Annotated in this window: 86 protein-coding genes; 49 read left to right on the forward strand and 37 right to left on the reverse strand. The window is 37.8% G+C overall.

The genetic code is table 11. The features are described 5' to 3' along the window. Positions 1-23: 23 nt before the first annotated feature. On the reverse strand, positions 24-797 hold the full coding sequence (gene hisF / locus KO505_RS00635) for an imidazole glycerol phosphate synthase subunit HisF (protein ID WP_216053502.1): 774 nt from the start codon (positions 795-797) through the stop codon (positions 24-26). A gap of 211 nt (positions 798-1,008) precedes the next feature. Here hisF and KO505_RS00640 point away from each other — a divergent pair, with 211 nt between their 5' ends. The 5 genes from KO505_RS00640 to KO505_RS00660 all read left to right on the forward strand — a co-directional run bounded on the left by KO505_RS00640 (position 1,009) and on the right by KO505_RS00660 (position 7,266). Further along, entirely contained in the window at positions 1,009-2,757 is a 1,749-nt protein-coding gene (locus KO505_RS00640; protein ID WP_216053503.1) for an alpha-amylase family glycosyl hydrolase, read from the forward strand. A 189-nt stretch (positions 2,758-2,946) separates the two neighbouring features. Further along, positions 2,947-4,641 (forward strand): NAD-dependent malic enzyme, encoded by a 1,695-nt coding sequence (locus KO505_RS00645; protein ID WP_216053504.1) that lies wholly within the window; start codon positions 2,947-2,949, stop codon positions 4,639-4,641. Positions 4,642-4,715: 74 nt separating this feature from the next. Next, a complete protein-coding gene (gene gloA, locus KO505_RS00650) occupies positions 4,716-5,156 on the forward strand; it encodes a lactoylglutathione lyase (RefSeq protein WP_216053505.1) in 441 nt (146 codons plus the stop codon). A gap of 77 nt (positions 5,157-5,233) precedes the next feature. Continuing rightward, positions 5,234-6,721, forward strand: a complete 1,488-nt coding sequence (locus KO505_RS00655; protein WP_216053506.1) for a methyl-accepting chemotaxis protein — start codon at positions 5,234-5,236, stop codon at positions 6,719-6,721. Continuing rightward, positions 6,718-7,266, forward strand: coding sequence for a DUF6436 domain-containing protein (locus KO505_RS00660; protein WP_216053507.1), 549 nt, complete (start codon positions 6,718-6,720; stop codon positions 7,264-7,266). The genes KO505_RS00655 and KO505_RS00660 overlap by 4 nt, the downstream gene beginning before the upstream one ends. Positions 7,267-7,351: 85 nt before the next feature. On the opposite strand, the gene KO505_RS00665 is transcribed toward KO505_RS00660, so the two are convergent. After that, positions 7,352-7,519 carry a hypothetical protein gene (locus KO505_RS00665; RefSeq protein ID WP_216053508.1) on the reverse strand — a complete coding sequence of 56 codons (168 nt, stop codon included), beginning with the start codon at positions 7,517-7,519 and terminating at the stop codon, positions 7,352-7,354. A 332-nt stretch (positions 7,520-7,851) separates the two neighbouring features. Beyond that, entirely contained in the window at positions 7,852-8,166 is a 315-nt protein-coding gene (locus tag KO505_RS00670; RefSeq protein WP_216053509.1) for a putative signal transducing protein, read from the reverse strand. A gap of 129 nt (positions 8,167-8,295) precedes the next feature. Here KO505_RS00670 and KO505_RS00675 point away from each other — a divergent pair, with 129 nt between their 5' ends. Beyond that, the gene (locus KO505_RS00675) at positions 8,296-9,165 is read left to right on the forward strand and encodes a 6-carboxytetrahydropterin synthase (RefSeq protein ID WP_216053510.1); all 870 of its coding nucleotides are present in this window, start codon (positions 8,296-8,298) and stop codon (positions 9,163-9,165) included. Beyond that, a complete protein-coding gene (locus tag KO505_RS00680; RefSeq protein ID WP_216053511.1) occupies positions 9,155-9,967 on the forward strand; it encodes a M23 family metallopeptidase in 813 nt (270 codons plus the stop codon). The genes KO505_RS00675 and KO505_RS00680 overlap by 11 nt, the downstream gene beginning before the upstream one ends. Before the next feature lie 80 nt (positions 9,968-10,047). Here KO505_RS00680 and KO505_RS00685 read toward each other — a convergent pair whose 3' ends face one another. Continuing rightward, positions 10,048-11,823: a M61 family metallopeptidase gene (locus tag KO505_RS00685; protein ID WP_216053512.1), complete on the reverse strand. Its 1,776-nt coding sequence runs from the start codon at positions 11,821-11,823 to the stop codon at positions 10,048-10,050. Between the two features lie 101 nt (positions 11,824-11,924). Between KO505_RS00685 and KO505_RS00690 the strand changes: the two genes are divergently transcribed. The 4 genes from KO505_RS00690 (at position 11,925) to KO505_RS00705 (ending at position 14,985) form a co-directional block, all read left to right on the forward strand. Beyond that, a complete protein-coding gene (locus KO505_RS00690) occupies positions 11,925-12,335 on the forward strand; it encodes an acyl-CoA thioesterase (protein WP_216053513.1) in 411 nt (136 codons plus the stop codon). Between the two features lie 91 nt (positions 12,336-12,426). Next, a complete protein-coding gene (locus tag KO505_RS00695; RefSeq protein WP_216053514.1) occupies positions 12,427-12,897 on the forward strand; it encodes a DUF962 domain-containing protein in 471 nt (156 codons plus the stop codon). A 166-nt stretch (positions 12,898-13,063) separates the two neighbouring features. Continuing rightward, complete coding sequence (locus KO505_RS00700) at positions 13,064-14,134, forward strand: sensor histidine kinase (protein ID WP_216053515.1); 1,071 nt, start codon at positions 13,064-13,066, stop codon at positions 14,132-14,134. A 5-nt stretch (positions 14,135-14,139) separates the two neighbouring features. Beyond that, complete coding sequence (locus KO505_RS00705) at positions 14,140-14,985, forward strand: LytTR family DNA-binding domain-containing protein (protein ID WP_216053516.1); 846 nt, start codon at positions 14,140-14,142, stop codon at positions 14,983-14,985. 19 nt (positions 14,986-15,004) lie between these two features. Here the strand turns inward: KO505_RS00705 and KO505_RS00710 are convergent, their stop codons facing one another. From KO505_RS00710 to KO505_RS00745, 8 genes are all read right to left on the reverse strand, one after another. Next, a complete protein-coding gene (locus tag KO505_RS00710) occupies positions 15,005-15,418 on the reverse strand; it encodes a group II truncated hemoglobin (protein WP_216053517.1) in 414 nt (137 codons plus the stop codon). A gap of 130 nt (positions 15,419-15,548) precedes the next feature. Beyond that, positions 15,549-16,334, reverse strand: coding sequence for an SDR family oxidoreductase (locus KO505_RS00715; protein ID WP_216053518.1), 786 nt, complete (start codon positions 16,332-16,334; stop codon positions 15,549-15,551). A gap of 25 nt (positions 16,335-16,359) precedes the next feature. Then, entirely contained in the window at positions 16,360-17,550 is a 1,191-nt protein-coding gene (locus KO505_RS00720; protein ID WP_216053519.1) for an MFS transporter, read from the reverse strand. Then, a complete protein-coding gene (locus KO505_RS00725) occupies positions 17,550-19,424 on the reverse strand; it encodes a hypothetical protein (RefSeq protein WP_216053520.1) in 1,875 nt (624 codons plus the stop codon). The genes KO505_RS00720 and KO505_RS00725 overlap by 1 nt, the downstream gene beginning before the upstream one ends. A 3-nt stretch (positions 19,425-19,427) precedes the next feature. Then, positions 19,428-20,381 (reverse strand): NAD-dependent epimerase/dehydratase family protein, encoded by a 954-nt coding sequence (locus tag KO505_RS00730; protein ID WP_216053521.1) that lies wholly within the window; start codon positions 20,379-20,381, stop codon positions 19,428-19,430. Positions 20,382-20,395: 14 nt separating this feature from the next. Then, complete coding sequence (locus KO505_RS00735; RefSeq protein ID WP_216053522.1) at positions 20,396-21,319, reverse strand: bile acid:sodium symporter family protein; 924 nt, start codon at positions 21,317-21,319, stop codon at positions 20,396-20,398. A 90-nt stretch (positions 21,320-21,409) separates the two neighbouring features. Beyond that, on the reverse strand, positions 21,410-22,402 hold the full coding sequence (locus tag KO505_RS00740) for an AraC family transcriptional regulator (RefSeq protein ID WP_216053523.1): 993 nt from the start codon (positions 22,400-22,402) through the stop codon (positions 21,410-21,412). A gap of 99 nt (positions 22,403-22,501) precedes the next feature. After that, positions 22,502-23,485 carry a 6-phosphofructokinase gene (locus tag KO505_RS00745; protein WP_252731576.1) on the reverse strand — a complete coding sequence of 328 codons (984 nt, stop codon included), beginning with the start codon at positions 23,483-23,485 and terminating at the stop codon, positions 22,502-22,504. A gap of 172 nt (positions 23,486-23,657) precedes the next feature. Here KO505_RS00745 and KO505_RS00750 point away from each other — a divergent pair, with 172 nt between their 5' ends. The 17 genes from KO505_RS00750 to KO505_RS00830 all read left to right on the forward strand — a co-directional run bounded on the left by KO505_RS00750 (position 23,658) and on the right by KO505_RS00830 (position 50,466). Further along, entirely contained in the window at positions 23,658-24,497 is an 840-nt protein-coding gene (locus KO505_RS00750) for a DUF6279 family lipoprotein (protein ID WP_216053525.1), read from the forward strand. Positions 24,498-24,728: 231 nt separating this feature from the next. Continuing rightward, positions 24,729-25,211 (forward strand): GAF domain-containing protein, encoded by a 483-nt coding sequence (locus KO505_RS00755; protein WP_216053526.1) that lies wholly within the window; start codon positions 24,729-24,731, stop codon positions 25,209-25,211. Between the two features lie 6 nt (positions 25,212-25,217). Continuing rightward, positions 25,218-25,502 (forward strand): hypothetical protein, encoded by a 285-nt coding sequence (locus tag KO505_RS00760; RefSeq protein ID WP_216053527.1) that lies wholly within the window; start codon positions 25,218-25,220, stop codon positions 25,500-25,502. Then, entirely contained in the window at positions 25,502-26,131 is a 630-nt protein-coding gene (gene proQ, locus KO505_RS00765; RefSeq protein ID WP_216053528.1) for an RNA chaperone ProQ, read from the forward strand. Before KO505_RS00760 ends, proQ begins: the two co-directional genes overlap by 1 nt. 8 nt (positions 26,132-26,139) lie before the next feature. Next, on the forward strand, positions 26,140-28,179 hold the full coding sequence (prc, locus tag KO505_RS00770) for a carboxy terminal-processing peptidase (protein ID WP_216053529.1): 2,040 nt from the start codon (positions 26,140-26,142) through the stop codon (positions 28,177-28,179). Between the two features lie 243 nt (positions 28,180-28,422). Beyond that, positions 28,423-29,847: a Na+/H+ antiporter NhaC gene (gene nhaC / locus KO505_RS00775; RefSeq protein WP_216053530.1), complete on the forward strand. Its 1,425-nt coding sequence runs from the start codon at positions 28,423-28,425 to the stop codon at positions 29,845-29,847. A gap of 115 nt (positions 29,848-29,962) precedes the next feature. Continuing rightward, positions 29,963-32,524: an aminopeptidase N gene (pepN, locus tag KO505_RS00780; protein ID WP_216053531.1), complete on the forward strand. Its 2,562-nt coding sequence runs from the start codon at positions 29,963-29,965 to the stop codon at positions 32,522-32,524. A 2-nt stretch (positions 32,525-32,526) separates the two neighbouring features. Beyond that, positions 32,527-32,754 (forward strand): DUF2835 family protein, encoded by a 228-nt coding sequence (locus KO505_RS00785; RefSeq protein ID WP_216053532.1) that lies wholly within the window; start codon positions 32,527-32,529, stop codon positions 32,752-32,754. Between the two features lie 160 nt (positions 32,755-32,914). Beyond that, positions 32,915-34,966 carry a DUF1302 domain-containing protein gene (locus KO505_RS00790; protein ID WP_216053533.1) on the forward strand — a complete coding sequence of 684 codons (2,052 nt, stop codon included), beginning with the start codon at positions 32,915-32,917 and terminating at the stop codon, positions 34,964-34,966. A gap of 15 nt (positions 34,967-34,981) precedes the next feature. Then, entirely contained in the window at positions 34,982-36,343 is a 1,362-nt protein-coding gene (locus tag KO505_RS00795) for a DUF1329 domain-containing protein (protein WP_216053534.1), read from the forward strand. 129 nt (positions 36,344-36,472) lie between these two features. Beyond that, positions 36,473-37,489, forward strand: coding sequence for a YCF48-related protein (locus KO505_RS00800; RefSeq protein ID WP_216053535.1), 1,017 nt, complete (start codon positions 36,473-36,475; stop codon positions 37,487-37,489). 4 nt (positions 37,490-37,493) lie between these two features. Next, the gene (locus KO505_RS00805) at positions 37,494-39,815 is read left to right on the forward strand and encodes an RND family transporter (protein WP_216053536.1); all 2,322 of its coding nucleotides are present in this window, start codon (positions 37,494-37,496) and stop codon (positions 39,813-39,815) included. A gap of 284 nt (positions 39,816-40,099) precedes the next feature. Beyond that, positions 40,100-44,926 (forward strand): NAD-glutamate dehydrogenase, encoded by a 4,827-nt coding sequence (locus KO505_RS00810; protein ID WP_216053537.1) that lies wholly within the window; start codon positions 40,100-40,102, stop codon positions 44,924-44,926. 149 nt (positions 44,927-45,075) lie between these two features. Continuing rightward, positions 45,076-46,083 carry a quinone-dependent dihydroorotate dehydrogenase gene (pyrD, locus tag KO505_RS00815; RefSeq protein ID WP_216053538.1) on the forward strand — a complete coding sequence of 336 codons (1,008 nt, stop codon included), beginning with the start codon at positions 45,076-45,078 and terminating at the stop codon, positions 46,081-46,083. Positions 46,084-46,213: 130 nt separating this feature from the next. Further along, complete coding sequence (locus KO505_RS00820) at positions 46,214-46,738, forward strand: cell division protein ZapC domain-containing protein (RefSeq protein WP_216053539.1); 525 nt, start codon at positions 46,214-46,216, stop codon at positions 46,736-46,738. Further along, the gene (locus KO505_RS00825; RefSeq protein WP_216053540.1) at positions 46,735-47,961 is read left to right on the forward strand and encodes a phosphopentomutase; all 1,227 of its coding nucleotides are present in this window, start codon (positions 46,735-46,737) and stop codon (positions 47,959-47,961) included. Before KO505_RS00820 ends, KO505_RS00825 begins: the two co-directional genes overlap by 4 nt. A gap of 165 nt (positions 47,962-48,126) precedes the next feature. Beyond that, complete coding sequence (locus KO505_RS00830; protein ID WP_216053541.1) at positions 48,127-50,466, forward strand: lipopolysaccharide assembly protein LapB; 2,340 nt, start codon at positions 48,127-48,129, stop codon at positions 50,464-50,466. A gap of 488 nt (positions 50,467-50,954) precedes the next feature. Here the strand turns inward: KO505_RS00830 and KO505_RS00835 are convergent, their stop codons facing one another. The 5 genes from KO505_RS00835 to KO505_RS00855 all read right to left on the reverse strand — a co-directional run bounded on the left by KO505_RS00835 (position 50,955) and on the right by KO505_RS00855 (position 58,051). Beyond that, a complete protein-coding gene (locus tag KO505_RS00835; protein ID WP_216053542.1) occupies positions 50,955-51,455 on the reverse strand; it encodes a GNAT family N-acetyltransferase in 501 nt (166 codons plus the stop codon). 13 nt (positions 51,456-51,468) lie between these two features. Further along, the gene (locus KO505_RS00840; protein ID WP_216053543.1) at positions 51,469-51,888 is read right to left on the reverse strand and encodes a hypothetical protein; all 420 of its coding nucleotides are present in this window, start codon (positions 51,886-51,888) and stop codon (positions 51,469-51,471) included. Between the two features lie 41 nt (positions 51,889-51,929). Further along, positions 51,930-53,240: a CsiV family protein gene (locus tag KO505_RS00845; protein WP_216053544.1), complete on the reverse strand. Its 1,311-nt coding sequence runs from the start codon at positions 53,238-53,240 to the stop codon at positions 51,930-51,932. A gap of 38 nt (positions 53,241-53,278) precedes the next feature. Continuing rightward, entirely contained in the window at positions 53,279-56,782 is a 3,504-nt protein-coding gene (mfd, locus tag KO505_RS00850) for a transcription-repair coupling factor (RefSeq protein ID WP_216053588.1), read from the reverse strand. 648 nt (positions 56,783-57,430) lie between these two features. Continuing rightward, entirely contained in the window at positions 57,431-58,051 is a 621-nt protein-coding gene (locus tag KO505_RS00855; protein ID WP_216053545.1) for a PilZ domain-containing protein, read from the reverse strand. 230 nt (positions 58,052-58,281) lie between these two features. Between KO505_RS00855 and KO505_RS00860 the strand changes: the two genes are divergently transcribed. From KO505_RS00860 to KO505_RS00870, 3 genes are read left to right on the forward strand one after another with little or no spacing between them, the layout of a single operon-like run. Next, positions 58,282-59,574, forward strand: a complete 1,293-nt coding sequence (locus KO505_RS00860) for a lipoprotein-releasing ABC transporter permease subunit (protein WP_216053546.1) — start codon at positions 58,282-58,284, stop codon at positions 59,572-59,574. A gap of 4 nt (positions 59,575-59,578) precedes the next feature. Then, a complete protein-coding gene (gene lolD / locus KO505_RS00865) occupies positions 59,579-60,292 on the forward strand; it encodes a lipoprotein-releasing ABC transporter ATP-binding protein LolD (protein ID WP_371819935.1) in 714 nt (237 codons plus the stop codon). 5 nt (positions 60,293-60,297) lie between these two features. Further along, positions 60,298-61,587 (forward strand): lipoprotein-releasing ABC transporter permease subunit, encoded by a 1,290-nt coding sequence (locus KO505_RS00870; RefSeq protein ID WP_216053547.1) that lies wholly within the window; start codon positions 60,298-60,300, stop codon positions 61,585-61,587. Between the two features lie 24 nt (positions 61,588-61,611). Here KO505_RS00870 and KO505_RS00875 read toward each other — a convergent pair whose 3' ends face one another. The 3 genes from KO505_RS00875 to KO505_RS00885 all read right to left on the reverse strand — a co-directional run bounded on the left by KO505_RS00875 (position 61,612) and on the right by KO505_RS00885 (position 64,127). Continuing rightward, on the reverse strand, positions 61,612-62,274 hold the full coding sequence (locus KO505_RS00875) for a hemolysin III family protein (protein ID WP_216053548.1): 663 nt from the start codon (positions 62,272-62,274) through the stop codon (positions 61,612-61,614). A 225-nt stretch (positions 62,275-62,499) separates the two neighbouring features. Next, a complete protein-coding gene (pyrC, locus tag KO505_RS00880; protein WP_216053549.1) occupies positions 62,500-63,534 on the reverse strand; it encodes a dihydroorotase in 1,035 nt (344 codons plus the stop codon). 59 nt (positions 63,535-63,593) lie between these two features. Beyond that, on the reverse strand, positions 63,594-64,127 hold the full coding sequence (locus KO505_RS00885) for a DUF2062 domain-containing protein (RefSeq protein WP_216053550.1): 534 nt from the start codon (positions 64,125-64,127) through the stop codon (positions 63,594-63,596). A 201-nt stretch (positions 64,128-64,328) separates the two neighbouring features. On the opposite strand from KO505_RS00885, the gene KO505_RS00890 reads away from it, so the two are divergent. From KO505_RS00890 to KO505_RS00925, 8 genes are all read left to right on the forward strand, one after another. After that, positions 64,329-66,950, forward strand: coding sequence for a DNA internalization-related competence protein ComEC/Rec2 (locus KO505_RS00890; protein ID WP_216053551.1), 2,622 nt, complete (start codon positions 64,329-64,331; stop codon positions 66,948-66,950). A 24-nt stretch (positions 66,951-66,974) separates the two neighbouring features. Then, positions 66,975-68,747, forward strand: coding sequence for a lipid A export permease/ATP-binding protein MsbA (gene msbA / locus KO505_RS00895; RefSeq protein WP_216053552.1), 1,773 nt, complete (start codon positions 66,975-66,977; stop codon positions 68,745-68,747). Between the two features lie 30 nt (positions 68,748-68,777). Further along, positions 68,778-69,791, forward strand: coding sequence for a tetraacyldisaccharide 4'-kinase (gene lpxK / locus KO505_RS00900; RefSeq protein ID WP_216053553.1), 1,014 nt, complete (start codon positions 68,778-68,780; stop codon positions 69,789-69,791). An 89-nt stretch (positions 69,792-69,880) separates the two neighbouring features. Continuing rightward, positions 69,881-70,075, forward strand: a complete 195-nt coding sequence (locus tag KO505_RS00905) for a Trm112 family protein (RefSeq protein WP_216053554.1) — start codon at positions 69,881-69,883, stop codon at positions 70,073-70,075. Between the two features lie 31 nt (positions 70,076-70,106). Next, positions 70,107-70,907, forward strand: coding sequence for a 3-deoxy-manno-octulosonate cytidylyltransferase (gene kdsB / locus KO505_RS00910; RefSeq protein WP_216053555.1), 801 nt, complete (start codon positions 70,107-70,109; stop codon positions 70,905-70,907). Between the two features lie 2 nt (positions 70,908-70,909). After that, complete coding sequence (locus KO505_RS00915; protein ID WP_252731577.1) at positions 70,910-71,641, forward strand: TIGR01621 family pseudouridine synthase; 732 nt, start codon at positions 70,910-70,912, stop codon at positions 71,639-71,641. Between the two features lie 50 nt (positions 71,642-71,691). Continuing rightward, a complete protein-coding gene (gene tcdA, locus KO505_RS00920; protein WP_216053556.1) occupies positions 71,692-72,501 on the forward strand; it encodes a tRNA cyclic N6-threonylcarbamoyladenosine(37) synthase TcdA in 810 nt (269 codons plus the stop codon). A 90-nt stretch (positions 72,502-72,591) separates the two neighbouring features. Further along, on the forward strand, positions 72,592-73,512 hold the full coding sequence (locus KO505_RS00925; RefSeq protein WP_216053557.1) for a glyoxylate/hydroxypyruvate reductase A: 921 nt from the start codon (positions 72,592-72,594) through the stop codon (positions 73,510-73,512). A gap of 121 nt (positions 73,513-73,633) precedes the next feature. Here the strand turns inward: KO505_RS00925 and KO505_RS00930 are convergent, their stop codons facing one another. From KO505_RS00930 to KO505_RS00955, 6 genes are all read right to left on the reverse strand, one after another. Continuing rightward, positions 73,634-76,552, reverse strand: a complete 2,919-nt coding sequence (locus KO505_RS00930; RefSeq protein WP_216053558.1) for a TonB-dependent receptor — start codon at positions 76,550-76,552, stop codon at positions 73,634-73,636. Between the two features lie 308 nt (positions 76,553-76,860). Next, positions 76,861-79,836 (reverse strand): TonB-dependent receptor, encoded by a 2,976-nt coding sequence (locus tag KO505_RS00935; RefSeq protein ID WP_216053559.1) that lies wholly within the window; start codon positions 79,834-79,836, stop codon positions 76,861-76,863. A 339-nt stretch (positions 79,837-80,175) separates the two neighbouring features. Beyond that, positions 80,176-80,781, reverse strand: a complete 606-nt coding sequence (locus KO505_RS00940; RefSeq protein ID WP_216053560.1) for a tRNA-uridine aminocarboxypropyltransferase — start codon at positions 80,779-80,781, stop codon at positions 80,176-80,178. A gap of 74 nt (positions 80,782-80,855) precedes the next feature. Beyond that, positions 80,856-82,154 (reverse strand): Xaa-Pro dipeptidase, encoded by a 1,299-nt coding sequence (gene pepQ, locus KO505_RS00945; protein WP_216053561.1) that lies wholly within the window; start codon positions 82,152-82,154, stop codon positions 80,856-80,858. Between the two features lie 62 nt (positions 82,155-82,216). Further along, on the reverse strand, positions 82,217-83,110 hold the full coding sequence (locus KO505_RS00950; RefSeq protein WP_216053562.1) for a DMT family transporter: 894 nt from the start codon (positions 83,108-83,110) through the stop codon (positions 82,217-82,219). Next, a complete protein-coding gene (locus KO505_RS00955; RefSeq protein WP_216053563.1) occupies positions 83,107-83,493 on the reverse strand; it encodes a histidine triad nucleotide-binding protein in 387 nt (128 codons plus the stop codon). Before KO505_RS00955 ends, KO505_RS00950 begins: the two co-directional genes overlap by 4 nt. A gap of 131 nt (positions 83,494-83,624) precedes the next feature. Between KO505_RS00955 and KO505_RS00960 the strand changes: the two genes are divergently transcribed. Together KO505_RS00960 and hda are read left to right on the forward strand one after the other, a co-directional pair. Further along, entirely contained in the window at positions 83,625-84,902 is a 1,278-nt protein-coding gene (locus KO505_RS00960; RefSeq protein WP_216053564.1) for a DUF2066 domain-containing protein, read from the forward strand. A 1-nt stretch (position 84,903) separates the two neighbouring features. Beyond that, on the forward strand, positions 84,904-85,596 hold the full coding sequence (gene hda, locus KO505_RS00965) for a DnaA regulatory inactivator Hda (protein WP_216053565.1): 693 nt from the start codon (positions 84,904-84,906) through the stop codon (positions 85,594-85,596). 13 nt (positions 85,597-85,609) lie between these two features. Here hda and KO505_RS00970 read toward each other — a convergent pair whose 3' ends face one another. Next, positions 85,610-86,224, reverse strand: a complete 615-nt coding sequence (locus tag KO505_RS00970; RefSeq protein WP_216053566.1) for a flavin reductase family protein — start codon at positions 86,222-86,224, stop codon at positions 85,610-85,612. A gap of 223 nt (positions 86,225-86,447) precedes the next feature. Here KO505_RS00970 and pheS point away from each other — a divergent pair, with 223 nt between their 5' ends. The 3 genes from pheS to KO505_RS00985 are packed head-to-tail and all read left to right on the forward strand — an operon-like array spanning position 86,448 to position 90,170. Next, a complete protein-coding gene (gene pheS, locus KO505_RS00975; RefSeq protein ID WP_216053567.1) occupies positions 86,448-87,428 on the forward strand; it encodes a phenylalanine--tRNA ligase subunit alpha in 981 nt (326 codons plus the stop codon). A gap of 12 nt (positions 87,429-87,440) precedes the next feature. Continuing rightward, complete coding sequence (gene pheT / locus KO505_RS00980; protein ID WP_216053568.1) at positions 87,441-89,852, forward strand: phenylalanine--tRNA ligase subunit beta; 2,412 nt, start codon at positions 87,441-87,443, stop codon at positions 89,850-89,852. 6 nt (positions 89,853-89,858) lie between these two features. Then, entirely contained in the window at positions 89,859-90,170 is a 312-nt protein-coding gene (locus KO505_RS00985; protein WP_216053569.1) for an integration host factor subunit alpha, read from the forward strand. Between the two features lie 96 nt (positions 90,171-90,266). Here KO505_RS00985 and KO505_RS00990 read toward each other — a convergent pair whose 3' ends face one another. Next, a complete protein-coding gene (locus KO505_RS00990; RefSeq protein WP_216053570.1) occupies positions 90,267-90,647 on the reverse strand; it encodes a hypothetical protein in 381 nt (126 codons plus the stop codon). 186 nt (positions 90,648-90,833) lie between these two features. Between KO505_RS00990 and KO505_RS00995 the strand changes: the two genes are divergently transcribed. Genes KO505_RS00995 through KO505_RS01005 form a run of 3 tightly spaced genes read left to right on the forward strand, consistent with a single transcriptional unit; the run spans position 90,834 to position 92,999 of the window. Then, positions 90,834-91,589: a Nif3-like dinuclear metal center hexameric protein gene (locus tag KO505_RS00995; protein ID WP_216053571.1), complete on the forward strand. Its 756-nt coding sequence runs from the start codon at positions 90,834-90,836 to the stop codon at positions 91,587-91,589. A gap of 18 nt (positions 91,590-91,607) precedes the next feature. Next, on the forward strand, positions 91,608-92,393 hold the full coding sequence (locus KO505_RS01000) for a methyltransferase domain-containing protein (RefSeq protein WP_216053572.1): 786 nt from the start codon (positions 91,608-91,610) through the stop codon (positions 92,391-92,393). A gap of 24 nt (positions 92,394-92,417) precedes the next feature. Then, positions 92,418-92,999: a glutathione S-transferase family protein gene (locus KO505_RS01005; RefSeq protein WP_216053573.1), complete on the forward strand. Its 582-nt coding sequence runs from the start codon at positions 92,418-92,420 to the stop codon at positions 92,997-92,999. On the opposite strand, the gene KO505_RS01010 is transcribed toward KO505_RS01005, so the two are convergent. The 9 genes from KO505_RS01010 to pabB all read right to left on the reverse strand — a co-directional run bounded on the left by KO505_RS01010 (position 93,000) and on the right by pabB (position 101,429). After that, on the reverse strand, positions 93,000-93,302 hold the full coding sequence (locus tag KO505_RS01010) for an isoamylase early set domain-containing protein (protein WP_216053574.1): 303 nt from the start codon (positions 93,300-93,302) through the stop codon (positions 93,000-93,002). 226 nt (positions 93,303-93,528) lie between these two features. Then, a complete protein-coding gene (asnB, locus tag KO505_RS01015; protein WP_216053575.1) occupies positions 93,529-95,205 on the reverse strand; it encodes an asparagine synthase B in 1,677 nt (558 codons plus the stop codon). Positions 95,206-95,461: 256 nt separating this feature from the next. Further along, positions 95,462-95,785, reverse strand: coding sequence for a hypothetical protein (locus KO505_RS01020; RefSeq protein ID WP_216053576.1), 324 nt, complete (start codon positions 95,783-95,785; stop codon positions 95,462-95,464). Further along, positions 95,785-96,336: an RNA polymerase sigma factor gene (locus tag KO505_RS01025; protein WP_216053577.1), complete on the reverse strand. Its 552-nt coding sequence runs from the start codon at positions 96,334-96,336 to the stop codon at positions 95,785-95,787. Before KO505_RS01025 ends, KO505_RS01020 begins: the two co-directional genes overlap by 1 nt. 14 nt (positions 96,337-96,350) lie before the next feature. Beyond that, positions 96,351-96,713, reverse strand: a complete 363-nt coding sequence (locus tag KO505_RS01030) for a DUF6249 domain-containing protein (RefSeq protein WP_216053578.1) — start codon at positions 96,711-96,713, stop codon at positions 96,351-96,353. Positions 96,714-96,854: 141 nt separating this feature from the next. After that, positions 96,855-97,796, reverse strand: coding sequence for an aldose epimerase family protein (locus KO505_RS01035; RefSeq protein WP_216053579.1), 942 nt, complete (start codon positions 97,794-97,796; stop codon positions 96,855-96,857). A 138-nt stretch (positions 97,797-97,934) separates the two neighbouring features. After that, complete coding sequence (locus KO505_RS01040) at positions 97,935-99,323, reverse strand: L-serine ammonia-lyase (protein ID WP_216053580.1); 1,389 nt, start codon at positions 99,321-99,323, stop codon at positions 97,935-97,937. 83 nt (positions 99,324-99,406) lie between these two features. Next, positions 99,407-99,982, reverse strand: a complete 576-nt coding sequence (locus tag KO505_RS01045) for a CoA pyrophosphatase (protein ID WP_216053581.1) — start codon at positions 99,980-99,982, stop codon at positions 99,407-99,409. A 64-nt stretch (positions 99,983-100,046) separates the two neighbouring features. Next, a complete protein-coding gene (pabB, locus tag KO505_RS01050) occupies positions 100,047-101,429 on the reverse strand; it encodes an aminodeoxychorismate synthase component I (RefSeq protein WP_216053582.1) in 1,383 nt (460 codons plus the stop codon). A gap of 222 nt (positions 101,430-101,651) precedes the next feature. Between pabB and KO505_RS01055 the strand changes: the two genes are divergently transcribed. Beyond that, positions 101,652-103,175 (forward strand): fumarate hydratase, encoded by a 1,524-nt coding sequence (locus tag KO505_RS01055; protein WP_216053583.1) that lies wholly within the window; start codon positions 101,652-101,654, stop codon positions 103,173-103,175. Positions 103,176-103,446: 271 nt separating this feature from the next. Next, the gene (locus KO505_RS01060; protein ID WP_216053584.1) at positions 103,447-103,674 is read left to right on the forward strand and encodes a Type I secretion system protein TolC; all 228 of its coding nucleotides are present in this window, start codon (positions 103,447-103,449) and stop codon (positions 103,672-103,674) included. The last annotated feature ends 1 nt before the right edge of the window (position 103,675 follow it).

Consider the following 103,675-nt stretch of genomic DNA (forward strand, 5'->3'; position numbering starts at 1 on the left):
TTACAGCTTACAGCTTACAGCCTTCACGCTCTCATCGGAATATTATTATTCAGTAGAGTTTGTTTTAACTCCTGAATATTAATAATTTGTTTATGAAAAACACTGGCCGCTAATGCGCCGTCTACTTTTGCTAATTTAAATACATCTTCAAAATGAGATATCTCACCAGCACCACCTGAGGCAATTAACGGTAAGTTACAAGCGGCTCTTATTTCTGTGAGTTGTTTGATGTCATAACCACTTCTTACCCCATCTTGATTCATGCAGTTTAATACGATTTCACCGGCACCAAGTTGCTGAACCTTTTTCACCCAATCAATCGTTTTCCAACTGGTTTTTTGCGTGCGTGTTTCATCACCGGTAAATTGATAAACTTCGTAATCACCAGTGTCTTTATTAAAAAATGAATCTATACCAATAACAATACATTGTTGGCCATAAGTATCATGTAACTCAGTGATTAATTCTGGATTGGAAAGAGCAGGGGAGTTGATAGATATTTTATCCGCACCCATAGCTAAAATTTCACCCGCTTGTTCTACCGTTTTAATACCACCGGCTACACAAAATGGAATATCAATCACTTGTGCAATCTTAGTTACCCAAGACTTGTCGACAACGCGGTCGTCGCTTGAGGCGGTAATATCATAAAAAACTAACTCGTCAGCACCTTCCTGAGCGTAACGCTCAGCTAGCGGGACTATGTCACCAATAATTTCATGATTTCTAAATTGCACGCCCTTTACAACTTTACCGTCTCTGACGTCTAAACAAGGGATAATGCGTTTGGCTAACATGAAATTCTCAGTATGAATAAGTAGAATAAAGGCGCAATTTAATTTTCTCAGGCTGTGCTGTCAACTGTTTACGTTAATAACTTATGTATTAATGGAATAGTGGAGCATAAATGTACTACATACGTAATCATTGGATTAGGACTTTACAACCCAGTTAATTCCATTATTTTTGCTACATAATTATTATAAAAGTCAGTTCAGGGGCGCGTTAATGTCTATTCAATTTCGATTTAAAAAGTCGATGTTATTAATCCTTACCAGTTTAAGTTTGTCTATCAGTGGATGCAGTTCGGATTCAGTTGAACAAAATTCTGAAGTACAAAACATTGCGGAACCGGTTTCATATTTACAACGTGATGTGACGGACGATGTCTTTTATTTCGTGATGCCTGATAGATTTTATAATGCAGATACCAGCAATGATGAAGGTTCTAAAACGGTTTCTATCTCAGCAGGGGGATTTGATCCGACAAGTACTGGACACTATCACGGTGGCGATATTAAAGGTCTAACGGCTAAGTTAGATTACTTACAAGATATGGGTATTACGGCTATTTGGTTAACACCTATTTTGCGTAACATTGCGGTTCAAGGCGACTCTTCTGGTTATCATGGATATTGGCCATTGGATTTCACGCAGATAGATCCACATTTAGGTACTAATGATGATTTAGTGGAATTGATTGATTCTGCTCATGCAAAAAACATGAAAGTGTTTTTCGACATTATCACTAATCACACAGCGGATGTTATCAAATTTAAAGAATGCCATGACAAGTTAGAAGTTAAATTCAGCACGTCAAATCAGTTATGTGAATACAAGACATTAGCGCAAGTGAAGTCAGGCGATAAATACACGCCTTATATTCCAGAACACGCAAAAGCGGTTAAATTTCCAGCTTGGTTGAATGATACTAAGTTTTATCACAATCAAGGTGATAGTACATGGCAAGGTGAAAATTCAGTATACGGTGACTTCATGGGATTAGATGATGTTGATACCGACAACCCTGAGGTTGTTCAAGGCATGATTGATATATTTAATAATTTGATCACTGAATTTAAACCTGATGGTTTTAGAATTGATACAGTTAAACACGTTAACATTGAATTCTGGCAGCAATTTACTCCTGCTATTACCGAACATGCTAAATCCCAAGGTATCCCTAAGTTTTTTGTTTTTGGTGAAGTTTATGATGGTAATCCAGAAGTATTAAGTTACTTCACGACAGTAGGCAAAATGCCGTCGGTACTGGATTTTGCTTTCCAATATAGAACTAAGGATGTGTTTGCTTTTGAAAAAGGCACTAACAACTTAACGGATTTATTTTCTAAAGATGAATTGTATCTAGATGAAGACAGCTCGGCTAACCTGTTGATGAATTTTGTTAGTAATCACGATGTTGGTCGTTTGGGTTATACCTTAGATCAAGCGTTACCTAATGCAACTGACGAAGAAAAGGTGAAACGCGCGGCATTATCAAATGCGTTAATGTATTTTGCTCGCGGTATTCCAGTGGTTTATTACGGTGATGAACAAGGCTTTACCGGAGATGGCGGTGACCGTGGCGCGAGAGAAGATATGATGCCGTCTAAAACCCCATCGTATAACGACAATGTATTACACGGCACCACAAAAACCACAGCGGATGATAATTTTGATAAGACTCACGTTTTGTATCAAAAGTTTGCTGAGTTTGCCAAGGTGTATCAGCGTCATAACGCTTTACGAAATGGTGAGCAGGCAATCTTATCTTCATCTGATGATGCGGGGATTTTTGCATTTAGCCGCAGCACTAAAGACGAGAAGTTGATAGTGGTATTTAATTCAGCTTTGGAAGCCCGCTCTTACGAAAACGACACACTTCTGTCTTCACAAGTAGTTTATGGAGATGGTGAGTTGGATAAGAACTCGGTTAAGTTACCAGGTTTAAGTGTTTCTATTTTAAAAGTGAATTAACTGAGTCAAAGTTAAAATCGTTTTATCAAATACAAAGGTGCTTTTAGAGCACCTTTTGTTTATTTGTTATGCACATCAGGTATTACCAGTTGATTTAATTACATAAAATCAAACGGAAACTTTCCTATTTAGCACTTTGTTACGTAAAATAAACAGATTAATCACTTCATGTTTATGAACGGAAATACAATGTCTGAATTAGTACCTAAAAGCCCACTTTATATCCACCACTCTGGGCCAGCGTTAATCGAAACCCCATTGTTAAATAAAGGTACCGCATTTACCAAAGTTGAACGAACCAACTTTAACTTAATGGGCTTGTTACCTCCGCGTTATGAAACCATTGAAGAGCAATTAGAGCGTGCTTATATGCAGTACTCTAGCTTCCAAGACCCAATTAATAAGCACATTTACCTACGTAATATCCAAGATAATAATGAAACCTTGTTTTTTAAATTGTTAAATCGTCATATTGAAGAAATGATGCCAATTATCTACACACCTACGGTAGGTGAGGCTTGTGAGCGTTTTTCTGATATTTACCGTAGTAATCGAGGTTTGTTTGTTTCATTTACAGAACGTGATCAAATGGACGATATTTTACGTAATGCAACAAAACGTAATGTAAAAGTGATCGTTGTTACCGATGGCGAACGTATATTAGGGTTAGGTGACCAAGGCATTGGTGGAATGGGCATTCCAATTGGTAAGTTATCTTTGTATACAGCCTGCGGTGGCATAAGCCCAGCGTATACTTTACCGATTACGTTGGACGTAGGAACCAATAATGAAAAACTGTTAAACGACCCTATGTATATGGGAGAGCGACATAGACGTATTAGCCAAGCGGCCTATGATGATTTTGTCGACCAGTTTATTCAAGCCGCTCAAAGGCGTTGGCCTGGCGTTATGATCCAATTTGAAGATTTTGCGCAACCAAATGCAATGCCGATATTAAAACGTTACAGAGATAATGTTTGTTGTTTTAACGATGATATACAAGGTACTGCAGCCGTTACTGTTGGTACTTTATTAGCGGCGTGTCGTAAAAAAGGGCAGAAGCTGTCGGAGCAGAAAGTCGTGTTTGTTGGTTCTGGCTCAGCAGGTTGTGGTATTGCTGAGCAGATCATCTTGCAAATGATCGCTGAAGGCTTAAGTGATGAACAAGCAAGAAGCCAAGTATTTATGATGGACCGTTTTGGTTTATTAACCGAAGGCATGTCGGGTTTACGAGAGTTCCAACAAGCTCTAGTGCAAAACCAATCGAATATTGGCGACTGGAATATAGAAGGTGAATACGCCAGTTTGTTAGAAGTAATGGTTAATGCAAAACCGGGGATTTTAATTGGGGTGTCTGGTGTACCTGGACTATTCACTGAAGAAGTGATTAAAACCATGCATAAAGGCAACAAAACACCAATTGTGTTTCCTTTAAGTAACCCGATTAAACAGATTGAAGCGCGTCCTGAACAAATAATAGAGTGGACCGACGGTGATGTGATTTGTGCATCAGGTAGCCCGTTTGATCCAATAGAATATAAAGGTAAGTTTTACCATGTTGCGCAGTGTAACAATGCGTATATTTTCCCTGGTATTGGTTTGGGCGTATTGGCAGTTAAATCTAAAATTATCAGCGATGAGATGTTAATGGCAACCAGTGTGACCTTGGCAGAATCTTCACCGGTAGTGAATACTGGCGATGGTAACTTGCTGCCTAACTTGAAAGATTTACCTGAGCTGAGTAAGACAATTGCTTTTAATGTAGCCAAAATAGCTATGGAACAAGGGCATGCGTTAACTATTTCTGACGAAGAGCTAAAAGCACGAATTGAAAAGGGCTTTTGGTTACCAGAATATCGACCGTACAAACGGGTAAGTGTTTAGTTTTATATTTAAAGCCGATAAGTTTATCGGAATATGATTAAGTAAGTTATCACTAAAGGTAGGTTATTAAAGTTATGGAATATGTTCATACTATGGTTAGGGTTAGTGATTTAGAACAGTCACTTAAGTTTTATTGCGAGCATTTAGGATTAAGCGAAGTTCAACGAACCGACTCTGAAAAAGGGCGCTTTACCTTAGTTTTTTTAGCCGCGCCAGATCAATTGGAAGAAGCTAAGTTAACCAAAAAACCAACAATTGAGTTAACTTATAATTGGGATAAAGAAGAATATACGGGTGGCCGTAACTTTGGCCATTTAGCCTTTAGAGTCAATGATATCTATGCCGTATGCCAAAAACTTATGGATGCAGGTGTTGTAATTAATCGACCTCCACGTTGCGGTCATATGGCGTTTGTTAAGTCACCGGATGGCATCTCGATTGAATTAATACAGAAAAATGGCGATTTACCGCCACAAGAACCTTGGCTATCTATGCCTAATACGGGAAGTTGGTAAACCGCCAACTTTCACCTTTAACATATCCACAAGGAGAGTGATTCAATTATATAAGGCATTTACAATGTGGAGTCTATATGAACTATCCTTGGGTTAACAAAGCTAATAAATTATTTTATTGGATATTAATTTGCCAATTTTTAGTTGGATTGCTCCTGACTTACTTCTCTGAGTCAGGTTATACCCCTTTAATATTAAGTGCAGCGATCATCTCACTGCCGATCATTCTAATCACAACTAGACCATACGCTGTAATAACTCGACATACAGTGGCTGCAGCCGTTCAACTGGTTACTGCCGTGCATATTCATCAGATGCAAGGGCTAGCAGAGATACATTTTGAGATCTTCTCATTATTGGCAGCTCTGATTTTTTATCGAGACTGGAAGGTCATTTTAACCAGTGTAGTAGTGGTCGCGGTACACCACATTTTATTCTTTATTTTACAATCCCAAAGTATGCCGTTTTATATTTTCCAAGAGGGATTTGTCTTTTTTTATATTCTGTTAATCCATGCGTTCTTTGCAATAGTTGAAGGCGCCATACTGATGTACATTGCAAATGATAGCTATAAAGAAGCAATGACAGGTTTAACAATTACCAATACAGTTCACAACATATTAAAACAAGATAATGTGTTTGACCTTTCTACCGAAACCGGTACTAAAAATAGCTCAGCGGAGTTAGATGATTTTAATCGATTATTGAGTTCGTTTAGATTGTTAATTGAACATGCCAAAACTATCTCACAAGCAACCAGTGAAGCATCGTTTAATGTCTCTACAACCGCAAAGGAAATGTCTGCGTCGACTGACCATGTAGCAGAACAAGTGGATTTAATTGCTACCGCTATCGAACAAATGACGGTAACTAATAATGACGTAGCACAAAGAACAGTTGATGTGAGTAAAAATGCAGAATTAGCTAAAAATAATACGAATGACGTTAAAGTGATTATTAATCAATCCAGTAACAATATCACTATGCTGAAAAATGATGTTGTATCTACTGCTACCACAATTGAAAACTTATCCGTTAAGTGTGATCAAATAGCAGAGGTAATGACATCAATTACTTCAATTTCAGATCAAACTAACTTATTAGCATTAAATGCAGCGATAGAGTCTGCAAGAGCTGGTGAGCATGGGCGAGGTTTTGCTGTAGTAGCAGATGAAGTGCGTCAACTTGCGACCAAAACAAGAGAAAATGCGGAAGGTATTCAAGCAGTAGTTCAGTCATTGATTGAAGATGCTAATTTGTCAGTAACACAAATGGCTTCTTGTATCGACAAAGTTGAATTGGCCGTAAGTTCATCTGACGAAATTTCAAATGTCATGGATTCTGTTTTGGATAAGATTGATACAGTTGCTGATAATATTAATTCAGTTGCGGCTTCTGCTGAAGAACAAGCAATCGTTTCAAATGATATTTCACAGTCAACTCAAGGGTTACATTCAACGGCGACCGAGCAAAATGCGGCGATGGAAAAAGTACAATTTGATATCACTCAATTAACCCATCGTATTGATGAGTTAAATGGTGAACTTGAAAAATTCATCGTATGAATCTAAAACGTAATGCTTTGTATCTGATTGTTTCATTGTGGTTTGTTGGCATATTGGCTAGTTTGGTTTATATGTCAATATCCTCGGTTACTGCGTTTGATCCAGACAATCAGTTACTTAGGCAAACCTCTTCACAGGAATATGATTTGGTTTTTGCCCATCAATTGGAAAAACAACTTACTAATATTGATAATACGGTACTGCACTTTGTTGAAGAAGGTTGCCGTTGTAATACCACTGCCGAGGAGCACATTAACTCAGTATATGAACTAGCAAGGCAAAACCACTTTAAAAACAGAACCATTGATATCAACGCAATTACTTTTATACAGCAAAATGACTATTTACCAATCATTCCATCAACTCCGGCCATTGCTGTGTTTGGTGATGCCGGCAAGTTAATCTACTTTGGTCCATATTCAGCAGGTTACTCTTGCTCTGTTGGCAATGGAATTGTCGAATCTTTTATTTCGAGTCAATCCAACAAGATGCCAGGTGCTGCAATAGTTGCTGATACGTTGGGATGTTATTGTAATAGAACTTAATAATAGGGAAGTGTGTGTAAAGGTAAATAAGAAGGGAATTAATAGATCCTGAAATCAATGATTTCAGGATCTGTCGGTCACTTGATTAAGCTTGGTAAACCCAAGCTAAAAACGATTTAGAGTCACGTGTGTTCATGAATTTAAATAGTTGTGAACCAGTTTTGTCTGTAATAACAATATTTTGTTTATTTACAGAAATAGATTGTACGGGTGCTGTAACTGAATACTCCGTACCATTATATGTATAAGACATAATAATACTCTCTTAAAAATGCGTATTTCGTATACGCTTGTTTCAGAAAAGCTCTACTATTGTTTAATCGATAATTTTTTACATTTATAACTGACTATTCTGAATCAAATTAATCTTTTTTATTAAAATAAAGGTAATTTGCAATTCAGATACTTAACAACAATTAAGCTTAATATTTTTGAGTGATGACTGACTGTGAAAGGGAAAGGCATAACTAAATTACCAACTGGTAATCTGTTAGATAAACAAGATAAGAATATATAACAGGCGGGACTATATAGAGTAAATCCTAATAAGTAAATGATTTTATTATTTTAATTGCTAATTAATGATTAAACACGTCGTAATTCACCACAAGACCAGCAAAATTCAAAGCTGTTCGCATTAATTTCTCCGCATTCTATACATGACCAATCAATATTATTTTGCTTTACTTCAGACTCAATCTGCTTACAAATGTGATTGGCCTGATCATAACAAGCGTCGTCTAATAGCCATAACTCTGGCCACACATCGGTAAAAGGTAATTCACCAACCGCCCCACTTATATATTCATTTTTACGTATAAATTTAATGTCAGCGACATTTAACCCAAATTCATAAGGGGCTAATTCAATGAGTGACGAACGACTAATTAGTTTTATCATATTTTAAATGTCTACTTTTTATTCATTTTTAAATCAATTTGCTAAAAGTAACAAGCAGATTAAAACAATTAATGCGAGATGGCCTCTAAGCTCGTATAATGCAGCTAATTATTTTGTTGAGAGTGTAAAATGCAATTATTTGTTAATGACCTAACCGTGATCGATTTTTCTTATTTGTGTCCCAAACGAGGCATGGTAGGTGAAAGTTGGATTGTAGATTTGACATTACATGGTGAGCTAGATGAGCAAAACATGGTGTTGGATTTTGGTAAGGTGAAAAAACAAGTAAAACGCATTATCGATGATACGGTTGATCATAAACTTGTGGTTCCGTCTGAATACGCAGGCAGTGAAATCAATCATATAGAAAACAGTAACTATATCAGAGTTAATTTTTCTGATGCACATGGCCACTCTATCGCTATTTCTAGCCCTGACGACGCTTTTTGTTTTATTGATGCTGACATAGTATCGATGGACGACGTTATTTTGCATTTAGCTTCAGTAATAAAACCACAACTACCTGACAACGTGAAAAAAGTAGAATTAAGCTTACGAGCGGAAGATATTAATGGCTTTTATTATCACTACACACACGGTCTTAAGAAACACGATGGTAACTGTCAACGTATCGCTCATGGACATCGTTCTAGAATTCAAATTTTTGAAAACGGCATGAAAAGTCCAAAACTAGAAAAAGCATTTTCACTAGAGTGGGCTGATATCTATGTTGCCACTGTAGAAGATGAAGTGACCAATCAGCAATTAGAGTTTATTCAATGTAGTGAGTCACAAGTTGCCTTTAAATATGAATCTTCTCAAGGCAAGTTTGAAATAGCATTGGAAAAAAGTGCGGTATATGTGATGCCAATGGATACTACTGTTGAGTTAATTGCTCAATACGTGGCGGACAAAATGAAAAAACAATACCCTGACAACAGTTATAAAGTCATTGCTTATGAAGGCGTGGCAAAAGGAGCAATTGCTTATGCTGAATAAAATTATCCTGATACTGGTTATATTTTTGTCGATAAACGCTAATGCGCAAAGTAAATATGTAAACCTGTCTGGTGATTTTATTCAAGGTGGAATGGTTATTGGCCAATCTACTATAGCAGTGGAAAGTGCTACTATCGATGGTGTGAAAATTCCAATTCATCAAAACTTATCTTTATTTGCTTTTGGTTTTGACCGAGATGCTAAAGCCAAGTCTGTACTTACGATTAATTATAAAGATGGCTCGCAAGAACAAATTCCCCTTAATATTGAACAACGTGAATATAAAGTTGATAGGGTAAATGGAGTTGCAAGTAAATACGTATCCCCACCAGAAAGTGTATTGCAACGAATTCGTAATGATTCCACAATTGTAAAACAAGCTAGAGCTGGATTGTCCTTTAGAACTGACTTTACTGACGCTGCAATTAAACCGGCACAAGGCCGATTAAGTGGTGTATATGGCAGCCAGCGAGTATTTAATGGGGTACCAAAACGTCCACACTTTGGTATGGATATCGCCGCTAAAACCGGTACTGATGTAATAGCACCTTGGTCTGGAAAGGTAATGTTAGCAGAGCCTGAATTGTATTATTCTGGTGGCACTCTAATCATAGATCATGGCATGGGCATAACCACAACGTATATACATTTAAGTGCGATACATGTGGAAGTGGGAGATGTGGTTAATCAAGGTCAGTTAATTGCAGCTATTGGCGCGACAGGACGTGTGACTGGGCCTCATTTAGACTGGCGTTTAAATTGGTTTAACCGCAAACTAGATCCTCAATTACTTCTACCTTAATACACCCTGTTTTCTACTCAAACATTTAAGCTTGTTCAGTTTTAGTTACTGAACAAGCAAGCTTGTCATAATTAGTCTTGTTATTTTAACCACGCCTTGGCTTTATCCGCATCTTGTACAACTAAACTGGCAATGAACTTAGGTGAAACTTCAACCTTGAGCATGTTTTGATATAACTTGTCTTTCCTAAAGTAATGAATCGTTGTTGTTTCACCTTTAATGGTACTTAACACTTTTTCAACATTGGTGTTATTTAGACGAAAATTGCCAATTGCAATTAAGTGATCGTTAACGGCAATACCAGCTTGTTCTGCTGGACTATTCTCTAACACTTGCTTAACTACTAAGTTATTGTTATTAAGTGCCGTTACACAACCCAACCAATTGTTTTCTGAGTCATTAATAATGCCTTGAAGGTGAGTGCCGTTTTGTTGTGAGTGATAGGTTAACGCTACACCGACTTTGGCAAAAGCGTCAGTTAAATCGATTTTATTGGTGTTGTATAAAACATCATGTAACAAGTCATGGTTATCTTGGCCAATAAAGGTTTTGAATAATGCTTCAAGTTGTTCTTGGGTCGTACCTATCTGGTTTTTGCCATAGGTATGCCATGCTTGATTCATTAAATCTCTTAGTGATTGTTTCCCTTGGCTGTCGTGTTTAATAATTAAGTCCATTAAACAGGCAATCGCAGTGCCTTTTAAGTAATAACTGACAATTTGATCTGCTGCGCCTTCGTCTTGCTGATAAAACTTAGTCCAAGTATGTAAACTGCTTTCGACAACCGATTGGCGTAATTGGCCTTGGCCTTTTTCTATTCGGGTTAGTACCTTAGCTAAAATCTCTAAGTACTTCTCCTGCGTTATTGTATTGGTTTCAACCAAACTCAGATCATCAAAATACGAGGTCATGCCCTCGTAAAACCAAAGTTGCTTGGTATAAACTTCTTGTTCTAACTGATACGGAATAAACTCTTTCGGCTTTAAGCGTTTTACATTCCAAGTGTGTAAATATTCATGGCTACATAAACTTAAAAATGTGGTGTAGTTATCATCAATGTCTTGGTCTTTATTTAAAATGTCAAAACGACTACACACTAAGGCCGTTGAATTAAGATGTTCCAAACCACCAAACCCATTATCGGTCACCATAGTTAAAAATAAGTATTTATCGACCCCTTGTGGTAAACCGTCAAACATGTCGATGTGGTATTGGCATAGAGGTTTTAAATCTTGCGCGGCACGTTGAACATCACCAAAATGTTGGCCTACGGTAACGAGATAATGCGGGGTATCTGCAACTGAGAATTCAGCAACATCTAGCTCGCCAAAAAGAATTGGGTAGTCGGTTAATTCTAAATAATTATTCGCTGAGTAATCACCCCAAGCAAAACACTCATTATGTTCAACTCCAGATAGACCAGAGGCTGGTTGCCAGTTGGTTATTAATGGATGACTTGGTTTGATGAGCTCAACTAAACACTTTTGTTCTTTAAGTTCATCAATACAAAATAGGGCGCTGGCGGGATTAATAAATCCAAATTCTTGATCTAAGTAAGCCTTACGTACGCTCATATCAAAGGCGTAATATAAGTAACTAACGGTAATTTCTTGTTGGTTATGATTGATGGCAAATCGGTTTTTTGAAATAGTTGTCAGGCACAATTCGCCATTCTTATCATGGGCCTTTAATTCTAAGACGTGTTTGGCAAAGTCACGGATCATATAACTACCTGGTATCCAATTAGGTAGTGAGATATGCATCAATTTGTCGGTGCTTGGGGTAAAGGTTATTTGAATTTTGAATTGATGTTTTAGTGGATTTTCAATTGATACTTTATATTTGATCGGTGCCATTCTGCTCAACTTTAATTAGAATTGGATTAAATTTAGATTACACGATAGTTGTATGTGCGTTTATAATGCTTTTCAACTGCAGCATTTAATAAAGAGCACTCATGGAACATTCAGAAAAAGTCTTAGCCCGCATTAACTACGCAACTACTTATACCACAAAAACCGTCTTTCCTGGCAGAACAAATCATCACAATACTTTGTTTGGTGGCGAAGCATTGGCATGGATGGACGAAGTTGCTTTTGTTTGTGCAACTCGTTTTTGTCGTAAGCCTTTGGTAACAATATCGTCTGATCGTGTTGATTTTAAAGAGCCAATTCCAGCGGGTTCGATTGTTGAACTTGTGGCAAGTATCGGTTCTTTGGGTCGTACTAGTTTAGTTGTCGATGTGAATATTTTTGTCGAAGGGATGTATGAAGACGACAAACATAAAGCGATAACGGGATCATTTAAGTTTGTTGCGCTAGACGAAAATAGAAAACCAACTCCGGTTTTAGATGGCGTTGAATTGTAGTTCGTGATATTTAGTAACAGTTAACGACCTATGAAGGTATAAAAATAATCTAGGTTTTCCTAATATCAATAAAAATAAACTGGAATTTGTTATGAAATCTATTACTCAGTGGTTAGAAGAATATGGCGTAAGCCATCAAAACCAAACGAATAAACTCATTCATTATTTGTGTGTCCCTGCAATCTATATGACGGTACTTGGTTTGTTATGGTCAATTCCATTTCCAGTAGCTGATATGCCAATGTGGTTGAATTGGTCTACGGTTTTGGCTATACCTGCATTGTTATTCTATTTTTCGTTGTCCTTTGTTGTAGGCCTTGGTATGGCGGTGTTTACCGCGTTAATGGTCGTTTTCTTGCAGTGGTGGCAACTTAATATGGCGGAATATATGTCGGTATTAATCATGTCAGTAGTTGTATTTGTTGTCGCTTGGATATTGCAGTTTGTCGGGCATAATATCGAAGGGAAAAAACCATCGTTTTTAAAAGACGTACAGTTTTTATTGATCGGTCCAGCATGGATTTTATGTTTTGTTTATAAAAAGTTGAATATTAAGTTTTGATCTTCCATTTGTTTTGATAACGACAATGTCGATATTTAGTAAATAGAATTGATTGTAAAGCGACAAACGGTGCATCTGCCAAGTCAGGCGGTGATGTGCCGTTTTTTATTACATTTATAATGAAATTAATGATTTGCTTTATCCTCGTAGTTAAATAGGTAGTAGTTTGAATTTCCAAAAATTAATAGAAGACAGAAAACGCTTTTTTTGGCTATTGCATTTCTCAGGATGGCTTGGATTTGCGTTAGTGCATTACATCGGGTCATTCATGAATGACATGCGAGATATCTATGTATTTATTATCATCTCTAATGCCTGGTTTGGTGCTTTATTAACATTACCATTACGATATGTTTATCAGCGAATCTGGGACATGGCCCCTTGGAAGCTGATCTTGGCTATCCTTTCCGCCTCCTACGTGGTTGGGTCAATTTGGGTGGTAATGCAAAACTTTACCTATTGGGAGTTCTATAAATTTGGTTACAGACCTGACGCTTGGTATTGGTATTTCCGAAATTCACTAGGTGGGTTCTATATCGTTCTGTGTTGGAGTGGATTGTACTTTGGTATTAAGTATTATCAGATGTTACAAAAAGAAAAACAAAAAGCGCTAAAAGCGTCGAGTATGGCGAACGAAGCACAATTGAAGATGTTACGTTATCAACTAAACCCACATTTTTTGTTTAACACTTTAAATGCAATCTCGACTTTAATATTATGTGAAGAAAATAAAACCGCTAATGGCATGGTCGCTAAGTTAAGTGACTTTCTACGTTATTCGTTACATACAGACCCGATAAAAAAAGTACAGCTTAAACAAGAAATACAAGCATTAACTTTATATTTAGAAATTGAAAAAATTCGCTTTGAAGAAAATTTAACGGTCATTTGGTCGGTCAGTAAAGAGGCGAACAATGCATTAGTACCCAGTTTGTTATTACAACCTTTGATAGAAAATGCCATTAAATATGGTATTGCGGCCAAAACAGACGGTGGCACTATTAATATTGTGGCTAAAACATTTGGTAATGACTTATTGTTAGAAGTAAGTGATGATGGACCTGGATTAACTGCAACCAATACATCTTCAACTAATAAAGGTGAAGGGGTAGGGATTGCCAATATTAAAGACAGATTACAAACGTTATATGACGATTATTCATTTTCATTGTCAGCCAATGAACCAAATGGTTTAAAAGTTAACATTAGGATCCCTTTAGAGTTTGACTCGGAATAACCCGTATGATTGAAATCAATACCGATAATAAAATCAAAACCATCATAGTTGATGATGAACCTTTAGCCAGAAAGGGACTATTGATCCGATTAGCCGAATTTGCAGATGTTGACGTTATTGCGCAATGTCACAATGGTGTATCGGCCCTTGAGGTGATAAAACAAGAAAAACCAAGATTAGTCTTTTTGGATATACAGATGCCAGGAATGACAGGCTTTGATGTGATGAAAAGCTTACATGATGATATGGCAACGGAAGATTGGCCAATTGTGGTTTTTGTTACCGCATATGATCAATACGCGTTAAAAGCATTTGAAGTGCATGCATTAGATTATTTATTAAAACCAGTTAACGACGAACGTTTACAAGACTGCATAACAAAAGTACGTAGTCAGATTAATTCAGATAGCCAAAATGAAAATCAAACAAAACTGGTTAACATGGTGGCACAATTAATTGGTTCAGATAGTGAAACCATATTAAAAAACCTAGCCGATGGTGAGTTTGTGCCTGCTAAAGAATACAGCAGTTATATCGCGGTTAAAGATGTTGGCGAAACAACCAGAATACCAGTAAAAGAAGTCGTGTGGGTGGATGCAGCAGGGGATTACATGTGTGTGCATTGTTCAGATGGTGAAACCCATATCCTCCGTAAAACAATGAAGCAACTAGAGCAAGAGCTTGACCCTAGTCGTTTTATTCGAGTTCATCGTTCAGTTATTGTAAATTCTACCGAAGTTTCAAAAGTATTGACGTTAACCAGCGGTGAATACGTCATCCAACTAACCAATAAACACGAAATAAGAGTAAGCCGCAGTTATCGAGATAAAGTGAGAGCTGCTCTGTTGTAACAACAATTCTAACTTACGCTTAGCTGCTTGCTGCTATTCGTATACGTTCTGCCGGTATACGTAGTTGTGTAATTAAATACCCTTTAAAATCTTCTTTATAAGGCTGTAACTCTACAGCCTTTTGCATACATAAAATCCAAGCATCACTTTCAGCATGACCAATGGATAAGTGCTTGTGAGCTTGAGGAATGTTTATCGGGCCAAAATGTTCCGAATACAATTTAGGGCCACCTAACCATGCGGATAAAAAGTACGCTAACTTTTGTCTTGATGAAGTAAGATCCGATTTATGCATATCTCTGATCACTTTAGCTTCTGGTAACGAGTCCATAAAATCATAAAAGTCATCGACTAATTTAGTTATCCCTTCTAACTCTCCAGCCGCTTTAAAAGAATTATCACCCAGTCCGTAAGATTGCATGGTTAAGGTCATATATGACTTCCTAATAGATGGTTTAAGACAAGCTTATTGAATTAATAAGTTTTATCGGTCGTGGTTATTTTATTGGAAAATATGCAATTAACAAAGCGCTATTAATAACTTGTGGAACGGGAGTTTAAGGTTAAAACTCTTGTTTTGCCCCTTTAGTCATCACTTTCATATAGGTGTTCGGCAACAAGTGAAATAGCCAATGAGCAATAGTTGCTACTCGACCTAACAGTAAAGTTGGCTGTTTGTTTTTAATCGCTTTTAAGATTTGTTTAACCGCAACTTCAGGAGGGATAACTTGGCCGTTGGTGTTGTTTTTGGCTGCTCCTGGTGATGACACACCGTTATTTACTTGTACTTTAAGTTCGGGACGAGTGTTAACAAATGAAGGGCACACGACAGTAACGTCAACATTTTGATCGCTAATTTCCGCTGACAATGAACGGAAAAAACCTTCCATAGCATGTTTACTTGCACTGTAAGCTGCTCGGCCATATAAAGGTGCAAAGCCAGCAACACTAGATATAGCAACTATATGACCTTGACTGTTTATTAAATGAGGCAAACACGCCTTGGTGATATAAACGCTACCCATAAAATTAACATTCATTATGGTGCTGACTAACTCCAGAGATGTATCTTCAAATTTACTCATGTGAGTAATGCCAGCGTTATTGATTAAAATATCTAACTTACCAAAGGTTTTAATCCCTAACTGCACAGCTTGTTCAACAGCGTCTTTACTGGTGATATCTGTGGTGATGTATAACACGTCATTGGTGGATTTTAAATGCTCAGTGGTTAAATCAAGTACAATGACTTTTGCACCAGCCCTTTGTAATTCAGACGATAAAGCACTGCCTAATCCACCGGTTCCTCCAGTGATCAAAACCACTTTATTTTTAAAATTTGAATACATAATTTACCTACTGCTAATACTTTAATTAATGACTTTCTAATTGCGAAATAGCGCGGATAGTTTTAAATCGCCAACTCGCCAATAACAGCGAAATTATGATTAAACCGCCAAACAATAATAGGGCAGTTTGGTAACTAAATAATCCGGCAAAAATACCAGCTCCTAATCCACTCATGGCTGGTATAAACTGGCCAATGATAGTGTAAACACTCATTATTCGACCGCGATATTGTGTTGGTGAAAAATACTGTAAACCTGCCACTATCAAACTAATTGCAATCCCACCGCAAACACTGGCAATGATAAGTAATGTAACCGAGGTGGAAAGTTGCTCTATGACTCCAAGGGAAGCGATACCCGCACCCGCCAATGCAATGCTACTTATGCATAGCCAGCCAAAGTGAACTTTTTTCTTAATCGCCATCGTTAGCAAGCCGCCAATGATTAATGAAAATGCCACTAAGCTCAAATAGTTACCTTGTCCAGTTTGTGATAACTGCAGTGTTTGTTCCGCAACCGTAGGTAACAATACTTGCATAGGTCCCATCAACAAATAGGCGATAGCAGCTAACGACAATAACTGTTTAAGTTCAGGTGAGCCTTTTATAAATTTTAAACTCTCGACAATCTCAGCTAAGGCTTTATCTGCTGGTTTAGACTTAAACTTGATTTTTAATGGTAAAAGTAACAGCGAAGAGACGAACAATAGGCTAACCGTAGTGAACATGACTCCTTGCCAGCCAAAATCAACATTGACTAATTTAAGTAACATAGGTGCTAGACCAAACCCTGTCATTACCATTAAATTTAGGCCAATTGAACCTAACATTAGCTTTTCTGGTTTGACATAAAATACTACAGCGGCAAAACGAGCCGGAGCAACAAATGACCAGCCTATACCAGAGAAAAATGCAGCGGTTAATAACAAAATAAGTTGAGTGTCAGCACTTTGGTCAAAGGCTAAATACAGCAAAAATAAACTCACAAAGTAACTATTTTGAGCCACTAAAATTACATTGCGTGGTGAATAGCGATCACAATAAACCCCTGCAAACCAACCCAAAATAACCGGTGGCGCAAAACATAAAGCATAACCAATCCCAGCAATAGAATGAGAGTCAAACCATTCTAGTGATAGAAAGATAATACTGTAGTTGACCATATGTCCTGCCAAAAATGCGAACAGGCAGGACAATAAAAACAGGGTGAGTTTCATTAGTTAGCGTCTACTTGTTTTTTAACATCAGAATCGTAGCTTTTATCAAGATCATAGCTTTTATCAAGATCATAGCTGGGACGTAAACGGATCAAGGTTGGTTGTGCATCTTCGATGTGCCAGCTTGGAAAACTAGAATTAGTGGTATACACATCACCGTTTGGTGCAATTTCAACATCACGGGTAAAAGTTACACGTTTTGGCATAGGGAAATGTTGCCATTCTTGTTTATCAATATTAAAGCTGTACAAGGCATCGGAAGTATTACCGTTTACCCAAACGATATCGCGCTTAGTATCAACGTTAAGTGAATAGGGTGTTTCGCTACCTAGCGGATAAACAGGTAGTGGGTAGTTAGTGTAAGTTTCCGTAATAGGATCAAATTTTACTATCATCGACTCAGGAAATGCGGCAATCCATAAATTGCCTTTAGAGTCGGTACGTAAACGACGAGGCCCTTTAAATGGCGTATCGTATACCGTGACTTGTTTGGTTTTAGCATCAATTTTACCAATAGAGTCGGCTAATAAACGGGCAAACCATATATCACCATTTGGAGTGATGTCGATACCATAAGGCATAGGTAACCCAGATGATTGTTCGTCTATGCTTACCCAGTTGGCAAGTGGTAATCCCCAGTCCATTAATTTTAAGATCACGCCCATTAATGAAACCGTCACCCCTTCTTGGAAGTTTCTAGCCGGTAAGTCAAACAATTCAAACTCTTTATTAGTGCGGTCGAACATGGCAATTTGATTGGATAGTGCCATGGTGAACCAAACTCTATCTTGTTGATCAACTCTTACGGTATGTGGGTAATAACCATTATCCATGTGATGGTTTGTGAACTCTTTAGTTCTAGGGTTAAATTCAACTAAACGTTGTTGATAAGAGGTTGTGATAAAGATGTTGCCATCTTTAGGTGACTCAGCAAAAGAATGGATGCCGGCAAAGGTTTCATGTTTTGGAAAAGTAGCTAAACGAGCACTCATCAAGCCGCCATGTTTATCATACGTTTCACGTTTTAGACGGTAAACAATGAACTCACCTGTTTTTGGGTTTAGTTCGTATAATCTGTCTTGTAAGTTATCACCTATGTAAATTAAGCCATTTGAGTGATACAGCAAGTCATGCATTTGTGAGAACGAATCACCAATAGGCCAAGAGGTGATCTCTGCGTCTTGTAATATTGGAGACCAGTTTGTGCCTTTTGGAATTAATTCAGGGTTTTCGTATAATTGTTTGTAACCATTGGCTAATAATCCGGGTAATACTTCTTGTGCATCATCATGAATTCGAGCGCCATAACCTATCATTCGATTCATCACTTCTTGCCAGTTTTCTTCTGGGCGAGGGCGACGGAAAAAATATGAACCTTGTTGATGACAAAAACCACATTGTAAAATGTAGTGCTGCTTTAAGTCTGGATCATTACCCATGTCTAAAGCCGCTAACCAAGTATTGGCTGGACGAGACTCTGCACGTTTTAATACATCCGTTATCGGTTTCATGACAAAGCTGGCATCTTGATCCCCCATCATTTCTGAGGTCACATCTTCCATATCTGGCGCTCTTAAACGAATACGCACATTTTTATCAGCATACTGGCTAAACTCAACCTGACCAAGTTCATTGGTGAATTTAGTATTTACTGCACTCACACGGTTTAACTTACCATGCGGCGGGTAACCATGATCTGACTTATCTAGATTGTAATCATCAACGGCGGTTTGTCTTACCATCACATTTGAAAGCGGCTTACCGTTTTTATCCGTTACTGTAATTGTTGCTGCTTGAGCAAAAGACACACTAAATAAGGTGTTTATCAATACAGTGATGACCGCAACAAAATATAAGATTGGATTGTTTTTCATTTATTATTGCTCCACGTCTGTTGATGAAAGTTGTAAATAAGCATAAAGGGCTTGTTCAGATGTATACCTTGGCTGATGATTAAATTGTTGTTTAATTTTTGAGTTGTCTAATACCGGACGATATTTAATAAATTTCACTTGTTCAGGTCCGTATTGAATAATACCTAATGGCTTTAAAATGCTAAGTGCTGCTTGGATCAACAATGGTGGCAATGGCAAATAAGGTTTGTTGAGTCTTTTAGCAATTTGTCTCATTGATAAAGCACCATCTCCAGCGACATTAAATTGTCCGGTTATATCTGTTGTAACCGCTTCAACTAAATAATCAACAACATCCAAAGACCAAATAAAGTTAAATGGGCCTGGGTAACCAATTAGTCCAGTGATAATGCGTTGTTCAAATAGGTTCACTACAGGACCTTCAAAGTTAGGTCCGATAATAGCCCCGGGTCTTAATATCACTTGCTTCATATCAGGGTAAGTATCAACCGCATTTGCCATTATTTGCTCTACTTGTGCTTTATGAGCAGAATAAAAATAGTCCATGTTGCCTTTTGTTGGGCGGTCTTCGGTGATGAGACTGTTAATGTTTTCTGGATGATAACCATAGGCTGCACCACTGGTAGTGATTACAAACTTTTCTACACCAATTTGAGCACATAAATTGGTTAAGTTTTCTGTGGCTTGTACATCAATTTTATAAGCAAGTTCACGAGTTAAGGTTTTTGATATTTGTAATACCGAGGCCAAATGGATAAAACCTTGCGGGCGCACCTGTTCTACCCAATGAAGAAACTGATCGCTAGTAATGTCGAGTTGTTGATAAATTAAACCAGCATGTTGAGGAAATGGGTTCGGTTTTATATCCGTCGCGAAGACTTGATGTGATTGTTGTAACAAGGTTTCGACTAATTGTTTGCCAATACAACCAGCTGCACCTGTGATCATTACTTTCATTGAATTTACCTATTCTACTTTGCGTTTGGTTGGGTTGGAATTGCGCTGGTGGCAGAGAAATAACGTCTGAATGTCAGCGCAATCAATAAACCAGAAACAATATGCCAAGTGCCCCAAAATGCGCTGATAAGTGCCATGCCCGCTTCCCCATTAAATTGCGTAAATACAATCGCAATAGCTAGTGAAGAGTTTTGCATGCCCACTTCGATAGTGGTGGCCTTGATATCTCTTTGCTGTAACCCGGCAAACTTGCCACTTAAAAAACCTAATACATAAGCCAAAGCATTGTGTAATAACACGATGGTGAATATCAGATAAAAGTGCGATAAAAAGGCTTCTTGATTTCGGGTGATAGCAATACTGATAAAAGCAATAAGTGCTAAAAGACTCGTGACGTTGAATACTCGATGGATCTTTTTCGCAATATTGGGCCATTTGCTACTTATTAATAAACCTATGGCTAACGGTAGGGCTAATACAAATAACAAATTAATGAATAATGCAGTGGAGTCCACATTGATGGTTTGTAACATTAGCGCTGTGTTTGGATTTAATTGAGACCAAAATATAAAGTTAATTGGTAAAAAAACGACGGCCAATGCACTAGAAGCTGCAGTCATTGATATTGATAATGCGGTATTGCCCCCTGATAAATGGGTTACAAAATTAGAAATGGCACCACCAGGACACGCTGAAACTAAAATCATGCCTAGCTCAATACCCGCAGGTAAATCGAGTATTAAAGTTAATGCCGTGGTAAGTGCCGGTAAAAACAAAAATTGGGCGGTTAATCCAGCAATAATGGCTTTAGGCATTTTAGCGACGGCTCTGAAATCATGCCATTTAATGTCTAACGCAACACCTAATATCATACTTGCTAAAACAAGGTTTAATAACCATTGGGAGTTAGCGTCGTAATATACTTGTCCTACTTCCATATGTTTGTCTCTTTTAAAATATTGATTACATCATAACCAACCAACTTTTTGAATCAATGACTCAGTCTGACATGGTTTTGGCGCACAAAGTCAATTTTTGTTAATGGCTTTTCGATAACGAGCCGGAGAGGTCTGTTGCCATCGTTTAAAAGCTCGATTAAAGGCGCTTAACTCAGAAAACCCTAATAACTCAGCTATATCATTTAAGGAGCGCTGACTGTGGGTTAAATAATTAATCGCTATGTCTTTTTTTACCTGGTCGACTAATTCTGAAAAACTGGTGTTAAGTTCATTTAATCTGCGTTGGAGGGTTCGTTCACTGACATTCAAATAGAGCGATAAATTCTGCAGACTTGGTTTTTTATAAGGCAGTTGCGTTGCAATAAAGTCCGTAGTTACTTCGATGGGATTTTGAATCGAATGCTCTGATAGTAATGAATCTGCGTATTTGGTGAGGGTTTTGTTTAACTCTACATTTGCCCCTGAACTGGCTGATTTCAATAGCTTAGAGCTTATCACTAAGCCAGTGAAGTCATGACTAAATGTAACAGGACAATCAAAGTACTGTTGATACTCAAGCGGGGTAGTTAAACATGAATGGCTAAAGTAAACATGAAACGGTGAGGTTGTGGAACGGGTCAAGCGTCTGGCAAATTCAATCCAACTGGTGATTAATTCTTCCGCTAGTTGTTCACTATTTTCAATCGCTGGTAACCACTTTAACGTGACAGTATTATTTTCAATAGTAAAGCTGGGAGTGCCTAAACTGCCTGCAATGGATTGATATCGTCGCTGATTTGCTAATGCGACTTCAAGGGTCGGTGAGGTAAAAATAATCTGGCCTAACACACCCCATCTATCGGTATGTATATGTTGACCATACCGAAACCCTAAATTGTTCACGTGAAGGCAGGACTTTGCGTGATCGTATAAGGCTTGGTAGTGTTTGATATCTACTAATTTTTGCTGATTAAGTTGCTGCTCTGTTAAGTTAATTAACTCAAAACATTGTGTTCGTTCAATGCCTAAAATATGTAAATAATTAATAAAGCTATACACGGCATTACTGGATATATTAACCATACAAACCTAATAAAGTAGATATTCATCCCCCATTAAAGTGTTAATGTCGTATAAGGTCAAATTGTTTTTTGGTATAAAAGCTCTAATTGTATCGGACGTTTAATTTAGTTTGTTGGTGTAAATATTAAGTAAGTAAGGATCGACTTGTTTGGTTCCTAAGCCAGTTTTTTCTAGCTCGGTTAAGGTTAACTGCCCATTTACTTGCCCAGACATGACATTGTTATATCCTGAAATAAGACTTTCTACCGCAAAAGCACCTAATTTTGTGGCTAAAGTTCGATCCGCACAGCTGGCCAAACCGCCACGTTGCATATGGCCTAAAACACTTGCTCGGCACTCTATTCCTATTTGTTTAGTTAACAATTCAGCCAGCGCTAAAGCGCCATCAGGGTAGGTGTTTTCGGCTGCGACTATAATATAACTGGCATGCCCGTTATCTATTAAGTAACTATTAATATGCTGTGCAATGTTTTGGACAATTAAGTGTGGGTCGATAGCCATTTCAGGGCAAATGATTTGCTCTGCCTCAGCGGCTATACCTACATTAAGTGCTAATTGCCCACTGTGTCGCCCCATCACTTCAATAATAAAAATCCGCTCAAATGCATCGGCGGTATCTCTAATTTTATCAATAGCATCCAATGCGGTATTGGACGCAGTATCAAAGCCAATCGTGTAGTCACTACCATCAATATCATTATCTATGGTGCCTGGCACTCCTATTATAGGGATATCGGTGATTTGACTGAGTAAATGAGCACCTTGAAAACTGCCATCACCGCCAATCACAATTAACCCGTCAATTGAATTGTTGATCAAGGTTTCAATGACTTGGTTTCGATACTTTTGTTCCAACATTCTAGGACAACGCGCACTTTTTAAAATGGTCCCACCCAGGTGGGAGATATGTTTAACGTTAGCTAGGGTGAGGTCATGATGGATATCGTCGATTAAACCATTGTATCCACGCTCAAAACCAATACATTGAATATTATGAAAACTGGCAGTTGTCACAATCGAGTGTATTGCCGCATTCATTCCGGGGGCATCTCCACCAGAGGTAATAATTCCAACTGTTTTCATAACAAACATATCCAAGTTGTTTTTATTAGTTTGTCACTATTATGATCTAAAAGTAGGCTAAAAGGGTATTGATCTATAACAATAAAATATTAGCTTTATGTTAGGGTTTGTTTATCGTTAACTGAAAGATGATCAAAACTTGGATAAGTGCTACAAGATGGAACGAACGTAAATGCAAACAAGCGTGGAAAAATCTCTAATAATCATCATATTTACGCTTTTTCTAACAGGCTGCAGTGCGAAGCTTGTATATAATTATGCTGACTGGTTAATCTTTTGGAAAATAGGTGACTATGTTGAGTTGAACTCAGAACAAAAAAAGGTATTAGAAAATAAAGTAGAAGAATTACAGAATTGGCATAGGACAGAAGAATTGCCATATTATTCTGCTTTACTAAAACAATTACGAAATATTGTTGAGAACAGAGACGAAAAAGAGTTGGCTGCCTTATTCTTACAAGGCCCTATGATATGGCAACGTTCGATTACCAAATTATCTCCTGAAATCATTGAATTTTTGACTTTGTTGTCAACATCACAAAAACAAGAACTCATAACTAACATTGGCTCCATCCAACAAGAAACCAATGAAAAGTGGTTAAAAGAGATAGAAGATGGTAATCAACAACGAATTGAAGATGCAGAACAAAGAATTGAGGACTACGTTGGTAAACTAACAAAAAAGCAGAAAGAGACGTTAGTCATATATGAACAGCAACGCCCAAATATCATCCCTTTGAGGATTGAAGGGAGGAAACGTTGGTTAACCTTGTTTTCTAAAGCAATCTTACAAGATCCTGAGATTGATAAAACATTGGTGGAGAAACTACTCACCGATCTGTCGAGTCATCGTAGTATAAAACAACAAGCTTTAACTGAGCAGATTACCCAATTAAATTTGTCCAAATTTAGATATCTACTAAAATCTATGACGGATAAACAACAATCAAAATTGTTAATAAAAATAGATGACATTACTAAAGATATAGATCAGCTATCGAAACAAATTTAAATACATTTACAACATTCGTCTACTATTTAAAGTTAAATATTTGGTGTCAATGTTGCTTAATAAAAATCAAATAGACAGGCCGTTCATGTGGTAATTATCAATATAGATGTTTTTTTATCCATTTAGACTAGTCTATTGCCATTAATTCGGTTGCTAACCTTTAATTTTGGGGCGGATCAGAGTAAGTTACGGCGTTACGTTTAGAAATGACCAATTAATTAAAGGTGTATCTTGGCCAAAATAGAGTTATATCGTGAAATAAATATGCAAGTGAACGCACTTTGTGAGGGGGAACCAAACCTTATCGCAAACTTAGCAAACATAAGTGCAATATTATTCGATAGATTAGCAAACATAAACTGGGCAGGCTTTTATTTAATGCAAGACCCAATACATGGTAGTGTTCAAGAACTTGTATTAGGTCCATTTCAAGGTAAAGCTGCATGCATACGGATACCTGTGGGTAGAGGCGTTTGCGGAACTGCAGTTGCAACTAAAACATCTCAATTAATTGAAGATGTTCATGCATTTGACGGACATATAGCTTGTGATGCCGCAAGTAACTCTGAAATTGTGGTACCTATCATTATAAATGACGAGGTTGTTGCGGTTTTAGATATAGATAGTCCGAGTATAGGTCGATTTGATCAAGATGATTTAAATGGAATTGAAACTATAGTTAGTTTTATTGAAACTATTTGGCCGAAGAAATAACAACAAATGAAAGATTTTATAAATATCCATGATTACATTATTAGTTCGGAACTAGTAGGTGATTGGGATGGTAAAGAAGAAGAGGTGACTGATCGGATCAATACAATGATCCATCAGGCCTATGATATGTTCCCGGAAGACATCACAACCGAAACCGCGGAACAATTATTTGATGAATTATGGGCGGCAGTAGCAGGGCAAGAATTTGTTATTGAAGCAGAATATGATGAACTGGAAAGCTGGTTAGATACCTTTGTTCGCCAGAAGCTAGATGAAATAGAGTACGATTGATGCAAAATCAAGAAAAAACAGATTTAAATAAAGTAATTGAATTTTTAACCGTTAAGTTTCCAAAGAGCTTTAGCTTAAAAGGCGACGCTAAACCACTTAAAGTCGGTATATTTAATGATATAGCTGAGCAAATTGGTGAAGAAGATCCAGTTTCAAAAACCCAAATTAGACATGCATTACGTCGTTATACTAATAGCTGGCGCTATCTTGAGGCTGTTGTTAAAGGCGGCCAACGAGTTGATTTGGAAGGGAATGATGTTGAAGCGTTAACAGAAGAACACGTTCAGCATGCACAGGAGCAATTAGCTCAAAGCAAAGCTAAATTCCAAGAAAAGAAAAAAGCAAATGCGGGTAAGGACAAGAAACCTTACAAAAAACCGGCTAAAAATGTTGCTAATCCACCGAAAAGAAAACCAAAATCGGAAAGCCAAGGAACTAAACCTACTGCTGAGCCTCAAAAAGAACTTGTAGCCAATGATGACTTTACCGAAGGTAAACAGGTTCAAGTTAAGTTAGGCGCTTCACCAGTTGCTGCGACAATTGTAGAAACATCAAAAAATGATGTGTCAGTTCAATTGGCTTCAGGTATGGTGATGAAAGTAAATAAGGAAAATATCTTCCAAGCATAGGAGTTCATATGCAGATAGTTAAGCGTGTTTTTACATTACCCTTATTAGTATCGTTATGTGCGTCATTTACCATAAACGCATCTATTGAAAATGAGACATTTGATACACCCAAATTAAGCCAAGAAGCTCAACATGAAACAGCTTCTAAAAGAATGACCTCTTGGTTTTTAAGGTATCATTATAAAAAAACACAGCTAGATGACGAACTGTCTGCCAAAGTGTATAAAAAGTTTATTGAAAACTTGGATTACAACAAAAGTATCTTCCTACAAAAAGACTTAGATAATTTTGCCCAATATCAATATAAATTTGATGACGCAATTAAAGCCGGTAAATTACAATTTGCTTTCGAGATCTATGAAGAGTCTATCAAAAGACGTATTGAACGTTATGATTATTCTATAAAAGTACTCGACAGCAAGTTGGATTTTGAAAAAGACGATGTGTTTTATTATGACCGCGAAGATGCCGCATGGCCTAAAACGGTTGCTGAGCAAGATGAATTTTGGCGTCAAAAAACCAAGTATGACGCATTAAACTTAAAACTAGCTGGCAAAGAAATTCCGCAAATAAAAGAAACGTTAACTAAGCGATATACCAACGCCAAACGACGTTTATCACAAACACAAAGTGAAGATGCATTCCAATTAGTCATGAATGCATTTGCTACTAGCATTGAAGCACATACTTCCTATTTATCACCACGTCGCTCTGACCGATTTAATATCGATATGAACCTTGAGTTAGAAGGCATTGGCGCTGTATTACAACCGGTTGATGAATACACAGTCATACGCAGTTTAGTCCCAGGTGGTCCGGCTGATAAAACTGAAAAATTAAAACCAGAAGACAAAATCATTGGTGTTGCTCAAGGCAAAGACGATTATGTTGATATAGTCGGCTGGCGTTTAGATGAAGTTGTTGAGTTAATAAAAGGTAAAAAAGGCACAGAAGTTAGACTGCAAATAGTCCGTGGTGAAAATACCGGTGTTAACTCTAAAGAAGTGGCGATAATCAGAGATAAAGTTTACTTAGAAGATAAGTCAGTTGACTCGCATGTATTTGAACCGGTTACGAGTTCTATAGATAGTAAAATTGGCGTGATAACCGTTCCAAGCTTCTACAATAATGTGTCTGGCGATGTTAAAACTGAAATTAAAAAGTTAAAAGATCAAAACGTAAGCGGTATTGTTGTCGATTTACGTGGTAATGGTGGAGGTTCATTAATTGAAGCTTCATTAGTGACCGGTTTATTTATCGATAAAGGTCCGGTTGTTCAAATACGTAATAGCGTTGGCAATATTGACGTAAGAGGGGATTACGATGGTGTTACTTATTACGGTGGTCCGTTAACCGTATTAGTAGACCGATATAGTGCCTCCGCTTCTGAGATCTTTGCTGCTGCATTACAAGATTATGGTAGAGCGTTAATTGTTGGTGAGCAAACATTTGGTAAAGGCACGGTTCAGCAGTTTAAACCGTTAGAGAAAATGTATGACCGTTTTGATAAAAAACTGGGTTCGGTGAAATATACCATAGCTAAGTTTTATCGTATCAATGGTGGTAGCACGCAGCATAAAGGTGTAGTGCCGGATATTCTATTTCCGTCGGCGATAGAGTCACCTGAATGGGGCGAAAGTCAAATGGATAATGCTTTACCTTGGGACAATATCCGTTCTGTGCAATACTCACCAACGCCTTCAATTAGATCACAAGTGAATGCACTAACAGAGCGTCATAACCTTAGAATTAAATCTGAGCCTGAATTCTTATATTTGAAAAACGATATCGAAGAATACAAAGAAGAAAAAGAACGTAACTTTATCTCACTTAATGAAAAAGTACGTTTGGCTGAAAAAGAAAAGAATAAGGCTAAAAACTTAGCTCGACTTAATGAACGTTTAACCCGTTTAGGTTTAGAAAAAGTAGAATCGCTAGATGAAGATACACCTAAAGAGTTAGATAAGTTAGATCCATTCTTAGAAGAAGCGGCTCAAATTATTGCAGACTTAATCTCAGTTGGGCAATTTGCAAAAGTTGTAAAATAAACAAAATAGTTAATTAAAGAGCAGCCCCAGAGGCTGCTTTTTTGGTATTAAAACAAAAAAGTGTAACAGGCGATGAGATGAAACAAGCCTTAATATTTACAAACAAGGCACTTTCAATCGACGTTAGTTTTACACACTGTTTGACCACATTAAAATCTGTGGTATTGGTATACATAAATTAGTAAATGATGAGCCCTTCATCATGTTATTAATATAATTATTATGTCTAGAAGGACTTAAGTTTTGAAATCAGTTAAATCACCAAGTTTTATTGATGCACTTATTCCGGTGCTATTTTTGGTTATCTTATTAGCGGTATCGGTTGCTATATACGGTAGTGATAGTTCGTTTGGTCCCAATCAAATAATTTTAATCCTAGCGGCTGGTGTTGCCAGTATCATCGGTTTAAAAAATGGCCTCACTTGGAAGGCAATTGAAGACGCCATGATCCATGGTATTTCGGTGTCCATGGGAGCAATTTTCATCTTGTTAGCGGTTGGTTCTTTGATTGGTACTTGGTTATTGTCAGGTACGGTTCCAACATTAATCTATTTTGGCTTACAAATATTAAGCCCCGATTGGTTTTATGTTGCAGCTTGTTTATTAAGTGCAATCGTGGCAATGAGTATTGGCAGCTCTTGGACTACAGCGGCCACTATTGGTGTTGCGCTAATGGGGATTGCAAATGGTATAGGCGCAGAGCCTGCAATTGCTGCTGGTGCGGTAATATCTGGTGCTTACTTTGGTGATAAAATAAGTCCTTTATCTGAAACTACAAATTTAGCCCCAGCAGTAGCTGGTAGTGATTTGTTTAGCCATATTCGTCACATGTTATGGACAACGGTTCCTTCGTTTGTGATTGCCTTAATTTTATTTACCATTCTAGGTTTTACCGAAGATCGTGTGGCTGCTAATGTATCGGTTGATAGTGTGCAAGATATCATCTTAGCTAATTACAACGTATCTATGTTTAATCTAATTCCATTAGTCCTACTTGTTATCATGGCACTTAAGAAGCTGCCAGCGTTTCCTTCTATTTTCATCGGTGCATTAATTGGTGCCGTATGGGGATTTATATTCCAACAAGAGCTATTGGCGAATATTGCTAATAGTACTTTGCTGATTGACCATATATCTATTATCTGGACGGCGATGTTTGATGGTTTCTCCATAACCACGGGTGATGATGTTATGGACAAGTTGTTAAGCGGTGGTGGTATGTCTAGCATGCTGAACACTACTTGGTTGATTATGACGGCATTGATGTTTGGTGCGGTAATGGAAAAAGTAGGTTTGTTGGCTGTATTTGTACAAGGAATTTTAAAAGCCGCTAAATCAACAGGCTCATTAATTACCTCAACCATATTTACTGCGTTTGGCACTAATTTAATTACGGCCGATCAATATATGTCGATTGTTATGCCTGGCCGCATGTACAAAGAAGAGTATGAACGCCGTGGGTTAGATAACGTTAATTTATCTAGAGCATTAGAAGATGGTGGAACAATTACCAGTGCATTAATTCCATGGAATACATGTGGCGCATACATGGCTGGTGTTTTATTGGTTAGTCCATTGGATTATTGGCAGTTTGCGTTCTTTAATTTAATAAACCCTGTTTTGGCAATCGCATTTGCGTATATGGGTTTTAAAGTTTTAAAAAAATAAATCTGAAATTATAAGATAAGCAGTGCCAACTGCTTATCTTATAAGTAAACTTGGTCCGTTTAATTGATTTTCTCATTAAACGTTTTTACCGTTCAAATTCCTGCAAGTGACCTCTATGACTACTGAAGCAAAATACTTAAAAGATTATCAACGTCCAGATTTCTTAATTCCAGAAACAGAATTGTTTTTTAATTTAGATGATGAAAAGACCTTAGTACGCAGTAAATTAAACGTGGAGCGAAATGGCTCTCATAATCGACCACTTGTATTAGATTGCCAGGTGAAACAAGTATTAAGTGTCGCCATAGATGGGGTTATGGTTGAATTTAAGGTTGGACAAGAGCAACTGTTTATCGATGTTCAACAACAAGTATTTGAATTAGAAATTGAAGTCATTGTTGATCCTATTAACAACACAGCATTAGAAGGTTTGTATAAATCGGCCGGGGTATTTTGTACACAATGTGAAGCTGAAAGCTTTAGGCGTATTACCCCTTATTTGGATAGACCTGACGTATTGTCAGTATTTACGGTTACTATTTTTGCTGATGCTGAGTTATATCCGCACATGTTATCAAACGGTAACCTCGTTGATTCAGGTGTCGTGTCTGAAGATGATGAAACTAACCAACAAATCAGTTGGGTGAAATGGCATGACCCACACCCGAAACCAAGTTATTTATTTGCCTTAGTCGCTGGCGACTTTGATTTATTAACGGATGAATTTGTTACTCAGTCAGGCCGCAAAGTAGACTTAGAGTTATTTGTAGATAAAGGCAATTTACACTTAGGCCATCATGCAATGGCATCTCTGATCAAGTCGATGGCATGGGATGAACAAAGATACGGACTGGAATACGATTTAGACAAATACATGGTTGTTGCTGTCGATTTCTTTAATATGGGCGCGATGGAAAATAAAGGACTGAATGTATTCAACAGTAAATATGTTTTGGCCGATTTAAATACAGCAACAGACCCTGATTATCATGGGATAGAAGCGGTTATAGGGCATGAATATTTCCACAATTGGACGGGTAATCGTGTTACTTGCCGCGATTGGTTCCAGTTAAGCCTTAAAGAAGGACTAACGGTTTTTCGTGACCAACAATTTAGTGCCGACATGGGCAGTGAAGTATTAGAACGTATAAGCCATGCGAACATCATTAGAACCATGCAGTTTGCTGAAGATGCAGGTCCAATGGCACATCCAATAAGACCTGAAAAGGTTATAGAGATGAATAACTTTTATACAGTGACAGTCTATGACAAAGGCGCTGAAGTAATTCGCATGATGCACAGTCTATTGGGAGAGTCTGGTTTTAGGGCTGGCATGGATTTGTATTTTAAACGTCATGATGGCACAGCCGTCACTTGTGATGATTTTGTTTCTGCGATGGCAGATGCAAACAACAAAGATTTAACTCAATTTCAAAATTGGTACTCACAGGCTGGAACCCCAAGTGTCGTTGTTACAGAACGTAAGACAGACAAAGGTATTGAATTAACATTATCGCAATCATTACCAACACGACCACCTGAAGAGCAACACAAGCCGTTAGTGATCCCAGTGAAATATGAATTGATAGCGAATGAAGGGGGGCAAAGCCTAGAGCGCGGTACGATTATTTTTAATCAGAGAAAGCAAACGTTTACATTTGATTGTACGGCCCCTGCAACATTAGTTTTATTTGAGAATTTTTCAGCACCAGTTAAAGTTCAAAGAGAGCTGACTCAAGCACAGCTTATTCATATAGTAAAATATGCAACTGATGAGTTCTGCCGTTGGGATTCGATGCAATCCTTATGGTTGCAACAAATCAATGGGAAAAGTGACGATTCACAAGGTTTAATTGATGTCATTGAATATCTAATCAACAATGACGATATCGCACCGTCAATTAAAGCTGAGTTGTTAACACTACCAAATTACACCAGTATTGCTGAAACGTTTGATGTCATCGACCCTGCACATATATTGACGGTTAAAACGGCAATTACACAGCAAGTTATCGCTTCTTTATTCCCAGCTTTTATCCGTTTGTTATCTGGGCTTAAGAATATTGAAGATGGGTATGTACAAAGTCATGTTGCCCAACGTCGTTTAAAACACGTGTTATTAACCTATTTATCGTATAGCGACCATGCTGAAGTGGAAGATATTATCCGCCAGGTATACTTAAACTCAACAAATATGACTGAAAAAGTATCAGCGCTAGAAGCTGCTAGAGTCTATTCATCAGACTTATTAGAGCAACTATTAGCAAAAATGGACGCAGAATTTAAAGGTAACGTATTAGTGTTTGATAAAATGACATCAGCTATTGCTCGATTACCTGTAAGTGACGTTTATCAGAAAATGCAATTATGGTCAGAACATGCGTTATTTTCAGATAAAAACCCAAATCGTGTTCGTTCCTTGTATGGGGCTTTTGTTATGCAAAACCCTGAGCAATTTCATGATGACAGCGGGAAAGGGTATAAATTCCTGACTCAATTATTGAAAAAGATGGATAAATTAAATCCTCAATTAGCATCAAGAATGATATCGCCATTATTAAGTTGGAAACGTTACGAGCCAACAAGAAGTGCATTGATGAAACAACAATTAGATGAATTAAATGGTTTAGATTTATCTAAAGATTTATTTGAAAAAGTGAGTTCTGCGTTAGGTTAGTTATGACACGTAAATTTAGATTTTATTTAACATTATCGCCGGCAGAGTGTCGTCAATACTACGAAGGGTTTTATAAATCGATACAAGTAGTTGCTCATACCGGTCAACGAATCCAGTTTCCTGCAGAGCATATTCGTTCTTTTGTAACCACAAGTGGAATCAACGGATTGTTCGAACTTGAACTTGAATCCAATAATAAATTTAAATCTTTGCAAAAACTCTCTAACTAACGGTATTTTACGGAATAAATACTCTAATAATAATTAAATATAGCGCTTGCGTGCTTGTTAAAATGGTGTAATTATTAGGACAATTACGCTCATCCGATGAGCTTAATATCCTCACTTATAAATATAAAAAATAATCTTGAGAGGACAAGGGGAGAAAAATATGTCTAGAGGGGCGAAAAAGTCTGCTTTAAAACCACTTGTTACAAGTATTGCTTCAGCAATCATTGCTATGCAATCTTTTGGCGGTCATGCAGCAAGTTTTGAACTTGGTAATTTTGATATACAATTTGATTCAATTTTCTCTGCTGGTGCGTCGTACCGTATTGAAGATAGAGATTTTAGTCTGATTGGTAAATCTAACAATCAGTTGTTCGACTGGTCAGGTTATAAAGCCACTGCACCGCAATACGCCAATACTGAAATTTGGCCTACCTACGGCTCTTATTCAACGAATGGTGATTTATCAAACTTAAATTACGATCCAGGCAAAGCATTTTCACAAGTTATCAAAGGTTTACATGATTTAAGTATCGATGGCGACGGTTACGGCGCATTTGTACGTTTTATGTATTATAAAGATTTTGCTGTTGAAGGAATTGGTTATAAAGATCCAGTTTCTGGCGTTAGTTTTGATCCTTGTGTTGATTCAGAAGCTAAAGAGTTAGCTTGTGAAGATTTCCGTTTCTTGGATATGTACGTTTATGCAAACTTTGAAATAGCTGATAAACCAATTTCAATCAAAGTTGGTGAACAAGTTTTATCTTGGGGTGAAAGCACACTTATCCCTCATGGTATCAATGTGGGTGCTGTTGACGTAGCTCGACTAAAAACTCCGGGTTCAGATTTAAAAGAAGCTTTTATTCCAACCGGAATGGTTTGGGCTAATATTGGCTTAACTGATAGCTTATCATTAGAAGCTTTCTATCAATATGAATGGCAAGAATCGCGTTTAGCGGTATCAGGCACTTATTTCTCTACTAATGATTTCATATCTGCCGGTGGGGCATTAAATGGCGTGCAATTAAACTTTGCGTCAAACCCTGACATGAACCGTGCGGAATTAATTAGCCAACTAAACGATATAAAACCTTTAATTGCTGCTAATCCAGCACTTGCTGGAAGTGCTTATTTAGCATACCCAACAAAATACGCACTAAGAACCGCGGACTTAGATCAAGAAGCGAAAGATTCAGGCCAGTTTGGTGTTAAATTAGGTTGGTTTGCTGAAGATCTAAATTACACAGAATTTGGTTTTTATTACATTAACTACCATAGTCGTCGCCCATTAATCTCTGGTGGTGCATCAGACTTTACTAGTGCCGCTATTATGGAAGATTTAACGACGATAGCGACTCAAGGTGTAAGTGTTGATAATATCAGTTCATTAAATGCCTTTACTAAAGCTGCTGTATATTTCCCTGAAGATATTCAATTATTTGGATTCAGCTTTAACACCACAGTTGGTACGACTGCGGTATCTGGTGAAATATCTTATCGTCAAGATGAACCTATTCAAATTGATGATGCTGAGTTGTTATTTGCTGCTATGCCGGAGCAATTAGCTAATGCAGGTTTACGTGGTGAATTAGCGGGTATCTCTCAAATGGGAGATCACGAAATCGAAGGTTGTGATATACCTTTAGGTGGCGTTCAACCAGGTGCGACGGCCAATGGTTATTGTTTAGTAGACTCAGTTCAAGCCCAATTCACACTAATACAGTCATTTGGTCCTACATTAGGTCTAGATAACTTAAATGGTGTGGCTGAATTTGGTTACATCACTATTAATGATTTCCCAGATCACGATATAATTCGTTTTAATGCTCCAGGGACTGCTCGTTCAGGCGCTACCACTGATGATATTTCAGCGGGTGTTCTAGCTGGTGTGCAAAATGGTGTTGATCCTGAACCAAACTTCCCAACGCAAGATGCTTGGGGTTACCGTTTAGTTTTAGCGGGTGAACTTAACCGTGTATTTGGTTCGTTTAATTTAAAACCAAAGGTTATTTTTTCTCACGATGTTGATGGTATAACACCAGATCCATTATTCCTTTTCCACGAAGATAAAAAGTCAATTAGCATGTCTATGGACATTGAATACCAAAATGTTTCATTTGGTATGGCCTATAATGCATTTTGGGATGGCGTTGGTACGATTAACCAAATGGCCGATCGTGACTTTGTTTCTTTCAATATTAAATATTCACTATAAGGGATGTTACTTACTATGAAAAAGATCACCTTATTGACCTCTGCACTAACTTTTGCATTAGCATCAGTTGGCGCGAGTGCAAAAATTAGTTCTCAAGAAGCTGCAAAACTTGGTGGCGAGTTAACGCCAATGGGCGCAGTAAAAGCGGCCAACGCTGACGGTTCAATCCCTGCTTGGAATGGCGGTATTACTACCCCTCCGGCTGGATATACTCCGGGTATGCATCATCCTGACCCATTCTCAGGAGATAAAATACTTTATACCGTTACTAATGCGAACAAAGAACAATATAAAGATTTATTAACACCAGGTGTAAGTAAAATGCTTGCAACCTACCCAGATACTTATAAGTTAGATGTCTACCAGACTCGCCGTACAGCGTCATATCCAAAATATGTTTATGATGCAACTAAAGCGAATGCGACTACTGCAGAACTTGTACAAGACGGTAATGGTATTAAAGGCGCGGCGATTGGAGTTCCATTCCCTGTACCAGCTAACGGTTTAGAAGTTATTTGGAACCATATCTTACGTTACCGTGGTGTTTCTGCCATACGTAACGGCGGACAAGCTGTACCTACAGCAGATGGTGATTACACTTATATTGGATTTGATGAATCGATAATGCTTGATTACTCTAAGCCTGATGCAACGGCAAAAGAGTTGGAAGAAAGCAATATCTTATTCCGCTTTAAACAAAAGATCACAGAGCCAGCTCGATTAGCAGGTACCGCTCTATTAGTTCATGAAACAATGGACCAAATAAAACAACCTCGTCAAGCTTGGACTTATAATGCTGGGCAACGTCGAGTTCGTCGTGCGCCAAATGTTGCATATGATGCACCAGGATCAGCAGCTGATGGTCTTCGTACAACAGATGATTTTGATATGTATAACGGCGCACCAGATCGCTATACATGGAAATTAAAAGGCAAAAAAGAAATATTAATTCCTTATAACAGCTACAAACTGCACAGTGACTCATTACAATATGATGACATTATCAAACCTGGGCATATTGCAACGGACGTTGTTCGTTGGGAAAAACACAGAGTTTGGGAAGTGGAAGCTGAACTTAAAGACGGTATTAGCCATGTTTACAAAAAACGTGTGTTCTATATTGATGAAGATAGCTGGCAGGTATCAATTGCCGACATGTACGACAATCGTGATGAGTTATATCGTGTAGCTGTGGCTTATGGTATTAATTACTATGAAATCCCAACACATTGGAGTACGTTAGAAGTCTATTATGATTTAAATTCACGTCGTTATATCGCGATAGGTCTAGATAATCAGGAAGATATGTATGACTTCCAGACTGAGCAGCAAGAAAGAATGTATACACCAGCTGCGTTAAGGCGAGAAGGGAAGTAACTCGTTATATAAAAACGGTTGGATTTTCCAACCGTTTTTATTTGTCCTTTATTTCAATACCTCGTTATTATTTATCACGCACTATTTATCAAAAGTTATTAATCTATGAAGTCACCTATGTTGAATACAATGTTTAAAAATATCCTCTCAATTATGCTTGTTGGTACAGTATTTACCGCTGTTGCACAACAACCTACAGCCGCAATGAAATCAAAATTAGCGCCAAAGCAACTAATGACAGATATTACGCTTGCGGGTTCTAAGTTGGTTGCGGTAGGTGAAAGAGGGCATATTTTAATTTCTGAGGATGGTGAGCAATGGCAACAAGCCAATGTTCCTGTCAATGTATTGTTAACGTCCATTGATTTCAAAAACGATAATGTTGGTTTTGTAACTGGTCACGATGCAACCTTATTAAAAACCACAGATGGTGGTTTAAACTGGTCAATTGTGAATTACCAGCCAGAGCTTGATAAACCATTACTAGATATTAAAGTCCTGAATAATAATGTGATTGCTGTTGGGGCGTACGGCTTGTTCTTGCAATCGACAGATGCAGGAGAAACATGGCAGGACTCTTTTCAAGATGAATTATTAATTGAAGACGATCGACTTTATTTAGAAGAATTAAAAGAGTTCGAACCAGATACCTACATTAAAGAAAGACAATATATGCTGCCGCATTTCAATAGCATCAATGTGATAGGTGAAGAGTTATATATCGCAGGTGAAGCAGGCTTTTTGGCAAACAGTGATGTAAATGGCGCAGATTGGCAGGTAATTGAAACTGATTATTTTGGTTCTTATTTTTCCATAGTTAAAGTGGAAGACTCATTATTATTAGCCGGATTACGCGGTAATTTGTTTAAAAGTGAAGACGACGGTGAATCTTGGCGCTTATTAAACACCGGGGTTAAAGCAACCATCAACTCAGCCTTCAAAGATAGCCAGGTTACGTATTTTTTCGCTAATTCTGGAAATGTTTTTTATACCTTAGATAATGAAGTAATTAACAATTATGTCCTCGATGATGGTAAAGCGGTAATGGCAGGTGTTGTACTAAATAACTTTGTATATCTAGCGACAGAAGCGGGCATCAAAAAAGTCCCTACCAGCGAATTCACTTCAAATAAAGCAAGAGATTAAATAGATGTTTGTTAAAAGTATAGAGCAGTTCTTATTCAAGCAACGAGCCTTTGTTATTGGTATTTTTACAGCGATAACGTTGGTTTTAGGTTATCAAGCTTCCAATATTCACTTAGATGCTTCATTCAATAAAAATATTCCGCTCAACCATGAGTATATGAAAACCTATGTTAAACATAGTGCTGATTTCGGTGGCGCAAACTCTATCTACATTTCGGTGTGTGATAAAGAAGGGGATATATTCAACCCTGAGTTTTTTGAGTCTTTAAAAGCCGTTCATGATCAATTATTTTTTATTCCTGGGGTTAATAGAACCTTAGTATCTTCATTATATTCACCATCTACACGTTTTATCGAAGTGGTTGAAGATGGTTTTGCCGGTGGTCCAGTTATTCCTGCAGATTTCCAAGCAGACAAAGCTGGTTTAAAACAAGTTAAACAAAATATTGAAAAAGCAGGAATAATCGGACGTATGGTTGCGGATGATTATTCGTGTGCAATGGTTTCTAGCCAATTGTTGGAAACCAATCCAGATACAGGTGAAAAACTTGACAGTATCGCCTTAGCACAACGTTTAGAAACTGAGATAAGAAGTCAGTTCGAAAATGATAAAACATCAATACACATCATTGGTTTCGCTAAGATGATTGGTGATGTTGCATCAGGTGCAAAAGACGTTGTTATGTTTTTTGCAGTGGCCATTGTGATCACTGCGTTAATGGTTTGGATATTTATCCGCTCAACGGTATTAACAATATTACCAATAGTGTGTTCTATTATTGCTGTAATCTGGCAGTTGGGTATGTTAAACACCTTAGGGTTTGGATTAGATCCTATGTCTATTTTGGTACCGTTTTTAGTCTTTGCTATCGGTGTGAGCCATGGTGTGCAAATGATTAACTCCATTGGTAAACGAGTACATGAAGGCTTTACCGCGAAACAAGCCTGTAGCGCTAGCTTTTGTACTTTATTAATCCCAGGTGGAATAGCGTTAATGTCTGACACAGTTGGCTTCTTAACGCTATTAACTATTGATATAGGGATAATCAAAGAGTTGGCAATAACCGCCAGTTTAGGTGTGGCAGTTATCATCTTTACCAACTTATTTTTAATGCCGGTATTAGCGTCTTATATTGATTTTGATAAGCGATTCAAAGCGCTGCCCGCCGACAGTCACGACCATTTATGGCGTGCCATGTCTAGTGTAACTAAACCTAAAAATGCAGCAATTATTTTAGCCATTACCGCAGCGTTATATGGATTTGGTTGGGTTAAAAGCCAAGAGATGAAAATTGGCGATATGAAAGCGGGCGCTCCTTCGTTACATGAAGAAAGCCGTTATAACCAAGATACGTTTTTAATTACCGATCGTTATGCAATTTCAACCGACATTCTAAAAGTCATTGTTGAGATCCATGATGATAATCCAGATGACGAAAAAACGTTCGATTGTACCAGCCATCAAACCATGGACTTGATTGACCAGTTCCAATGGCGTTTAAGTAACGTAGAAGGGGTTCAGTCAGCAATTAGTTTATCGACAGTTGCGAAAGTCGTTAATACTGGTTACAACGAAGGCAATTTAAAATGGCGTTCATTGCCACGTAATAGCTCGACATTAGTGCAATCGACTGCTCGTATTGAAACCAGCACTGGGTTATTAAACCGTAACTGTAGTGTGATGCCTATCGTATTGTTTTTAGAAGATCACAAAGCTGAAACGATTGAACGTATTATTACTGAAATCAAAACGGCTAAATCTGAAATGGAAACTGACCAAGTTAAGTTTATGCTGGCATCAGGAGCCGCAGGCGTTATGGCAGCAACGAATGAAGCCGTAGAAGCCGCTCAAGTGCCAATGCTTTGGTATGTGTATGGTGCGGTGATTATATTATGTTTAATTAGTTTCCGTTCTGTTAAAGCCACCGTTGCTGTAGTACTGCCATTGTTTGTGGTCTCGACATTAGCCCAAGCATTAATGACTTACTTAGAAATTGGATTAACGGTTTCAACCATGCCAGTTATTGCCTTAGGTGTTGGTATTGGTGTGGATTATGGTATTTATATTCTATCCACCATGATTGATGCATTAAGAAATGGTAACAGCTTAACGCAAAGTTATTTCTTAGCCCTTAAAGAGCGTGGTAGTGCTGTATTATTCACTGGATTGACCTTAGCAATAGGTGTAAGTACATGGGTATTCTCAGCGCTTAAATTCCAAGTTGATATGGGTATATTGTTAACCTTTATGTTCTTAGTGAACATGTTGGGGGCCGTCATTATTTTGCCTGCTTTGGCATCTGTTCTTTGGCGTAAAGAAAAGTAAACAAATAAAATGTGATTATTTTATTTAGTTTTTTGTGAATAAATATATTAAAAAGCGGCGTAAAGCCGCTTTTTTATTTACCCCCTCTGCATATCTTTTGATTTCTAACTAATCTATTGAATTCTTTAGTGTTACTACCAGTCATAATCTACTTCTCTAATTTAATAAATAGGTCTAAACTGAGGGTAATTCATCATTTTACTGGGCGTTAAGCCTGTTTGTATGAAGACTGAGTTCGTCAATTCAACAATAATTATAAGTTTTATAATAAAAAGGAAACTGTAATGACCTTATTACGTAATTCCTCATCGGTGATCCTTAAGAACGTCGCCAAATTAATAAATGAGAAGTTACCCGCCGAACGTCAAAAATTGGTCGAAGATTTTGCCTCACGCTTGTTTGAAAACATGGCGTCGGAAGATTTAGATAGACGAATTGACGTAGATTTGTACGGCGCATCTCTTAGTCTATTTAATGCTTTTAACGAGGCATTTGAAGATGAGCCTGTTATCCGAGTATTTAATCCTGAACTAGGCGCAGACGGTTGGCAGTCAGAACACACCATAGTGCAAATTGTGGTTAATGACTTGCCGTTTTTAGTTGACTCGGTTCGTATGGCGTTAAACCGTTTATCAATCACATCGCACTTGTTATTACATACTCCAGTAAAAGTGAATAGAGATAAAAGCGGCCAAGTAACTGAATTCATCGATTTAAAAGCGGGCACTGGTACTCATCAGCAAACTGTATTTCTGATTGAAATAGACCGTCAAGGCGATAAAAAACAATTAAGCTCTTTAACCAAAGAGTTAGCCTCAGTACTTGATGATGTTGGTATTGCAGTTCAAGATTGGAAACCAATACAAGAGAAGTTGGCTGCTTGTATCAATGAAGTCAAAAAATCAAAAGTATCCAATAAAGAAAATTTAAAAACCAGCTTAGCGTTTTTAGATTGGATTGCCGATCATAACTTTACTTTAATGGGTTATCGTGAGTATGCCGTGTCTGCTGTTAAAGGCGACACTTTAGTTCAAGGTATAGACGATACCTCTCTTGGCCTAATGAAAAATAGACCAAGTACTGACAGATTATTATCTGAGTTATCACATACCGGCAGAGCTGAAGCGTTGTCTGATAATTTATTAGTGTTAACTAAAACCAATTCTCAATCACGAGTTCATCGTCCGGCGTATTTAGATTATATCGGGATTAAAAAATTAGATGCTCAAGGTAATGTAATTGGTGAATACCGATTTGTTGGTTTATATGCGGCAAGTTTATATAACTCAAGTGTTAAAGACATTCCGTTATTAAATGAAAAAATTAATCGTATTACTGAAAATAGCTCATTTGCCAAAGAAACCCATGGTTATAAAGCGCTATTAAATGTTCTAGAAACCTATCCTAGAGATGAGTTGATTCAGGCTACGGATGAACATTTACACGAAGTCGCCATGGGTGTTTTGCAGATGCAAGAACGCGATATGACGAAACTATTTATTCGTAAAGATACCTATAGTCGTTTCTATTCTTGTATGGTGTTTGTTCGTCGTGAACGCTACAACACTAAACTTCGTAAAGATACCCAAGACATATTACGTGAAGCGATAGGCAGCGATGGTGAAGTTGAATTCACTACTTACTTTTCAGAATCACCTTTAGCGAGAACACATTATATTGTTCGAGCTAATAAACAAGATGTTGAAATTAACGTGAAAGAAATCGAGAATAATTTGATAGAAGCGGCTAAAACATGGGACGATAAATTAGCAACAGCCTTAACGAAAACGTTTGGTGGTGCTAAAGGTAAAGAACTTGCTACTCGTTACAATAAATCCTTCCCAAGAAGCTACAAAGAGGCAGTATTGCCTTCTACAGCAACGGTTGATGTTACGTATTTAGAAAAACTAAATAATGATAACAAATTGGAAATGTTGTTTTATCGTTCACAAGAAGCGACTGAAAAGAACGCCGTTCGTTTAAGTTTATTCCACAAAGATGAGCCAATTCACTTATCCGACGTATTGCCAATTTTAGAAAACTTTGGTTTACGTGTTATTGGTGAAACGCCATATGCCGTTGCCACTGAAACCGGTGAACATTGGATCATGGACTTCACCATGACGTTAACCAATGGTGATAACTCAGACTTTGAAAAAACACAGCAATTATTCCAACAAGCGTTTGCCGCAGTTTGGAGTAATCAGTTAGAAAATGATGGTTTTAACCGTCTAATTCTAGGCGCTAAATTAAGTGGTCGCCAAGCATCAATCATACGTGCATACGCAAAATATATGCGTCAAATTGGTGTGACATTCTCACAAAGTTATATTGAGTCTACGTTTGACCGTTATCCTCAAATTGCGGGTAAATTGGTCACGTTATTTACTCATAAATTTAAGCCAAATAAAGACAGCGTTAAAAAGTACGACAAAACTAAAGATGAGATATTAGTTGAGTTAGATAACGTAGGTAACTTAGATGATGATCGTATTATACGTTTATACATCACGTTAATGGATGCAACGTTACGTACCAACTTCTACCAAGCAGCAGCCGATGGTTCAGAAAAACCGTATATCTCATTTAAGTTATTGCCTTCGTTAATTCCAGAAGTGCCATTACCAAAACCTAAATTTGAAATATTCGTATATAGCCCTCGTATTGAAGGTGTGCATTTACGTGGTGGTAAAGTTGCGCGTGGTGGATTACGTTGGTCAGACCGTATGGAAGACTTCCGTACAGAAGTTTTAGGCTTAGTAAAAGCTCAACAAGTTAAAAACACGGTTATCGTTCCTAATGGTTCAAAAGGTGGTTTTGTTTGTAAACAAATGCCAACTGAAGGCGGCCGAGATGCCTTTTTTGCTGAAGGGCAAGAGTGTTACCGTACATTCATTAGAGGTTTGTTAGATTTAACTGACAACATTGTACATGGTGAAGTTGTGCCTCCTAAAGATGTTGTTCGTCATGATGAAGACGATACCTATTTAGTGGTTGCGGCAGATAAAGGGACTGCAACCTTCTCAGATATCGCTAATGCTATTTCAGAAGAATATAACTTCTGGTTAGGGGACGCGTTTGCATCTGGTGGCAGTGTTGGTTACGACCATAAGAAAATGGGTATTACTGCTCGTGGTGCTTGGGAATCCGTTAAACGTCATTTCCGCGAAATGGGCATTGATTGTCAAACTACAGATTTCACTTGTGTTGCTGTAGGTGATATGGCTGGTGATGTATTTGGTAACGGTATGTTGTTATCCAAACATATACGCTTGCAAGGTGCATTTAACCATATGCATATTTTCATTGACCCAAATCCAGACTCAGCTACATCTTATCCAGAACGTCGTCGATTATTCGATTTGCCACGTTCTTCTTGGGAAGACTACGATACAAAACTGATTTCAAACGGTGGCGGCATTTTCTTACGTAGTGCAAAATCTATTACGTTAACGCCAGAAATGAAAAAAATGTTGGGTACTAAAAAAATCAGCATGACACCTAACGAATTGATCAGAGGTTTGTTAACCATGGAAGTTGATCTTCTGTGGAATGGTGGTATCGGTACTTATCTTAAATCTAAATATGAAACAGATGCTCAAGTAGGCGACCGTGCAACGGATTTAGTTCGTATCAATGGTGCTGAGCTTAAAGCAAAAGTATTTGGTGAAGGTGGTAATTTAGGTGCTACCCAATTAGGTCGTATTGAATATGCACAAAGTGGTGGCCGAATTAATACCGACTTCGTTGATAACGTAGGTGGTGTTGATTGTTCAGATAACGAAGTTAACATTAAAATATTGTTAAACCAGTTAGTTACTGAAGGTGAATTAACCAAAAAACATCGTGATCAGTTACTTTATGACATGACAGACGACGTATCTAAAATTGTATTAAAAGACTGTTACCGTCAAACCCATACTATTTCAGTTACTGAATTAAAAGGCGCGAGTTTGTTAAAAGAGCAAATGCGCTTTATTCACGCCCTTGAAAAAAGTGGCAAGTTAGATCGTGAAATAGAGTTCTTGCCTTCAGACGAAGCTATTGCTGAACGTCAAGTATTAGGACAAGGGTTTACTCGTCCAGAATTAGCGGTATTAGTTGCTTACGGTAAAATGGTATTAAAAGAACAGTTTGCTATTGATGAAATTGATCAAAATCCATATTACTTAAACCTATTAATTGAAGCGTTTCCGCCGAAGTTACAGGAAAACTACAGAGAACAAATCCAAAAACATCCACTGCGCAAAGAGATCATTGCTACTAAGTTAGCTAATGAAGTGGTGAATGATATGGGTTTAAACTTTGTTGAGCGAATGAAAGAAGAAACGGGTGCCTCAGTTGAAGAAATACTGACTTGTTACATGATGGCACGTGAAGTATTCGACTTACCAAAATACTGGTCTCAAATTGAAGCGTTAGACAATAAAATACCGGCCATTGTACAAACAGAAATGTTGCATCAAATGCGTCGTACCGTTCGTCGTACCGCGCGTTGGTTCCTAAGACATAGAAATAAATCTCTGGGCTTAGAACAAACGATTGAGTTCTATAAAGGTACGTTTGACCGATTAAGCACTAATTTACCAGAGTACTTAATTGAATCGGAAGCTAAGAAACTAACTGCAGCTGAAAGTGATTTTGTGAAAGAAGGCGCACCAAAAGAATTGGCCGCTTATATTGCGCAATTAAGTTCAATCTTCTCTGCAATGGACATAGCGGATGTGGCTCAAAGTATGAACAAAGATGTAGACTTAGTGACTAAACTTTACTTTAGATTAGGCGCTAAACTTGGTTTACATTGGTTCTTAGATCAAATTACCAATCAACCGGTTGCAAATCACTGGCAAGCCCTTGCTCGTGCTAGTTACCGCGAAGAACTAGATTGGCAGCAACGTGCGTTAACGTCTGCTGTCCTTCATTTTGATCAAACGAGCACAGACAGTGAAGAAATGTTTGAAAACTGGTTAGCCGAATTTAAACAAATTCTTGGCCGCTGGAATCAAATGTTAGCTGAATTTAAAACCTCAGATAGTCATGAGTTTGCTAAGTTCTCCGTGGCGTTACGTGAACTTATGTTATTAAGTCATCACTGTGAGTCTTCAGTTTAAAGGGTCACAAAACCAGACCAAAAATAGGCAATGAATTGACTAACAATTTAATGCCTAAATCTATAAAATACGCCTCATGAAATTAATTCAGAGGCGTTTTTTTATTTCTCTGTTTTAACTCCGAATTATAAATCCAAAGGATGCTTAGAATGTTATTTGAATTAGCCAAAAAGTTTATGTTCACCCAAGACGCAGAATGGGCGCATGAATTTGCGTTAAACAGCTTTAAACGATTTGCTAACACGCCACTTAGCTTAGCTTGGAGACAAACGGTACAAGATAAGCCGGTTGAGTTATTGGGTATGACATTCCCAAATCCGGTCGGACTTGCAGCAGGTTTAGATAAAAATGGTGAATGTATAGATGCATTTGGTCAAATGGGGTTTGGCTTTGTTGAAATTGGCACGGTAACGCCAGTAGGGCAAGCGGGAAATCCAAAACCTCGCATATTCCGTTTACCAGAACAAAACGCCATCATTAATAGAATGGGCTTTAATAATCACGGTGTAGATAACTTAATAGAAAATGTTAAGAAATCTAACTTCAAAGGAATTTTAGGTATCAATATTGGCAAAAATAAAGATACGCCAAATGAAACGGGTCATGAAGATTATGTGATCTGTATGCAAAAGGTGTATCAATATGCTGATTATATTACCGTGAATATTTCTTCTCCAAATACGCCAGGTTTACGTGATTTACAATTTGGCGATTCGTTGAATACTTTATTGTCAGCGGTAAAAGAACAACAAACTTTATTAAACAAAGAACACGGCAAATACGTACCTGTGTTAGTTAAGATCGCACCGGATATGGACGACGTTGCAATTGAGCAAGTTGTTGAATGTATTGTCTCTGAAGGCATGGATGGCATTATTGCTACTAATACCACCTTATCTCGTGAAGCGGTTAAAGGCTTAAAACACGCAGAAGAAGCGGGCGGATTAAGTGGTAACCCTGTAACCGATATGAGCACAGAAGTAATACGTAAAATCCGTCAGATCAATGCAGATATTCCAATTATCGGTGTTGGTGGGATTAACGATGCACAAACCGCTAAAGATAAATTGGCAGCTGGTGCAAACTTAGTTCAAGTTTATACCAATTTCATTTATCAAGGACCTAAGTTGATAAAACAGATAGTGAATAATCTATAAATAGTAATGTCTGATTACACGCTAGTTCAGTTTGATTAGCCGTGTTTTTGGTTATGGCTGGAATTGCGTAACCAAGTCAGTTACATTAATTTACTAGATACGTTAATAGAGTTTAATTAGGTGGTGTTTTTTGCAAAACAACTTGGTCAATTGGTATTGGAAAATAGATGTAAATTCTGAACAACTTGTTTTGTGTTTATCTAGTGATATTCATTTTCCAACACTTTTTTGTCGCCAACAGGTATCGTCATTGACGTCACCACAATGTGCATTTACCACAGAAGATGCTGAGTTATATAGCGCATTTCGTGATTTGTTAGGTACAACGAATTTAAATCAAGAAGCGCAGTTTACACTTGCGATAAATGCGACTGCAGCGTGTAACTACTTAACACCTTGTGCGACTAAAAGTTGGTTTTTTGAAACCTTAAGTAAAGATAAAAAGACTTTTGAATGTGGTGATATAGTGGAAACACAGTCGTTAACGCTTGGTTATTATTTAGTGTTAGACAGCGACCCTTTAACATCTACCATTATTCTATTATCACAAAAACAACAAGTTGACTCCAACCGAGTGTTTAATCAGGGTCAAGTACTTAAAGTACACAATGACCGTTTAGAAAAGAAATCAAATATTGAGTTATTAACATTATGAGTCGAGTAATTATATTAGTAGCCGACGGTTTAGGTGTCGGCAGTAGCGCAGATGCAGAAAAGTTTGGCGATGTCGGAGCCAACACCTTTTTTCATATATATGAAAAAATGAAACAATTAACATTAAGTGGTCAAGGTCATGACTTACATTTGCCTAATTTAGCTAAATTAGGCTTGTTAGCGGCTTGTGAAGAAGCTAATGGCGTAACCATGGAGTTAGATTGCAAAACCGATCCAATAGCCGCTTATGGATATATGCAAGAGATCTCAACAGGGAAAGACACGCCAAGTGGCCATTGGGAAATGGCAGGGGTTCCTGTACTTTTTGATTGGGGATATTTCACTGAAAAAACCAATAGTTTCCCAGAGGAACTAATCAAAGAGTTAGTTGAAAAAACAGGTGTTGCAGGCATATTAGGTAATTGTCATGCGCCGGGTACGGACATTTTAATCAAACATGGTGAACAACACATAAAAGATAAAATGCCTATTTGTTATACGTCTGCGGATAGTGTATTTCAAATAGCGGCTCATGAAGAGCACTTTGGCTTACAACGTTTATACGACTTTTGTGAAGTCGCTCGCGAGTTATTAGACAAATACAATATTGGCCGTGTTATCGCACGTCCATTTTTGGGTGAGACACCTAGTGAGTTTAAACGTACAGGTAACCGTCGTGATTTATCAGTGTTACCACCTAGTCCAACTATGTTAGACAAGTTAGTCGCTAATGGTGGTTCAGTCACTAGTATTGGTAAAATTGCTGATATTTATGCACATCAAGGGATCAGTGAAAGCATCAAAGCAACAGGATTAGAGCAGTTAATTGATACCACGATTGCACAAATGCAAAAGCCAGGAACCAATCAGATTATATTCACTAACTTAGTCAATTTTGACCAAGACTTTGGGCATAGACGTGATATACCGGGCTATGCGGAAGCGTTAGAGTATTTTGATACCCGTTTAGCAGAAATCATAGATAACTTACATGACGACGACATTTTAATGATCACTGCCGATCATGGTTGTGATCCGAGTTGGGTAGGCACAGATCATACAAGAGAATATGTGCCTATGTTGGCTTATCAGAAAAATATGCAGCCAGTGAACTTAGGTAAACGTGATACTTTTGCTGATATGGGGCAAACCATAGCGGATATCTTTAATTTACCTGCAATGGAATACGGTCAATCATTTTTAAAGCTGCTTGTTATTAAATAGCTGAAAAATACTTTAATTAGTTATAAACATAAAAAAACCTTAGTCAGTAATTAAGCCGATACGGTTACGTGGATCTAGTCCTTATCTCGGTGTTACACAAATAGATAGAATCAAGGGCGTTTATTGAGTAAAGTCAACTGTATAACTTAAGAGGGAATATAATTTATGGCATTCAACCTAACCAGAATGACTGTTTACGCTTTGATTAGCGCTATGGAAGAAGATTTAAGAAATGTTATAAAAGCCCATATGGGTGAACTGACAATTGAGGATGGCTCTTTTAATCAAGAATTAATTACAAAATCAAAAGGCCGTCTTGAAAAAGATATTGGTCTATTATTTGGTGATATAGAAACTACTGAGTTGATTGATTATTGGGATTTGGGCGATACTTTTCAAACAATAAATGCTAACCCAAAAAAGTTTCCAAAACATATTTCTAACCAAGTAAAATCTTTAACAAGAAAGTTTGAAATACTCGTTCCAATTAGAAATCGAGTAATGCATATCCGCCCATTAAGTTTTGAAGATTTGCCATTTGTCTCTGAGTTATGTGAAAAACTAACTACTGAAGATCGTACATTTTGGAATGCAACAAGTGAAACTTTAACTCTATTGAAGGATGATCCTAGTTATGTCCTAGCTATGGATATAAAGGCATATGATGACGATTCTTCAATTAGCCATAATCTCCCTTTACCAGACTTCGATGAAACTGGTCTAATTGGTCGAGATGAAGTAGTACAGCAAGTTAAACAGCTATGTTTAGGCAGTTTCCCAGTAATTTCAATAGTAGGTGAAGGTGGCATAGGCAAAACAGCTTTAGCGCTTAAAGTAGCATATGAGTTACTAGAAGAACCAGATTCACCATTCGATGCTATTGTCTGGGTAACTTCTAAGACTACACAAATAACTGTCAATGAAATTATTGATATAAAAGGTGCAATTAATGACTCTCTAGGTGTTATTCAAGAAATCTCAGATAACGTCATAGGTAAAGGGGCATCTCAAGATCTTTCAGAAATAAATGAATATCTATCTGCTTTTAAAATCGTTTTATTTATTGATAATTTGGAAACGATTTTAGATGATAACATTCGAAACTTTGTTGGCTCGTTACCTAACGGTAGTAAAATAGTTATCACATCAAGAATTGGTCTTGGCGCTTTTGAGTATCCAATAAAATTGCAAGGTATTGAAGAATCTTATGCATCACAGTTTTTAAGATCATTAGCAAAGTTGAGGAATGTAAACTCTCTTTCAAAATTAGACGAAAAAATATTAAGGCAATATGTTAATCGAATGCACCTAAATCCTAGTTACATTAAGTGGTTCGTCAGCTCGATTCAGGCTGGAGCTGCTCCGGAAGTAGCTTTACAAAACTCAAATCTATTTCTAGAGTTTTGTATGTCAAATGTATATGAATATTTGTCAGAAGATGCTCGAAATTTAACTACCGCCTTACAATGTGCTCCGGGATACCGAGATCTACCCGAACTTAGTTATTTGACAGGATTTGAGTCGTTAAGAATACAAAAAGCTATCCAAGAGTTGATGTCTACAAACATGTTGACTGAGGCTTCAAAAGTTAATGGCTCTAGTGTTAAGAATACATACCAAATATCTGAACTAGCTAGGGCTTATTTAAATAAACAACATAAGCCATCACAAACATTTCAAAAAAGCATACAACAAAAGCGAAACAAGCTAAATTCCCTGTTTGAACAGCAAATGTCTAACAGAATAAATAATAAATACCACATGTCTAATATAAAGTTCAGAGACAAATCGGATCGGATAGTTGTTAAGATGCTTCACGATGCTATTAAGTATTTGAATGATGGAAAACATGATAGAGCATATGAGGTTCTTCAGGAAGCACACAGGCTATCGCCTGAGTACTTTGAAGTTGCAAGAGTATTTGCTTATTTTTATCAAAAAAGTGGTAATTGGAACGATGCTCGTGAGCAATATGAGCTTGCAATAGTTTTATCACCAGATACTCCTCAGCTCCATTATTGGTTTGGTAAATTTCTATTACACCAAGAAGAAAATGTTGACGATGCACTGACCCATTTCAAAATAGCATATGATCTAGACTCAGTCGCAGGATATGTTGCTATGTCACTAGCGCGATGCTACATGTTCAAACATGAATTTGATAAGTCTAGGGATGTATTAAAAGAGATTGAAAAAACAATTTCTCAGACGGATGAACACCTTATGAAAATGTTTCTAGATACAGGAATCCAGATTTACTATCGGATAGCAGACGATTTGGCTGGTGCAAATGAATATGTAAAAGCACTATCTTCGTTGTGTGATATGAGAAAAGCATTTGATCTTTTACCTTCACACTTCAAAGATAAGCATATGAGACAAAAATTAGGTAAATGTCGCTATACTTACTCAAGGGTTTCTAGGGCTTTATCAAATCCAGATTATGAATCTGATTTAGCAGAACTTAAAACTTGGTTTGAAAATGAAGCTATTGACTTTAGTTAATTGTATTTGTTGAAGATAAATTAACTTTTCAATATCAACGACACCTCTTGCTAAACATACTCTCATAGCTGGGGTGTCATTATACTTTTCAGATAATTGGCATTAATTATAAAAGACACGAAAAATATCTCTTATATTCTGGTACATTTCTGGATTATAGGGACTGTCTCCATTCCATAATCTACATTGATTAGAGCCTGATTGAAAAGGTCTCTCAAACATATTAACTCTACGCCTGATTTACATGAAAACCTGTTTATGGCGTGTAGAGAACTTTTTCGATAGAGATTTGCTTGATGCTCTAAATCATGGCGGTCATTATTAGTAAACGATGAAATACGTTCGTCCGGCTCACTCATCGAAAGCATTGGATTTTTTTACCCAGCATCAACTGATTTAGGAGGAATATAAGGGGGAGTTCATATTCTTTACAATCACATCATTTACTACTCGATAAAACTCTTGAGAAGTTGATGTTGAATACAAATTTAAGCTTCAGCTAATAAATTAAGTTCTAGCTGATAATCATCCATAACATAACCACCACCTATGTCCGCACACAACTCTTTCACTTTAGTAAAGCCTATTTTGTAATAAGCATTGATAGAGCCATGATTGTATTTATTAACGGTTAAATACACTTTGCTTTTATGATGATCTCGCGCGGTTTGGATAATAAAGTTAGTAGCTAATTTTCCTAATCCTTGTCCTCGTTCAGAACTTAATAGGTATAATTTACTTAAAAATAAATCCGACTCTTGTAATTGAAAACCGCAATAACCTACAGGTTTACCATTATGGATGATCAAGTAAAAATGGTAATTCTGATCGGCAATTTGTTTACTAATCTCAGCTTTGGAATGGAAGTGAGTTAACATGTAATCAACTTGTTCTGAGCCTATGATTGGCGTGTAATGTTCAGTCCAAATAATGTGGGCTAACTCAACCACTTGATCAATATCTTGTTGGTGTATGACTGGTTTAAACATGGTCACTCTAAAATTAAATAGCTGGTAAATGGTAATAAGTCGCGAGTACATTTGCACAAGCGGCTAATTTTAATTGAAAGGTATTTTCGACTTGAGAGCTGTCTTTCATCGCGACATTTAACTCGTCGTTAGAGAACATAATCATGCAAATGAAACTCTGTTTGGACATATCGTGATTATAGATCGCGGTTAATCCTGGCAAATTAATAGGGATCCAGTTTTTGTCGCTATCGACTTGCAAATCTAAAAATTGGTTTTCTGGCAAAATAGTAAAGTTCATGTTTACCACTAAACTCTCATCCCCATACCAATTAGCACCTAAGGCTTTAAAGTTAAGCCAAGCTTCTAACTTACTGATCAAGAACTGAGAGTTCTTATCGTTGGCTTCAAATAAACCTTTGGTGGTTAAGGTGATAGGTAAGTCGGTATCCATAAGCTTCCTAAATGTTAGATAGTCGTTTTATAAAGTGGTGATTAATGACGATATTTACGAATTTGGATCAATATGCCCATTTTGGGGTGATCTAAATAATGAAGATCCCCTGAATAAGATTTTCGAGTTTGTTTGAAGTTGTAATTTTTTAAGTAGTTAATCGTTACTAACTCTTCATTAGTAACTTGCGTCGACACATCTGTGCTCGTTTCGGCCTCGACCTTTGACATCGCTTTATCTTCAGTTAATTTCGCCAAAAACTGCTCAGGATTAATTACCTCTTGGCTTAATTCTCTGAAATTAAACTGCCCCTCTAAATACAAATAATGATCTAAGTGCACTTGAATAAAGCCATCAAGTTGCCAAGTTTCATCAGGTAATGCATTTTGTTTTGGGTAAATCAGTGAACTGTTTTTGAAATCGACCACAGCGCCTGATTGCAGTTTTTTCATAAAGTTTGTAACGTTATTTCTGACATCGTTATTTAAATCAGGTGCCACATTTTCAAGAGGCGTGGTTTCTGGTTCATCATCCATATCTTGTTTAAAGATTAATTTTTCTGAACCGTCGTATCTAAATCGTTCAGTATAATTATGCCCAGCGACTAGGTATACCGGACGAGATTCGCGTTTAGATAAACCCGGTTGACGCCAACCTATATGCAGCATAGGTTCCGTATTAGGATTTTTTTTCAGTTTATTAAAGTGCGACGTTAATTGTAAATTTTGTTCGGCTAACACATAAACATTATGAAAGTCATCATGATCCCCAGCCGTTACTTTGGTTGGAATAACATCAAGTGGAACTTGGCTGTTAATCGGTTTCTCAAATAAAGGCACATTGTTCACTAACTGCCAATAACCTGATAATGACTCGCTCGGCATCAAACACAGCTCATTAGTAAACTGCCATTTGTTATTAATTAACTCTTGATAACCGCTCATTTGAGTATAAAACTCTTGTGGTGACAGTGGGGCGTCGGGGTTTATATTCGCCAGTGGATTTTTATCATGATGACATTCTGGCAAACCCGCTAATAATAATGAGATATCAGGTTGTAATAAATCACGTACAAGATCCCATTGTCGACGTTTGGTTAATGATTTTACATTTTGTGAAAACTGTTCACGTAAGTTAACGTTATCGGTGCGCTTAAAAATGATCATTTCTACTTCAAACCAACGACCATCACGTGACTTAATGCCTTCCACAAGCTCTTCTGTTGGAACTCGTGTTGACGCGTCTTCTTGCGCCGTCAAGTTACTTGTAAATGAAAACGCAGGGGCTAAAACAGACACTAACATTAATGCCTTAATCTTTACTTTAAACGTTTCAATGTTAAACAGATCCAAGTTTACTTCCTTTACTAAAATAATTAGTCGCTGACGTGCTATTTTTTAAGTTTGTGCTCAAAGTCATTAAGCATCGAATTTATCAGTTTTATCCGATCCTCGGTATCTTTATTTTCCAGTACAAACTTAAGTTTGTTACCGCCATCCAGTTTATAAACACTAGGGTGTTGCTGAATTAAACTAATGATAAATACTGGGTCAACTTTAGTGTTGTCACCAAAGGTAATACTACCACCTCGAGGTCCACCTTCAATTTTAGTAATACCTAACTTTTGCGCTCTTTGCCTAAACTCACCAACGGTAAATAAATTTTTAGCCGCATCTGGTAATAAACCAAAACGGTCGATAAGTTCCACTTTAATTTCATTCAACTCATCCACATTAGTGCATGTAGCAATACGTTTGTATAAACTTAAACGTATGTTTACTTCGTGAATATAACTGTCTGGCAATAGAGCTGGTATGCGTAGCTCAACTTCGGTTTGCTTCGCGTTTAAGGCATCTAAGGTGAGTTCTTTGCCTTGTTTAAGGGCTTCAACGGCTTGCTCTAACATTTCCATGTATAAAGTAAAACCAATTGTGTGTATTTGACCGGTCTGATCATCACCTAATAACTCACCAGCACCACGTATTTCTAAATCGTGTGTGGCTAAGGCAAATCCTGCACCTAAGTCTTCTAGTGATTCAATCGCTTCCAAACGTTTAATCGCATCTTTGGTTATTGATTTAGGTGGCGGTGTTAATAAATAAGCATAGGCTTGATGATGAGAACGTCCCACACGGCCACGTAATTGGTGTAACTGCGCTAAACCTAAGCGGTCAGCACGTTCCATAATAATGGTATTGGCGGTAGGTACGTCAATGCCGGTTTCTATGATAGTTGTACACAATAATACGTTATATCGTTGATGATAGAAGTCACTCATGATGCGTTCTAAATCACGCTCTCGCATTTGACCATGGGCCACCACAACTCTTACATCAGGCATTAACGCTTCTATATCTTTGGCGCGTTGTTCTATGGTTTCAACATTGTTATGTAAGAAGTAAACCTGACCACCACGATTGGTTTCACGCATGATGGCTTCTTTAATTAACTCCAAATCGTATTTACGGACAAAGGTTTTAACCGCAAGACGTTTTGCTGGAGGTGTTGCAATAATAGATAAGTCTCGCATGCCACTCATGGCCATGTTTAACGTTCTTGGAATCGGCGTAGCGGTCAGCGTTAATATATCTACATCAGCACGCAGTTTTTTAATCGCTTCTTTTTGTTTCACCCCAAATCGGTGTTCTTCATCTATGATCAGTAAACCTAAATCTTTAAACTTAATGTTGTCTTGTATTAATTTATGTGTGCCAACGACTATATCGACTTTACCGTCTTTTAACTGCTCTAAAATTTCAGTTTGCTGTTTGGCTGACTTAAATCTGGATAATACTTCGACTTTCACTGGCCAGTCGGCAAATCGGTCGGAAAAGTTTTCATAATGTTGTTGTGCTAATAATGTGGTTGGCACTAATACCGCCACTTGTTTACCGTCATTAACTGCAACGTAAGCTGCTCGCATTGCCACTTCAGTTTTACCAAAACCAACATCACCACAAACCAGTCTATCCATAGCATTTTTAGATTTCATGTCGTTGATAACTGCGTTGATGGCACTTTGTTGATCGTCGGTTTCTTCAAAAGGGAAAGAGGCCGAAAATTGACGATACCCATCACGATCTAAGCTGTATTGATAACCCGGTTTTGCTGCACGCTGAGCATAAATATCCAATAACTCAGCGGCCACATCTTTGATTTTTTCTGCGGCTTTTTTACGGGCTTTTTCCCAGGCATCTGAGCCTAGTTTATTCAACGGAGCCGATTCGGTATCGCCGCCAGAATAGCGACTTAATAAATGTAGATTGCCTACCGGAACATATAACTTAGCTTCATTCGCGTATTCTATGGTGACAAACTCACTGGCCATGCCGCCTGCATCTATAGTTTGTAACCCAAGGTAACGTCCTACCCCATGCTCAATATGTACGATAGCTTGGCCCAGTTTTAACTCAGCTAGGTTTCTGACTAATGCATCAGTAGATATATTCTTCTGGCGTTTATTACGGTTACGCTGGCTTACACGGCCGCCTAATAATTCTGTTTCCGTTATAAAGGTAATCGGTACTGAATTATTTTCGACTAACGCCAGCATTTTAAAGCTGTGTTCTAACGAGGTAATTACAATGCCAATATCAGAATTAGACTGGATAAAGTCGCTGATAGTTGGGTGTTGTGTGGGTTTTAATTGTGCTTGTTTTAACAGTTCTAATAAGGTTTCACGTCGTCCTGGAGATTCAACGTTAAATATAATGCGACCTTGTTGTTCTTTTTGTTCTAACACATAGGCGATTATTTTATTAAATGGTGATTTTAATTGGCTATCAATAACAATGTCAGGAACGGCTTCGGTATTGGCATTGAACTTCCCGGCACCAGCTGGTAATACACCTTTTTCAAGTTTGATCGATGGCCAATTATTGAATTGACCAAATACTTTATTGATCTCCAAAAATAACTGACTTGGTGGTAATAGGGGACGTAACGAATCAACATTTAAATTGTTATATCTGTGTTCGATATCGGCAAGGAAATGTTCCGCTTGTTGTTTGATATCACCCACTTGGATGATTTGACTGTTAGTTGGGAAATAATCAAACAAGGTTGCCACTGAGTCAAAAAACAGCGGTAAGTAATATTCAATCCCGGCAGGGAAACTGCCTTCGGTGACTAACTTATATAAACTGTCTTTTTCGTTTCTAACGGTAAAGGCTTCGCGGTAATTATTTCTAAATAACTCTATGCCTTTACTATCTAAAGGAAACTCATGAGCTGGCAGTAAGTTTATCGAATCGACTTTATCTTTACTGCGCTGAGATTCAGGATCAAAGTACCTGATGGTATCTATTTCATCGTCAAAAAAATCCAACCTAAATGGTTGGTCGCTGCCCATTGGGAATAAATCTAAGATGGATCCTCGTACTGAAAATTCACCATGTTCAATAACCTGTTCCACGTGACGATAGCCGTTACTTTCTAATTGCAGTGTTAACGCCGAAATATTGTTGGTGTCACCTGCGGCAAAAATAAAACTATTGCCCTGAATATACTCAACCGGACTTAAAAAATGCATCAAAGTGCTAATAGGCACTATCACTATGCCTTTGGTCATTTTTGGCAATTGATATAAAGTTAAAAGTCGCTGTGAAATAATGTCTTGATGCGGAGAAAACGTGTCGTATGGCAGTATTTCCCAATCAGGAAAAGTAAATACGTTAAAGTCATTTGGTACTAAAGATAATATCTCAGCTTCTAATCGGTGTGCCGCCGGAGTGCTCTCTGTAATGACGACAGTTACTCGGTCTGAATATAATGCACTTTCTGCAATAGCTAACGTTTTACTGCTACCGGTAAGACGACCCCAAGAGATCTTGTCAGACTTAGTTGCGGTAGAGGCTTTAGGTATTGGTAAATTGGTGAGTTTTGTTAACGGCAGGGATGCGGTTGAAACCTTGTTAGACACTAATTATTCCATAACAAACGACAATAATGACGTTAGTGTAACTTGATTGGCATGATAAAAAAAGAATCCGGCATTGAGTTGTTTTTCATTTTGGCATCCTATCTGCCAGATGACGTGAATGATGGGGGGAATTTTGTTAAATAGATTGAGTGCTTTTAATTCGTTTTGTGAAATTACCGTTAAATTGAATTTGTAAGGACTTTAAGGTTTCACCTTGACGACGACCATACCTTTTTTTAACAGCCAAAAAAGGTAGGCGACTTTTTATAATTAAACAGAGCGCCGCTCCTAATTAATATTCATATCTTCAATACAATTCAGTTTTATCTTCAAAAACGGGATTTACATTCGTCCCTTGGTCATCTAATTAAACATCCTTGTTTCGATAATATCCCATCATCCATGATGTGAAAAACAAGCCTGTATTCGACATCCTCGCAACTGCGTCCTGCGTTTTTCTACTTACATCCATCCATGGATTAATGTCTCATATTTTGGAAAATTTAGTTTATTTCAGGAATATTAAGATGGAGGGGCAAAATCAAAATCAAAAGTGATTTTAGCTGTTCGCTCTTTTGTACTAGATATTTAACTCTTCAACTTTCATATTAGCCAGCAATTTTATTTATTAGATCTCTGTTTGGTTTTGTTCAATAACAACTTTGATTGTTGATGCAATGATGCTCTTACCACCACTTCACGGTCTTCATCTCGGATACGGTGAAACACGACTTTGTAAGTATATGATGTTGCTGGGGGTTCGTTATTTACAATATCTTCATCTGGGCTAATCGTTTCAACCTCTACAATTTTCCCTAAACAAAAAACCGCAGCGGCTTCTTCATTAAAAAATAACTTACATTGGATCCAGTTATTTAGTGTAAATACTTGTTCCGATTGAAATACAAAACCGCCGCCGCCATATGAGCTCGCTTGAAATTTTAAGTCGTCGTCATCTTGGCCTTGTAAGATATAACTCATCATTAAATCTATTTTACGGCTTTGAGCTTTTAGGTATTCAGCTAAAGGTTCAATCACGTCACCAAGTTGACGCAGTGGACGTAACATAGTTTGTTCTAAACCTTTCATTTCAGACGCTATTTTATATGGGGTTGGGATCATGGCTTCAAACTGATCCATGGTTGGGATTGAATCCCAATCGCCACCATCTTTGATATTGACAGGAATTTGATGCTCTAATTGGAAATACTCTGAAAACAGTTCTAAGTCTTGTTCAGTCATACTATTACTCTAAGGTTTTACTAACCAGTTACGACAACTCGTAATACCAAATCTCATAAGGCGATTGATTTTAGCTGAACGAACAACTCTATATGACCTTTGGTATCGCTTGTACTTTAACAATGAAAACCATATTATCGAAGCTTATGTTTAATTACATTAAATAATTGATCCGCTTAGGCAATTTCGACTTAACTATATTTAAATGTAACCAACTCAATAGAATCTCAATGAACTTTCCAATTAGTTTACAAATCGGTTTACGGTATTCCAAAGCAGCCAAAGACGGAAAATTTATCAGTTTCATCTCTTTTTTCTCTATGGCGGGCATCGCATTAGGCGTCTTAGCGCTGGTTTTAGTGATGTCAGTGATGGATGGGTTTGAAGGTATTTTAAAACAACGTATTTTAGGTGCGGTGCCGCATGTACTAATAAAACCTATCTCGCAACCTAACTCTGCTCCATCAACCACACTTGATGTACAACAATTTAACGACATGATTCAAAACGCTGAGTTTAAACAAGACATAATCCAAGTGCTGCCTCTGGTGCAATCTGTCGCCATAATGCAATTACCCTCCGATTTAAAAGGCGTGATGGCACAAGGCATCAGTGACGACAAGTCCATCCCATTAGGAGTTCTAAATAGTTTATCGAAAAGTCAATATTCTACTACGCCAGATGCAAGCAGTGCCGCCAGTTGGTCTCGTTTTATGGATAGTAAATATGGCATTGTTGTTGGTCAATATATGGCTATGGAATATGGCTTGGCTGTTGGCGATAAAATTAGGTTAATGATCAGCGGTACAAGCCATTACACGCCGATAGGGCGTATGCCGTCACAACGTACTTTTACCATTGTTGATATGTTCCATACTGAAAGCGAGATAGATGAACAGTTAGTCTTTGTTCGCTCACAAGATTTAAACCGATTAATGAGAAAATCTCCGGCTGACAATGAAGGTATTCGGTTAGTGCTTAATGATGCATTTTTGGCGAATGAGATCGCACAGCAAATAACGGAATATTTTCCTAAGTCCGATTACAAAATTGAGAACTGGCATGATACGCACGGTAAGTTATTTGATGCGGTTAAAATGGAAAAAACCATGATGTGGTTCATGTTAAGTTTAATTATATGTGTTGCCGCGTTTAACATTGTTTCAGCATTAGTCATGATGGTGACCAAAAAACAAAACGAAGTGGCAATACTAAAAACTCTTGGTATGACGCCAAATACTATTTCTAATATTTTTATTGTGCAAGGTGCCTACAACGGGGTTTTTGGTGCCTTATTAGGTGGAAGTATTGGTGCGATATTAACCTTAAACTTAAATGGTTTTATGGCTGCCACAGGATTAAATTTTTTGGGCGTGGCCGGGATTGGATTACCTATAGAATTTAGTTGGTTGAAGTTAACTTATATTGTTAGTTTAGCCATCATAATGGCGCTATTAGCTAGTATTTACCCAGCCAAGAAGGCAGCACAGTTAATGCCTGCCGATGTATTACGTTATGAGTAAAACAATGAATAATGAAACAACAGATATGAACTTGGTTGAATGCCAAAATGTAATTAAACAATATGCCGATGTGTTAGACGCGAAATCTAAAGATCCGGCATTGATGACCCAAGTATTAAAAGGCATCAACTTAGATATTCGCCAAGGTGAGCAAATTGCTATTTTGGGACAATCAGGTTCTGGTAAAAGTACTTTGTTACATATTCTGGGGATGTTGGATGAACCGACATCCGGAGTGGTTAAAATTTTAGGTCAAGATATAACTGGCTTAAATGAAATCCAGCGAGCTCAGTTTAGAAACGAAAACATGGGGTTTATTTACCAATTTCATCATTTGTTAATGGAGTTCAGTGCATTAGAAAATGTTGCTATGCCTTTATTAATAAAAGGTGTAAGTAACCAAGAAGCAAATAAAGAGGCCGCTAAATTATTGGAGTTAGTTGGCTTATCACACAGGTTAAATCATAATCCAGCCCAGTTATCAGGTGGTGAACGTCAGCGTGTTGCGATTGCTAGAGCCTTAGTTAACAAACCTAAGTTGGTATTAGCAGACGAACCAACAGGTAATTTAGATAAAAAAAATGCCGAGCAGATCTTTAAGTTATTTATGCAGCTTAACCAAGAATTAGGCACCAGTTTGGTGGTAGTAACCCATGATTTGGAGTTAGCGGCACGCTTTAGTCGAGTGATAAAACTCGATGACGGGTTAATAAGTTAAATCTAATGATGTCTAAATTTATTTCTTTTTTCAGTCCATCGGTACAGTTATCAGCGACATTTGCTCAACGTTATTACCATGCCGCTTTTCAAAATAAGTACATTCGTTTTATTAATAGGGCATCCAAGGTTGGCATAAGTGTGGGGGTGGCCGCGTTAATTATTGGGCTGTCAATAATGAACGGATTTGAACGAGAGTTAAAAAACTCGCTGTTAGCTGTTGTCCCTGATGTAGAATTTGAAGCGGTTAATGGAACGTTACCTAATTGGCACATTACCCAACACAGTATTTTACAAAACCCAAATGTATTAGGTGCAGCTCCTTATATAAAAGTGAATGCGATGGTGCAAAAGCAAAATGATTTAGAAGCCATATTGCTGCATGGTGTTTCACCAAAATTAGAAACTGAGGTAAATGCCACCTTCAAATATATAAAATCAGGGCGCTGGTTAACGGATAATCAATCAGCCACACAACCGAATACAGTAGAAGCGGTTATTGGCCAAGGTTTAGCCGACAAACTCTCGTTGGCAGTTGACGATGATATAGAATTACTTATCCCCAATACCTTAGCATCCGGCAAACTTGCCGCGCCTAAATACCTTAAAGCAAAAATTGTTGGTATTTATCAAATTGGTGGCCAAATGGATTATGGCCAGGTTTATGTGTCGTTAGACACAGTGCAAGAAAAGTTTAATTGGACAGAACAACAAGCTGAAGGTATTAAAGTTGCGTTAACCGACCCTTTTAATGCACAAATTATAGCTCGTCAAATTGGCAGTAGTTTGCAAGATTATGTGTATGTATTGGACTGGTTTAGAACCAATGGCCATGTGTATAACGATATAGTGATGGTTAAAGACATTATGTATTTAGTCATGGTATTAGTGATGTCGGTGGCCTGTTTTAATATCGTGTCGTCATTAACGATGGCGATTCAAGAAAAACACAGCGACATAGGCATATTAAAAACCATGGGATTAACGCCGGTGATTGTTAAACGAGTGTTTGTCATGATGGGGATGTTAACTGCGATAAAAGGCATTGGCTGGGGGATGGTTTGGGGAGTAGTGTTAACTCTTTGCATACCAGAATTGTTTAGTGTGGTTGAGCAATTATTTAATGTTAAAGCACTGGATGGTGAAGTGTATTTTATTGATTATTTACCAACAGAGTTAGACGTTGTGCAGGTACTTATTGTGTCAGTTACCGCCTTTATTATTGCCTATTTTGCGACGTTATACCCTGCAAGCAGGGCATCTAAATTGTCACCGGTGGAGTTGATTTCAGGGTGATAGCTCTATCTTTATGGCTTATCATTAAACATAAAAGTAGATCATAAAGAAATGACAAATCGCGCCGCCTAAAACAAACATATGCCAAATAGCGTGGTTAAACGGTATTTTTTTATTCACATAAAAATATACGCCAGAGGCATAACTTAATCCGCCAAACGCTAATAACATAAAACCATTGTGTTCCAGCGCGTCATACAATCTTGATATAAAAAATAGTGAAATAAAGCCCATTCCTAGGTAGGTGGCCAATGAAATTATTTTATATTGTGAACCAAATTTAATCTTAAAACCTATGCCTAACAAAGCCAAAAACCAAATAACCGTTAACATAACAAAACCTAACGTACCGCCCAATGTCACTGCCATAAGCGGGGTATAAGTACCGGCAATTAATAAATAAATGGCACAATGATCAAATAGCTTAAACAGCTTTTTTACTTGAGGTTGGTTAAAGGCATGATACAAAGTCGAGGCTAAAAATAAGCTAGTTAAACTCAGTCCATATACCAAATAACTAAACAACAAAGTGAGGCTTTCAATCTCGCTAGCAGAAACTAATAATAGGGTTAAACCTGCAACACTTAATAAAGCGCCAATGCCATGACTGACAGAGTTGGCTATTTCTTCATTTACGGAATAACTTGCGAGTTTTGTTGTTGGTGTTTTTATATATTTATTATTCATAACGGCCTTTCAGCGTACACGTGTTCGCCGAATGATAACAGGTGTTTGTGACATTAGAAAGAATATTACTGCTACAAATTTAATCATATAAAATCTAATGAAATATTTGCCATTAAACTTAAAGCATAAAAAAACCGAAATGTTTTAACATTCCGGCTTAATTCATTGTTTATATATTCTGAATTGAATGACTAAGTATTTTATGAAATTGGTATAAACCAATATTTAACTTTTAATTTTCCAGCTGCAGGTTTGTCCACCAAAAAATGGCACAATAGGGTTACCGTTTGGTAAAGTGATCTCGGCTGGAATCGTCCAGTCTTCTTTTACCAAGGTTATACTTGTGGTGTTACGCGGTAAGCCATAAAAATCAGCTCCATGATGTGAAGCAAAACCTTCAAGTTTATCGAGTGCCCCTAACTCATCAAATACATGGGTATATAATTCAATTGCACTCCAAGCGCTGTAACAACCGGCACAACCACATGCATTTTCTTTTTTGTCTTTTTCATGAGGGGCAGAATCTGTGCCTAAGAAAAACTTTTTATTACCTGTCGCAACAACCGCTCTTAACGCTTGCTGGTGGGTATTACGTTTTAATACTGGCAGGCAATAATTATGCGGACGCACACCACCAACTAATAAGTCGTTACGGTTTAATAATAAATGTTGTGGAGTGATAGTCGCGGCAACGTTGTCATTGGCGGCGAGAACAAATTCAACGGCATCTTGAGTTGTGATGTGCTCAAACACCACTTTTAAATCAGGGAATGCACTAACAATACGGATCATGTTTTGATCAATGAACTCTTTTTCACGATCAAAAATATCTATGTGATGGTCCGTGACTTCGCCATGCACTAACAACAACATACCTTGTTTTTGCATTTCTTCAAAAATAGGAAATAAACTATCAAGTGCACTAACCGCTGCATCAGAGTTTGTGGTAGCGCCTGCCGGGTATAATTTAGCGGCTAATGTGCCTGCGGCTTTGGCTTCAATAATATCTTCGCGACTTGTATCGTTGGTTAAATACAAGGTCATAATAGGCTCAAAAGTACTACCTTGTGGTCGTGCGGCTAATATTCTGTCTTTATAAGCACTTACCATTGCTGCGTTGGTAACAGGGGGAACTAAATTAGGCATAACAACAGCACGTTGAAAACAACGAGCGGTTGCAGGTACTGTCTCGTTTAGTATATCGCCGTCTCGAAAATGTAAGTGCCAGTCATCTGGTGTTTGAATTGTAATTTGAGTCATTGTTGATCCTGAAATTAGAAGTTATTAAGTGCAAATACACAGAGATATTTATATTCGTATTAGTTGTCTTTATTTTTATTTAGACGTTTTAATTTTCGGTCTGACCAAGCTCTTGCCACCGAATATCGCCATAAGATATCGATACCAAAAAATCCAATAATGGCGCACACACTGGCGACGACAAGACAGCCAAACAAAAAGGTAGGGCCAATAGTTGATAAACTAGCAACTAACCAATCCCAACTCAATTGGAAGGCAAAGTTATGTCCCGTTGGACCTAAAATCCATTCACCAACTTTATAACAGCCATAAAATAATGGTGGCATCGTTAACGGGTTACTGATCCATACAAGACCAACTGAAAGCGGTAAGTTTACTTTAAAGATGATCGCAAATAATGCAGATAAATACATCTGGAACGGCACGGGAATAAAGGCGTTAAATAGGCCTATTGCGAATGCGCCTCGTGCTGACTTACGATTTAAATGCCATAAATTTGCATCGTGCAATAAGGTGCCAAACATATTGATTGCTTTGTTTTGTTTTATTTTTTGGTGGTCTGGTAAAAACCGTTTAATAAATTTTCTAGGCATCTTTTACACTTATTAGGCAGTTAGGAGCTGGCAGGATTTAACGCTTTAATCACAGATTAATGCTTAAATTACAACATAAAAAAATTAGGCTAAACTTACCTTAATTTGACCAATTTGTAATTATATTTGTTGTAAAAATGTTTCACTAAACAACAGTGGCAGTTTACCTTTCATTTTATAACAATAAAATAGGAATTAGCCATGGAATGGTGGATTGTTGCTTTAATACTAGGTCATTTATCGGCTTTGTTTTCTCCCATTTTATTGCCTACTAACCTCGTTTTAGCTGTTTTATTTATCACTCTCGCGTTAACTCTCACTCTAGTAAGAAATAGAAAAGGTCACTTTGTCATTAAGACCATCAATGGATTTGTGATGGGGGCCAGTTTTGTGATGTTGACAGCCAATCTACATTACGCCAATTATTTTGTGACTAAAGATAAACAACAACTTATGATCAAAGGCAAAGTGAGTTCCGTTGTGGTTAAACAAGATAACCACGCATCGCAAAGCTTTAGTGTAATCATTGACGAAATAGATGGAATGCCGGTAGAACGAGCTTGGTATCAAGCCAATATTCAAGTTCGTTTAAATTGGTTTAAACCTAAATTACTGTTGCAACAAGGGGACGAGCTGCTTGCTACAATTAGGGTAAGCAAAGCACATGGTTATCAAAATACATTTGGCTTTGATTATAATCAGTGGTTATTCTCTAAACAGTTTCAGGCAAGTGGCAATATTAAAACAGTACACTCTTATTTAAGTTATTCTAACGTTCAATCCACAAGCCTTTTTTCTAACACCCAGCAAACCAGCACCAACAAACTAATGTCAGCCACCAATGATTTAGCCACACAAAGTCTCATTTTGGCAATTGGCTTGGGTAATCGCAGTTTAATAAAAACGCAAGAATTTGAACGGTATAATCATATGGGGATCAGCCATTTATTAGCGATTTCGGGGTTACACATTGGCATCATTTTTCTAGTCGTTAAATTGTTAATAAAGGGGTTATTAAAAGCCTTGCGCTTATCTTTACAGTATATGGTTGTACAAGTGCTCATATTAAGTGTGTTATGGAGTTATATCGCACTTATCAGTTTTCCGATATCAGCCACCAGAGCAGCATTATTAGTCACATTTTGGATCTTGCTTAATATCAGTTATACCAATGTAAATAAAATAAAGGCTTTGTTATTCGTAGCTCTATTTAGTTTGTTATTGGATCCCTTCGCCATTTTAACTGCAGCGTGGTGGTTAACCTTTTCTGCCGTATTGGGGATCGTGTTATTTATTCAAAAATATCCATCAAAAAAAAACTTGAGCTATCAAGAAGCGCTTCGAACCGACGGGGCACTCACATCAAAGATACATTTTTTGTTAACGCAGTTGATGAATAAGTTGGTTTACTTAGTTAAATTTCAGGTGTTTATTACGTTGTGGATGGTGCCTGTTGTGATGTTTTGGTTTGGAGGGGTATCACTGTCTGGTGTTTTAACCAACTTAATCGCGATTCCACTGTTTAGTTTGTTCATTGTGCCAGCTATATTTATAGGGACGGTGGTTGTCATGATTGACAATGTTGGTGTTGGTATAGACATATCGTCCTATATATTTTTTGGGGTTGATGCATTACTTAACCAATTAATTACAGTATTTAGTCATTATTCTATTTTTCATTATTGGGTAAATATTGCGAACGGTCTGTGGTTTTGGTTTTTGCTGTTAATCGGCCTTTTATTAGTTAGCCCTGTCTATTTGGTTACGTTTACTCAAAACCTTCGCTCGCTAAAAAGTAAATTTATATTAACGGGATCTATAATACTCCCATGTATATTAGTCCTTGCTCCAATTGGCTTGAGTTTTCCAACATGGAACAGCAGTCCAAAAGACTCAAGCTGGCTAACGAGGGCGTTGCAACCTAAATTAACTATGTACCTACTCGATGTAGGGCAAGGTACGTCCGTATTATTCCAGCAAGGGCACTCTGCTTTTATTTACGATTTAGGGCCTATTTACCCATCTGGTTTTAATGCGACACAATCGGTGGTTCAACCTATGTTAGTTGGGGTAGGGATCACTGATATTCGGCATATAGTAATCTCTCATAATGACAGTGATCACATCGGTGATATTAAGGCTTTGGGTAAACAAGCGAATATCAAGGACAAAATACTGACTTGTACAGCACAATCGTATAAATGGGGGCGTACTCAAATTGACATCATTTGGCCCAATCATATTGCGTATCAAGACATAAACGATCTGTCAAAAAACGACACCAGTTGTGTGATTAAGTTAACCGATGAACTTACCCATTTATCTGTGTTATTAACCGGGGATATCACGGCTAAAATTGAACGGAGATTGGTTAAAATGCATAACCAACAGCAGATTAATTTAAAGTCAGATTTACTTATTTCCGCGCATCACGGCAGTAAATATTCTTCAACTAGCGATTTTATTAACGCGGTGTCAGCCACTAAGGTATTACACAGTGCAGGTGTAAATAATCGGTTTGGATTCCCAACCAAGGAAGTGATCCAACGATTTAATGCATCAGGCATGACGGCATCCGAGGTGAATGAAATTAATCAAGTTAACAGCAAACAAACAAAAATAAGTGCCAATAACAAGGTAAATCAATATTCAACCAATCAAGTCGGCATGATAAAAGTGGAATTTGATAAACCATGGTTTGAAATTAACCATAGCCAGTACAAAGTCATAGAGACTCAATTGAACGTGAGTGGTTATTTAAATCATTGGCAGCCATTTTGGAAAAAACAAAATCCTTTTAGTTTTACATCAGAAATACGGTAGAATGCCAACTCATTTGATCCCTTTATGTTAATTTTTGAAAAGGCGCCATTTTTGAATTCAACTACGATTAAAAAAGAAGGTACGTTTAAACGTCTATTTCAGTATATAAAGCCGTTTAAGTTTGTATTCGCGATTGCCATAATAGGTATGGTGATCAATGCTTCTATCGATGCATTATTTATTTCTAAAATCCAAACCTTTATCGACGAAGGCATCACAGAGCAAAGTTCCACCGTCTTAGCTTACGCCCCTATTTTTGTCATTATCGTGTTCTTGTTAAGAGGCATGTCAAACTATATGGCGACCTTTGGATTAGGCTGGGTTGGCTCTAAAATCGTGATGAACTTACGACAAGAGTTATACGAAAAAATTATGTCATTACCTGTGAGTTTTCATGACAGTAACTCCACCGGGAAACTCATTTCTAAAATCACCTACGATACAGAACAATTAGAAAGTGCGTGCAGTAAAGCGCTGTTAGTTATGGTACGTGAAGGTGCATTTGTTATCGGTTTAATGACCATCATGTTTTACCATAGTTGGCAATTATCAATCGCCATATTAGTGCTAGTGCCTTTTGTTGCGGTCGTTGTCACTTATGTAACTAAACGTTTTAGAGTGATCTCAAAACGCATCCAACAAGCTATGGGTAATGTGACCCGCCAGTCAGAACAAATGATTTCAGGACATAAAGTCATTTTAGCCTTTGGCGGTCAAGAAAAAGAGAAAACTGAATTCCAAAATATCAACAACCATAATCGTCAGCAAAAGATGAAAATGGTTTCGACTAGCGTTTTAAGCGTATCTTCCATCCAAGTTATTGCGTCTTTTGCTCTTGCGGCTGTATTATATATGGCGTCAAGTCCCGAAATGTTGAAAAGTTTAACGCCAGGTACTTTCACCGTGGTTATTACGTCTATGATGACGTTATTACGTCCATTAAAACAATTAACTAATGTAAACAGTGAGTTTCAACGAGGCATCACCGCGGCTAAAAGTGTATTTGAGGTATTAGATGAAGAGTCTGAAAGTAATACCGGTACTATCGTTAAAGATTCAATTAAAGGCCAAATAAACTTTAAAAACTTAAGTTTTTGTTATCCAAACAGTGAAGTACAAGTTATTAAAAACTTGAACTTAGAAGTCGAAGCTGGGACAACAGTTGCCTTAGTAGGTCGTTCAGGCAGCGGTAAAACCACCATATCCAACTTTATCCCTCGATATTATTATCCGGCTCAAGGGCAAGTAGAAATAGATGGGGTTAATATCAATGATTTTGAATTATCCAACTTACGTTCCCATATTGCTTTAGTTTCTCAACACGTCACATTATTTAATGACAGTATTGCTGCCAATATTGCGTATGGTGATAAAAAAGTAACAAGAGCTGAAATTGAGCATGCGGCTGAATTGGCTCACGTTACCGAATTTGCTGCCAATATGGAATTGGGCTTAGACACCGAAGTCGGTGAAAATGGGGTGTTATTATCTGGCGGACAACGTCAACGCATTGCGATAGCTCGGGCTATTTTGCGTAATGCGCCAATTCTTATCATGGATGAAGCGACATCGGCACTGGATACAGAATCCGAACGTGCTATTCAAGATGCACTGGATAAGTTAATGAAAAACCGTACTAGCATTGTGATTGCCCATAGACTTTCCACCATAGAAAAAGCTAATAAGATCATTGTGATGGAACAAGGTGAAATATTAGAGCAGGGCAGTCATGCTGAGTTAATCCAAAAACAAGGTGCTTACGCTGCATTACATCAATTACAGTTTAGTGAAAGTTAATCCAATGTTAACCAGTCAGTTGAGAACCAAATGAATTGGATTGAACGTGGTTGGTATTCAGCCAGTAAATTAAATTTTATTTTATTGCCGTTAACTGTTTTGTTCTGGTTATTGTCGAGCGTGCGTAAGTGGCTGTTTAAATTAGGTTTAAAACAAACTATCCAATCACCATTACCTGTCATAGTCGTTGGGAATATCTCAGTTGGCGGCACAGGTAAAACGCCTTTTGTTATTTATTTAGTTGAGCTATTGCGTCAACAAGGTTTTGAACCTGCAATCGTTAGTAGAGGGTACGGTGCAGATAAAAATGACGATGTGCCTTTCCCACGTTTAGTCACTCCAGAGTTACCTGTGAATTTATCGGGAGATGAACCTAAATTATTGTCTTTACGTACCCAATGTCCTGTGGTTATTGGTTCAGACAGAGCACAAGCTGTTCAGTTTGTTAAAGATAACACCCGTGCCAATATCGTTATTTCGGATGACGGTTTACAACATTATAAAATGGCACGAGATATTGAAATTGTATTGTTAGATGCCAAACGAATGTTTGGCAATGGTTGGTTATTACCGGTTGGCCCTTTACGTGAGCTACCATCGAGATTACAAACGGTGGATTTAACTTTAATTAATTCAGGAAGTGAAACCACTGAAGAACATGACCAAACTAAAACAGAGAAAGATTATCAATTGTCTGCTGAGATTGCCTATAACCTGTTAACACCAAGCTTAACCTTGAGCACTAATACTAAGGTCAAGTTAGTATCAGGTATTGGAAACCCGCAACGATTTTTGTCTACGGCGTTAACGATGGGATACCAAGTAGATAACACACTGTGGTTTGCCGATCACCATCTGTTTAAGGCGCAAGACTTTGAGCGTTTTAATCCAGATGACATTATCTTAATGACAGAAAAAGATGCCGTGAAATGTCGAGCATTTGCACAAGATAACTGGTATGTATTACCGATTTCAGCGGTGATATCAAAACAAGTTGAATTAAAATTATTAGAGCTGATCAATGATCTACCAAAGGCTCATTAATCGAAATCTTATTAAATATAAGCATAAATTAATCATAGAATACTGTGTTATTAAGTTAACTCAGACGTATTGAATAAAGGAAATGGCATATGGCATTTGATAAAAAATTATTAGAAATATTGGCTTGTCCAATTTGTAAATCTCAGTTGATCTTTAATAAAGAACTTAATGAATTAGTGTGTAAAGCCGACAAATTAGCTTATGCCATTAAAGACGATATTCCGGTGATGTTAGAGAATGAAGCACGCCAACTAACGTTAGAAGAATTAGAACAAATTAAATAATTGATTTGAAACCTGTAATACGGAACTGCCAATGTCACAACAAAAACAGAACTTTATCGTAGTCATCCCAGCACGTTATGACTCTTCAAGATTACCAGGTAAGCCTTTGGCCGATATTGGTGGTAAACCTATGGTGCAATGGGTCTATGAACGTTCAATTAAAAGTGGTGCTAAACAAGTAATTGTTGCCACTGATGACAAACGTGTTGAGCAAGTGGTACGTGATTTTGGCGGTGAAGTGTGTATGACGTCGGTTGCACATACCTCAGGTACAGAACGTTTAGCGGAAGTGGTTAAAAAGTATGAATTTGCTGACGATGAGATTATCGTTAATGTTCAAGGCGACGAACCTATGATCCCATCGGCTAACATTAGCCAAGTTGCAAATAACCTGTCTCAATACTTATTAAACTCAGCAACTAATCAATCAAATAAAAATGTTGGTATGGCGACCCTTGCTGAGCCTGTTTGTTCAAGAGCAGAATTAGCCAACCCTAACGTGGTTAAAGTGGTCACCGATAAAGATGGCTTAGCATTGTACTTTTCTCGTTCTGTATTGCCCTTTGATCGTGACGGTAAAGAAGATGAATTAAATTACGGTTATTTAAGGCATATTGGTATTTACGCTTATAAAGTGGGTTTTATAAAACAATACGTAAGTTGGCCTGTTTCACAATTAGAACAAATAGAATCGTTAGAACAATTACGAGTATTATGGCAAGGCCAATCTATCCATGTGGCAGAAGCGGTTGAACCCCCGCCTGCTGGTGTCGATACAGCAGAAGATCTAGAGCAAGTTCGCCGTTTAGTTGCTAGTTTAAAGAGTTTTTAATCTTGAATATAACTCTTATATTTGAACACCCTGATTTTTATGTAGTTGATAAGCCAGAGGGCGTTGGCTTTCATGATGAAGATGTTGCCATGGCAAATAAACAGGGTACTGATGGAACGGACATAAAAGAAAAACAAATGGGTTTTTTTAACTTATGTGCAGCCCATTTTTCTGAAACCTTATTTCCGGTACACAGGTTAGACAAACTTACCAGTGGGTTATTAATTTTGGCTCGCAACAAAAAAGCGGCAATTTGGTTTCAGCAAGCATTTGAGAATAAACAAATTCAAAAATACTATTTAGCGTTATCGATTGGGAAGCCCAAAAAGAAACAAGGTAGTATTATCGGAGACATGGCTAAAGCCCGTTTGTCTCAGTGGAAATTGATAAAAACCAAAGAAAATCCGAGCATTACCCGGTTTTTTAATTGGGGATTAACATCCCCATCCACAACTGGCTTAAGATTGTTTTTAGTTAAACCTGAAACGGGTAAAACACATCAAATTAGAGTCGCCCTAAAAAGTCTAGGCTCCGCTATATTGGGGGATAAACTTTATGGTGGTCAAGACAGTGATAGAGGTTACTTACACGCATTAATGCTTAATTTTACCTATGGTGAACAAGAGATAAAGTTAATGTCTTTTCCAAGTTCAGGGGCTTTGTTTGTTGATAATAAAAACCGTATTTCTGAATTGGTTCAGCAGCCAGAGTTACATAACTGGCCAAGTAAATAAGCCAAAAAAACTAACTCATAACTTCAATTGATAAGACAACAGTAAACAAAATGACAGATTACGAAACACGTTTTGGTGGCATAAGTCGCTTATACGGTACACAACAAGCAGAATGGATCCAACAAGCACGAATTTGTATTGTTGGCATTGGTGGCGTAGGGACTTGGGTTGCAGAAGCGTTGGCGCGCACAGGTGTTGGCCATATAACACTCATTGATCTCGATGATATCTGTATGACCAATACCAATCGTCAAATTCATGCCATGGCTGGCACTGTCGGTCAGGCTAAAGTTGATGTGATGGCTGAGAGAATTAAAGCCATTAATCCGGATTGTAATGTTATTTGCATAGAAGACTTTATTACTGCGGATAATCTAATTGAAATGATTGGCACAAAAGAACACAGCAAGTTTGATTATGTGATCGATGCCATTGACAGTATTAACGCCAAAACATCTCTTATTGCGCATTGTAAGCGGAATAAGATAGGTTTGTTGGTGACCGGAGGTGCTGGTGGACAGACTGATCCCAGCCAAATCCAATTTTCAGATTTAGCTAAAACAACTCATGATCCATTGTTATCAAAAGTAAGAAATTTATTACGTCGTGACTTTAATTTTAGTAAAAATCCAAAACGTAAATTTGGTGTAGACTGTGTGTTTAGCACTGAGCAATTACAGTACCCGCAAGCCGATGGTAGTGTATGTCAAATGAAAGCCAATGCTGAAGGCTCAATGCGTTTGGACTGTAATATGGGATTTGGTGCCGCGACTATGGTTACAGGCACGTTTGGTTTTTTTGCAGCATCCAAAGCGATTAATAAAATCTTGCAAAAAAAGCAGCGTGAATTAGAAACCTGATCACAACCCTGTATAAACACAATTAATAACCAAGTCTAGCTCACAAGGTTAGGCTATTTCACCGCCACAGCTTAACTCTATGGATGCGTTATGACATTTTTAGTTAATATTCCCAATAGACCGCTAGATAAATTAATTACTCGTTTAAAACAAGATATTCCAGAAAATGAAATAGAAATTTGGCCAGATGTTAAAGACCCTGACAAAGTTGAATTTGCCTTAGTATGGAAACATCAACATGGCTCACTAAAGGCATTTAAAAACTTAAAAGCTATTTCTTCTTTTGGTGCAGGGGTTGACTCTATCATCTCTGATCCTGACTTACCTAAAGTACCTATCTGTAGAATTGTAGACCCAGATTTAGCCGTTAATATGGCGCAATATGTATTAACCATGATCCAGCATCATAAACTACGCTTGCCACAATTTAATCAACAACAAAGTGAAAACTTATGGAAACCTAAATCCCCTAGAAAAGGCAACAAAGTAGGGGTTTTAGGGCTAGGGCAGTTAGGCCGTAAAACGGCAGAAGTCTTATTAAATGCAGGTTTTGATGTATCAGGTTGGAGTAGAACGTTAAAAGATATTGATAATGTTGATTGTTACACTGGAGATAGTGGTTTTAAAACCCTAGTCACTAACTCTGATTATTTAGTGTGTTTATTACCTTTGACAGACAAAACCCATAATATTTTAAACGCAGATGTATTCTCTATGATGCCAAATCACGCTGTACTAATTAATGTGGCTAGAGGGGAGCATGTGGTTGATGACGATTTGATAGTAGCCTTAGATAACCAAGTGATCGACTTTGCCTATTTAGATGTATTTAGACAAGAACCATTGCCAGCAGAACATCCATTTTGGTCCTCAACTCAAATTCAGATTACGCCGCATGTTTCTGCGGTTACCAATGTTGAAACTGCCGTTACCCAAATAGTTGAAAATTACTATTTGCAACAACAAATTAAGCCATTAAAAAACGTAATAGATCCGAGTGCTAACTATTAATGATTAGCTAAATAAGTTAAACGCGTATTCTTCAGTAAGTGTTTATAAATTAAAAATAAAAAAAACCAGTAGTGAATCACTACTGGTTTTTTATTGTTACTAATAAATATCTAAATTAAATTTAGAATAATACTTTAGCACCTAAGTAGAAACGACGAGGTTCAACCCAGTCTTTTGCTTCGCCAAATGCGAATGTACCACTACCGGCAACTAACTGCTCTTCTTCAACAACCGCTTGGTCATCTAAGATGTTAAAGATGTCTAAGAAGAATTCTGTTTCAAAGTCACCAAACATGTGAGTGTATTTAACACGAACATCTAAAGTACCGTAAGCTGGAGTAGTTTCACTTGCTACGTTACCTGGTGCAATCCAAGTACCGTCATAACCACCGAAGTCATAAGACGCAGTCTCACGTAATGGTAATAAACGACCGTATACGTTAGTTGCGCGGTTATATGAAGTACCAGAGTTCCAGTTATAAATACCACCTACTTCAAAACCGTTGTCGAAGTAGTAAGTACCTAAGATTTTGAACTGATGTTCAACGTTACCAGGCTGTTTGTCGTACATGTTAGGAGCACGAGGGTCTAGGTAGTAGAAGTCACCTTGTAAGTCAGCATTACCGTCTGAGTTAGAGTTACCTTCTGCATCATTGTAAGTATAAGATGCAAGCATGCTCCAGTTTTCAGTACGTAATTTCTTAAATGTTACTTCAATACCTTGATAATCACGTTTACCGCCTTCTAACGTAGCAAGAACGTAGTTAGAACCAGGGTTTTCAGAGTAACCAAAGTAAGATAATGGAAGCGCTAAATCAGAACCCCATAATTGACCGCCTTCAGTGTAAACACCTAAGTCGTAATCTTCTAGAATGTCTCTAGTCGCACGGTTTGTATACGTTACAGAGATATTAGTATCTTCAGTTAAGTTAGTTGAATAACCTACTAAGAACTCATCTGTATATGGTGTTTTAGTTGTAGGAGCAAAGAATGCATCCTGTGTTGCAACACCACCACGAGTACGGAACGTAGCCCATTCACCGTTAACAAATACTTGTTCTTCACGAACAGAACCTGTTAAGTTACCAGCGAATGACGTCATGTCTGTACGAACTGGGTCATAGTAACGACCAACGAATGCCCAAACTTTAGAGTCACCGTCACCATTAATGTCATATACAGCACTTAAACGGTGAGCAATATCCCAATCAAATGTGAAGATGCTTGCGCCTGTTGATGCAAAATGTTCCCATCTCTCAGCACGTAAACCAACATTTAATGTTAAGTCATCAATCGTTACACTGTCTTGAATGTAAAAAGTTTGACCTTTAGTTTCAAGTTTAGACTCAGCTTGTTGCGTTTGAATGATTCTGTAAGCATTAACGTCACCAGTTGGGTTACCAGCTGTGCTGTTAAATACAATGTTCGGTACATCAGCTACATCGATACCCGCGCCATCAGCAATACGTTGTGCATCATCGTCAGAAAGATCGATTGTGCCAACCCAAGCAGGATCATTAGCATAAACATCAAATGTTACACCAGCATCAGCAGCTGCAATTGAAGTGTATTGAGCGCCATCACCTGTGTATACAGAGTTTGTGATATTTTCATTAGTCTCAGCAGAGTAACCCGCTTCGATTGTGTGATATCCGTAATCAGTATCTAAGTAGTATTCAGCATTAACATAGTAGCTTGATTTGTTACGGTTACGTAACGTATCAGAACCTAGACCACCAAGGTCAGTACTAGTTTGTGTAGCTGAACTTGCATTAGTTAAGAAAGCAACGTCATTACGCGTAGACTTGTCTTTTGCAACATCAGATAACTCTGATTCATGGCTCATGTAACCAGCATTAATTACTAGGTCATCCCAAGCGTGAGAGTAATCAATTTTGAAGTTATCGCCACCTTGTTTACGAGCACGATCTCGGTTAGTTAATGTATCAAATGCATTACTACCAGAAACGTCAGTAGGGTCACTGAAATAAGTAAATACTAAACGATCGTCTTCCGTTGCTTGCCACGTTAATTTACCAAAACCTAATGTGCTTTCATTTTCAACTGAACGAGCAACTTCACCCGTTAGTGGATCAGCAACATCGTCTTCACGATTTTTGATTTGGTAAGAAGCGAAGAACCAAAGTTCATCTTTAATTATTGGACCACCTAATGTTACGGCAGTATCAAACGTAGAGAAGCCACTTTTTGATTTAGTAGGGCTTTCATAGTCGCTTACTAAACTATCATTTTGTAGGTAATAGTTAACAGAACCATGGAATTCATTACTACCAGATTTAGTAACAACTCGAGATACAAGACCTGAACCACCTGCATACTTAGCAGGGATAGCGCCAGTAATAACTTGTTGTTCTTGAATGATTTCTGAGTTGATGTTACCACCAAAAGTACCAGTTACATTATCTGTTACGTTAACGCCATCGATGTAATAAACGTTATCTGTAGAAGAACCTGTAGTACCACCTGCATCAGAGTAGTTAACACCTGATTTAGAAGACGGGTTACCGCCTGTACTAGGTTTAACACCTGGCGTTAATTGTAAATAACTTTGGTAAGAACGACCTGTAGGTAGTGACTCTGTCATATCAAGAGTAATATCCATACCTGTTGTTGCAGAAGTCGTATCGATAGCTGAGATAGCACGGCCAGAAACTGTAATTGTTTCCATGCCGCTGTCAGCAGTACTTACTGCGTAATTAAGGTTTAAGCTTTTACCTGTAATTACACGTACGTCACTTGCTTCAAATGACTGAATGTCAGAACCGTTGATGCTTACTGTATATTGATTTGATGCGTCCAAGCCTCTAAGAGATACGTAACCTTCGGCATCAGAAACAGCAGTTTTACTTACTAAAGCATCTGGCGCTTTTACTAATACAGTTGCACCTGCAATAGCATTGCCATTTTTATCCGTTACTTTAATTTTTAATCCGCCAGTTTCAGCTGCCATAACAGTACTTGACAAGCCAAGTGCTGCAGCAACTGCAAAAGCGGTTAAACTATTTCTAAAATTATTCATATTTTGGTTCCTAGTTATATTGTTGTTTTTTTTGTAAAAAGTCTAAATCAGACAAGCTACGCTGAATTTATACATTTTACTGGAGCCGATGTTAAATGCATTGGAAAGAAACATTCAATACATTTTTATTGAAATGTAAACTTTTGTATCAAAACGAGTGCAATATACAGCTCAAAGGCTTTATATATTGGGGGAGGCGGGATAGTTCGTGGAAATGTGTCTAATTTGTAAATAAATATGTCAAATGTAAAAAAACGCCACTCTTATTCCTAAGAGCGGCGTTTTTCAGAATAATCTAATTAATTAAATTAGAATTTGAAGCTAGCACTTAACTGCACGTAACGTGGAGTTTGGAATGCTAATGGACGACCAAATGAGTAATCGTTGATTACTGCAAATGAACCTTCAGCACTTTCATCTACACGAGTAACTGTAGCTGCATTAAATACGTTAAATACGTCAATTTTGAATGAAGTATCTAAGCCCATTAATTCAGTGTTATACGCTAAGTTTAAGTCTAAACGTGATTGCCATCCTAGACGACCCATTGAACCACGAGGGCTGAATGTCCAGTCATAAATAGCATTGCCATCACCGTCAACTTCACCAGTGTCATTCGCTAACCAGTAAGTATCACCGTAGTCAGCTTCGCCACCAAAGTTAGGGTGACCTAAACCAGTTGCATTGATAGGACGACCAGATTCAATGTTGAAGTTAAAGCCAGCTGTTAACTCGTCAGTGATTGCAACAGAACCGTAAACTTTGATGTTATGACGACGGTCATTTGGTAAGTAACCATAAGCACCATCCATCAATTCAGGGAAATCCCAGTCAGTTGTTAAACCAGCGTCAGTTTGACCGTTATCCGACTTAACCATACCTTCTGCATTACCTCTACTCTTAGACCAAGTGTAAGTGATGTTTACAGCCCAAACGTCATCCCATTGCTTAGCAAGATTAAGGTCAATAGCGTCGTATGTACGTTCTGCTTCTGGGTATACTAAATCTTCAGCAGAGAATGTCATCCAACCGTCAACTTCACCATCACAGTCTGTGTCACCAAATATTTCCATATCTTTACCTGGGTTACCAAGTACATATTGATGTGGAGCATAACCAGCAGCACAAGTGCCAGAGTTAACATATGCATGGTCGATGATCATGTCATCGATAGCACCGTTCATTGAACGGTTAGTATATTTAATACCAGCTGACCATTCATCACTAACCATAGTTTGGTAACCAATGATAATTTCATCTTGGTACATAGAATCTAAGTTGTTAGATACAATTGAACGAGTGTCAGGTGTTTCGCCACTAGATATTACTTCTAGATCGCCAATTTGAGCGCCAAGTGTGTAAGCATTTTTAGGATCACCAGTTAGGCCACCTAATTCGTAATATTCTCTTACATCTCTTTCGTTACCAGCTAGACGAACGTTTGTGTTGTTAGCTACAGGTAAGAAATAACGACCAACATTGATGAATGCTTTAGAGTCGCCGTCACCATTAACATCCCAAGCTAAACCTAAACGAGGTGCAATCATGCTATCGATTTTTGCGAACGTTTCACCACCAGCATTTTTATTATCAAACGCTTCGTTACGAAGACCGATAGTAGCGGTTAAGTTATCGTTAATCGCCCATGTGTCTTCAATATAAAACGCAGATGCTGTCGTTTCAAATGAACCACCAACTGTTCTATTACGACTACGGATGTAGTCAATATCTTCAGTTAGAGTTACATCATTAACTGCTGTACCGGCATTACCTGGGTATATTAACCAGTAAGCGCCATTTGGACCTGAATATAATTGATTAGAGAAAGATGTGTTAGTTTCGTTGTCGAAACCAAAGCGGATTAAGTGATCGTCGCCAAGTACCCATTCAAAGTCCATACGGAACGCTTCACGAGTATCTTCACCTTCTTCTAAGAAGTAATCAGAAGTGGTAGAACAACCAATCCATACATCGCCTACTGGGATGCTAGAGTTAGCGCCGTAATAAACACGGTAGTCACCAACAAGTTCACATTCGCCGCCAGTTGACGATTGTGTAGTCAAGTCATATGAGTTTTCACCATATAATACAGACATTGTTAAATCGTCGGTTAAATAACCAGTGTATTTAACAGACCAGTTTTGACCACCACTTTGATCAATAGCTGTTGATGCGTAAGTATTATTGCCGTCACCGTTGCCAGTGTAAACGTCAGTAACTGTTTCATTCTCATCAGAGAACGCTAAAAATTCTAAACGATGATTGTCTGAAATATTCCAGTCAATTTTTGCACCCCAGAAAGCATTATCTGAGCTGTCTTTATCTAAGTTACCATTTGATTTAGTACGGTCATACTCAGCTGATACATCACGTGGATTGTAAATAGCATAGTAGAATAATGTATCTTCAATTATCGCACCAGATGCCCAGATATTAGCTTGAGTGCTAGAGCGGCTGTCATTGTCTCTATAAGTGTACCAAGTACCGTCGTTTGCACGAACAGAAGGACTGTTTTCACGCATAGATTCAGGTTGCGTGTAAATGCTGCCACCCATAGCAAATTCGTTAGAACCAGATTTAGTTACGGCATTTACAACACCACCAGTTGAACGACCAAATTCAGCTGAATAACCACCAGTTTTAACTTGGAACGTTTCATAGAACTCATAAGGTACATTTGAGAAACCTAAACCGTTACGGAAGTTAGTAACGTTCAAACCATTAATGTAAGTAGAGTTTTCTGCAACAGAAGAACCACCGAAAGATGCACCGCCGAAACGAGAGTCACCACGAGTTGTACCTGGTGCTAATAAAGCAACAGAAGTAACATCACGAGGAACAGGAATTCGAGCTAGTTCAACAGCACCAATGTTTAACGCAGTTTCTGCAGTTGAAGTATCGATTGCTGAAATTGCACTACCTGTTACAGCAATACGTTCTACGCCTGCTTGGAACATAGTTGCGCTTACTGATGTCTCACCCAATCGAACACTAATGTTTTCAATTGTTTCAGACTCGTAACCAGCTTTAGTGGTTGTAACTGTGTATTCACCAATTGGTAAAGAAGGGAAACGGTAAGAACCATCATCGTTTGCGATAACTGTTCTTGTAAAACCTGTGTTCGAATTTTTAATTGTTACAGTAGCGCCTGCAATAACTGTTTTATTCGCATCAGTAACTAAACCTTTTAGAGTACCTGCATTATTTGCTGCGAAAACATTAGCAGACATACCTAAGGTAGTTGCAACTGCTAAAGCAGCAATACTACGTTTAAAATTTTTCATGTGATTTGTTCCTGGATTATTTTGTTATTTTTTTTACTAAGTGATGCTTAAAATGGAATCATTGATTTCATTTTGCACAACTTGCTGACTAATAGTAAACGTAACAAATTGTAAAGTTCAACACATTTCGTAATAAATGTTACATTTCGCAACATTTTGGTTAATTAAAGAGCAACTTTCTAGTGTAATACTATGAGATAGGCTGTTTAATAGGCTTTTACGGTGCAGATATCGGTAATTTACAATGTCACATCTACGTAATAATCAAAGGAGGGTCTGTATAATTTGTTGGTGAATGTAACAAATTATTGCCAAATTATATATTCTGAAGCTCATCACTTAATTTAATTTTTTATATCGCTTTGCAACTTGAGCCGGCATTTGGGCTGTGAATTGCGTATTTAAGCCATTTAACGCAACGAATATGCTGCTAGGATCAATTTGATCTAATTCAACTAAGGAGTAGGCCGCAGATTCTAATGTGGACATTCCACCTTTAAAATTGCTTTTCCTTATTTTGTATTCAGTTTCCGTACTAATGGCGAATGTTAAATGCATTAACGGACTGAGCCAAGGGTTTTGATACATGATTTTTTTTGCTTTATTCCAAGTACCATCGATTAAAATGATATTTTTAACTTTAGATATGATTTTGGGATCACTATTTATTGGTCGACTTTTTTCAGAAGGAAAGATAACGGCGTAGTGCTCTGGGTTGGCGGTAACCAATTGTTTTATTTCAAGGAAGTCAGTTTCAGATTCGCCAATATAAGTAGCGATATTATCTGATAATAACGTTAACAAACGAACGGTGTTTTTTGCATTTTTCACCTCAGACGGGTGTTGTAAGATTATTATCCGAGTTTTATGGTTAACTGGTTGCAGGTAACTACATAAACATGTTTTCACTGGATATTGGCATTTTTGGCAGATATCTCTAGGCATAAAACAGACTTTTATTAGATAAAAAGGTCTCATGAAGGTTTATCAATACCTTCATGAGATGAAGTTAGGCAATTTTATAATTTATTAAACGCATCAATAGAAAGGTTTTCAACGTTACCTTGATTCATTGCAATACTGTCTTCTAACCTAAATCCACCATAAGGTTTAAATTGTTCAACTCTATTCCAATTAAAATCTGTGTTGTCTTTTACCGAATCTAATAGCTGATCAATAAAGTAAATCCCAGGTTCAACCGTGAAGACCGTATTTTTTTCCATTCTACGTAGCAGTCGTAAATGCGGGTACCTAGGATCTTTAGTGAGCAACTCTCCTTGTTTATTGGCAAAGTGGCCACCCACATCATGTACTTGTGTGCCAATGTAATGGCCAACACCACATGGAAAGAATAGTTGGCTATAACCTTTTTCATAAGCTTGTTGGGCATCACATTTTACAATATCAAACTCAGATAATAATTTGGAAATACGGCGATGTGCCGAGTCATGAAAGTCAAAATACGCTTTGTTAACTTCAATTTCAGATAACAAATCAAAATATTCTACTTGGTAAGCATCGAACATTTGTTGAAATTCACTGGTGCCATTTAAATAGGTTCTACTTATGTCTGCGTTGTAACCATTAAACTCAGCGCCTGCATCTATAAGGAAAGATAACCTTTGTTGTGGTTGTTCTGTTTGGTAATCGTCGTAATGTAATACAGAGGCATTATGGTTAAAGGCAATAATGTTGTTATAAGGTAAACCAGACTCACGAATGTTTAATGATTCAAGGTAGGCTTGATGTATCTCTAGTTCAGTTTTACCGGCATAAAACGCATCTTTTGCGACAACATGTGCTTTTGCTGCCATAAAGTTAGCTACTCGCAAACATTCAATTTCATATTCAGTTTTATAGGCTCGGTTATATTCTATTTGGTTTATTAATAAAGCTGGATTAATTGCACCTAGACTTAAATCTTGGGTAATAGGCAAACCTATATATGCGAGAGATTTAGTTTTATCTTTAACGGCATTTTTAACATCAGCTATATTGGTGATGATGGTCAAGTCGAAATGTTGCTGCCACTCACCGTCTGGCAGTTGCGGTTGTGCATGCCAGTAGTCTAATTTCTGATTCAAAAATAAATGTGGCTTTTTACCTACTTCGACTAACACAAAACTTTCTGGTTGTTTTGTTAATGGTAACCAGTATTTAAAATGTGGGTTGGTTTTAAACGGATAGGCATTATCGTCTCTAAAACCATAACCACTATGACCTGAGTAGATTAACACGCTTTCAAAATTATTTTCTTGTAATGCCGATTCAAACGTTTGTTGCAGTTTTTGAATATGTTGTTGGTAAATAGAGATCATTAGCAAGCCTTGTCGAATGTATTAAATAGTGGTTATTTGTTCTTTTATAATGACACGTTATTTTATTTGATATGTCGGTTCATTCTTTTCTGTATAAAGAGTCCTAACACTATCACTACAAGCCCGATTACCGTTGATATATAAATAGGCTCTTTTAAAATCCAATTTATAAATAACAATGAAAGGAAAGGAGACATATAAATTAACGAACTAATTTGTGCGGTACGAATAGCATAAGACATCGCTTTTAACCAAAATACAAAAGCAATACTCATTTCAAATAACCCTATGTATATGCCCGCCGTAACATTGGTAACCGTAAAGTTAAAGGCATCCCAATTGTAAATGGCTAACAGCAATAACGCAGGCGTTCCGCATATAAAACAGATTAAAATAGACTCTATAGCGGGCGCATTGGTTCTTTTGTTTAATAGCCAGTAACTGGACCAAATTAAAGTAGAAAGAAATGCGAGTCCAAGACCTATCAAATCAAAATCTGGTAAATTGGCAAAATCAAATTGGGTGATCGAAATGATTACGCCAACATAACAAAGCGTGAGGCCTATCCCATCCCCTTTAGAAAACGTTTGTTTTAAGATAGGTATAGATAATATAGCTAAAACAATACCCCAAGTGTAATTAATTGACTGCGCAATCTGTGCGGGCAACCTTTCGTAAGCACCAAACAACACATAATAATATAATACCGGGTTAATATTGCCTAAGATCAAGTAGAGTAATGGGGTTTTTCTAAATATCGCCAAGAGGCTTTTTTTCTGTTTAGAAAATAGATAAACCACAAATAACACAATAAGTGACGACACTGATGAAACAACAACAAGCTGCGATAAGGTCGAATCACTAAGCGCTAATTTAAACGCCGTTGCTACGGTTGACCATAATAGAACACTGATCAACGCAAATTGGATGGCTTTGGTTTGATTTTTTTCCGTCATGGTTTTTCGTTCAAAAGATCTTGTTTCATGATCTCTTGATACGGCGGCCAACCTAAAGGTTTACCTGCTAAAACATGTAAATGGATATGGTAAACGGTCTGTCCACCATTTTGATTACAGTTCATCACAGCACGGTAACCGTCTTCTGCGAATCCTAACTCAGCTGCTATTTTTGCTGCAACAACGTATAAATGCCCCACTAAATGAGAGTTTTGTTCGTTAATGTCATTCATCGTCGCAATACGTACTTTAGGTATCACAAGAAAGTGAGTTGGGGCTTGAGGGTTTATGTCGTTAAATGCCAGCGCTAACTCATCTTCGTAAATAATAGTGGCAGGGATCTCTTTATTAATGATCTTATCGAAAATTGTGCTTTCTGACATGGTAAATACTCGTCTGGTTGTAATTTGGGGGATACTTTAATCAGCGTTGTTAATTAACGCAATCTTTAACAATGAAATATTCGACAACTTGTTACTTTATTAATACAAAAGTTAATTAGGTTAAAAACGAAATGGTGTTTTTGTTTGATGTTATTGGTTATGATAAGAAAAATTTTATCAACACAGTGACGCTTGTGAAATTCCACCGCTTTTTAATACAGATCATTACCTTAGTTAGTTTATTGTTTGGGACTTCTGCTTTTGCCGTTGAAGTTACTAACTTATATACAGGTAAAATCTTGGTTAACGATAAGACTCAAAAAACCAGAGTTAAAGCGCATCGTTGGGCAATTGAGCAAGTCTTATCTAAAGTCAGTGGTGATAAAGATATATTAGATAACGATGTGATTAAACGTGAAGTACAACACAGATCGGCTAATTATATTAAATCGTTTGCATTTAAAACCGATGAACAGGGTAGAACCTTTTTAGTCGATCAGTTTTATCAAACCAAAATCGATAAACTTATTAAATCCGTTGGTGGCTCTATTTGGGGACGTCGCAGACCAAATACATTGATTTGGTTAGTGGTCGAAGAAGGGGTTAACCGTTCTATTGTAGAACTTGAACAATACCCTCAGTTATCTGAAATACTAAGTCAATCTTCCGATGATCGTGGCCTTCCAGTTCTATTACCGTTGATGGACACCATAGATAAAGATGCGATTTATTCGTCTGATGTTTGGGCTCGTTTTGAAGGAACCGTTTCTGGGGCATCAGAACGCTATAATGCCGACAACTATATAATGGCTCGTATGCGTTTTGTTGATTCCAATAAAGAGCCTGAGTATCAAACTGGCTGGTTGTTACAATTTCAATTAATGAAAAACACCAAACAACTACTTAGCGATGAATTTAGCGGAGAGCAGTTTGCGGTTATCCGTTCAATGATAAACCGTGTTGGCGATTATTTTGCCTCTGAGTACGCCATCGATAGTGAACAAGTTGGGGCCGATAATTTAGAGCTAATATTAGAAAATGTGCCCAATATCGTTGCGTTAACCAAAGCGGAAAAGTACTTATCGTCTTTACCGCCAGTTACTGATGTTCAACTTATGAAAGTAAGCAAACAACAAGCTCAGTTTTATCTTAACTTATCTGGTGAAGGACTCGACGTTGTTCGGGCGTTAGCGTTATTACCTGAATTTGAAAAAATAACAGATGTAGAACAAAAACAACCACTTAAAAGTCTGACCATAGAACAGCAACTAGAGATACTAACACGTGAATATTTAGCACAAACGCAACAGGCTCAACAGTTAAATAATTCTGAAGGTGCAAAAAACGCGGTAGTGGAAGACGTTAAAAAGAAATCGATTACACTTAAATATAAATGGTTAGGTAAATAAAGTGCAATTATTACTGCCCGTTACGATTAACAGTAGTCAGACATTTTCTTCGTTTGTTACCCCTAAAAATGTACAAAACGTCATGACCAATGAAATAAGCCGAGCTATCGAATCAGATAGTTTTGTGGCTTTATATTTGGCAGGTAGCGACAGCAGTGGCAAAACTCACTTATTAACGTCTTGTTGTCATCATGCCAATGAAGTCGGTAAGTCGAGTATGCTGTTACCATTAGAACAAGTTGTAGACTCATCACCCGATTTAATATTGGGGTTAGAGAATGTCGAAGTCGTGTGTGTTGACAATATCGAAGCCATATCCAACAACTTAGAATGGGAAACGGCTATTTTTAACCTGTTTAATGCATTACAACAAAATAACGCCACGATCATATTTACGGCTTCGGATTTACCTACTAAAACTCAAATATCACTCCCTGATTTAGCGTCTCGTCTACAGTGGGGAACGTTGTTTCAAATCCCAACCTTATTAGAACAAGATAAAAGTCGTGCGCTTGTGCAACATGCGCACTACATGGGGTTTGAATTAACGGAAGAGGTGGCAAAGTTCATGTTAAATAGATTGCCACGTAAAATGTCGTTTTTGATGCAAGCGCTAAATACGCTTGCCAAACAAAGTATTGAAAAACAGAGGAAAGTTACGGTTCCTTTTGTTAAAGATATCCTAGAGATATAGCCAATTTATAGAACTATTTAGGCCTGATGTTACTGATAATATCACCTAAACTGCCATATTCAGAACCGCCTAATCTTGACAGCGGATTTACTTTATTAGCTAACACTTTGACTCTGCCTTTATCATCTAGATTAATCACTTCATCATTAATATAAATATGTTCAATTTTAGCGAAAATAAGCGTTTGCGGTGTTTCACCCAACTCCTGCGTTTCAAATAAAGTACAAGCAAAGGCAATATGACAATCTTTTAATCTAGGTAATAAAAACCCTTCAAATTCAACGGTTTCTAATCCGGTTGATAATAATTCAGACTCTCCGTGTTCTAAGGTCGCAGCCGAAGCTGTCACCGCTTTTGACTGGTCACTGTTGGCAATATGGATAACTAACTTTTTGTTTTGCTTTACATTAACCGTTGTATCTTTTGCCGAACCATCCGGTTTTTTACCAACAGAAAACATCAATAGTGGTGGTGCACTGGATACCGCAGTGAAATATGAAAATGGTGCAAGGTTATAATTCTGATCACCAGAGTCTGTTAACACCCAAGCAATTGGCCTTGGGATGATAGTTTGAGTCATTAAATGGTAGACGTTATTGGCTGATAACTGCTCTAAATTGACAAGCATAATAGGTTAATTTTCCACTTTTAAAACTAAAGGCTTAAGCATACAGAAAAAATAAGCGGAAAATCCATATAAATAAGGATTTAGCACTAATATTTTGTGTGCAATTAAGTTAGAATTCGCGGCTGTAATTTTTATTAAAAGTTTAGTGCCAATCAAACTAAGTTATTGGTATTTAAAGACCTTGGATTTTGTACCGAGCGTCAGAACAAATAAAGAGTGTTCCATGAATTTAGAAGAGATCGTTGGATTAGCTGAACAAGCAATCACACAAGCAAATGAAATCCAAGCACTGGAAGATGTGCGCGTTGAATATTTAGGTAAAAAAGGCAAGATCACTGAGTTACTTAAGTCTTTAGGTAAAATGGATCACGAGCAGCGTAAAGAAATGGGTCAAGCTATCAACATAGCTAAAGGCACAGTTCAAAAGTCAATTTCAGAGCGCCGTGAACAATTACAAACAGAAGCGCTAAATGCAAAATTAGCATCTGAAACGATTGACGTGACTTTATCTGGTCGTGGTGCAGAAATGGGTAACATTCACCCAGTGTCACGTACTATCGAGCGTATCCAATCATTTTTTGGTGATTTAGGCTTTGAAGTTAAACATGGTCCTGAAGTGGAAGATGACTTCCATAACTTTGATGCGTTGAATATCCCAGAGCACCATCCAGCGCGTGCAGATCATGATACTTTTTATTTTACGCCAAAAACGGTTTTACGTACTCAAACCTCGGGTGTTCAAATCCGTACAATGGAAAAAGAAACACCGCCGTTAAGAATTATCTCTCCTGGCCGTGTTTATCGTAATGATTACGATCAAACTCATACGCCAATGTTCCATCAGGTTGAAGGCCTTATGGTAGATAAAAACGTCAGCTTTGCTGAACTTAAGGGGGTGATTCATGACTTTTTACGTAACTTCTTTGAAGAAGACGTTCAAGTTCGTTTCCGTCCATCTTACTTCCCGTTCACTGAGCCATCGGCAGAAGTGGATATTATGGATAAAAATGGTAAATGGTTAGAAGTATTAGGCTGTGGCATGGTACATCCAAATGTATTACGTTCAGTAAATATTGACCCAGAACAGTACACAGGTTTTGCCTTTGGTATGGGTGTTGAGCGACTAACAATGTTGCGTTACGGCGTAAACGATTTACGTTCATTCTTCGAAAACGATCTTCGTTTCTTAAAGCAGTTTAAATAAGGATCTCACAAAATGAAATTTAGTGAAAAGTGGTTACGTGAGTGGGTTAATCCTGCAATTACAGTTGAAGAATTAGACGAACAGTTATCAATGGCTGGTTTGGAAGTTGATGGTGTTGAGCCAGCTGCAGCAGAATTTACCGGTGTGGTTGTTGGTGAAGTGGTTGAATGTGGCAAACATCCAGAAGCTGATAAATTACAAATTACCAAAATTAATGTAGGCAGTGCAGGCGATGGCGAATTAATCGATATCGTATGTGGTGCTAAAAACTGTCGCCAAGGTTTAAAAGTAGCGGTTGCTATGGTTGGTGCTGTTTTACCGGGCGACTTTAAAATCAAAAAAGCCAAATTACGCGGCCAGCCATCATTTGGTATGTTGTGTTCTTGGTCTGAATTAGGCATGGCTGATGACTCAGATGGCATCATGGAATTACCGGCAGATGCACCTTTAGGCACAAACATACGTGAGTTTTTACAATTAGACGACAACATTATTGAAATCGACTTAACACCAAACCGTAGCGACTGCTTAGGTATTGCAGGTGTGGCTCGTGAAGTTGGCGTATTAAATAACATTGATGTTACTCCGGTTGAAGTAACCGCGGTTGCAGCTAGCATTACCGATACGGTTGATGTTGAATTAGTCAACTCAAATGGATGCCCACGTTATTTAGCCAGAGTAATTAAAGGTATTAACTTAGACGCGACAACCCCGTTATGGATGGTTGAAAAATTACGTCGAAGTGGCATTCGTTCAATTGATCCCGTTGTTGATATAACAAACTTTGTATTGATTGAATTGGGTCATCCAATGCATGCGTTCGACTTAGCAAAAGTGGAAGGTGGCATTAAAGTACGTAACGCTAATAAAGATGAAAAATTAACTTTATTAGATGAGACAGAAGTGACATTAACAGAAGATACGTTAGTCATTGCTGATCATAATAAAGCATTAGCAATAGCTGGCATCTTTGGTGGTTTAGAGTCTGGCGTGTCTAACGAGACAAAAGACGTTATCTTAGAAAGTGCATTCTTCAATCCGGTTACTATTGCTGGACGCGCTCGTTCATACGGTCTTCATACTGATGCATCTCATCGTTATGAACGTGGTGTGGATTACGAATTACAACGTACAGCGATGGAACGTGCAACTCAGTTGTTACTTGAGATTTCTGGCGGTGAAGCAGGACCTATTGTTGAAGCGGTATCAGAAGCTGACTTACCAGCTCAAACAGCGATTGTATTACGTCGTGCACGTTTAGATCGTGTTTTAGGCCATGTAATTAGTGATGATGAAGTAACTACTATTTTAAATCGTTTAGGCTTAAAAACTGAATTTAAAGACAATAGCTGGTTTGCTATCTCGCCAAGCTTCCGCTTTGATATTAATATTGAAGAAGACTTAATTGAAGAAGTAGCCCGTGTTTACGGTTACAACAATATTCCAAATGTGGCACCTGTTGCTTCATTAAATATGCCTGTACGTAAAGAAGCTGTATTAGATAAAACGGTATTTTCTAATATCCTAACTACTCGTGGTTACCAAGAAGCAATTACATACAGTTTTGTTGACCCTAAAGTTCAAGAGAAGTTATTCCCAAAACAAACTGGATTAACGTTACCTCACCCAATTTCGGCTGATATGTCAGTGATGCGTGTGAGCTTATGGGCTGGTTTATTACCTGCAGTGGTTCGTAACCAAAATCGTCAGCAATCACGAGTTCGTTTATTTGAAAGTGGTTTGCGTTTTGTGCCTGATAACACGGCCGAAATGAACATTCGTCAAGAAGTGATGTTTTCTGGTGTTATTGCGGGTTCTATCGCGGGTGAATCGTGGGAAGAAAAAGCACGTCCAGTTGACTTTTACGATGTTAAAGCGGATGTTGAAGCCTTATTACAAAAATGCGTAGACAGCTCATCGTTCACTTTCCAGCCTTTAGCTGCGGACAGTGAATTGAATGTTGCATTACACCCTGGTCAATCTGCAGAGATTTACCGTGGTGATGTATTAGTCGGTCATGTAGGTGCGGTGCATCCTGCGGCTGAAAAAGCGTTAGGTTTAAACGGCAAAACATTTGTATTTGAACTATTGATGTCTGAACTAACTCAGCGTAATTTACCAGATGCAAAACCTGTATCTAAATTCCCTTCAAATCGCAGAGATATTGCGGTTGTTGTGAAAGAACAGGTAAATGCCGGTAATTTACTAAAAGAAATAGAAAAAGTTGGCGGAAATCAATTAGTTGACCTAAACTTGTTTGATGTTTACCGTGGTGAAGGCATCGGTGAAGGTTTTAAAAGCTTAGCAATCTCAATTATTTTACAAGATGTTGAAAAAACATTGGAAGAACAAGAGATTAATACTAAGATTGAACAAGTCGTTAATACGTTAACTGAAAAATTTGAAGCAACGCTTAGGGATTAAAACACTATGGCACTAACCAAAGCAGAAATCGCAGAACATTTATTTGAAAAAGCAGGCATTAACAAAGCCGATGCGAAAGATTTGGTTGAAGCTTTTTTCGAAAAAGTGAGAACTACACTAGAAGACGGTGAACAGGTTAAGTTATCTGGTTTTGGTAATTTTGAATTACGTGAAAAACAATCGAGACCTGGCAGAAATCCTAAAACTGGTGAAGATATTCCAATCTCTGCTCGTCGAGTAGTCACCTTTAGACCGGGCCAGAAGTTGAAGGCTAGGGTAGAAGTTGGTACAGCTCAATTGATTGAAAAACAAAAGTAGTGGAATTAATAGGTCATCAAGTGTGGCCTATTTTTTATAACCAATAAAAAACCAGCTAAATGCTGGTTTTTTTGTTTTTTGAATTTACTAAAGTTTTTAGTAGAAACCGTGAGGCGTTCTGCAATCCATACCTAAAGTAGATAGGTAATCTAACCAAAAGTTAGCTGGGTTATAACCATCACCTTGTTTAACTACAGTATAACCTGTAGATGTTACTGCAACTGGAGCCGCTTTTTTAGCCGCCGCTTTTTTCTTAGCCGGTGCTTTTTCTTTAGCAGGAGCCGCCGCTTTAGCAGGGGCTGCTGTAGAACCTGAAAGTTCTGCAGTCAAATCAACTAATGCTGCTAGACGAACATTTTTTCCGCCATCAATACTGTACCAACCACCTTTTGCTTCAATTTGTGGTTCTTTTTTATTTACTTTTTTGTAAGCTTCAGTGAAGTCAGACAAGACTTGATCTTTGTCTAGTGTGCTCATTATATTTACCTGAATTTAGTAAGAATTTAAGTTGAGCCTTATTTATACAAAGTTTTTCTACCTATATCAACTTATCGGCCCAACTTAAGCCAAATTAACAGTAAAAAAGCCTAAATAGGGTTATAAACATAGAAAAATAACAATTACACTAGCGTTAACGTGAAACATCAATTGCGAATTAAATTTATGAAAACCAAGCAACTTACACAATATCTTAATCAACTATTAAACTCGAATAACATAAATGATTATTGTCCTAATGGTTTACAAGTTGAAGGCAAACCAGAGATCGGAAAAATAATCACAGGTGTTACCGCTAGCGAAAGGTTAATCGATGCAGCTATCGAACATCAGGCCGATGCAATATTGGTGCATCATGGTTACTTTTGGAAAGGTGAGTCGCAAGTTATTACCGGTTTGAAAAAAAATCGATTAGCCAAATTATTAAAACATGACATTAACTTACTAGCTTATCATTTACCTATCGATGTTCATTCTGACTTGGGCAATAACGCCGTGTTAGCCAACTTACTTGGTATAACCAATGTAGTACCAGTGGAGTCGGTTAAACCTAAAGGCGTGTTGATGCAAGGGAAGCTCTCTACACCAATGTCGATTGATCAATTTGGACAGTTAGTTAACTCAAAATTACAACGTGAGCCTTTAATTAATGCCGTTAATAATGAGCTCGTCTCAACGATTGCTTGGTGTACAGGTGGTGGTCAAGGTTATATAGATGTTGCCGCGGAACTAGGTGTTGATGTGTTTTTAACCGGAGAAGCATCGGAACAAACCATTCACAGCTCTAGGGAGTTTGGTATTCACTTTGTCGCCGCGGGACATCATGCAACCGAACGTTATGGTGTGAAAAGCGTAGGTGAGCATTTAGCCAATGAATTCGGGTTAGATGTTCAGTTTGTTGATATTCATAACCCAGTGTAAAAACGAGTCTTTAATCTAATGTCTAAAAATGATTGTAACTTTGATACTCGTACTAAAACCTTTAAAAATAATATTTATGGCACTGGCAAAGGGAAAATTCGTGAGGCCGTTTTACTACAAGATCTAACCCAATACTTAACGCAGCAATGTGAGAATAAAGCAGAAAAAAAATCAGCATTTAAAATCTTAGATGTGGGGGGAGGACAAGGTCAAATCGCCTTACAATTGGCCGAGATGGGATTTGATGTCACCTTATCCGATATTTCAGCTGACATGTTAGCCATGGCTCAAGAGTCGGCTCAAGAGCGTTCATTAACGAATTTGACCTATATTCATAGTGCCTTACAAGATTTACCTAACCAACTTAATCAAAAATACGACTTAGTCTTGTGTCATGCGGTATTTGAGTGGTTAGAAAACCCAAAACAAGCGTTTGAATTGTTAATCCAATTTTGTACGGCAAAAGGGGGTATTTCGTTAATGTTTTATAATCAAGCAGGGCAAGTGTTGAGTAATTTAGTTTACGGCAACTTTGATTATATTCGCAGTGGTATGAAAGCTAAAAAAGTGGTGAAACTTAATCCACAGTCAGCGTTAAATTCAGAAGAGGTTTACAGTTGGTGTGACGAATTTAACCTTAATATATTGGTTAAATCCGGCGTAAGGTGTTTTCATGATTACATGCGAGATACCTCAAAGTGGGATTCAGACTTTGACAATATTCTGCAAATGGAATTACAGTATTGCCAACAAGAACCTTACGCCAGTATTGGCCGTTATATGCACTTATTAATCACAAAGTAATTTCAGATATATTTAAGGATGACTATGAAACTGTATGGCTCAACAACCTCACCATACGCAAGGCGTTTACGTTTATTTATGGCCGAGATGGAATACGAATTTATTAACATAGACGTATTTGGTGACGATAGGACATTATTAAAAGAGAAAAATCCTACCTTAAAAATACCCATGTTGGAGGATCTGGATAATGCCACTTGCCCTATTATTTATGACTCAGGTGTGATCTATCAATACTTAGTTAATAAGTTTAAATTAAGCAAACTATCCATCACTCAACAAACCCAATTAGCGGTGATTGATGCGTGTACGGACGCTTTACTTAATATGTTGTTTTTGGCACGAAGTGGGGTAGACACAACTCAAGACAATTTATACTTTAATGCGCAAAGAGAACGAACCGTCACGTCGCTTAAACAGTTGGAAAAGCTTGTGTCAGACAAACATATCCACGAATGGGATTATGTCGCAATCAGCTTGTACTGTTTGGTCGAGTGGGCTGAGTTTCGTCAATTAGTCGACCTGTCAGAATATCGTAATATAAACGCCTTTATGGCCGTAAACGATTACCATAAAGGCATAAAACAAACTAAACCCTCAGCGTGATTAAACAATCACAACTGAGTTGTCCTCGTAACTTAAGGGAGAAGGAAGGTAGGCGTCTGCTTGCCAATCGTTTTCCCAAGTTTGCTCATCCAATAAATACCTGAATTGATACGCCTGATCTTTGTCTAAATCTAACGTTAAGGTGAAATCACCAGACTTTAATTTCTTCATGGGGGCGGGTTGCCAATTATTAAAGTCGCCTGACAGTAAAGCGACATTAGCCTGTTTACTTTCATCTTTTGGTAATTTAAAGGTGACTTTACAAATGGGTTTAGTTTTTAAATACTTTTTACTTAAGCTCATATTAAAATCCTTCTACATAAAGGTTGAGATTGGGGATCGTCAAATCTTAATATAGAAGGATTAACGCATTTTGATATAGAATTTGAGTAATTACTCTGATGAAATCGTTTGCATCAAACAAGTCATATAAATGGTATGTTTTTTGACCGCATTATGGATTGAAAAATGAGGCATAAAAAAACCGTTAATTTTAACGGTTTTTTTAGTTCGTCAGATAAGTGGATGATTAAGACTTATCAGAATACCCTTGGTTATGTACATCAAACATAGCGCGTCCAGAAGGGTCAGCATTTGCTGTAAAGCTCGCATCCCATGCTAACGCTTCAGGCGTTGAACATGCTACCGATTTACCACCTGGTACACATTCAGCCGCTGAATCTAACGGGAAGTGCTCTTCAAAGATAGTACGGTAGAAATACGCTTCTTTTGAATCCGGCGTATTATGAGGGAAACGGTATTGTGCACTTGCCATTAATTGATCGGTTACTTTTGATTCTGCAGATTCAACTAATGTGTCTATCCAGCTGTAACCAACGCCATCAGAGAACTGTTCTTTTTGACGCCACAGTACTTCTTCCGGTAAGTAACCTTCAAATGCTTCACGTAAAATGTGTTTTTCCATTTTTCCGTTACCACACATTTTAAGTGCAGGATTGGTGCGCATCGCAATGTCCATAAAGTCTTTGTCTAAAAATGGTACGCGTGCTTCCACGCCCCAAGCTGACATTGCCTTATTTGCACGAGCACAATCAAACATGTGTAGACGTTTGATCTTACGCACTGTTTCTTCGTGGAACTCTTTCGGGTTTGGTGCTTTATGGAAATATAAATAACCACCAAATAATTCATCAGCGCCTTCACCAGACAATACCATTTTTATGCCCATCGCTTTTATTTTACGTGACATTAAGTACATAGGAGTAGAGGCACGAATGGTTGTAACATCGTACGTTTCTAAGTGATAGATAACATCACGGATTGCATCTATGCCTTCTTGAATAGTGTAGGTGATCTCATGGTGAATAGTACCAATTGCATCAGCTACTTTTTGCGCGGCAATTAAGTCAGGTGCACCGTCTAAACCAACAGCAAATGAATGCAGTTGTGGCCACCATGCTTTTGATTTACCTTCATCTTCTACTCGTTTTTGGGCAAACTTTTGCGCAACCGCAGAAATAACAGAAGAATCTAAACCTCCAGATAATAAAACACCATAAGGTACGTCAGACATCATGTGTGATTTAACCGCGTCGCTTAATGCATCATGAATTTGTTTAGCGTCGCCTTTGTTGTCTTTAACGGCATCAAACTCAAACCAATCTCTTGTATAATATTGTTTGATCTCACCGTCTTTACTAGACCAGTAATGTCCCGGAGGAAATTCTGAAATAGTGCGGCAAACCGGCACTAACGCTTTCATTTCAGAGGCAACATACAGTTGTCCGTCTACGTCATAACCGTAATACAAAGGAATGATCCCCATATGGTCACGAGCGATCAAATAACTGTCGTTTGTGTCGTCATATAAGATAAACGCAAACATGCCTTTTAATTTGTCTAAAAACTCAATGCCATCTTGCTGATATAGTGCAAGAATGATTTCACAGTCTGACTGAGTCTGGAAGGTATAGTCAGTGGTTAACTCTGCTTCAAGAGCTTTATGATTATAAATTTCGCCATTAACGGCTAAGATGTGATTTCGATTTTGATTATATAGAGGTTGCGCGCCATTCTCTAAGTCAACAATCGATAAACGCTCGTGAGCAAGAATCGCATTGTCGTTATTCCAAATACCAGACCAATCTGGGCCACGGTGACGTAATAGGCCAGATAATTCTAGCGCTTTAACTCGTAAATCTGCAACGTCAGTAGTAACGTCCAGTACTCCAAAAATAGAACACATAAGTAGTTCTCTCCATTAAATCAAAATCACAATAATTAAAGTCATACACTAAGCGTTTGGCGCGGCTTTGGTATATGACATCTATAATAACTTAACAATAAGTTAGATTAGAGCTTGTACTTTAATCAAGCCCAGCCTGAGACTGCCACAGATGATTAGCCAATGCCAAGTGATTTTTATGCAATTAATAAATGTAGGAATCAAAAGGAGAAAAAAGCATCACCAAGTGTTTAAAAATAATACGTAGAAGGTAAGGTTAATTACCTTCTAACGATTCTGAAGTGACATAAAAAGCAATGACTAACATCATGCCTGATACGATATACACAGGATTAATACCCAAGAATAAACTCGATAGATCAATTAGTTTATTGGTTAACGGTAAGTTGCCTTCAAATAAGATGAGAAAGACAGATAAAATAGTTATGCAGACAAAAATTGAACAAGTCATGATTTTCTGTCTTAACTTTAAATAACCTTGTTGTCTTTTTATCAATGTATTTAAAACTTGTTTGCTAAAACCATCGTCTGACAATACGGGTAACGATTGTTGTAACAGGGCGTCTATGTTTCTATTCACTATGCTGCTCCTCGTTTTTTGTCCTTAGAGTTATCGACGTTTTTCTCAGATAGTAATTCCATTATTTTAGCTTTACCACGAGAAATATGTGATTTAACCGTCCCTATCGGTAATTGCATAATCTTTGATATTTCTTGATGTGTATGACCAAAATTAGAGTTAAGTGTAATGGCTGAACGTTCTTCATGGGTCACATAATACAGAGCTTGTTCTATTAAAATTTGCGGCTCAATATTATCCGTTATTTGTATCTCAATGGGGTCATCATTTAATACCAATTTATTTTTTCGGATATATTGTAAAAAATGTCGGTAACAAATCGTTAATAGCCAACCAATAAAGCTGCCTCTCGCATCATAGTTTTTAACTTTCTCAAATGCTGTAATAAAGGTTTCTTGTGAGATATCGTCAGCAAGTGCATTGTCACCTTTACATAATCGTCTGGCATAATTTCTTATTTGACTCTGATGCAAAGTAACTAATTTGGCAAAGGCATGATGATTTTCATCTACGATAACCTTTGCAATTAATTTAGATTCAATAATATCCATTAAATAGCGCTAAATTACGATTCAAGCTTTTCATGTAATTTAAACACTAATATATACGCAAACCCAATAATAATTGGGAACATACTGAAGCCAATCATCACTTTAGTTTCAAGTTCACCCGCTGGTGAAAATATACCGAACAACGCAAAAGCAATACCAAAAGCGATAAAAATAATACCGCGTTTTAGGTCGGCAAAAGGGCGCTTTTTATCTAACAATTTTTCAATGGTTTCTGGCGATAATGTTTCTCCTTTTTCAATGGCCAGTTGTAATGTTTCTTGTAGTTGCTTCTTAGATTTAGAATTAAAAAACATAAAACTAACCGTAATAATGGCAACCGCCAAAAAGAAAGTAATAGGAACTAAAATATCGTGCATGGTCACTCCGAGTTGTTGTATAAAATATAGTTGTTAAGTAGATGCAGCAAAAACGAATTTAGATGCAAAAAGTTTAATTTATTTAAAAAATATACAAGATCTCTATGCGCTAATGCGATTTATAATAAACAGACACTGAATCTACTTATTTAATTTATATATTATTTTTTCTGAAAACGGATGGTCGGGGGATGTGGTATAAAATGGAAAATGTGCAACGTTAGGTGAATTAGGATAAAACTGAGGTTCTAAACAAATTCCTTGTCGCGGTAATAAAGGAGACGTCAAATAATCACTGGTATACACTTGTAACCCCGGATAACCAGAAATAACTTCAAGGGTTAAATCCTGTGCTGGACTTACTAAAACGGCAGACGCTTTGTTGGTGTCATTAACCACATAATTATGGTTAATTAATTTTGAGCCTATGATGTTTGGTTTAGTGAAATCAAATTCTGTATTTTGCACCTCATCTACATTACCAGTAGGAATTCCTTCGTTATCAACTGGTGTATAATGTTGGCAATTTAACCATAAAGAATGTTGGTCAATTAGGGATGTCTTATTAGCATTAACACCTGATAAGTTAAAATACGCATGACCTGTAGGGCCAATAAATGTTTCTTTTTCGCTATATGCATTAATGTTAATTTTTAGCTGACTGGTTTGTTCAGCCAAACGATATTCAACCTCAAAGGTGATGGAACCAGGGAAGCCATTAAAGCCATCTTCTAACCAATATTTTAAGGTAATGGCCCGAGTAGAATGTTCTTTAACCTGCCACATACAAGATTCTAAGGCATTGTTGCCACTATGTAGTACGTTGTTCCCTTCATTTGCCGCTAGTTTATGCAATACTCCGTTTAACTGGACCGTCGCATCCTTTATTCTATTGGCATACGGCCCCGCGATTGCCCCACAATAACTAGGATCGTCCCGATACAATTCATAATCTTGATAACCAACAATAATATTTCTGGATTGGCCGTTAACCAAGGTATCCCATTTAACGAGGCGAGCGCCTAAGTTAATAATAGATACATTGTCACCAACCTGATTTTGAATCGTAAATGTTTTTATCATATTTCACTAAAGTCATATAACGAGAAAGAAATAATAGTCAAAATTGCATCATTTAAACAGCATTGATTTTATTCGTTTTTAATGGCGCTATAAACCGCTAAATCAAACCAGTAAAATCAAAACATACTGCTAAGTGGGTTAACATTCAGTAATGTTAACCGCTAAGCCGCCACGTGCTGTCTCTTTGTATTTTGACTTCATGTCATTGCCGGTATCCCACATGGTTTTTATCACCTTGTCTAAAGATACTTTTTGACCGCCCGTACCACGTAGGGCTAGTCGAGCCGCATTGATGGCTTTGATTGAGCCCATGGCATTACGTTCTATACAAGGCACTTGAACCAATCCGCCAACAGGGTCGCAGGTCAAACCTAAGTTATGCTCCATGCCAATTTCGGCTGCATTTTCAACCTGTTCAACACTGGCGCCTTGAATTTCGGCTAATGCCCCAGCGGCCATGGAACAAGCCACGCCTACTTCACCTTGGCAGCCAACTTCTGCGCCAGAAATGGAGGCATTCTTTTTATATAAAATACCAATTGCGCCAGCGGTTAATAAATAACGCACAATCAAATCATCATCTAATGGTTGAACAAACTTATGATAATACATGAGCACAGCTGGAATGATGCCAGCAGCTCCGTTAGTTGGCGCGGTAACCACACGGCCGCCGTCGGCATTTTCTTCATTCACGGCTAAGGCAAATAAGTTAACCCAGTCCATCACCATCAATGGATCTTTGGTTTGATCCGCCGATAACTTACGTTTAAGTGAAGACGCGCGGCGTTTTACTTTTAGCCCGCCAGGTAAAATGCCTTCAGTACGAATACCGCGCTCAATACAAGCTTCCATCACGTGCCAAAGTTTAACCAACTCAGCGCGTATGGTTTTTTCATCTTGAAACGTTTTTTCGTTCGCCATCATTAATGCCGGTATGCTTAACCCATGGGTTGTACATTTTTCTAGTAGTTCAGCACCGCTGGAAAATTCATAAGGAACGGCTTGGTCTATTTGTTCAAGTTTTGCAGTTTGTTTTTGTAATTCAAAGTCTTCATGTTTGACAATAAAACCACCACCAATGGAATAGTAGGTTTGTTCAAATATGATTTCAGTGCCAGCACTTGTATTGCCGTAAGCAAAAAACGTTAACCCATTGGAGTGAGCAGGTAAGGTTTTTCTACGATGGAAAACGATCGCATTGGTTCTAGGGAATTGAACTAGATGTTTACCTAACAAGTTAATCGTCTCAGATTGTTCTATTAACTGTAATTTATCTTTAACGGTGTCCGGGTCTATGGTTTCAGGCATCTCACCTAATAAACCTAAGATAACGGCTTTACCGGAACCATGGCCAATGCCTGTTTGGCCTAGGGAACCATATAATTCCGTTTTAATAAAACTGACTTGTTGCAACAAGTTTTTGTGCTCTAAGGTATCTACGAATTCGCGCGCGGCTTTCATAGGTCCAACGGTATGAGAACTAGACGGCCCAATGCCGACACTAAACATATCAAAAACACTTAACATAAATATGGATCTTCATTTCAAAATATTGAAACTATTGTAGCTTAGATTGTAACTATTCACACCCACTTACGCATGAGTAAAACTTATTCGAAATGTAAAATTAATTGGTCAATTATGGCGGCGGTAGCACCCCATATTAACTTGCCTTGGTATGGCATAAAATGTACAGGGTGTTTAGTATTATCAACGTAATGGCTTATTATATGGTGTTTATCTCTATTGGTGAAGTGCGTCAATGGCACTTCAAATGCATTATCTACTTCCCCAGGGTTTAACGTTAAATCGCTAATGTCTTCAATTAATCCTACTAATGGATGTAAGCTGAAATTTGAAATGGTTTGAAAACTTGGTAACCAACCTAAAGTCGTGATTTTGGTTTCGTCAATACCCACTTCCTCATAGGTTTCTCTTAACGCGGTAAAAGTTAACGAGTGATCGTCTGGGTCAGCTTTGCCGCCAGGAAAGCTAATTTGGCCAGGATGATGGCGCATGTGTTTGGCTCTTTGGGTAAATAAGAGGGTTAAACCCGTAGGTCGTTTTATAACAGGTACCAGAACAGCCGCGTTTTGTGTTTTGCTGTTAGGCTCAAAACGTGTGACAGGTTTTTTATTCTGTAAATTGTACAAACAAAATCGGCTAGAAAACTGCTCTGGTGTCATCTTGTTACCTTTGCTGATCGAGTTTCAATCGTCGCTTCATATTATTTATAAATAACATAACAGGTTATGCGCTTTCCAATATAGGTAGTATTTTATTCACTTTATCTAAGGTTTCTTGGTATTCCTCATCACAAACGGAGTCGGCCACTAAACCGCCGCCAGCCCAACAATGTATTTTGTTTTGATTACAAACTAACGTACGGATAGAGATATTACTGTCCATATCTCCATTAGGTTTAACATAACCTATCGCACCACAATAAACACTTCTAGGATTGGGTTCCAATTGATGAATTATTTCCATTGCCCGTATTTTGGGTGCACCAGTAATAGACCCGCCAGGGAATGCACCACGTAATACATCCAATGCGGAAAACTGTGGGTCTAAGGTTGCGGTGACTTTACTGACCAAATGATGTACTGCGGGAAAACTTTCTATTTCAAATAATTCTGGCACGTCCACCGTGCCAGGTACTGCCACTTTTGATAAGTCGTTACGCAACAAATCAACAATCATCAAGTTCTCAGCTCGGTCTTTGGTCGCATTTTGTAACTGCTTTGCTAGTTCAATATCTTTAGCTTTATCAGCGTGTCTAGGCCTAGTGCCTTTGATTGGCTTAGTTTCAATTATGTTATTTTTTACTTCGATAAAACGTTCTGGTGACACACTTAATACTGCTCCGTTTTTATGACGAATAAAACTAGAAAAGGGCGCAGAATTTTGTTTTCTTAACTTGTTATAAGCCGTCCATTCAGAGCCGTATTCACTACCCGAGTAACCCGCACTAAAACGCTGTGCTAAATTGATTTGATAACAATCACCGGATAATAGATGTTGCTGAACTTGCTGAAATTTTTCTGCGTACTCAACTTTAGTCATATTGGATAACCATGGGGTGGTTAACTTAAAATTTAACTCGGTCTGTTGCGATAAGTTATTGATTTGTATTTCTAATTGAATCCATTTTTGCGGTGCTTGTTCATCTTGACTGACAAAATGTATTTGTTTGTTTTGGTGATCAACCACAATTGCAGAAGCATAAATACCAATAAACATATTGGGCATGTTGATATCAGATGTTTTAGGGTTAGGTAAGGTTTCAAAGTGGCCGCCCAGTTCGTAATCCCAATAACCCACAGCACCACCAGTGAAGGGTAATTCAGAGTCAATAACCGTGAGTGAATCTAAACATAGTTGCACTTGCTCTAATGGGTCGGTACTAACTTTTGATATTAACTCGTCACCGCGATAAACAAATGTATGTTGGTTAACCGTTTCAATGGTAAAGCTGGGTTCCCATACAAAAATAGACACATTACTATTTTTGTGGTCGCTTGATGCAGAGTCCAAAAACATAGCGCCATGTTCTTTTTGTAACAAAGAATAGAGTTGTTCAAGCTGACTTGCAGTTAACGACAGAGACTTTACGAAAAGGGTGTTTGACATTACGAAAACCTAAAAGCTAAATAATGGTTAACAAATAAGCAGTTAGAGTGATTTTGCTATGTTAACTTGTTGGTTTAATTTTAGAGGGAGGTTATCATCGATATACAACAATTTCAGTAACCTTGTGCTAGCGACCAGTAATTAAGTTTTAACTGCGATAAAACTAGCCAATTATTTAATTCTTACTATGTTGATTAGTATGCAAAACAATCAGGGATCATTATGACTGTCATTCGCCAACAAGATTTTATCGAAAGTATTGCAGATGCCCTGCAATATATTTCGTATTACCATCCATTAGATTACGTTAAAGCCGTTGAAGTTGCTTATAACAAAGAGCAAAACCCAGCAGCAAAAGATGCAATGGCACAAATTTTAATTAACTCAAGAATGTCAGCAGAAGGGCACAGACCGATTTGCCAAGACACAGGCATAGTAACTTGTTTTGTTAAAGTGGGCATGGACGTTAAATGGGATGATACGTCATTAACTGTACAAGAAATGGTAGACGAAGGTACTCGCCAAGCTTACATGAATCCAGATAACCCATTGCGCGCCTCAATTGTGGCAGACCCTGCAGGTACTCGTAAAAATACCAAAGACAATACCCCATCGGTTGTGCATATCGACCTAGTAAAAGGTGCCGGTATTGAAGTGATGATCGCAGCCAAAGGCGGCGGTTCAGAAAATAAATCTAAAATGGCGATGTTAAATCCGTCAGACGACATTGTTGAATGGATCAAGAAAACCGTTCCAACCATGGGCGCTGGTTGGTGTCCACCGGGCATGTTAGGCATAGGCATTGGCGGCACCGCTGAAAAAGCCGCAGTTATGGCAAAAGAATCGTTGATGGACCCTGTTGATATTCAAGAGTTAATTGAACGTGGTCCTGAAACAACGGAAGAAAAACTACGTATAGACATTCTTAACGCAGTAAATGATTTAGGTATAGGCGCACAAGGTCTTGGCGGGTTAACCACGGTTGTTGATATCAAGATCAAATCTTGCCCAACACACGCCGCTTCAAAACCAGTAGTGATGATCCCTAACTGTGCAGCTACACGTCATATTCACTTCCACTTAGATGGTTCTGGTCCTGCAGATCTTAAACCACCTCGTGTTGAAGACTGGCCAGAAGTAACATGGGAATTGGGTGACAACGTTCGTCGAGTTAATATCGACAACATCACCAAAGCAGAAATTGCAGACTGGAAAGCCGGTGAAACCGTTTTACTTAGCGGTAAAATATTAACAGGACGTGATGCGGCTCATAAACGCATTAAAGACATGTTAGATAACGGCGAAGGTTTGCCAGAAGGCGTGGACTTTAATAATCGTTTCATCTACTACGTTGGCCCAGTTGACGCAGTACGTGATGAAGTTTGTGGTCCAGCAGGCCCAACAACGGCAACACGTATGGATAAATTTACCGACATGATGTTAGAAGACACAGGTCTTATTGGCATGATAGGTAAATCTGAACGTGGTCCAGCTACAGTAGATTCAATCGCTAAAAACAAAGCCGTTTACTTAATGGCTGTTGGTGGCGCGGCGTATTTAGTATCTAAAGCAATCAAGAAATCTCGTGTTGTTGCTTTTGGTGATTTAGGTATGGAAGCGATTTACGAATTTGAAGTTGAAGATATGCCGGTTTCGGTTGCCGTAGATTCTACAGGTAACAACGTACACGAAACGGGCCCTGCTATTTGGCGTGGCAAAATTGCAGAGGCAAAAGCTAAAAAGTAGTTTTTGGGTTTAGCTTTTATGTGAGTTATTTAAGAGAGGAACCTAAGGTTCCTTTTTTTGTTTGTTTTATTTTTAACTCGAAACTCGAAACTCGAAACTCGAAACTCGCAGCTCGTGACTCGTCGCTTTTGTTATTTCACCTGCGGCGAAGGCATAATTCTCTTTCAAGAAATCGACTGAGAAATAACAAGGCCACCCACCTCAATTTGACAGTTAGTTAAACTGCACTAGACTTACTTGTACCTATATTGATACATTGAGTGTTTTGCTTATGCCTAGACCCAGAGAATTTCAAATTAGCTTATCGGATACGCCGTATTATCACTGCATCTCTCGTTGTGTTCGTAGGGCATTTTTATGTGGTGAAGATAAACAAACCCATCAATCTTATGAGCACAGAAGACAATGGGTAGAAGATAAGCTGTTATTTCTCCCGCACGTATTTCCAGTAGATAGTACTGCTAATGCACTAAGCACTTATCAGACCAATCCTACATAAC

The sequence above is a fragment of the Psychrosphaera sp. F3M07 genome, from assembly GCF_018860345.1.
Taxonomy (GTDB): Bacteria; Pseudomonadota; Gammaproteobacteria; order Enterobacterales; family Alteromonadaceae; genus Psychrosphaera; species Psychrosphaera aquimarina.

What these genes read in the sequence shown, in the direction of transcription:
- hisF (WP_216053502.1), bottom strand. Translation starts at nt 797, where the DNA reads ATGTTAGCCAAACGCATTATCCCTTGTTTAGACGTCAGAGACGGTAAA.
- KO505_RS00640 (WP_216053503.1), top strand. Translation starts at nt 1,009, where the DNA reads ATGTCTATTCAATTTCGATTTAAAAAGTCGATGTTATTAATCCTTACC.
- KO505_RS00645 (WP_216053504.1), top strand. Translation starts at nt 2,947, where the DNA reads ATGTCTGAATTAGTACCTAAAAGCCCACTTTATATCCACCACTCTGGG.
- gloA (WP_216053505.1), top strand. Translation starts at nt 4,716, where the DNA reads ATGGAATATGTTCATACTATGGTTAGGGTTAGTGATTTAGAACAGTCA.
- KO505_RS00655 (WP_216053506.1), top strand. Translation starts at nt 5,234, where the DNA reads ATGAACTATCCTTGGGTTAACAAAGCTAATAAATTATTTTATTGGATA.
- KO505_RS00660 (WP_216053507.1), top strand. Translation starts at nt 6,718, where the DNA reads ATGAATCTAAAACGTAATGCTTTGTATCTGATTGTTTCATTGTGGTTT.
- KO505_RS00665 (WP_216053508.1), bottom strand. Translation starts at nt 7,519, where the DNA reads ATGTCTTATACATATAATGGTACGGAGTATTCAGTTACAGCACCCGTA.
- KO505_RS00670 (WP_216053509.1), bottom strand. Translation starts at nt 8,166, where the DNA reads ATGATAAAACTAATTAGTCGTTCGTCACTCATTGAATTAGCCCCTTAT.
- KO505_RS00675 (WP_216053510.1), top strand. Translation starts at nt 8,296, where the DNA reads ATGCAATTATTTGTTAATGACCTAACCGTGATCGATTTTTCTTATTTG.
- KO505_RS00680 (WP_216053511.1), top strand. Translation starts at nt 9,155, where the DNA reads ATGCTGAATAAAATTATCCTGATACTGGTTATATTTTTGTCGATAAAC.
- KO505_RS00685 (WP_216053512.1), bottom strand. Translation starts at nt 11,823, where the DNA reads ATGGCACCGATCAAATATAAAGTATCAATTGAAAATCCACTAAAACAT.
- KO505_RS00690 (WP_216053513.1), top strand. Translation starts at nt 11,925, where the DNA reads ATGGAACATTCAGAAAAAGTCTTAGCCCGCATTAACTACGCAACTACT.
- KO505_RS00695 (WP_216053514.1), top strand. Translation starts at nt 12,427, where the DNA reads ATGAAATCTATTACTCAGTGGTTAGAAGAATATGGCGTAAGCCATCAA.
- KO505_RS00705 (WP_216053516.1), top strand. Translation starts at nt 14,140, where the DNA reads ATGATTGAAATCAATACCGATAATAAAATCAAAACCATCATAGTTGAT.
- KO505_RS00710 (WP_216053517.1), bottom strand. Translation starts at nt 15,418, where the DNA reads ATGACCTTAACCATGCAATCTTACGGACTGGGTGATAATTCTTTTAAA.
- KO505_RS00715 (WP_216053518.1), bottom strand. Translation starts at nt 16,334, where the DNA reads ATGTATTCAAATTTTAAAAATAAAGTGGTTTTGATCACTGGAGGAACC.
- KO505_RS00720 (WP_216053519.1), bottom strand. Translation starts at nt 17,550, where the DNA reads ATGAAACTCACCCTGTTTTTATTGTCCTGCCTGTTCGCATTTTTGGCA.
- KO505_RS00725 (WP_216053520.1), bottom strand. Translation starts at nt 19,424, where the DNA reads ATGAAAAACAATCCAATCTTATATTTTGTTGCGGTCATCACTGTATTG.
- KO505_RS00730 (WP_216053521.1), bottom strand. Translation starts at nt 20,381, where the DNA reads ATGAAAGTAATGATCACAGGTGCAGCTGGTTGTATTGGCAAACAATTA.
- KO505_RS00735 (WP_216053522.1), bottom strand. Translation starts at nt 21,319, where the DNA reads ATGGAAGTAGGACAAGTATATTACGACGCTAACTCCCAATGGTTATTA.
- KO505_RS00740 (WP_216053523.1), bottom strand. Translation starts at nt 22,402, where the DNA reads ATGGTTAATATATCCAGTAATGCCGTGTATAGCTTTATTAATTATTTA.
- KO505_RS00745 (WP_252731576.1), bottom strand. Translation starts at nt 23,485, where the DNA reads ATGAAAACAGTTGGAATTATTACCTCTGGTGGAGATGCCCCCGGAATG.
- KO505_RS00750 (WP_216053525.1), top strand. Translation starts at nt 23,658, where the DNA reads ATGCAAACAAGCGTGGAAAAATCTCTAATAATCATCATATTTACGCTT.
- KO505_RS00760 (WP_216053527.1), top strand. Translation starts at nt 25,218, where the DNA reads ATGAAAGATTTTATAAATATCCATGATTACATTATTAGTTCGGAACTA.
- proQ (WP_216053528.1), top strand. Translation starts at nt 25,502, where the DNA reads ATGCAAAATCAAGAAAAAACAGATTTAAATAAAGTAATTGAATTTTTA.
- prc (WP_216053529.1), top strand. Translation starts at nt 26,140, where the DNA reads ATGCAGATAGTTAAGCGTGTTTTTACATTACCCTTATTAGTATCGTTA.
- pepN (WP_216053531.1), top strand. Translation starts at nt 29,963, where the DNA reads ATGACTACTGAAGCAAAATACTTAAAAGATTATCAACGTCCAGATTTC.
- KO505_RS00785 (WP_216053532.1), top strand. Translation starts at nt 32,527, where the DNA reads ATGACACGTAAATTTAGATTTTATTTAACATTATCGCCGGCAGAGTGT.
- KO505_RS00790 (WP_216053533.1), top strand. Translation starts at nt 32,915, where the DNA reads ATGTCTAGAGGGGCGAAAAAGTCTGCTTTAAAACCACTTGTTACAAGT.
- KO505_RS00795 (WP_216053534.1), top strand. Translation starts at nt 34,982, where the DNA reads ATGAAAAAGATCACCTTATTGACCTCTGCACTAACTTTTGCATTAGCA.
- KO505_RS00800 (WP_216053535.1), top strand. Translation starts at nt 36,473, where the DNA reads ATGTTTAAAAATATCCTCTCAATTATGCTTGTTGGTACAGTATTTACC.
- KO505_RS00805 (WP_216053536.1), top strand. Translation starts at nt 37,494, where the DNA reads ATGTTTGTTAAAAGTATAGAGCAGTTCTTATTCAAGCAACGAGCCTTT.
- KO505_RS00810 (WP_216053537.1), top strand. Translation starts at nt 40,100, where the DNA reads ATGACCTTATTACGTAATTCCTCATCGGTGATCCTTAAGAACGTCGCC.
- pyrD (WP_216053538.1), top strand. Translation starts at nt 45,076, where the DNA reads ATGTTATTTGAATTAGCCAAAAAGTTTATGTTCACCCAAGACGCAGAA.
- KO505_RS00825 (WP_216053540.1), top strand. Translation starts at nt 46,735, where the DNA reads ATGAGTCGAGTAATTATATTAGTAGCCGACGGTTTAGGTGTCGGCAGT.
- KO505_RS00830 (WP_216053541.1), top strand. Translation starts at nt 48,127, where the DNA reads ATGGCATTCAACCTAACCAGAATGACTGTTTACGCTTTGATTAGCGCT.
- KO505_RS00835 (WP_216053542.1), bottom strand. Translation starts at nt 51,455, where the DNA reads ATGTTTAAACCAGTCATACACCAACAAGATATTGATCAAGTGGTTGAG.
- KO505_RS00840 (WP_216053543.1), bottom strand. Translation starts at nt 51,888, where the DNA reads ATGGATACCGACTTACCTATCACCTTAACCACCAAAGGTTTATTTGAA.
- KO505_RS00855 (WP_216053545.1), bottom strand. Translation starts at nt 58,051, where the DNA reads ATGACTGAACAAGACTTAGAACTGTTTTCAGAGTATTTCCAATTAGAG.
- KO505_RS00860 (WP_216053546.1), top strand. Translation starts at nt 58,282, where the DNA reads ATGAACTTTCCAATTAGTTTACAAATCGGTTTACGGTATTCCAAAGCA.
- lolD (WP_371819935.1), top strand. Translation starts at nt 59,579, where the DNA reads ATGAATAATGAAACAACAGATATGAACTTGGTTGAATGCCAAAATGTA.
- KO505_RS00870 (WP_216053547.1), top strand. Translation starts at nt 60,298, where the DNA reads ATGATGTCTAAATTTATTTCTTTTTTCAGTCCATCGGTACAGTTATCA.
- KO505_RS00875 (WP_216053548.1), bottom strand. Translation starts at nt 62,274, where the DNA reads ATGAATAATAAATATATAAAAACACCAACAACAAAACTCGCAAGTTAT.
- pyrC (WP_216053549.1), bottom strand. Translation starts at nt 63,534, where the DNA reads ATGACTCAAATTACAATTCAAACACCAGATGACTGGCACTTACATTTT.
- KO505_RS00885 (WP_216053550.1), bottom strand. Translation starts at nt 64,127, where the DNA reads ATGCCTAGAAAATTTATTAAACGGTTTTTACCAGACCACCAAAAAATA.
- KO505_RS00890 (WP_216053551.1), top strand. Translation starts at nt 64,329, where the DNA reads ATGGAATGGTGGATTGTTGCTTTAATACTAGGTCATTTATCGGCTTTG.
- msbA (WP_216053552.1), top strand. Translation starts at nt 66,975, where the DNA reads ATGTTAATTTTTGAAAAGGCGCCATTTTTGAATTCAACTACGATTAAA.
- lpxK (WP_216053553.1), top strand. Translation starts at nt 68,778, where the DNA reads ATGAATTGGATTGAACGTGGTTGGTATTCAGCCAGTAAATTAAATTTT.
- KO505_RS00905 (WP_216053554.1), top strand. Translation starts at nt 69,881, where the DNA reads ATGGCATTTGATAAAAAATTATTAGAAATATTGGCTTGTCCAATTTGT.
- kdsB (WP_216053555.1), top strand. Translation starts at nt 70,107, where the DNA reads ATGTCACAACAAAAACAGAACTTTATCGTAGTCATCCCAGCACGTTAT.
- tcdA (WP_216053556.1), top strand. Translation starts at nt 71,692, where the DNA reads ATGACAGATTACGAAACACGTTTTGGTGGCATAAGTCGCTTATACGGT.
- KO505_RS00925 (WP_216053557.1), top strand. Translation starts at nt 72,592, where the DNA reads ATGACATTTTTAGTTAATATTCCCAATAGACCGCTAGATAAATTAATT.
- KO505_RS00930 (WP_216053558.1), bottom strand. Translation starts at nt 76,552, where the DNA reads ATGAATAATTTTAGAAATAGTTTAACCGCTTTTGCAGTTGCTGCAGCA.
- KO505_RS00935 (WP_216053559.1), bottom strand. Translation starts at nt 79,836, where the DNA reads ATGAAAAATTTTAAACGTAGTATTGCTGCTTTAGCAGTTGCAACTACC.
- KO505_RS00940 (WP_216053560.1), bottom strand. Translation starts at nt 80,781, where the DNA reads ATGCCTAGAGATATCTGCCAAAAATGCCAATATCCAGTGAAAACATGT.
- pepQ (WP_216053561.1), bottom strand. Translation starts at nt 82,154, where the DNA reads ATGATCTCTATTTACCAACAACATATTCAAAAACTGCAACAAACGTTT.
- KO505_RS00950 (WP_216053562.1), bottom strand. Translation starts at nt 83,110, where the DNA reads ATGACGGAAAAAAATCAAACCAAAGCCATCCAATTTGCGTTGATCAGT.
- KO505_RS00955 (WP_216053563.1), bottom strand. Translation starts at nt 83,493, where the DNA reads ATGTCAGAAAGCACAATTTTCGATAAGATCATTAATAAAGAGATCCCT.
- KO505_RS00960 (WP_216053564.1), top strand. Translation starts at nt 83,625, where the DNA reads ATGGTGTTTTTGTTTGATGTTATTGGTTATGATAAGAAAAATTTTATC.
- KO505_RS00970 (WP_216053566.1), bottom strand. Translation starts at nt 86,224, where the DNA reads ATGCTTGTCAATTTAGAGCAGTTATCAGCCAATAACGTCTACCATTTA.
- pheS (WP_216053567.1), top strand. Translation starts at nt 86,448, where the DNA reads ATGAATTTAGAAGAGATCGTTGGATTAGCTGAACAAGCAATCACACAA.
- pheT (WP_216053568.1), top strand. Translation starts at nt 87,441, where the DNA reads ATGAAATTTAGTGAAAAGTGGTTACGTGAGTGGGTTAATCCTGCAATT.
- KO505_RS00985 (WP_216053569.1), top strand. Translation starts at nt 89,859, where the DNA reads ATGGCACTAACCAAAGCAGAAATCGCAGAACATTTATTTGAAAAAGCA.
- KO505_RS00990 (WP_216053570.1), bottom strand. Translation starts at nt 90,647, where the DNA reads ATGAGCACACTAGACAAAGATCAAGTCTTGTCTGACTTCACTGAAGCT.
- KO505_RS00995 (WP_216053571.1), top strand. Translation starts at nt 90,834, where the DNA reads ATGAAAACCAAGCAACTTACACAATATCTTAATCAACTATTAAACTCG.
- KO505_RS01000 (WP_216053572.1), top strand. Translation starts at nt 91,608, where the DNA reads ATGTCTAAAAATGATTGTAACTTTGATACTCGTACTAAAACCTTTAAA.
- KO505_RS01005 (WP_216053573.1), top strand. Translation starts at nt 92,418, where the DNA reads ATGAAACTGTATGGCTCAACAACCTCACCATACGCAAGGCGTTTACGT.
- KO505_RS01010 (WP_216053574.1), bottom strand. Translation starts at nt 93,302, where the DNA reads ATGAGCTTAAGTAAAAAGTATTTAAAAACTAAACCCATTTGTAAAGTC.
- asnB (WP_216053575.1), bottom strand. Translation starts at nt 95,205, where the DNA reads ATGTGTTCTATTTTTGGAGTACTGGACGTTACTACTGACGTTGCAGAT.
- KO505_RS01025 (WP_216053577.1), bottom strand. Translation starts at nt 96,336, where the DNA reads ATGGATATTATTGAATCTAAATTAATTGCAAAGGTTATCGTAGATGAA.
- KO505_RS01030 (WP_216053578.1), bottom strand. Translation starts at nt 96,713, where the DNA reads ATGCACGATATTTTAGTTCCTATTACTTTCTTTTTGGCGGTTGCCATT.
- KO505_RS01035 (WP_216053579.1), bottom strand. Translation starts at nt 97,796, where the DNA reads ATGATAAAAACATTTACGATTCAAAATCAGGTTGGTGACAATGTATCT.
- KO505_RS01040 (WP_216053580.1), bottom strand. Translation starts at nt 99,323, where the DNA reads ATGTTAAGTGTTTTTGATATGTTTAGTGTCGGCATTGGGCCGTCTAGT.
- KO505_RS01045 (WP_216053581.1), bottom strand. Translation starts at nt 99,982, where the DNA reads ATGACACCAGAGCAGTTTTCTAGCCGATTTTGTTTGTACAATTTACAG.
- pabB (WP_216053582.1), bottom strand. Translation starts at nt 101,429, where the DNA reads ATGTCAAACACCCTTTTCGTAAAGTCTCTGTCGTTAACTGCAAGTCAG.
- KO505_RS01055 (WP_216053583.1), top strand. Translation starts at nt 101,652, where the DNA reads ATGACTGTCATTCGCCAACAAGATTTTATCGAAAGTATTGCAGATGCC.
- KO505_RS01060 (WP_216053584.1), top strand. Translation starts at nt 103,447, where the DNA reads ATGCCTAGACCCAGAGAATTTCAAATTAGCTTATCGGATACGCCGTAT.